This window comes from Cytobacillus sp. T106 (genome assembly GCF_040492155.1).
Taxonomy (GTDB): domain Bacteria; phylum Bacillota; class Bacilli; order Bacillales; family Cytobacillaceae; genus Bacillus_AB; species Bacillus_AB infantis.
In genome coordinates this window covers 397,645-512,987 of sequence record NZ_JBEUMK010000002.1, presented here as the reverse complement: position 1 = coordinate 512,987, position 115,343 = coordinate 397,645, and the positions used below count along the sequence as shown (strand labels likewise).

Sequence of the window (115,343 nt, the reverse complement as noted above, 5' to 3'; positions counted from 1 at the left end):
TAGCCTTCTTTGCGTTTTTTATCATAGCCTGAGGGCAAATATACCTTGTAGGATAGCTTATGCTGCTTCGGGGTCTCATCATGGATTAAAGCCTGAGAGGTTATAGAATCGGTAATCTGGAAACTTTCCTGCTCCTGTTGAAATGCGAATGCGTCCGGTGCGATTGACGCCAATATAAAAAGAATCAGTACAGCTGCAATATTTACCTTCCTGGCCATGCATACCCTCCTTAAATATATAACGTCATTCCGCCTGCCCTTTCCTTTTCGTTGATTCCCTTATGACGAGGCGGACATCCAGTACGGTCTGGCTTTCGTATTCCCCGTTGTTCTCAATCATTCCAACTAAGCGTGCAGCAGCGACTGTCCCGATGCTGAAGATCGGCTGTTCAATGGTGCTCAGCTCGGGTTCAACCATTTCGCCAAGCTTAATGCCGTCGAAACCAATGACGGCTATATCCTCCGGCACCTTTTTCCCAAGCTGCTTCAATGTTTTCAGTGCACCGATGGCCATCATATCATTGGCAAGGAATAGGCCGTCAATATCGCTGTGCTGCTTCATCAGTGCTTCAGTTACAGATTTGCCGCTTTCCAGGGTAAAATCCCCCTCCATAACAATAGTACTCTCGGACGGCAGCTGCTCTGCCAGTATCTCTTCATACCCGCGAAGGCGCTCAATCGATGGGGGAAATGTGTGCGGTCCGCTAATATGGGCAATTTTCTTACAGCCGCTCTCAATCAAATGGCTGACCGCAAGCCTTGCCCCCTTTCTGTTATCCATCCCGATGCTATTAGGGGAATCATGGTCGGCTGCCCGGTCGATCCGGACAAATGGTACCTGAAGGGCATCCAGCTCATTGAGGATTTTTTGGCTGAATTGAAACGAGGCAAGAATCAGGCCATCAATATAACGGCTCTCAAGATTCCTCCAGAATACGCTGTCCTGCAGGCTTTCTTCATCCGCATGGATCAGGATGAGCGAATACCCCTTCTCCTTCGTTTTTTTCTCAATGGACACAACAAGCTCCGGGAAAAAGGGATTGGTGATCTCCGGGATGATCAGAGCAATGGTATCCGTTTTTTTCCTGGCCAGGCCGCGGGCAATTTCATTGGGCCTGTAATCCAGCTCCAGCATCACTTTCTGGATTTTCTCTCCGGTCCTCCCGCTGATATATCCGTTGCTGTTTATATAGCGTGAGACAGTGGCTACGGAAACCCCGGCTTTCCTGGCAACATCCCGGATGGTGCTGTTTTTTTTCATGCAGCGATTCCCCTCTTAGCGGAAAGCTCTTTTCCGTTTTGCAGGATTCCACAGGAATACAGGCAGACGTGAAAAGAGCTTCGCTTATTTAAAATTATCCTTCTGCTTTCACTTTAAAAGAATGGACCAGCATTTCCCCTTCACCCATACAGCCGAAGCCATACATTCCATAATCATGGGTTTCATCCTGATAGGACAGAACAGTCAGACCGTTTATATAAAATTTAATCAGGCTGCCCCTGCATTCCGCCCTGAATGTATACGTCTTTCCATGTTTCCAGTCATAAGGGACTGTCAGGAGACGCTTAACCCCGAAATCATTTAAAATCAGCGAAACCTTGTTTTCTCCATCAAAGCCCGCATAATAACCTCGTTTTATACCGGGGGCACGGAACAGCAGAAGATGGCTGTCACCTCTCACCGGTTCAACTTCTGCAGTCAGCACAAAATTCCGACTGTAGTAATTTCCTGTAAATGAAGCACTGTCACCTTCGCTTATGCATCTGATGGAATTTCCCTCAATCGTCCACTCTCCACCGCTGTGGGAAAATGGCATAAGGCTGAGAAACTCCATTTCCAGTCTGGAAAAATCGATTTCATAGTCGGCGGTGCCATGGATATGAAATGAACTGATATAAAGGGCACCAAAAGCGCGGGCAGTCAATATGGAAGGGCTTTCAATTTTATAGCCGATTTCATCAATCATACAGCCCTTTGTTTCGGGAATAATAAATTCGAGCTTTTCCCATGCCCCCTCCTTCAAAAGCACCTTATCCATCAGAATATCTTTCTGTGTTGAGGTATCTCTCACATATGGAGTAATATAAATGCCCGAACCCTGCCATTTATCAAGATACAGCTCTGCAGTCACTGTTTGCCCGCTGTATGCCTGCGGGGAAAAGACAGGCTTATATTTTTCATCATTGAAATCGGTCCGCCGGTAATACGGCTTATAAAAAACCTTTCCAAAGTCTCCATCAACCATCCGGTCAAAAATGACTTCAAGTGAGCCGCCGCCTATTCCAGAGTGATGGCGGAGGGCCGGAATCTTGAAGGAATTGCTGGTGCGGAATCCATGGGTGGAGCCCGGAAGAGCAAAATCAAAGTATACCTCTCCCTTCCTGACCTCAAGTTCTTCAGGAGGCGCCTCGCCGGCTAGTTTGTATCCGAGGAGGGCCAATTCCTTTGAAAAGGTCGGAATATCAACGATATTAAGATAGCCGGATACACTGGAAGCGACGATATAGTCATTTATCGGCTTCCGATAATGGGCAGGTATACCCTCCAGTCCGTTCATTACACCAACGATCGTACCGACATTTCCGGCATTGCAGTCGGTATCCCAGCCGCACATCGCTGCAATCTCAATGGTCCTCGAGAAATCTCCTTCTCCATATAAAAGGGCAAGTGCACATACTCCGGCATTCGGGATGATATGGCAGATTCCTGTATATTTATCATATCCCCAGTCCTCATGCAGGTAGCGGAGGCAGGCTCGGAAATCATCCGTATTCTCATGATGGCAATTCATAACCGCCTGAACGACCTTGCTGTACAGGGAATCACCAGGAATGACACTGAGCCCCGCCTGAATCACTTCATCTACCGCTGCGGTTTCAAATGCCTTTGCAATGCACGCAGCCATAAAGCGGGCACCATACAATCCATTTTTATCATGGGAAACACTTGCCGCCATTTCGGCATAATGGGCAGCCCTTTCTATATTGCCGGGAAAAATAAGCCCCCAGCTGTCCACAAATATCTGGCCGCCAATTTGTTCCGCCAAAATGATTCCATTTTCTTCAGCAGACCCTGACCTTGGGGCGGGTATGCCGTTCTTAAGATTCATGTATGCCCGATGCTCTGAGCTGATATCCTCTCCGCCCCACCAGATCATCCCGACATTTTCGCGGCAATAGTTCAGCCATGCTTTCCCAACATCCTGCGGCTCCATCTCCCTGCCGGCAGCATCATCATAAAGCGCCCGGATAAAGAACACAGGCCCATTTGCATCATCGTCCGCCGAGAATGTTTTGTAGTCCTTTACATACCCCTTGATTTCTCCATAAACAGCCTGGATTCTTTCTGCTGTCCATTCTGTCGGCTCCACCGGGACACCCAGCCTGATGCCGGCATTCATTCCCAGGAAACCGGCATAGACCTTATGCAGATAGTTGTCAGAAATCAATTCCTCACTCCCGTTTCTATTGCTGAAGCAATTTCTGTCTCTTTTCGTTCAGCAGAATATCCTCCCGGATCAGCTCCTGAGCCAGAATGGCAAATTCATCAGCAAGCCCCATGAGGTCCATCTTATTCGTCTCTTCCAGCAGCTCAATATCCTGCTCAGCCAAAACCTCTTCTCCATGAATCGCACCCAGGATCGCACCAGCCATGACCCCTATTGAATCGGTATCACGCCCGGAATTGATGCCGTCATACACAGACGGATAGAAACTTCCGTCATTCAGGACCATAAAGGCCAGAGCCATTGGCAGCTCTTCTATTGAGAAAAGCCGGCTTGGCGTATAATGATTGGATGCTAGCCCAGCTTTCTCCATTTTCCGGTGGACATCATCACCCATCGGCGAATATGGGGCCATTTTCTCCTGCAGCGTCCGGATCACTTCGTCCATATCCGCTTCTTTTGACCGAAGCTCAAAAGCCGCATCAGTCAGTTCACGGATTGCTTTTTGGGTGCCGTCCTTTGCATACAGCAGCGCCGTCTCAACAATATCAGCCGCTCCAGCCCCAGGCTCGAACGCCTTCGCCACACAGGCGGCAAACACCCCGGCTGCTTCGAGTCCATAGCTGACCTGATGGCCAATGGCAAACAGGATCGCTTCATCGTAGGCAGCCTTCGGATTGCCTGCATTTACGATCCCTATCGGAGTGCAGTACATGGCCGCACCGCAGTTGACCATATTCCCATGGCCGCCTTCACGCGGCTCGCAATTGGCAAGGACATGGCGGAGAAAAATATGCTTCTCCGGGTAGAAAAGCCTGTCAATGATGAGCCCTTCTTTGCCGAATTCGGGGATATACGTTTTCCGGAAGGCAATTTCCTTTATGAATTCCTTCCCCATATCATATGCATCAAGATGCCTTTTTTCCTTCAAATAGACATAGATCAGAGCACGCATCATGAGGGTGTCATCGGTCACGATCCCATTGCCGCGCTTTCTCCCGAGATTAATCTCGGGAGAGTTTGCTTTGTACCATTCTGTCCGGAGCGATTCGACGCGCCCGTACTTTTCCTTGATTTGCTCATAGCTTAGCTTCTCAACCGGCGCTCCCAGGGCATCACCTAGGGCAGCCCCAAAAATTGCGCCTCTTACTCTTTTTTGAAAAGATATCATGAAAATCTCCTTATTTGATATTTTCATTCGCATAGTTGGTGATTTCTTTTCCGCCCGCCTGGTTCCACTCGTCTACAAACTGATCGAAATCGGTGACAGGGCGCTTGCCGGTAATAATATCTGTGGCATATTCCTTATAAAGATTCTCCATCGCATCCCAGTTGGAAATATACTGCTCCGGAAGGATGAAGCTGTTGTCTTCCTTATAGAACTCATTGGCAAGGTCTCTTGATTTCTGTGCAGGCTCACTCAGCAGCGGCGTTTTCAATGGCTTTTCAGTATTGAATTCAGCAGGTTCCCAGAATCTTGCATACCACTCGCTGTAATACTTGTCAGTCAGCTCGATGCCGCTGTCCGTAACATTATAATGCTCTCCTTCAAATCCAATCCTGTCCAGAAGCTGTCCTTTATCACTCGCAAGATAATCGAGCACCTCAAACGCAGCATCCTTATGCTTGGATTGTGATGAAATCGCCAATCCGCGCGATTCTTTGGTGATATCGGTTGCTGTAAAGCCCTGGTCCTCGCCTTTCGCCGGCGGAAGAACGACAAGGCTCGCTTCATCGCCGTTGACCTGCTTCATCTTTCCATCATAAATATCAATGACCTTTCCATTGGTTCCTACGATTACGGCTGTTTCTCCATCATAGAAAGCTTTTTCCTTCGTATCCCATTGCTTTGTCAGATACTGCTGATCAAGGAGACCTTCTTCATAAAGCTTATTGTAGAATTCCAGCTTCTCTTTTTCCTTGTCAGATACTTTTGAATAAATATAACCATTGCCTTCCTTCAGCCATGTCTGATTCAAGCCGAAAGCCATTTCAAAGATATAGTCAAGCTCTGTTATATCTCCTGCTGCAGTGATGGCATTCACCGGCTTGCTGCCTCCAGGAGGGTTTTCGACAAGCTCCTTAAAGAAGTTATAATAGTTATCAATTGTCGGATCTTCCATCAGCTCTTTTGAACCGGCTGTTTTATCAAACCAGTCTTTGCGGATGACCGGAGTTTTGCTGTCCAAAGGCTTGATCCAAAGAAGATAAGGATAATTAGCCAGCCTTTTCTCGTTATGCGGCTCCAGAATGTTCTTCACATTTTCAGATTTCTCAATATAAGGGCCCAGATTCTCCAGGAGATCCTGATCGGCAATCTGCTGGTCTCCGCCCTGGAAATAAATCAGATCAGGAATGTCACCGCTCATTAAAAGCAGATTCAGCTTTTCTGCATAGTTCCCCTGCGGCATCTCTACCAGTTCAAACTTTACATCCATATCCTTATCCTCTTTCAAGGCTTTGGAGAGTGTTTCAAAATACTTCTGTGCAACCGGATTGGATGGACCCTCATCTTTATAGACGACCCTCAGTGTTGTTGAACCATCTTTTGATTCTTCTTCACCCGTATCTGATTCCTTTGAGCAGGCCGCGACCAGGATCAGCATGAGCGACATGAATAACAGCAAATACTTTTTCATTGTGTTTCCCCCTCTTTCATTTAACGGAATGTAATAGGAATGCATGCTGCAGGAAAAGGATGATCAGTCCTTAACACCCCCTTCAAGCGCTCCTTTCGCGTAGTATTTCAGTATCAAAGGATAGAAGATCAGCAGGGGAACGATTGAGATGATAATGGTGCCTGCCTGAAGCGACCCAAAATCCAGGGCAGCGATCTGTTCATAGGAAAGGACATTCTGCGCCCCCAGCAGGGAGGTGTTATCCCTCTCGACGACAAACTGCCTCAGAACCACCTGAAGCGGCCATTTGTCAGGGGTCGTCAGGTAAATTGTCGCCCGGAAATATTCATTCCAGTGATATACACCGTAAAAGAGCCCCATTGTAGCAAGTGCCGGCTTTGACAGCGGCAGCATGATTTTCGTAAAGATTTTAAAATGTCCTGCCCCATCAATCCTGGCAGCTTCCAGGATGCTGTCAGGCACATCCTCAAAGAACCGCATCATGATGAACAGATAAAATACGTTGATGGCTTTGTACAGAATGAGCGATAAATAGCTGTCCAGGAGGCCAAGATCCTTTACCAGCAGGTACTCAGGAATCAGCCCCGGCTCAAATACCATAACAACGATCAGAAATAGAATGACCAGCTTTTTTCCGGCAAAATTTGTCCTTGCCAGAACATAAGCAGCCATGGCTGTCAAAAATAGATTCAGTGCTGTTCCGCAGATGGTGATCAGCAGACTGTTAAAAATGCTCTTTACAATCAGCGGGTTGGAGAACAGCACCTGGTAATTGATGAGCGAGAAGCCTTTCGGCAAGATATCAAGGCCTTTCAATTCATGCACCTTAAGCGGATCTGATAGTGACATTGCCAGCAGATTCAGGATCGGCACAAGGACCAGAAGCGAAATAATAATCAAAACCGTATAAATAATACCCATGGATAGGCTAATTTTTCTCATTGTCCTCCACCTCCTACCAGACTCCTTTTCCGCTGATTCTTTTCGCGATAAAATGCGTGCTCAGGATCAGCACGACACCGATGACGCCTTTGAACAGACTTGCTGCCGTGGCATAGGCATACTGGCCATTCAATATCCCGATACGGTATACATATGTATCCAGGATGTCGATAACCGAAATGACCGAATCGTTGATCAGGTTAAACACCTGGTCAAAGCCTGCGTTCATGAAAAACCCGAGGTTCAGGATAAATACGGTTATGATGGTCCCGTAAAGCTCAGGGATCGTAATGAACCTCATCTGCTGCAGCCGGGATGCGCCGTCAATCCTAGCCGCTTCGTATAGCGACGGACTGATTTTCATGATGGCCGCAAGATAGATGATAGAATCCCAGCCGGCACTTCTCCACATCTCCGAGAAAACCAGCACCCAGCGGATATGATCCTTGCTTGTCATAAAATCGAGCGATGGGAGCTGAAAGAAATTCCGGAGCGTATTGACTCCTCCATCAACAGGGCTCAGGAAAGCGATCCATACCCCTGCAATGACAACCCAGGATAGGAAATGCGGAAGATAAACGACAGACTGGACATATTTCCTGAATGGGCCATTCCGGACTTCGTTGATCATTAGAGATAAAATGATCGGAACCGGAAAAAAGAACACCATCTTCATGGTAGAAATGATGACCGTATTCCTCAGCACATCGAAAAAAGCCGGCGAGCTGAACAGCACTTTAAAATGCTTCAGCCCCACCCAGACGTTATCACCAATGATCCTGTAATCCTGAAAGGCCAGCTTCATGCCTATAAGGGGAATCACATGGAAGATGCCGAAGTAGACCAGTGCAGGAAGCAGCATTGCGTACAGCACCCAGTCCGCCTTCAGCTTTTTAAAAACTCCCTGCACCATCCGGCTTCACTCCCTTCAAATAGGCATCCAGCTCAGCCCTTGCCGGCATCCCGGTCTGGGCGCCTTTTTTTCTGACGGAAAGTCCCGCTGCTGCACTCCCAAACCGGATGCTCTCCTCCAATGACCAGCCCTCGGACAGTCCGACAGCCATCGCCCCGCAGAAAGTATCCCCAGCCCCGGTTGTATCCTCCGCCTTTACCTTCAGCGCCGGAATATGGACAATGCCTTGCCCGTCATGGAATTTAACGCCCTCTGTACCGCAAGTAATAACCAGTTTTTCCGGATACCGGGCCAGAGCTTCCTCTTTTGTTTCATCTGTGCTGAGCACCATTTTGTATTCATGCTCATTAGGAGTCAGGTAGGTTAATTGCCCGACCAGCTCAGGACTCAATTTTTGAGCGGGTGCAGGGTTTAAGATAATCACCTTCCCTTTTTCGTGCAGCCTGGGCACAATATGTTCAATCATAGACAGCGGTGTTTCCAGCTGAAAGACAATGATATCGTGGCCCAGCAGAGAATCTGCCACTCTCTCAATATAGTGAATATCCGTATGCTGATTGGCACCAGGAATCACGATGATGCGGTTATCAGAATGGCTGATTTCAATGAAAGCCACGCCTGTATGGATATCTGCCTGCTGCAGTCCTGTAATGTCTACATTTTCAGAGAGCATTTTTTCCCTGACCAGTCGGCTGTTTTCGTCATTTCCGATGGAGCCGAACATTGAGACCCTGCCCCCAAGGCGTGCGGCCGCTATCGCCTGGTTGGCGCCCTTCCCTCCGAGTGACATAAAGAAATCGCGGCCCATCACTGTTTCCCCTGCAGCCGGAAACTGGTCTGTTTCTGCAAAATAGTCCATATTCAAGCTGCCTACCACTGCAATTTTTTTCATATTTCAACATCCTAATCTATTAGTAAGTTCATCAGCGGGGCATGCTGCTGCGCCCCATACACATCCCTGTCGCCTGCTGATCCTGAAGAAATCTCTCTTAATATGGTGATTTTGATTCCGAGGGCCTGGTCGAAAAAGACAAGATGCCTCAGCTGATTCTCCTCAATGCCGTAAAGCCGGCATACTGTCTCCGGAGTCAGCTTGCCTGACTTTTTTACTCTTTCATAAATCTCCCGCGAGTCAAAAAGGACATCCAATGTCAGTTCAAATGGTCCGGAATTTTTGCTGCGGAGGACCTTTGCCAATGCATATAAGCTTTCCATCAGGCACCCTCCTGCCTGTATTCAATCTTGAAAGGGCTTTCGGATATCTCCATTAAATGATAGACGGAAAATTCATAAACAGGTCCGCATTCTACATCACTTGGGGCAAACGGGAAGGCAAGATTGCCTGCAGTCGATTTGCGCCCTTCATGTCCATAGTGGAGAAAGGTTGAACGCCCTGTCGCACAGATGCTGCTTGCAAGCTCCTGTGTTTCGGCGGTTACCTCAAGGAGCACGCCGATTTCATGTCCGCTGAATGCCTCTGTCTCCCGTCTGCCGAGCACAGCATTCATTCCGTAGTTATAAAAGCGGATCCGATAGGATTCTCGGGAAATCTCCGGATAATAGGCATATACCTGCTTTTCTACCTGGAGCTCGATGTCCTGGATATTCTTAAGCAGGATCGGATCACGAATGCCGGCAAAGACGACCGTCCGGTAGCTTGTTTTCCTTGCTCCCTCCAGCTTGATGCTATGCTGTTCGGCCGGGATATAGCGGCTGCCGGAAACCTCCACCTCCCCTTCACCCAGTTCCGTAAAGCGGCAATCGCTCAAATCAAGCAAAAAACCCGGGCCATGGAGCAGAAAAGGATGCTCTTTTTCATAAAACGTATGGGCCGCTACGGAAATCTTCGTGCAGATGCGGGATGGATTCAGTGACCTGACGGTAAAGCAATCATCCTTGATGGTGCCGAGAATGCTGTCCTTGGTTGTGCCGGGTTCCGCACATAGCGCGCCGCATTCGAGAATTTTCCCTAAATGATAGGAAAGCCCCGCATCCTTGCCATGAAAAATGCCCACCGCAGCAAATGGAGAAGGATCATAAGCGCGTCCGCATATAATAATCTCTGCTCCGCCCTCTAAAGCTTCCAAAATGGGCCCGTGCCCCATCTGCGCGACAATTCCGTTTGTTTCCAGAATTCTCTTCTCTGTCAGATCCGGGACATTGGGACTCATCTGCATGACTTTTCCATTCTGGAACGCTTCTTTAACCTGCTCCTTTGCAATATCTGCCCAAATGATGGCAAGCTTCACAGACAAGCCTTTTTCACCAAGGATTTCCCGGATGACATCTACGGTCGACTCTACATGTACCTTGGCGCCCGCGCCTCCGGCGGAGCCAATGATAATCGGAACCTTGGCTGGCACCCCGTGAGATATCATCATTTCCAGGTCTTTTTTCAGCGCACGCCTGCTCACAATAGAAACCCCAGCGCCAAGCTTATGGGGACCCGCATCCGTCGAACCGGCATCCACCACGATCGCATGCGGCTCTGCCTCCATCCCCCGCCTGAAAGATCCCTCCGGAAAACCATAGCCCAGCATCCCGCATGGAGAAAGGATTCTGACTTCCTTCATTTTTAATCACCTCTATTTATCAAATATGTGAACTTACCTGTTTCTATGAGTAAAACATGTAACCGGTTACACAACTCCTTCAAAATATGCCGGCCACTCATGTAACCGGTTACATATTATTCTAAATGTTCAGATAAGTGGTGTCAACACTATAATTCCAGTTCCCAAACCCTACTATACGGTTAAAAGCACTAAAAGAGGAGGCACTTTTCAGCAGCCTCCACAGTCTCAAAATTGTTCTACGGTTTCACATATTTCTTGAACTCCTCCATACTCGTCTCCGCCACCACTGGAAGCCTCGGTATTTCATAAATGTGATTGCCCCTCTCTGCTGCCTTTTTCTCAACCGTAAATGCCATGCGGAAACCAAGCTTGACGATGGAGTTTACGGTTGCCGGAGAATATTCCCCATAAGGGTAGGCAAAAGCCTGCTTATTGCCGTCCAGCTGAACGATACTTGTCAGCATATCTTTTTCTATCACTTTTTTCTCTTTTGTCAAAAGGTAGGAGGCTTCCTGGTTAAAGCGGTTTTTCTCTCTTTTATGGAGGCTGTAGGTGTGGCTCTGGTAATCGAAAATCCCACACCCTTTTTCAAGTTCGCGCAGGCTGAGATACTGGATTTCCCCCGGCTCATAAGGATGGAGCTTGCTGGTGATATGTCCGGTGATGAGAAAGCTGACAGCTGTATAATCATATTTTTTCAGAATGGGGTATGCCTCCACATAGTTATCCTTGTAGCCGTCATCAAAAGTAATGACCACACTTTTGGCAGGGACTTCCTTTTTCCTTGCCAGAAAGTCATAGAGCTCTGAAAGCGTTAGAGTTGTATAGCCTTCCTTTTTTAAATAGGCCATTTGTTCTTCAAAGTCTTCCTTCAGAACGATCATAGGGTTCAGCTTGCCTTTTATATAATGGCTGTCAGCCAGGTCTTTCTTGCTGATAATATGGTGATACAATAGAACAGGCACTTTTGCCGCTGTATCCTTCTCATTTGAAAAATCCCTTGAGGCCTCCCTGCGGCATGCATGGAGGCGGAAACGCTCGTCTGCGGGAAATAATCCTTTATGCTCGACTGCAAGGATATCATACTCATCGACTACGAAATTAAATCCTGATACCATCATGCTCAGGAATATCAGGAAGCCAAAGGCGACCGCTGCCTTTGCAGCCTGTACTTTCACGTCTTCTCCGCCCCTTTCCATGCCAGCTTTCCAGACCTTTCGAGCTTATTCCAGCTCTTCGATTTATAGAAGAAAGACAATGTTCCATAAGCGACAAACAGCAGATTCATGATTCTATAGAAAAATATATCTGCCGGCAGAAAGATAATAATCCTGAGTATGTCCCTCTTTCGGAAAGCCACGCCATGAAGGTGGCTGATAAAGATGGTAGTAAAAAATTGATAGATATAGAGGAATACTGCTCCCGATCCGAGCAGGAGAACAAGCAGGAGCTGGCCTTGATTCAGAAGCACTATGGCCGGAATGGCCAGCATCGGAAAAGCATTCAGCGTGCCAATCATAAACTGGTCAAAGATAAACACGATGGAGAACCTGAAAGGCAGCTTCCGGAAAAAGCAATTCCGGTATTGGATCAGGCAGTCAATAAAGCCTTTTTGCCAGCGGACCCTTTGCTTGAACATATTCCCCAGTGTCTCCGGGCATTCGGTATAACAGACAGCAGATGGGACATAGGAAATCTTCAGCCCGCAGCCTTTTTCCTTGATCAGCTTCTGGATCTTAAGGGTAATATCCATATCCTCCCCGATTGTTTCCCGGAAACCGCCGACTTCGAACAATAAACCGCGCCTGAAGGCCCCAAAGGCCCCGGCAATAACGGTCATTGCCCCCAGGGAAGCCTGGGCACGCTTATGAAGATAAAAGGCCGTAAGATACTGAAGGAACTGAAACTTGATGACTCCCTTCATCTTAAAAGTCGGCTTAAGATGGTTGACATGCCCGCTGAACGCCTGGGCGATCAGCACATTCCCGCCGCAGGCAATCACATTCTTTTTTTGGAATTCAGCATTCATTTCCATAAGACTGTTCCTCTCCAGGATGCTGTCTGCATCAAGAGTGACGATAATGTCATTCCGGCTGAAGTTGATTCCCGCATTTAAAGCATCCGACTTCCCGCCATTCCGCTTATCGATGACAAAGATATTCGGAAATCTCTTAGATTCATAGACTGCCGTAATCTCTTTATGCTCAAGCCTCTTTTTAAAAGACCTGCTGCTCGGCGTCAGGCACAACAGTTCTGTTAGCATGGTGATTGAATGGTCAGTAGATCCGTCATTGACGATGATCAGTTATGATTCCTGCTCCCTAAGCCCGCAATAGCCTATAATGCACGATTCCAGCACTTTTTCTTCATTAAAGGCAGGTACAATGACGGAGAAACTGTGCATTTTTTCAATCAGGCCGCGCTGCTTCTTTTCTTCTTTGAATAGCGGCTGCAAAATATAGTAAGACTGCATGATGACAAAGGCAAGAAAAATGGTGAAAGAACTATAAAGCAATATGGTCACTGGCCTTCCCCTCCCTCCTGGTATACACGTACATAGTCAATCAACAATTCTTTCGGAAAGCTGTCCCGAGGATCAGGCGGTCCCGGCCAAGTGCCTCCAATGGCTGTATTCAAGTACAAAAAGAGAGGAATATCCGGAGTATATTTCTTTGTTTCAAAAATGCGTTTCCCATCAAGCGTCCATACAATCCTTCCCGGTTCCCATATCAGTCCGTACAGATGAAAGTCTTCGGCAAAGTCAGTTGCACCGGTCAGCTTCTTGTAATCTCTCTTCTGCTCTCCTTTCTCATCCCTCCAATGGACAACAAAATACAGTTCGTTCGGGTCTTGGCCGATACTCTCAACAATGTTGATTTCCGGCAGCCAATACTCTTCGGAATTAACTAGCCACAAGGCAGGAAAAACTCCCTGTCCCTTTGGCAGCTTCGCTCTTATTTCGATTTTTCCATAAGTAAATTCAAACTTATCCTCTGTCGTAACAGCACCAGAGGTATAAGATCTTCCTTTAAAAGATTCTTTCCGGCTTGAAATGACCAATGAGCCATCCTGGACATCAATATTTTCCGGAAGATAGTATTGCCATTCCCCATTCTTCTTGGACGGCCAGTTTTGGGGATTCCATTTAATCAATGACTTTTCGCTATGAAATTCATCATTCCAGACAAGATGCCAGCCATCCTGTTCGGTTACAGCCGTTGAAGGAAGCGCCATTGCCTCTTTACTGATTAACCTCTCAGACATCATGGCAGCAGGAGGAAGATTAACCGCCAATTCACTCCCTGAAAGAACCAGAATCAGGAAAAACAGCAAAATACTCTTCATGAATGCACCTTCATTCTTTTCAAAGTATGAAAATTTCTTTTAAAAGAACAAAATATATAAATTTTTTGTTCTCTAGAGAGAACAATATAGATTATATTAACAAACAGTTTATTATCCGTCTACTCAAAAGCATTGAGAATAAATGACAATATCATCGATTTTTCCACGGTACGCTTCTGGGCATTTAATGCGCCCCAAAGATAAAAGGCAGAGCCGCAGCTCTGCCTTTTATCTTTGGGGATGACGCCTTGCCACCCATATTAAATTCAAACAATATACATATCCATTTCCCCATTGTCACCAGCATACTCGATGGTACTCTTATTCGTTGCCAGATCAATGAACAATGTGCAGCTTTTGCTGCCGTTTCGCCAGGAGAGGCGGAGTTCGCTGTCTGGTGAGTCGAGGACCTGGAATTCGCCGCTGAATGCTTCATAATCATTGCGGAAGCGGATGAGCTTCAGGAGTCTCTGGACAACTGGCTTTTCCAGGGATTCTTCAATTTCATCCAGGCTGAAGTTATGGCGGTTGATTTCGCGCCCTTCACCGGTGCGTGCTACATTTTTCACATCATTTTCACCGGCAAGAAGCCCGACATAATAGACCTGCGGGACGCCCGGCGTGAAGAACTGGATGGCTCTGGCAGCAAGATAGGCATCATCATCGCTGTTCAGGACGGAATAGTAGGAGCAGCGGATCTGGTGGACATCAAACCCGTCCTCTGCCTTATGTTCGTCAGAAAGAATCAGGCTCAGATTGGATCCCCTTTCAAGGCAGACATCCACAATGTCTTTCGCTTCCTTTGTATCGATCAGGCCGTCTAGGTCAGGCTTGACTGGTATGCCGTCATGGCAGTCGAGCATCGTGAACTGCTTGTGCGGGCGGTTCTTCAGGTAATCAGCCAGGTTCTTGCTTGATTTGTTGATCAGCGTCTCGAGTACACGGTATGGCAGGATAAAGTCATAGATCCAGAAGCCGTGTTCGGCTAGCTTATACTGAATGGAATAATGGGAATGAACCTCCGGCAGAAGCTCGATGCCCAGAGAATTCGCCAGCTCCATGATCCAGTCAAGGAACTCATAAATTTCCGGTTCAACAAAGAAGCAGCTGGTGCCAAGCTTTTTCACGACATAGCCGACAGCATCAAGGCGGACAATTTTGACGTTCTGCTCTTTGAAATTAGTGAAGAAGTCGGTTAATAGCTGCCTGACCTGCTCTGATTTGATATCAAGGTCAATCTGTTCAGAGGGGTCTGTTTTGCCAAAAGTGGTCCATACTGTCTCCTGTTCGCCTGTTTCCTCTATTGTGAAGGTTGAATATGGGAGCGGCCTCCGCAGGAACATCTTATCAACATCCTCCTGTACAGGCTGTCCGTCTTCCCAAAGCTTGTCAAGGGTGATGAACAGATCTGCATACTGGGACTGGCGGCCTTTTGCCAAAAAGTCCTGGAAGTACTCGGATTTCTGCGAGATATGGTTGACCATCAGGTCGACAAGGATATCAAAGTTTTCGCCGATCTTCCGGATATCTTCCCATCCCCCGAATTCCGGGTCGATTTCAAGATAGGTAAGCGGGGCAAATCCCCTGTCGCCTGAGGATGGAAAAGGTGGGAGGATATGCACGCCGCCTTTGAAAATATCAGCAAAATGTTCTGTCATTACTTTGTTGAGCATTTTCAGATCTCCGCCGAGGGAGTCCGGATATGTGATAAGCTGTACTTGATTTTTAACTGCCATTTCTAAAACCTCCTACAGTCCGTACATTTCTTTTAGTTGTTCCAGCGGGGGCATGCTGCAGACCGCACCTGTGAATTTTAATTTATAGGCGCTAGCTGCCGAACCCAGCTCCAGGGCTTCCTTTACGGAAAAGCCTTTTACCAGTGCCGTATAAAAGCCTGACCAGAATGCATCCCCTGCACCGGTTGTGTCGATTACATCAGTCGCAAGCGGCTTGATTCGAAAGGTTTCTTCTCCATTGGATACGATTGCTCCATCCTTGCCGATCGTCAGGATGACAAGCTTTGCGCCAAGATCAAGGAATTTGCGGATCTGATTTTCATGGGTGTCCTTCCCGAACAGCCGCTCCGCATCGTCCTCAGATGGCTTTATAATATCGACCATCCCAATGATTGATTTAACGTACTCAATCCCTTCGGCCCCTTTTTTCCATACCATCTGATGGTAATTCGGATCCAGGCAGACCAGGATATTTTGGCTGCGCGCCTGTTCAATCACTTTTTCAATAGTATGGCGGGCCGGTGCCATCGAAAGGGGCCAGCAGGAAAAGTGGACGATTTTTGAATCCAGCAATGCCTTTTCAAGCTCTTCCGTATATTGGAGCTGATAGTCTGCCCCGCGGTAAAAGATGGGATCGGGCGTTCCTTTGCTTTTTGCGACCACAACCATACTGGTGGACGAATCTACCCGCTGAACCAGTCCCGGGTCAATCCCTGTTTTGCGGAGATGGCTGATAAGAAAGGTTCCCAGCCTGTCTTCCCCTACTGCAGACGCGACCAGGGAACGGATTCCCAGCCTCTTTACATTCATGGCAATATTGGCCGGTGATCCGCCAAAATAGTTATGATAAACTGCCGGCTCATCTGCAGGACTGTATTCTTCCGAAATCATGTCGATCAGGATTTCGCCTATCGTTAAAATATCATTGCCTCTCGGCTGGAATTCAATTTTCTCATCTAATTTAAGCATCGTAATCCTCCATCGCTGTACTTGCCGCAACTGATATTAAGGGAATATCTTTCTGCTCCTTTTTCCGGCAGACATGTCCAGTGCTGTCAGGCAGTCTGTACCGTTTTATACCGTCAGGCCGCCTCTATGACTCTACCTTCTGCAGGAGAAAAACTTTTACAAATATTGAGTGCAAAAAGAAAGGGGCAGGTGCCCCATTCTTACTTTAAGAGATACACCCTTGTTTCATAAGGGCTTAAAGTGAATTCCTTTTCCAGCTTCTTTTCAGGAACATCATAGTTATTTAAAACCAGTTCACTTGAAGCACCGCCGATTGCCGACGGCAGCTCTATTTTTTCAGGTTTGTCATGGAAATTGCAGATTACAAGGGCCTTGTCGCTTCCCATTGTCCTGGTATAGACAAAAAGTTTCCCATGGTCAGGAAGGATAAGCTCGTACTTTCCATATACAAAGACAGGGTTCTCTTTGCGGATGGCGATTAGTTTTTTATAAAAATGAAGAATCGAATTTTCATCCTTCAGCTGGCTTTCAACATTGATGGTACGATAGTTCGGGTTCAGGCCCAGCCACGTTTTGTTTCCTTCCGTGAAGCCGGCCATATGCGAGGCATCCCACTGCATCGGAGTCCGTGAATTGTCGCGGCCCTGTTTCCAGACGACCTCCATTATGTCATCGTGCGGCACGCCCTTTGCGGCTTCCACTTTGTAATAGTTCACCATTCCAACATCGTTATAATCTTCAATTTCAGGGAATTTCACATTGGTCATCCCAATTTCCTGGCCCTGATAAATGAAAGGTGTGCCCTTCATCAGGAAGTAAAGCGCCCCAAGCATTTTTGCGCTCTCTTTCCAGTACTGCTGGTCATTGCCCCAGGATGAAACACGGCGCGGCTGGTCATGGTTTTCGATGAACAGGGCATTCCAGCCTCGTCCTTCAAGGCCTTCCTGCCATTTGGTCAATGCTTTTTTCAGCGCTTTGACGTCCACAGCATCTTCTGTGTCCTTGTCCCACAGGTCCAGGAATTCAAATTGGAAAATCATATTAAAATAGCCATTTTCCTCGCCGACCCATCTGTCAGCATCAGGAATGCCGACTCCGTTGGCTTCTCCGACAGTCATGACGTCATAGTTGCGGATCGTCCTGTCCGCAAATTCTGTAAGGAAATCATCAATCCCAGGGAAATTCATCATTTTCGGAAAAGATGGGACCACATCCAGATTGTCCGGGTTTGGCATATCCGGGAAACCGGGCTCTTTTTTGATATGCGAAATCGCATCGATCCTGAATCCATCAATTCCTTTTTCAAGCCACCAGTTGACCATTTCATAGAGAGCTTCCCTGACCTCAGGATTCTCCCAGTTCAAATCCGGCTGGCGTGCAGAGAATATATGCATGAAGTATTGCTTTGTTTCTTCATCATATTTCCACGCAGGCCCGCTGAAAATGGATTCCCAGTTATTCGGCTCCTTGCCATCTTTTCCGTCACGCCAGATATACCAGTCCCTTTTCGGATGATCTTTTGAAGAGCGGGACTCTAAAAACCATGGATGCTCATCACTCGTATGATTAATCACCAGGTCCAGGATCAATTTCATTCCGCGCTTATGGACTTCTTCAAGCAGAAGATTAAAATCTTCCATTGTGCCGAATTCATCCATAATATCCTGGTAATCAGAAATATCGTAGCCATTATCATCATTAGGCGACTTATACATCGGGCAGATCCAGATCACATCAATTCCCAGATCTTTAAGGTAATCAAGCTTCGTAACAATTCCTCTTAAGTCCCCGATGCCGTCTCCATTACTGTCCATAAAGCTCCGCGGGTAAATTTGATAGGCTACTGCTTCTTTCCACCATGCTTTTTTCATCTCTGTCAAAATCCTTTCGTTGTGCCTTCATTTTTCTTGCAGAATTTAGCCTGGTTGATGTGTGAAATCAGTGTTAATGGCGTTTTTTTTAAAACTATCTGGTATTGCCGCCGCTTAACACTGATTCAGCCTACTTTTTCAATAATTCGGCCAGTTTTTCTATTTTTTCTCCCTAAAATTACGGGAATTCACCCCAGAATCCAGGATATTCGCCCCGCTTTACATTTTTTACCAAAATACAACCTAATATCATTTAGCCGGACTCCAGCCTATTTAATAGACCCCTGCATCACGCCATTAATAATCGCACGCTGGCCGATCATGTACATGATCAGGATCGGGATGACGGTCAATAGAATCGCCGGGATCAGCAGTTCCCAGTTATTCATATATGTGCCGTTGAATACTTTCATCTGGACCGGCATTGTATAGACTGATTCATTGTTAAGCACCAGTGATGGCAGCAGGTAATCGTTCCAGATCCACAGCACGTTCAATATTGAAATCGTAACTGCGATAGGCTTCAGCATCGGAAGGACAATCAGGAAGAAGATCTGCAGGGAATTACAGCCATCAATTCTTGCTGCTTCTTCAACTTCTATCGGGATCGACTTGATAAAGCCATGGAACATGAATACGGAAAGCGCACTGCCGAACCCAAGGTAGAAAATGATCAATAGCGGAATAGGAATCGCGTCAATCAGCTGCAGTTTCGCCCCATAGATATAAATCAGCGGGATCATGAGCGACTGGAACGGGATGACCATTGATGCAACCAGCACGGTGAAAAAGAATTTATTGAATTTGGACGGCCTTCTCACAAGATGGTACGCCGCCATGGCAGAGAAAAAGACAATGAACAGTGTGCTCAGGGTGGTAACGATGAACGAGTTCCTGAAGGTGACACCAAAGTTCATCATGTTGATTACATCAGCAAAATGGGCGAAATTCCAGTTTTCCGGAAGGGCAAAGGGACTGGTCAGGATTTCCCCATTGGTTTTGAATGAGTTGATGATGAGCAGCACAAAAGGGAAAATAAAACTTACTAGGGCAATGATTGCCAGTAGGTATAGAAAAGTGGTAGTGACAATTTTTTGCCTGGCCATTATGCTTCGACCTCCATTTTCTTGCTGGTATAAACTTGAAAACCTGTTACGGCGGCTACAATCACAAACAGGATAATGGCCTCAGCCTGTCCTGTTCCATAGTTTGATTCAATAAAGGCTTTATTGACAACATGCATGGAGACCATTTTCGTGCTGCCAAAAGGGCCGCCATTTGTGAGAGCAAAATTCAAGTCATACACCATGAATGCATTTTTTAAAGAAAGGAACCCGGTCACTACGAATGAGGGAACCATTAAAGGCAGCGTAACATTCAAAAGCCTTCTGAACGGGCCGGCTCCATCGATTTTGGCTGCTTCAATCAGCTCTCTTGGAACACTGATCAATCCGGCGATGAAGATGATCATCATATAGCCGGCTGTCTGCCAGATGGTTACGATGACGAGCGACCAGAAAGCCATGGTCGGATCCCCGAGCCACCCGAGTTCAAGCCAATCTATGCCAAGTTTGGTGCCTAATGCAGGGAGTGACTGAACGAAGATGAATTGCCATATATAACCAAGTACCAGTCCGCCGATCAGGTTAGGCGTAAAATAAGCTGTCCTTAATGAATTCTGGATCTTCAAGCCGGACGTAACCAGGTACGCCAGACCGAAGCCGAACAAGTTGACAAAAAACACGGTTGCCACGACAAATTTAAGTGTCAGCCAAAGCGATTTCCAAAATTCCGTATCTTTTACAGCTTCCAGATAATTCGCCATGCCTGCAAACACCACCGGATCAGCCGGAGTCTGCATCGTATTAAAAGTGAGGAAAAGGCCGTATCCAAATGGGACCAGTACGGTGATACAGAAAAAAAGGAAAACAGGGCCCAGGAATAAAAGCGAATTGCCGATATCACCTATTTTTTTATTTTTCTTCATACTTCCACATCCTGTCTGTTAGGTAAAAAAAGCAGGCAGGATAAGTTCTCTCCGCCTGCTTTTTTGTTTTCACTTGAGTCTGGATTACTCTTGGTGGGTCTTATAATAGGTTTCAAAAGCTTTTGCAAGGTCTTCTCTTTTGCTTTGATTCGCAATGTATTTCTGAACCTCAGGACCAAGGATAGTTGTCCAATCCCCTGTATTGATATAGTTGGTGCTGAAAGGCATTGTCTTGCCGGCAGCAAGTGCATCACTGATGGCAACGCCGAGCGGGTTGGTTACTTTGTTTGGATTGTTTTTGAATGCTGAGATGATTTGAGATTTATTAACGATAAAGTCTTGTCCTGCTTCATCGTATACCAGCCAGTTCAAGAATTCTTTCGCAGCGTCCTGTTCTTCTTTAGAAGCCTTCTTGTTCACAACAAATGCTTGAGTAGGACCGGCTGCAATCTTGTTGTTCAGCGGGTTATCAGGATTGTTGTCGACAGGGACAGGCATGAATCCAAAGTTTGTACCTTCAAGCGCTTTCAAAGAATCAAAAGCCCAGTTTCCGTTGAAAAGCATCGCAGAATCGCCTTTTCCGACAGCTACATGCGCAGCATCATAATATTGGCCAGTCGGACGTGCACCGAACATATTGTAATCCTCTGAAATCAGCATATCCAATGTGTCATAATAGCCGTTCCAGGCTTCATTCTTGTTATAATCGAATTTTCCGGCTTGCACTTCTTTCAAAGTTTCCGTTGGATCTTCTGTCTGATTAAGAAACAGAGAGCTGTAATGATTCGCAACTGACCATGCTTCAGTCTGATAAGCCACTGGCTGCTTCACACCAGATTCCTTGATTTTATCCAATAGATCTGCCAGCTTGTCGCGTGTATTGATTGAGAATGGATCAAAGCCTTCGCCTGCTGCTTCTTCAACTACTGTCTGGTTGTAAACAAGTCCCATACCTTCCAGGGCGAACGGGAAACCGATTACATTTCCTTCTTCATCTTTAATGGCATCGCTTGTTTCTTCATTCCATTTTTCATCAGACAAATCGATTCCTACATCTTTATATTTATGAGTGGCATCATAAGGAGAAAACATTGCCAATGTAACCGTTTTCCCAGAGGCGGAAAGCTTATCATAAACGTTCAATGCGTCTCCGACTGCCACTGATTCAACCTGTACATTGATGTCCTTATGATCGGCCATAAAATCCTTTGCGGCCTGCTTAAACTGGGCATCAATCTCACCCTTGCCGTTTGTAACAATAATGTTTACTTTCCCATCTTTTGAGCCTGTATCTCCTTCAGAAGAATTGCCTGAGCAGGCTGCAAGAGAAAAGGTTAATGCGGCTGCCATGCCGGCAGCGGCCGTCTTTTTGAACATTCCTGATTTAGAGAAATTGAACATTTTTTTTACTTCCCCTCTGTTTGAGAATAGTTTTAGCAGATTAGACCATTAAGCTCTTCTGCATGAATTTGTGAAAAGGTTTTCCTAGCTCTTACAATTATGATTATATTAAGTTATTAATATTTTGACAAGTACTTTTGAAAACGATTTCCTAAAAGTATTAATTTCAGCAAAAAATCACAATTCCCTATCTGCCTGCATCATTTTCTTGACACTGTCCCTCAGGCTCAGCCGGTAATCAATATAATGCTCTTGAGGCGCAGTTCCGGGCTGGCCAATGTTTTGGAGCAGAGCCTCCATTGCTTTGGACCCCATAGCTTCAAAGTCGACCCTGACCGTTGTCAGCTGCGGGCGTACAAGCGTTGCCAATTCAATATCGTCAAACCCTGCAATTGAAATATCGTCAGGAACCCTGTATCCCTGGTCCTCTGCGCAATTTTTGGCGCCGATGGCAATCGTGTCGGATGCGCAAAGAATGGCGGTCGGAAGATCCCTCTTTCTAAGCAAAGTCACCATCGCCTCATACCCCTCCCCAGAGGAAAAGTTGCTTTCAGCAATGAAATCCTGATTGACAGGAAGACCTAGGCGTTTCATTTCATCAATAAAACCCTTATAGCGTGAATAGCCTGCTGACTGATCGTGCAGCGGACCATGAATCATTCCGATTTTTTCATGGCCGCAGCGTACCAGATACCTGACCATTTCTGTTATCGGTGTATAGTTGTCAACATCTACCCAGGTGATGTTTTGCCCAGTTACTTTCTGCCCGACTACTACAATGGGGATCTTATTGGCTTTTATCCAATCGACATGCTGCTCGGTCGTATGGATGGCGGACAGGATAATGCCATCCACCTGCTTTTCTTTAAATATTTCAAGAGATTTCAGCTCCATTTCCGGATCGAGCCTGGTGTTGCTCAGGATAATATTGTAGCCATTCCTGTTAGCCACATCTTCAATGCCGTTGATGAGCTCGGCGGATGTATAGTTGATTTGCGGAAAGATGACCCCTATTAAATTCGTAGATTTGCTGATCAGCCCCCTTGCAAGTGCATTGGGACGGAATTGGGTTTCACGGATGACCTTCTCGACTTTTTCCCTTATATCATCATTCACAGGCTTGCTCTTATTAATTACACGTGAGACCGTTGCAACAGAGACTCCTGCCATTTTTGCAATGTCTTTTATAGTTAATTTCATAGTTTATTCTCACCCTTCAGGAAAACGTTTTCTTATCACTTTGAATCTATAATTACACAGCGGGTTTGTCAATATACTTATTGTTGGGTGCCAGGTACCATGAAAAGACACTTCCACCCTATCTGTCCACGGAGCGTACCTGGCACCACAAAAAGACACTTCACCCCATCTGTCCACGGATGGTACCTGGCACCACGAAAAGACACTTCACCCCATCTGTCCACGGAGCGTACCTGGTACCACAAAAAGACACTTCACCCCATCTGTCCACGGATGGTACCTGGCACCACAAAAAGACACTTCACCCCCTTTTGTCCACGGACGGTACCTGGCACGGAATTTTTGGTATATAATAGGCAGAAGATTACAGCTGATGCGGAAATAGGTGAATGGAATGGAGATTACATTAGGGGTTATCGGGCCTGAGGATTCGGTCCGGCATATTATGGATTCGGCGGAGTCTTTTTCGGATTTGCGGCTGGTTCCTTTTTATTATGGGAGCCTGGAGGATATTGACGGGATTATCGGGGAAAACCAGCAAAGGATCGATCAGTGGTTTTTTTCCGGTCAGGTCCCTTATACATATGCTTTATCAAAGGAGCTGATCTGTGAGGAGAACAGCTTCTATCCTCCCCTGTACGGCGCGAGCCTGCTTGGAAAGGTGCTGGAGTCTTATCTCGATAAGGAACGGGTGATCAAAAGCATCAGCCTGGATACGATCCAGGAAGAGGAGCTGGAAACGACGAAGCGCTATTTTTCTCTGCAGAGCCTGGAGATCCATTCTTTTTCTTATCCGGATTTCCGCCCTGTTGAGGAGCTGGCCGAGTTTCATATTAAGCTTTACCGTGAGGGCCGGACGGAGGCTGCTTTTACCTGCCTGCGGGGAGTCTATGACTATCTCAAAGAAATGGATATTCCCTGCTATCGTGTGTATCCTTCCCATCTATCGATTCAATTTGCGCTTAAAATTCTGAAAGAACGCGGCCACTCATCCTGGTATCAGCGTTCGCAAATGGCGCTGCTCGGAATTGAACTTATCCAGCCTGATAATGAGGGAGAATTCTTTCATTCCTATGAACGGAAGCACAAGGAGCTTGCCATGAAGAAGCTTCTCATCGAGCTTGCAGAGCATGTGAACGGTTCGTATGTGCAAATTGGGGACGGCCTCTATTTTATCTACACAACGCGCGGCGAGGTTGAAATCAAACTTGATAAAAAGGATCTTTACGACCTGATTGAAACGGTCTATGCCCAGACCCATTTCCGCCTCCGCATCGGTCTTGGCTACGGAATCACAGCCCTTCAGGCGGAGGAAAATGTGCAAAACGCACTCAGGAGCGCCCGCCAGAAGGCCAAGCCGGCAATCGTTCTCGTTGATGAAAATGAGGAGCTGACAGAGTTTCATCCATCCGGGGATTCGGTTACCTATCATTCTAAAAAATGGAGTGATGAGGAATGGGCAGACACGCTGAAAAAAGCGAATATTTCTCCTGTCGCGCTTTCCAAAATCCAGACATTGTCCAATTTTTATAAAAAAACAGAAGTGAATTCCCGCGAGGTGGCTGGCTGGCTGGAGAGTACAGAGCGGAATGCCCGGCGGATCCTTTCAGAGATGGAGACTATCGGCCTCGCTGAAAGCAAATCAGTCCAGACTGGCCAGTCAAAGGGCAGACCCAGAAAGGTTTATAAACTTTTATTGAATGGTAATTAATAGCAAGCCAGCAGGAGCCTTCTGCCGGCTTGCTTTTTATTTTGCTTTCCAAGCCTGCCCTGCCCATTTTTCTCGCTATCTATACATACCCTGTTTGTGAATTATTCTACAAAGTATCAATTTTCTAAATATTGTAGTATACTCCCCTTTAAGGAAAATAAACGGCAATTATCCGAAAACCAAAACTCTGATGATTGCACCAACTTAATATCTCTATAACTTTCCTAAATTAGGAAACAACCAATTTTTTACATACAGGGAGTGCTAACTATGACCAGCGAGTTTGTCAAAAATCTTACTCCGCAGCTAGTGGAATGGCGCAGGACGCTTCATAGCCTGCCGGAATTGGGCTTTATGGAATATATCACAACCTACCGGATCGGGAAGGAACTAGAGAAGATGGGCTTTACCCTCCATATCGGGAAGGATGCCCTGCAGGAAGATGCCCGCCTCGGCGTGCCGAAAAAAGAAGCTCTGGATGCACACGAAGAAAAGGCAGCTGCTTGGGGAGTCGAGAAAGAATGGCTTGAAAAGTTGTCAGGCGGCAACACCGGCCTAGTGGCAACATGGGACACAGGAAGAGCTGGAGACCATATCGGATTTCGCTTCGATATCGATGCCTTGCCGATCCTTGAGTCTGCCGATGAGTCCCACCTTCCATGCAAACATGAATTCTCATCAGGCGAACCTAATGTAATGCATGCCTGCGGACATGACGGCCATGCAACGATCGGCCTCGGCACAGCGAAATATATTGCAGAGCATACCAATGAACTCAAGGGAAAATTCACGCTTCTTTTCCAGCCGGCAGAAGAAGGCGGCCGCGGCGCAAGGGCAATGGTGGCCAAGGGCTGGCTCGATGATGTCGATTATTTCTACTCCGGGCATATCGGGATTCACTCCTATCCGGTCGGAACCATCGCCGCAACAACGACAGGATTCCTAGCCTCAACAAAGTACAATGTTTCATTCAAGGGAGTTTCCTCCCACGCAGGCATGCATCCGGAGCTCGGCAAAAATGCTCTGCTTGCCGCAACCACTGCAGCCAATAATCTATATGCAATCCCCCGCCATTTCGACGGCGTCACCCGCGTGAATGTCGGGCGCCTGACTGCCGGGAGCGGACGCAATATCATCCCAGAGGACAGCTATATGGAGATTGAAGTCCGCGGTGAAACGCATGCTATAGGTGACTATATGGCAGAGAGTGCCCTTCGGATCATCAAGGCGGCGGCCGATATGCAAGATGTCACCTGTACAATCGAGCCTGTAGGAGTCACCGAGGTGATGACCTGCAACGAAGAACTGATTCCGAAGATCCAGGAATGGTGCGCTTCAAGCGAGCTTGTCACAGAGGTCATCCCCTCTGTCCCTGTCTCCGGCTCTGAGGATGCAAGCTTTATGATGAACAAGGTGCAGGAGCATGGCGGTAAAGCCACCTATATGCTGTTTGGCACTAAGCTCGACTTCCCGCACCATCATCCTCAGTTTGATTATGAGGAAGGAGTGCTCGCGGCAGCGGTCGATACCTTCGCCAGCATCATCAAAGGCGGCTCCTCCAATGGCTGATTTGCACAGCTGGCTTGAAAAAAATCTGGCCATCCTGAATACAGTCTCTAGCATGGACCAGCCGGAGGGCTTCACCCGCCTCAGCTTCACCGCCGAGGAAAAAGCTGCCCATGCTGCTTTCAGAAAAGTGGCGGAGGAGCTCGGGCTCCACACCCTTCAGGATGCGGCCGGCAATCAGTGGGCCATATGGAAAACAGACAGCAGCCTGCCTCCCGTGGCCGTCGGCTCCCATCTTGATACAGTTGTGAACGGCGGCGGCTATGACGGTCCAGCCGGGGTGCTCAGCGCCCTGGCCGCCATCAAAACACTGAAGGATTCAGGGTTCCAGCCAGCGAGAGATATTGCAGTCGTCTGCTTTGTCTCAGAAGAGTCAGCGCGATTCGGCCTGTCGACCATCGGCAGCAAAGCCGTTTCCGGGAAACTCAACAGCCGGGAAGCCGGCAGGATGACTGACCGCAATGGTGTCACTGTTAAAGAGGCTGCCGAGGAATTTGGGCTTGACTGGTCCAGGATCGAAGAAGCTGAACTGCCTGCTGAGAAGCTTGCCTGCTTTTTGGAGCTGCATATCGAGCAGGGAACCCATATTGAGGAGCATGGCGCAGAAATCGGGATTGTAAACGGCGTCGCCTGCCCGGTCCGGCTGAAGGTTCACGTCAAAGGAATGGCCGGCCATACCGGAACGACCCCAATGCATAACCGAAAAGATGCATTCGTCGCCATCGCCCCGCTCGTCACCTTTGTGCATGAAAGGGCTTCACAGTTAAGTGAAGAAAGCATCCAGCCGCTCGTCGCTACAGTCAGCACCGTTGAATTGAAACCGAACAGCATGAACGTTATCCCTGGAGAAATCGAGCTTGGCATTGACATCCGCAGCGTTGATGACATGCTGAAACGTTCTTTTGCTGAAGAAATAAAGGACTTTTGCCAGAAGACCGCTACGGACAGCGGGGTGGAAATCCACGTTGAAACTCTAATCAACAATGATTCCATTATGCTTGATCCCAACATGCAGCAGAAACTTACCGGCATATGCGGAGAGCTCGGCCTGAAAGCCCACAGCATGAACAGCGGCGCAGGCCATGATGTCATGAATATGGCAGCCAAATGGCCGTCCGGATTGATTTTTATCCCCTGCAAGGATGGCATCTCCCATCATCCAGATGAATTTGCCTCCATTGAAGACATGGCCAAAGGCGTCCGGGTAATCACAAGATTCCTGGAAAAAGAGGCTTCCTTATAACAGCCGATATATGACTTATTTTAAAGGAGTGACCTGATGATATCCCCCGTAAAAACGTATTTATCTGAAAATAGACAAACTTTCGAAAAGATAAGCGAATACATCTACCATCATCCTGAAACACGCTTTGAAGAATATGATTCTGCTGAGTTCCTCGCAGCGGAATGTGAAAAAGCCGGATTCCAGGTTGAACGGAATGCCGGGAATATGGAAACAGCCTTTGTTGCCTCTTATGGCAGCGGTTCGCCTGTCATCGGCTTCCTCGGAGAATTTGATGCCCTTTCCGGCCTTGGTCAGGAGCCCGGCAAATCCTCTCCGGAGCCGACAGGAAAAAATGCCGGCCACGGGTGCGGCCACAATCTGCTCGGCACCGGTGCTTTTGCAGCAGCCTGTGCAGCAAAAAACTATCTAGAAGAAAACAATCTGCCGGGAACCATTAAATTTTTCGGATGTCCCGGTGAAGAAGGCGGTTCAGGCAAGACCTTCATGGTCAGGGAAGGTGTTTTTGACGGAGTAGACGCTGCCCTTACCTGGCACCCGTCACCGGCCAACAGCATCATGAGCTTATCGAGCCTTGCAAACTATCAGGTATTTTTCCGCTTCAAAGGGCTTTCCTCCCATGCGGCCAACTCCCCTCATCTTGGGCGGAGTGCACTTGATGCAGTCGAGCTTATGAATATCGGGGTCAATTACCTCCGTGAGCATGTGATTCCGGAGGCGCGCATCCATTATGCGGTCACCAATACGGGCGGCATTTCCCCGAATGTGGTCCAGGCGGATGCTGAGGTTCTGTATTTGATCCGCTCGCCGAAGGTCAAGCAGGTCGATGATATTTACAAGCGGGTCTGCAAAATTGCGGAAGGTGCCGCTTTGATGACCGAAACGGAGCTGACCATTGAGTTTGATAAAGCCTGCTCCAACTATATCCCGAACCGCAGCCTGGAGCGCATTCTCCATGAGAGCCTGCTGGAAGCCGGGATCGAAAAGCCGGACGAGCAGGAGGAAGCATACGCAAAACAGCTGTGGGACACGCTCTCTGAAGGCGAAAAAGAAAGCTATATTGATATTTTAAAAGGCTTCGGCTATATCGGGGACGGAAGTGAATTTGCCGGAAAATATCTGGCAGATACCATATCTCCGTATGAACCGTCAGACGGCGTCCTTTCCGGCTCGACAGATGTATCGGATGTCAGCTGGGTCATCCCGACCGCACAATTGACAGCTTCCACCTCTGCTCTCGGAACGCCGCTGCATACCTGGCAGATGACCGCCCAGGGAATCAGCAGCTATGCCAATAAAGGCATGCTGCGGGCAGCGGAGGCGATGGCATTGACTTCCATCAGGCTGCTGACGGAAAAAGAAGAGCTTGAAAAGGTACAGCAGGAGTTCGCTTTATTCAGGGACGGAAATCCCTATACATGTCCAATTCCGGAAGGTGTTAATCCTTCCAAGCTATCGGAGGGGTCCTCATGAAACTTGAAAACCAGCCTGGAACAAGTCCACAGAAGAAGGAAGGCATTTTTCAGAAATTCCTGAACGGAATTGAAAAAATAGGCAATAAGCTGCCAGATCCATTTATTTTATTCGTCGTCCTGACGCTTCTTGTCATTGTCGCTTCAGCCATTTTTAAAGCGTTCGGTGCTACGGTCGTCCACCCTGGAACAGGGGAAGAGCTGCCCGTCAAGAGCTTAGCATCAGGTGAAGGTCTGCAGTATATCCTCAGCTCGATGCTCGATAACTTTACAGGCTTCGCACCGCTCGGCCTCGTACTGGCCATGATGCTTGGTATTGGCTTGGCCGAGAAAGTCGGTTTGCTTGATTATGCCATCAGGAAAACCATTCTGAAGTCACCGCCGGTATTGATCACTTATACTGTCGTATTTGTCGGAATCATGGGGAACCTGGCCTCAGATGCGGCCATGGTACTGATTCCGCCGCTAGCCGCCATGGTTTTCTACAAGGTTGGGCGCAACCCGGTCGCAGGTCTCGCAGCCGGGTATGCTGCAGCCGGTGCCGGTTTTACAGCCAACCTTGTCATTACCGGGACAGACACATTGCTTGCCGGGATTTCCACGGAAGCTGCAAGGATCATTGATGACAGTTTTACCGTTTCACCTGTTGATAACTATTATTTCAATATTGTATCCGTCTTCCTTCTTACAGTAGTCGGTGCCCTTGTCACTACTAAGTTCATCGAGCCTCGCCTTGGCAAATATAAAGGTGATGTCGTCGAAGAAGCAGTCACAGAGGACCACCCGAAAGCAGGCAAAGGACTTCGCAATGCCGTCATCGCCGGGGGAGTTTATTTAGCCATCATCCTAGTCACTCTCTTCCTGCCTGACAGCCCATTGCGCGGCGAAGGCGGAACCATTGTCCCGTCTCCATTCATTGACGGCATCGTTCCTATTACCCTAATCTTCTTTATTGTGATCGGGGTTGCTTACGGTATGACAGTTGGAAATATCAAAACAAGCGGAGATGTTGCCAAATATATGGCTGAATCCATGAAGGATATGGCAGGCTATATCGTCCTGATTTTTGCCATTGCCCAATTCATCGCCTATTTCAGCTGGTCAAACATCGCGACATGGGTAGCTGTAAACGGTGCCGAATTCCTGAAGGACATCGAGTTCACTGGAATCGGTCTTATCATCGGATATATCATCTTTACTGCCTTGCTGAACTTCCTGATCACATCAGGTTCAGCCAAATGGGCGCTCGAGGCTCCTGTCTTCATCCCAATGTTCATGCAGCTGGGCTACAACCCTGCATTCACCCAGGTTGCCTACAGGATCGCCGACTCGTCCACAAACATCGTCACACCATTGATGCCCTATATGGTCATCACCTTGTCATTCATGCAGAAGTACGACAAAAAAGCCGGCATCGGGACCTTCATCGCCCTCATGCTCCCGTACTCCATCTGCTTCCTGCTTACCTGGATCATCCTGATCCTCGTATTCTACTTCTTCGGCATTCCGTTTGGGCCGGGGATTGGGCCGATGTTATAAAGAGAAGCCCAAGAGACAGGTTTACGGTTCACTGGATTCTTTACCGTCTTAAAACACAGAAAAAAGGCAGAGCTTCATGCTCTGCCTTTTTCTGCGTTAACTCATTATAGCTTAAACTGCCCAATAGCTTCCTGCAGCTCAACAGCCATCTTAGCCAGCTCCTGTGCAGCATAAGAGACATCCTCCATTGAAGCGCTCATCTGCTGGGATGAAGCTGCCACAGTCTGGGAGTGGTCGTTCACTTCTATAGTTGTCTGTGAGACTCTCTGAATATATTGAACAACATCCTGGATGCGATCTCTCATGGTATCCATGGCTGTTCCTGCTTCGGTGACGTCTTCTGCAACCCCCATGACGGAACTGCGGATTTCACCGAAAGCCGTCCCGCTTTCGTTCACAAGCTGAAGGCCCTGCTTGGCAGATTCTGAGCCTTTGTTGACAAGGTCCATGGAGTCCTGGATTCCTTCCTTTATATCAACAACAATTTCGTTGATTTGAAGGGCTGACTGGCTTGATTGCTCTGCCAGCTTCCGGACTTCATCAGCTACAACGGCAAACCCTTTTCCATGGTCCCCGGCTCTTGCTGCTTCGATGGCTGCATTTAAGGCAAGGAGGTTTGTCTGCTCTGAAATGGACTGGATCATCATTGTAATCTGGCCAATTTTATTGGACATTTCGCTCAGCTCACCGATTTTCTCGGCTGAGGAAGTGACATGCAGGTTGATTTCGCCCATCTGCTGGACAGTTTTGCTGACCACTTCTTTTCCTTTATCAGCGGTTTCAGCAGACTGGCTGATCGATTTTCGGACAGCCTGCATACTTGCACTGACTTTTTCTACATGGCCGGCCACTTGATTGATAACCCCGACTGCATCCTCCATTGCGTCACTCTGCTGATCTGTACCAGCAGCAACACCCTGGATGGACTCAGAGATTTGGTTGGACGCTTTCTGATTTTCAGCCGATCCGGCAGCCAGCTCCTCAGAGGTGGCTGATAATTGCTGGGAACCATCAGAGATCTTAGTGATCATTTCCTTGAGGTTTCCTGCCATCAGGTTATAGTTCTGGCCCATCTCCCCGATTTCGTCATTGGACTTGATCCTCACCTGCTGCGTAAGATCACCTTTTGACATCAGCATAGACAGATCGCTGATCTTTTTGATGTTGCCGGTGATGCGAAGGCTCATGAAGATGGAAACAAGGACGGCAATAACCGCAACAATGGCTCCCAGAATGAGGAGGGCCTGGCGGATCTGCCCGGCAGTTGCAGACAGCTCGCTCTCTTCAATAACAGCAATATAATTCCAGCCTTGGTTATTTGAGCTGATCACATTCAAAACATAATCCTTGCCGTCGATTTTTGTTTCAAACGAGCCATCCTTTGTTGTCGCAGTCAATCCGTCGATTTTCAAATCGGAAATCGGCTTAAAGTTCATCTCCGGTTTCTTGGGATGCGCGAGGACCGTTCCGTCCCCTTGGGCAAGCATAACATAGCCATTTTTCCCGATTTTGATGTCCTTGACAAGGTCAGTCAATCCGCCCAGGCTGACATCGAACCCAAGCACACCAACTTTTTTCCCGCCCTGTTCAATGGCCGATACATTGCTGACAATGATGGCGTCCGAGCCGTTTGCCGCATAGGCGCTTGTCATTTTCACTTCGCCTGAACTGTCAATTCCTGTTTGGTACCAAGGGCGCTCTCTCGGGTCAAAGCCCGGCGTAGTGGGGCCTTCCGGATACTGAATATAGCCGCCGTCCTCAGTTCCCATATATACATAGGCTGCATTCGGATGGGTACTGCCGAACTGGGAGAACACCCCGAAAATGTCTTTTTCGAGTACCCCATTTTTGGATGGTGTCATCTCGATTGTGTCTCCGCCTGAGGCATTTATATAAGAGGTGACACTTTTATCCGCCTTCTGTACAACAGGATTTGTTGCCAAAAGCAGGGCATTTTCCCTTATGGATTGGAAGTAGATGGAGATGGCATTGTCGACCTGCTTTATTTCTCTCTCACTTGATCTGATAAAATCCTTTTCCGTCCGGTCGGTAACAGTGCGGTCCACAAGGAATCCAATCAGCACCATCGGGACGATTGCCAGAAGCAGGGAGTAAACAAGGAGCTTCCATTTGAATGATATTTTCATTTTTTTCATAGTTCCCATGCCTTTCTATTAAACAAGAAAAAGGCATGGGGCTGCCTTTTTCCTGCTGTTTATTTTACTCTTCGATAAGCGGTTTGAAATAAGCTGTCTGTCTTGAAAGGATGAGCATTTCCTGATTGAACCAGGCGTCAGGCTGCACCGTCCTGAAGGAAACGATGAAAGCTTCTTCACTGTCAGCTGAAGCGGCCATAGGCTGGTCAAGTGCATATAGCGGATCAAGTGTATAAAGGCTGCTGCGGCCTAAATAGTTAGCTTCTGTTCCTGTATAGTTGGCTGCAACTGTATAAGCCTGGGCTCCGATTGCCACTGCATCCCATGTCACCATTGAGCCGTCCGGATAAGGATTGGCTGATAAGCGTTTTTCGATTTCCATATCGCCGCCGTATTGTCCATTCCACGCAGATGGAATGGCAATGATATCAGCACGATTGGCTGCCAGCACTCCGGACGCTTCCGGATAGACAGCATCCTCGCCGATGAGGATCCCGACTTTACCTAATGCCGGAGTCTCGAACACAGGCAGATCATTTCCTGCCTTTGCCCACTTTTTATCATTCTTGCTTAAATGTGTCTTTTGATATTTACCGGCAGTCTCACCATCCTCAGATACTAGTGCAGCTGAGTTATAGAGCTTGCCGTCTTCTTTTTCAACAAATCCGTAGATAATCGATATGTTGAACTCTTCTGCAAGAGCAGCCATGAATTGTGCTGTCTCACCGTCAGCCTTTTCGGCCAGCTTTTCAATCTCTTTTTTATCCAGTCCCTGGACAGGTCCTGTTGCAGACAGCTCAGGAAGGACAACAAGGTTCAAGTCCTCGTTCTTCTTCTTAGCATCCATGATCAAACTCGCAACCTTTTCCCTATTGGCCTCTTTATTGCCAACTACAGGCTCATACTGCAGAGCAGCTGCCGTAACATCCTTCGGTTCTGCTGTTTTCGTATAGTCCCAAGGAGCGACTTTCAGCATCAGATCTTTGTAAAGCTCCGGTCTTCTTTCCTTCAAATACTCTTTATTGCGGTTATCATACTCTTTCGGATCGATAGTCGCATACGTAATCGTTGTTTCATTAATGTCCTCGCTTGGATCCATGACTACAGCGGCTTCAGCAAGCTTTTTGCCTTCCGGAGACCAGATGGCGCTGCCGCCGACCATATGGAAGCCGTTCTCTGTATTAGAACGATTGGCACTTACCACATACATGCCGTTCTGCTGGGCCCGAGCAGGCAGGGCAGAAATAGCCTGTGCTGATGAGTTAGTCGGGAATGCCAGGATATCTGCACCCTTCGCCCCTGCTAATCTTGCAGTCTCCCAGTAGGCAGAATCCATACAAACATTGATGGCTATTTTTCCAAGCTTTGTATCAAAAACAGGCACTCCCAGGTCGCCCCATGCTCCCCAGTGCATTTCCGTTTCCCACATTTGCGTTTTGCGGTATTTGCCTACATAGCCTTCAGGACCGACAAGAGCGGCAGCATTATAGTAAAGATCTGTCTCCTTGTCTACTTCCGGCATGCCAAATACAACATAAGAATCATATTTCTTGGCCAGCTTGGCAAAAGCATCGGTCGTCTTTCCAGGAATCGTGTCCACAAATGGCTCAATCGCTTTGCGGTCAGCATAATAATAGCCCGTCGTCGCCATTTCAGGAGCAACCACCAGCCTTGCGCCATTCTTGAAGGCTTCTTCTGTTACTTTAAGAAGTTCTTCTACGTTTTTATCCCTTTCATTCAGAATGGGATTGAATTGGACGGACGCCACTTCAAATGGCTTTGATAGTGCTTGATGGCTGTCCTTTCCTTTAGCTTCTGCAGGCTGGTCAGCCTGAAGCCATTGATAGCTGCCCGCTGCGATGATCGTCAGCATAACAGCAACGATGATAATTAATTTTCTTGGCTGCATGTTCTTTTTCTCCTTCACTGTGTTTATTTTCGGGTAAAAGAATATATAGCTGCATTGCATGTATACCGGTAAAGCAAAAAAAGATGGCCATCCGAAAAAGCAGGAACAGCCATCTGTATATTGAGGCTAATCCGGCGGCCTGGCAGTCATAACTCCAATGGGGGAGCCTTAGACCCATAGCTTTGCGTCCCTGCCTTTCAGCAGGTTTGCCTTTGTCAGAATGAGCATATAGTCGTGATTATAATTACCCACAATGTCTTTTATCGTCATTGAGGCAGATTGTTTTAGTTTGAATTTAAAGTTCATCTATTCAAATAATACTAAGTTTTATAAAAAAACCTCTGAATGTCCAATATAGCATTCAGAGGTTTCCCCTTTTATTCAGAGCCATTCAGCTTTTTTAAATCTTCCTTTTTAATAGGGATCTTCAGCTCCCAATCCTTAATCCATTCCGGGCTTTCATCGATAGCTATGAAATGAAGATTTTCATTATATGGAATTTTAAATTTCATAAGCTGGTTTTTCCGCTTGGCACTGTCCCTGTCACCTTCTTGCTCTACAGAAGTCTCCTTGCTTCTTTCCTTTCCATTGATCAGAGAAAAGTTCTTTTTCCTTTCTGGTACAAAATCTCCCTTTACATCATATTTAACCCAAACTTCTCCTTTTTTCTCTACAATTTCATTAATTAGGATTCCGCCATTTTCTCCTTGGGGCAGAAAAATAGGGAGATTTTCAGTAATACTTATTATGTTTTTCTTCGGCTCTTCTTTCCAGAACTTCAAGCTAATATATGGTTTGACTGTTAGATATTTTGGGATGCTGTCCACAGGAGCATATAAGATGCTCGATACACGTGTCCCTATGCCCGATTCATATTTGTACGATGAACCCGAATTATTTAATTGTGTCAACAGCTTACCTTTATCATCATAAACTCTATAGGCAATAACTCCTGTTTCTTGAATTGCATCTTGAGGCTGCTTTGTCTCAACATCAATCAGCATCCCGCTTGGTGAGAAAGTCATTTTCTTTATTCTGATATCGCCAAAACTACTCACACGCGCCACAGATGGCTCAAGTTGATAAATTTCTCCGATCCTTTTAATCGGGAACGAGAAACTCCAGCTGCCTTTTATAGTATCGCTTTCCATATCCTCCGTATTAATTAGTTCATCAATGCTGAGTTCAAAAGTAAAGGTTTCAGGAAGCTCTTTTTCAATATCGATGTTAACAATTTTATTAATCTTATTTCCTTCTCTTTCTATGATTTTTCCTCCTGAGAATCCAATATCCCCAGCATTTCCACCGTCTATCTTCATGTTATATGAAAAGAAGTCCAAGTCTTTAGCATTGTCCTCATTCTGATTCTCGATAGCATATGAAGCAGAAATCCTTGCCCCATCAAAGAAAACCTCATTCATTGTAATCTTAATGCCATTGCTTTCAGCTGATTGATTGATCTGCTGGGGCTCATACTCTTTTAAGGCTTTTTTCTGTCCTTCATCTCCATGTTCTTTCAGCAAGCTTTCTAAGAATGGAAGTGCCGATGTGATATGCGGCTTAAGCGGTGTCTGCAGAAGGGATAAAAGGATTACAGCCAAAAGGACAGGCGTCATAATAGAAGCAGCAATAATTGTAAAGCTGGCTTTTTTCTTGCGCTCGATACTGCCGTTTTGTATCTTGGAAAACACAATCTTCTGATCCTCAGAAGAAAATTTCAGTTTTTCCTGTTCTTGCTTTGAATAAATCCTATTGATTTTTTTATCAGGATTATTCATAAATGAAACCCTCCTTTTTCAAAATCTGTCCCATTTGCTCATTTGCTCTTCTTAGCCTTGTACGTACGGTCGCTTCCGGAAGCTTAAGGACGGAAGCTATTTCGCTTATGCTGAGATCCTGAAAGTATCTCATGAATACCACTTCCCGATATTTTAGCTTCAATTTAAAAACTGCTTTTCTCACCGAGCTTGAAAACTCCTTATCAATAATGCTCGTTTCCAAAGAAGGCTCAGATTCTTTCTTTTCAATGGGCAACCCAAATGGAACCACCCTTCTGACAAGCGAACTTTTCAAATGATCCTTGCATTTATTTATCGTCACCCTATAAAGCCAGGACTTAACGTAATTTTCCTGGACTTCATTTAAATGCCTATATGCTGTAACAAATACATTTTGTATGATGTCCTTTGCATCCTCGCTGTTTTTCACGTATGAATAGGCAAGATACGTCAGTTCGGTGCCGAATTCGGCCATTAATTCTGCTAGTAATGCTTCCTCTTTCCCCTCGGGATATCTCTCTGAAATTTTGCCGGCTTTCATTTTTATCCCCCTTTCAACAATTAAACGAGGTGGATCACATTTTTTATTCAAAATCATTATAAAAGCCCCATTTACCAATTATAGTAAAATGAATACAGGGTTTGAACCCCCGTTTTTTTGCCATTCGTCTAATTATTATGAGAGGGGGGAAGGTATGTTGGGAAATGCCATCAACATAGAAAATGAAAATGCCGATATCTTACTCGACGATATCATGGAAGAGTTTGGAACAGATTTAACCATCCTGGCCTTTTCCTATGTAAAGGATATAGAAGCCTCTAAGGATATTGTTCAGACTGTATTTTTGAAATGCTTTATGCACATAAAAGGTTTTGAGAAAAGGTCGTCTTTGAAGACCTGGCTATACCGGATTACTGTCAATCAATGCAAAGATTACTTGAAATCGTACTATATCCGGAAGATTTTTCTGACAGATGATACAAAGGAGCAGGCAACAGAGCAAACACCAGAAACTATCACGCTGAGAAAGCTAAACGACCAGGGCATCGTCGACCACATCATGAGCCTGCCAAAAAAGTACCGGGAAGTTCTGATCCTGCGGTTCATCCACGAACTGGAGTCAAAAGAGATAGCAGAAATATTATCGGTTCCATTAGATACTGTTAAAACCAGAATCCGCAGAGCCAAGGATAAGCTGCGCCCGACTCTAAAGGAGGAATATTTTAATGAAGAATAAATCATCTTTAAAACAGGAGTTCATCAATCAATATGGAGATGGCCTGCAGTTTTCTGAAAGTGATAAAAAAGGCGTATTCCTTAAGATGGAAAAACAGCAAAAGCCTAAAAGAATAAAGCTTATTCCGGCCCTAACACTGGCTGCGCTGCCTCTTATTGCGACTATTCTTATTATCAGTTCCAACTCTTCTATCAATAATCATCCAGAGAAGCCTCTAAGCTCCACCATCGCGGACAGGGACGAAGCAGTGCATAATCCATTGGGAGATGCAGGGCTGCAGAATCTGCATAATGAAGGGAAATTCCAGGAGATAAACCAGACCGTTGAAGATAATGGCATTGCAGTCACCATTCATGAGGCCTTGTATGATGGAGACCGCATCGCTTTGATCTATTCGGCAAAAAAGAACAATGTACCGATGGAGCGCCCTTACTTTTACGATAAATTAACAGTTAATGGAGATGATTCTTATAATTATTCAGGGGGTACCCAGAGTATAGACAAGGGGCACCGTTACCTGCATCAGATTCACCCTTCAGCGGATTGGCCAGATCAGTTTGAACTTGGGGTTCAATTATTCTCTGTTGGAGAACAAAAAGGAGAGTGGAACTTTGAATTTCCAATTGAGAAAGCAGTTGATGCCATTGAGCTGCGGCCAACAGATACTGCCAGCAATGATGAATGGACAGTTACTCTTGAAAAAGCTGCATTATCCCAAAGCTCCACCCTTCTAAAAGTAAATATGGCCACACCTGGATCAAAAGAGGAAGTCATGGGTCATCTGGATAGATTCATTTTTGAAGTGAAGGATAACAAAGGAAATATCCTTCCATTCATGACTATGGGAGGTACTTCCGGAGACGATATTGCAGGCGAGTATATTGAAAAATACAGGCTATATTACGAGCCAATGAGCAAACTGCCTGAATCGTTATCCATCCAGCCTTATATCGAGGATGCAGACTATCATGAAGCACTGGATAGCCCCCTTAAACAAGAACTGCCTTTTTATCTGCCCCAAGATAAATATGGCGGAATCACAATTACGGATATACAGCAAAAACAGGGGGAAACCAGGATAAAATACAAAGCAGACGGACCGCCAAGCCTTACACGCAGTCATCTATCATTAAAGAAAAAAGGAGAAACTGCCGAGATTGAACGGTTAGACAATTATACCAGTGATCAGCAAGGCTATATCCTTGCCCGGTTTAAAACAAATGACTCCCTGGATGAATTAATCGTGAGTATCTTTAAATCCAATATTAAAAAGCTCGATGGCCTTACATTAGAAGTGGATGTTAAATAGTTATAGAGAGCTTCAGCCATATTGGCTGACTCTTTATTTTTCAGCTGGTTTTCTTGCAGTAACAAAAAGAATGCTATTAACAAACGTCGGCATTGATATCAAATATTTATAATCAACCTAACAGGGATAGGAATGTCTCTTCCTGCGCCTATATGACAATAAGTAACTGAATACTCAAAAAATATACATTTATCAGCAGGAAACTTTCTCCTTTTGCCGAATAATGACAAAAAAGGAGATGATCATATGGAGCAGGCTGCCGCAGAAAAATGGATTTGCTCTGCATGCAAATCTGAAATTGCTGATTACACGGAGTTTGTTGATAATGATGGAGTTTGTGATGATTGCTACAGCATTCCTTTGAAGAAGAGGCGCGGATTGGTTATCAGGTAGGAGCTAATACAAAATGAATGAGAATCTTTCAGCACCCTGATGGGTGTTTTTTTATGAAAACAGGGAGACAGATTCACTGTCCCCCCGTTTTTTATGAATTTTATTTTCTCCCCTTCTTCTTTTCATCTACTTTAATGATGAGGGTTGTTAAAGGTTCGATGGTGAGTTTGTTTTTCTTAAGAGAAAATCCTGATTCCATCTTGACCGGCTTTGTGCCCGCTTCGTCGTTATCGGCAAGCACCTTGCCTTTCGATAGATCCAGATTCCCAAGCGTCAGGCTGCGGGCTTTGCTGTCCGCATTGACGAAGACATAATAGCTGCCTGTTTTGTCTGTGGAAACATTTTTATAAGCTATCAGCAGATCCTGATCCTTCATTTCCGGGAATTTCAGCAGAGAGACATTTTTATCTACGAGCTCTTTATCGCCGAGGCGGAAGGCGTTTGTTGACCTTCTCAGCTTTATCAGCCCTTCTGTGTATTCCCTTGTAACGTTGTTCACCTTGTATTTTCTGCTGTTCGTGGCTTTCTGCCAGTCGAACTTGTTGATCGCATCGGATGAATCATAGGAATCATGGATAAAGTAGCCAAACGGATCCCCTTTTTCATCCTTCAGCTCATGGTACTTCTGTTCCGGCACTCCTTCAGCGAGCCATTGCTTTGTCCGCCCGTATTCCTGGCCGGCATGCAGGAAGGCAGTTCCCTGCGAGGTCAGGATCAGCGAGTTGCCGAGGCGGATGCGCTTATGGATTTCCAGATTATTTTCCGGGATGGCCGGGTCTTTTTTAATTGACTGGGCGATTACATCGTACAGCGGCAGATTATCGTGCGCGGCGATGTACTGGACCATATCGCCCGGATCATCATCTGCAGTGTTGGACGGCTGGCCTTTGATATTATTGAAAATAACACCCAGATCACGAGCACCGCCTGTGATGAATCTCGGCTCCCCTTCCGAACCGAATCCGGATTTCAGCTCATTGCGGATTTCATCAGAGAACACACCAACATCATCGGTCTTATCCATCCAATCCTGATCTGCCCCCATTCCTTCAAGAGCCGGGTCAGCAAGATGACCTGCAAATGTCCGCCAGCCTTCACCGATGAACAGGGCATCCGGATTGATTGCGGCAGCTGCATCATAGGCATTCTGGATGGACGGATAGGTTGCATCCCCCATCATGTCGAAACGCATGCCATCAATCTTGTATTCGTCAAACCAGTATTTCACTGAATCTACCATCAGCTTTTCAGCCATTGTATGGCTTGTTGCCAGGTTATTGCCGAACCCTCCAAGGAAATTGCCTTTGGCATCCTGGAAAGCATAGTAGTTTGGCACAATATCATTGAGCGTGCTTGCTTTGGCCATATGGGTGTAAACAACGTCCAGGACCACACCCATGCCGGCATCGTGAATTGCGTCGATTAGTTTCTTCAGTTCCTTGACACGCAGCTCCGCGTCTTCAGGATTTTCCGAGTACGCTCCGTCAGGCGAGAAATAGCTGTGCGGATCATAGCCCCAGTTATACTCGTTTCCTCCTGCTGAATATGTCATTTCCCTCTCCCCCATTTTTGTCTCATCGCCAAAATACCAGGCCATGACAGGCAGAAGCTGGACGTGCGTCACACCCATTGACTTAATATAGTCAAGCTTGTCGATGAATGCTTCGTAAGAGCCCCATCTCGCATCCAGATCGCCTTTGATGGAAGGATCGGAAGTGAAATCACGGACATGGACTTCATAGATAATGGCATCCTCACGCTTTTCATACCCTTTGATTTTTGCATGATCAAAATGTTTCGGGTCTGTTCCCTTCAGGTCGATGATCGCCGCTTTTCCAACATCATCGCCGTCTGGCCCGGCTTCCCCTTTCGTGTTGACGGTAAAAGCCGCCATCGATTTCGCATAAGGATCAAGCACTTTCTTGGTTACGCCGTTATTGGTCACTTCAAATTGGTAGTAATAGCCTTTCAAGTCCTTCACCCGAAGGTCCGAAGGCTTGACTTCTTTTGACCAGACGCCTTTTTCTCCAAGCGTGAGATCAACACTGCCGATCAGCTTGGCAGCATCTTTTTTATCATAAAAATTGGCCGTAACCTTGCTAGCAGTCGGCGCCCACAGCTTCAGCACCGCTCCGCCTTTTTTGTAGGTGGCTCCAAGGTCATCACCATCATAGCTGTACAGTTTATCAAGCATCCGCCAGCCTGATGAAGCAGAAACTGTGCGGCCGGAATAGGTTACGGAAAGCGGCAGTTTCTCAAGTTCGAATTCCGCTTTAACTTCAGCCGTTTTTTCACCTGTAATCTTTGCACTTGTAATGGGTATTTCTTTACCGTCCTTATCAGTGATAGATAAGCCGGCTTTCAATCCGTCTGCAGTCAATCCTTCTGTCATGGTAAAGTTCAATAGAATCGTATCTTCTGAGATGACTTCTGCAGTGGTCATCCCTGATGCCACATCTCCATATGGTGAAATATAGACCAGATCGTCTCCCTGCTTGATCCAAAGCTGATTATATTTATCCAGCAGGTTGAAGGTCTTGTCACCGGCATCCTTTTCCCCATTGCTTTCGTTCACGATAAGGAAGCCCAGTTCCTTGCCATCTTCCTTCAGTTCGATGTCAGCATACGCTCCGTACCGGTCTGTTCCGGTAAAATCAGCTGCGCCAGCAGGCCAGTTTTCTGAAGGAGCTGCTGAATCTCCCCAGTGCCATAGTCCAAAGTCATCATAATCCCCGTTGTCACGGGTATAATGGATGCGGACTGTGTTTTCCGGAAGATCGACAGGTTCATAGGTAAACACCTGATCAGATCCCTGCTTTATCCAGATTTCATTCATCTCCGGCGAGGAAATAGTGAAGCTCTTATCGCCGCCGTCCTTGCCTGCATCCCCTTTGGACACATCCATGATCAGGAAGCCGATATTTTTGGCTCCTTCAGCAAGGGGGACATCAATATAGGCACCATAGCTGTCTTTCTTTTCAAACATAGTAGCACCGACCGGCCAATTGGCTGACGGGGACTTCACGTCATTCCAGAGCCATGCCCCGTAGTTTTCATAGCTGCCGTCGGCACGGTTATAGTGGATGCGGACAGAGTTCTCAGGAATCGGCTCTATTTCAGGTTCCTCGCCCTCTTCCCCGCTTTGAAGCGATGCCCCTGTGATGCTGCCGTTATCCACGGTCAGCAGGACAGTGCCGCCATCTGAGTTGGCCGGGATTGTCAGAATAACTTCTCCAGCTTCAGTAGTTTGGTAGCTTCTATTAGAATAATGATCTGTTACTGTGGCTGTTTTTGAATCAACCGCCAGTTTAATGGTTTTTGCCTTATCCGCTGTGTTCAGTCCGGTATACACGGTCTGTTCCCCATAGCTGCGGGCAAACAGCAGGAATTGCTCCTTGTCAGAACCGCCAATCACTGTACGGTCACCTTTGGCAAAAACCTTGGAATGGTCTTTCCTGAAGTTAAGAATCTTTTTATAATGCTCAAGCATGTCATTGCCTTCTACTTTATCCCATGCAAAATCGTAGCGGTTGTCATATTGCGGGTAGTTGTTGGCGCCTGTCTGGCCAAGCTCCTCACCATAATAGATAACAGGCTGGCCTTTTGCAGTTGCCTGCAGGGAGGCTGCAACCTTCATTTTGCCTGTGTCACCGCCAAGTGAATGCAGGAAACCGTCCTCGTCATGGCTGCTTAAAAACTGGCCAAGAGTGGCGGTGTTATCTACTTTTGCATTTCGAGCAGCCAGGGCATCATTGGCAGCCTTCAGCTTGCCGTTCACAAAATTGCGGGCTGTTTCTTTGAAGCCGAAGTCCAGCAGGGAATCCATCATCCCGGACTCTAGGTAGCCAAAATCATTGCCAGGTGCTGCACCCCATGCTTCCCCGATCATTTTGAATTCCGGCATCTTTTCGGTGAGCGTATTTTTAAAGCTCATCCAAGTGGCATCTTCCACGTGCTTGACAGTATCCACACGGAAATAATCGATTGTATTGCCGTTTGCCGTTGTTGCTTTTTCAATCCAGTCTGTCTGCCAGTCGATGATCTGCTTTCGGACAGCAGGATCCTCTGTTTTGATATCCGGCAGGCTGGACAGCTCGCCAACCACTTCATCGCTGCCCACATTCCCCTGGCGGACGATATCCTTGAAGCGGCTCCGGTCTCCATCATCCGGGTAGCCTGGCGGAGGGTTTTCTTTGCCGGCATCCAGCTCTTTAAGGCCGTATCCGGTATGGTTCAATACAACATCCACCATGATTTTAATGCCGCGCTCATGGGCTTCGTCGATGAGGGTATGGAAGTCCTCCATTGTGCCGAAATGAGGATTCAGCTTGCTGAAATTTTCCGCCCAGTAGCCGTGATAGGCATAATAAGGTTCGCCATCCTCCTCACCGTCTCGGACATCATATTGAATATTTTCCACGACCGGAGAGATCCAGATCGTATTGACGCCAAGATCATCTAGGTAGTCCAGCTTTTCGGTTATCCCTTTAAAATCACCGCCCTGATAGGCGCCGCGGGAATCGTCATAGCTCAGCCCGTATGGATCATTATTGGAGGACTCTCCGTCAAAGAAACGGTCTGTCAGCATAAAGTAGATGACAGATTCATCCCAGTCAAAATCACCTTCACCGGCAGATTGGCGTGTTTTGATTTCGATTTCGGCATTCCCGCTATATTCATTGCCATAAGAATCCACTGCTGTAACAGGAATCTTTTTCACACCTGCAGTTGTGCTGTCATCTGCAGCAATGGTGATTTTGCCGAGTGAAGGGTCAATTTCCAGCTGATCAGGCCCTCCCAAAGAGGAAGTATCAGCGAGAATTTTAGTAATCTTTACCTCGTCAGTCTGTCCTGCTATATCTACACTCAGAACAGCATTTTGGCTATAATCGATGGCTGCTGGCCTGGTTGAGGCAGTTACAGTCAAGTCAGCCTGCTGAAAGTCGATGGCAGAGATGCCGTCCTTTGTGTTATAAGGATCTGTAACCTCTATGGTTTTGCCGTCTTTGGTAACAAGATAAGAGTACTCATGCTTCCCGTTCGGGATATTCTCGTATGTAAGCATGAATCGCTCGTTTTCCGGCTCATACACCATCTCTTGTGTTTCACCGTTGAATTTGAGTTCAACTTTTTCAATAGAATTCATGCTGTCATTGGCAAAAAGCTCTTTATCGCGGTAATAAAAAGTGGCATTGCCTTTGTTGATAACAGGCGCTGATCCGTCCGGGACAATCCGGATCTTTTCCACACCGCTCGTGATGTATGCTTTTGTCAAACTGTCATTTTTATTCACAGGAATGAAGCGGTCGCCAAATTCCTTTTCCGCAGTATCCCAGTCCTCTGTGCTGCGGAGCACAAAGCCGAACTGCTTTGTTTCAGGGGCAACAGCAATATTGACGGTCGCAACCCCGTTTTCATAGGATTCAAAATTAATCTGGTCATCCTTCACGCCTGTGTTCCAGGCCCAGATATTCCAGCCGTCATATGTCTTGTCATCGCGGGTATAAGTAAAACGGACCTGCCGTTCAGAGGTTTGTGCCGCTTCAGGGGTGTCGGATGCTTCTGTTTCAGCTGCTGCCGCACGTGCCGGCATAAATGGCAGCCACAGGCTTAATAGCATAATGGCCGACAGGAAGATGGACAGTGGGCGTCGGTTTTTTTGCATGAATTGCTTTCCTCCTTTTGGTTGGTTGGATAGGATAAACTTTGTTCGGGGGTGCCTCCTTTCTGTCGGAGATAGCCCTGCAGCGCGGGTTGCGAAAGCGTTTGCACAAAGTTGCACAGTTGGACAGAGACGATATTGTTTTAAAAGGATGCTGAAGAAAGAATGATGTTGGTACCAGCGAAGGAACAATTTTGTAAGCGCTTGCAGGATTGATAAGAAAATTTTACAATAACCGGCAATCCCTTACAACGGAACAAAGTCCTATAATGCGGCCGGGTGGGCCGGGGGGTCAGGTCCCTTGGCCCAAAACAAAAAATGAGCCGGGGGGTCAGACCCCTTGGCCCATTAACGCAAATAAAAAAGGAACAAGGGGGCTGTCCCCTCATCCCTTCTACTGTCTTCTCAATTGGAATAAGTATGCTGCAGAAACGACGCTTTGCAGCAGGAAGATCAGCATTATATAGAAGATAAAATAATCCTGGTGCATGATTTTTGTGATGGCGGAGAGAAAGAATCCCAGCATGACACCGGCGGTCAGGAGCTTGTAGGAAAGGGACATGACCTTCAGCTGGATCACCTGTCCCCTCTCATCCTTGGATTCACTGTCTTTCTCAAACCTGGCCTTATAGGCCTCCGACACAATGACACAGACAACAAGTACGACAATCGAAACATTGAGCATTGAAAACATCTTATTCCTCCTTGTAATCAAAAACGTCCATGATTGGTTTGTCTAACACCTTTGCAATCTTAATGGCCAATATCAGAGAGGGATTGTATCTGTTTTTTTCAATGGAGAGGATTGTCTGCCGGCTGACCCCGACTGCATCTGCCAGCTCCTGCTGCGTCATTTTCTTTTCCGCTCTGTACACAGAGATTTTATTATCAAGCATTTTCATCCGCCCTTTAGGTATGCCATTGAGTGAATGGTAATATATTTCTTACATAATGTAAAGTATTTTTTACAAAAAGTATGGAATTAATTACATATATAGATTCATAGTCATGCTTAATCTGAGAATGGGTGACAATGGACATGATCTTTCTATACACCTGATAGGACGAACTATTCAATTATTTCGAAATGCGAAATATTCGACACTCTTCATTTCATTCCTACAAAACTAGACCTGTGCGTAGTTCATATTTCGACAAGGTGACGGCGGCTTGTCGATTTACAATAGTCTTTGTAAGAAAAGCGAAGGAGAGTGACAGGATGAAGGTAAACAAATGGATTGCAGGATTCAGTACAGCAGTTGTTTTATGTGCGGGGGCTGGAGGCACAGCTATTGCGGCCCCATCTCCTGACAGCGGCAAAGCAGGACAGTATGAGGCCAGCTCTGTGGCTGGATTTACTGACTATGCCGAAATGGTAAACAAGCTCCAGCAGATTGAGAAGAGCAGCCAGGGCAAAGTGTCGTTATCGGTTGTCGGCCAATCCAATCAGGGACGGGACATTTACCAGGCACGAGTTGGTACAGGGGAAAAAGTGGTACTGATTGAAAGCGAAATTCACGGCAATGAAAAGACAGGCACAGAGGCACTGTTAAAAATCCTTCAGCATCTTGGATCCAGCAATTCACCGGAAGCGAGGCAGATCCGTGAAAATGTCACTTTAGTGGTGCTGCCAAAAATCAACCCTGACGCTTCTAAGCTTGACCGCCGCGGAAATGATATGTCTTGGGAGGAAGCTGTGCAGGATTTCCCTCAGCTTGCAGCAGCCGCAAAGCCAGCATGGAATTATTATGCCTCAGGCACAATCCAGGAGCGAAATTACACCGGACAGCCTGGGTTTGATGTGAACCGCGACTTCAACCCTGACTTGGATTACGTACCGCAGGCCGGAGATTTCCCTGGCAGGTCAAGCGAACCCGGCTGGTACATAACACCGGAATCCCAAACGGTAAGGGATGTGTATAAAGCATTAAAGGCCGAGTTTGGGAAGGTTGATGTCTTCGTTGATCTTCATCATCAAGGACAATACTATGTAGAAGGAACGGACGACATCGTCACGATGTCCTTGTCAGGCGAGTTTGTGCCTGATCCAAATACATCTGCGGGAGCCAAATATGCGGAATATGCAGATCAATATAATGTTGAGTATTCAAAGCAGCTGAACTTAGCAGCTTATAATGCCCTTCAATCAATCGGCAGCTCGCCGTTCAATAACATCACCCTCTATCAGCAGAACCTGGACCTTCCAGGCACTGCATTGGGAAGCTTCGCCCTTAACGGAAGCGGCACGGTCCTATTCGAGGTCAGGGGCCAGTCCCATACACTGGGACAAAAGAAAAAGGGACAGCTTGTGAAGGCGGTTGAAACCGGCTTGAATGCTATTATTGAAGGAGTTGCGGACGGCTCGGTGGAGAATCTGGATGCTAATGAGTATAACGAGATTCCGAAGACCGCTTATGAGCCAGGTCTGTAAAGGATTAAAAAAGCCTCCATCCTGGATCCCCGGCAGGATGGAGGTTTTTAATTCTATTAGTTACAGTTATATGTCATTAAACGCTGGCCCACATAAATCTTATTCGGATCCGAAATATTATTTAAGGATGCAAGATAGGAAGCCGTCACCCCATACTTAGCGGCAATTTCAGAAAGAGTGTCTCCTGACTTCACATAATAATAGACCGGGCCAAAGCAGCCTGGAGGCGCGGCTTCAGCAGTGGAAGTGCCTACAGTGCCGAATCCCCCCAGAATCCCTAAAGACATAGCAGACGCTAATACAATTTTCCCAAGCTTTTTCATAGAAATCTCCTCCTAATATAGTTTCGGTTCTTCCTTTCAAAACTATCAAATATTGGAAGGAGTAACAATGGGGTTGACCTTGGGAAAACTTACGAAAGTCTTGTTATGATAACTTAGGGCTTATGGAGTGTTTATTTCAAGACTGGCCTAATTCAAGAATGTAGGGTTCTCTATTAAGTAATCTATTAGCTGCAAGAGTTGTCCTGATGTTCTTTATTGCAATACCTGCTTGGGAAAATCCAAGAATAATAGTTTTTTTAGCAAAAAAAGAGGAACAATTACCTGTCCCTCTTTCCTTATACCGCCTTAGACTGTATCATAAATCTTCTGTCCCCGTCCCACCATGCTACCCTGAGCTCAGGGTATTGAGAGGATATTAGAATGGCCTCTTCTACATTCGCCGTCACCACATGGGTAAAGCCGAGTGAAATCGCCATCTTCCCTTTATCAATATGACCTGCGGCAATCCCATCGCCTTCGCGGACAAAGGAATAGAGCTGTTCATCCCAAAGGGTTCTCTCAAATTGATGATCGGCGATATTTTCTGATCTAGAAACGCTGCTTTCCGCTGGATTAAGCCTGAATCTTTCCCACGGCAAAATGAAGCGGGCATTTTCTTCCGTTGTTTCAAAGCAGAAAAAGTCAGGCACTGATGCTGATTTCGAATCCTTGCAGATTACCAGTGTTTTTACTTCAATGCCTTGTTTTATTAAAAACTCTTTGCTGTTAATCAGCGTATTTCCCATTCCGGCAAAGTCTTCAACAAGGAGGACTTTCTTAAGGCCCGGAGCCTGCCCTTTCCACTCTGCCGACTCGCTGCTGCGGTCATAGGTTAGAAAATAATAAGGAAGCCCCGTCAGGAAAGCCAGGTGAAAGCCTGGAAAAGAGCCTCCCCGCAAAATAATCACAAGCCCGTCAAAGCCCTTTCTCTTTATCTCATCCGCCATAGAATCAAGCGAAAGGGAAATCTGATTATAATCAAGATATATATTTTTCATTTATCTAACCTCTTTTAGAAAAACTATAACCGGGAAAACTGCTGAAAGCTTTGCCTGTGTCATTATATTATAGAAAAAGAGGAAGGGTAAATGGCAAGATTTGATTGATTCCTTTTGGGGGAGCTGTGCGCCGGTTACTTAGAAACCTTTATTTGTTCTGGCTCATACTTTTTTGCTGCCTGCTTTGGCCGGCAGCAGACTTTATTAAACTATAGATAAGCAGTGCAAGGGAGATGCCTCCGCAGTCCACCATCACATCCAGAAGCAGCCCGCTCCTCAAAAAGTATAGCTGCAGGAATTCTGTTGCCAGCGCATATATGGCTGCAATGATAGCTGAATATGCTTGGGGGATGAGGCTCAGCAGCCCGCCAGTCAACATGAAAAAGGCAAGAGCATGCCCAGCCTTCTGGTAAGCAAAATTCTTATCAGCACTGGATGGCCAAGGCAGCAGCAGTTCTTCAAATGAAGGGTTCCCCTGCCATTTGAAATGAACTTCTCCTGAATCTCTTAAATCAGCAAAATTGCTTGAACAAGTACAAACGAATATAAAGACACTCATCATAACCACAAAGAGAATCCTCAAAATAGCGCACCGCCTTAGTTTCTTTAAGAACAGTCTCGCCGTTGAGGAATTAAACTATACAGCGTAAATCCCCGTGTCAGGCACCGCTCATGGACAAATATAAGGAAAGTGTCTTTTCGCGGTGCCTGACACGGAATATCAAGAAGGGGCAGCCGCCGCTGCCCCCTCTCTTTAGATCATTTGCTAAAATTTATACTTTCTCTTTGCTCCCCCAGCAGAATAGAAGTCTGCCTTGGGCTTGTCTGCGCAATGATCATGCCGTTTCGGATAGAGTAAAGGACGGCTGCCTGTTTGCGGATGGCTTCGTACTCATTTTCAGCGTCAAGGACGATGAAGCTGGCCGGTTTTCCGGCTTCTATGCCGTAGCTGTCTTCGATATGAAGCGTCCTGGCGCTGTTATCGGTAATCAAGTCAAAGGAACGGACAATTTCTTCGTAGCCCATGAGCTGGGATACGTGTATGCCCATGTGGAGAACCTGAAGCATATTGCCTGTTCCGAGCGGATACCATGGATCAAAGATATCATCATGTCCGAAGCTCACATTCATTCCCGCTTCGAGAAGCTCCTTCACTCTTGTGATGCCTCTCCGTTTTGGATATGTGTCAAAACGCCCCTGAAGGTGGATGTTGACGAGCGGGTTGGCCACAAAATTAATTTCCGACATCTTAAGCAGCCTGAAAAGTTTATAAGTGTAAGCATCATTATAAGAACCCATAGCCGTCGTATGACTGGCCGTTACTTTACTGCCTAACCCACGCTCATATGCCTCCGCTGCTACCACCTCAACAAACCGTGATTGCTCATCATCGATTTCGTCGCAGTGAATGTCTACTAGACGGTCATATTTTTCCGCAAGGTCAAATGCAATTTTCATAGAAGATACACCATATTCTCTCGTAAACTCAAAATGCGGGATGCCGCCGACCACGTCTGCACCCATTTTCAGTGCTTCTTCCATCAGCTCTGCCCCGCTTGGGTAGGAAAGGATCCCTTCCTGCGGAAAAGCGACCAGCTGCAGATCAACATGTGGAGCCATTTCTTCTTTTACTTCTAAAAGCGCCTTCAGCGCCGTCAAGGTTGGATCCGTCACATCCACATGTGTGCGGACATGCTGGATTCCCTGTGCGATCTGCCACTTGAGCGCTTTTTTAGCCCGCTCCTTTACATCCTCATGTGTCAAAGTTTCCTTGCGCTGAGACCATCTTTGGATGCCCTCGAACAATGTGCCGCTCTGGTTCCATTCAGGCTCTCCTGCTGTCAGTGTTGTATCCAGATGAATATGCGGTTCAATGAAAGGAGCTGAAACTAGCGATCCTTTTACATCAAGCTCCTCACCTTGCCAGTCTGATACATCACCCTGCGACAATTCTATAATCTTTTCGTCTCTTACTGTTATATTCCAAAGCCCATCCTTACCTCTAAGCTTCGCATTTTTAATTAACATCATTTAGCTCACCTTTTCCATTTCTGTTATTGTGCCTGTGTTTGCCGTGAGAGCTGCAATCTTGGTGATGACAACGAATGTGATCGCCGCTCCAAGCAATGCATTGACCGGAGGAATCCCCGGAATGAAGTTCGCAGCAAGCACGCCCGCACCCCATGCGATCATGGCCGGCCAGTTGACAGCTTTGAATGTCATTTGCTCAAATTTCTTATACTTGCCTTTGTTGATGATAAAATAGTCCGCCAGAATGATGGCTCCCACCGGCGGCAGAGCAGCCCCGAGGATTGTCAGCCATCCGACAAAGTTATTGTAAAGCCACATCGCCAGGATCGTTCCGACGATTCCGTTAAAAATGACAACCTTGCTTTTTGAGATTTTCGTGATGCTTGAGAAGCCTAAGCCGGATGCATACAGCGCATTATCATTGGTTGTCCAGATATTAAGCCCAAGCACCAGAATGGCCGGGAGAATTAACTTTTGAATGAACATTACTTCAGAAATATCCGATTGGCCAGTCGCGATTGCGCCGATAGCACCGAAGATGAACATGAGTGAATTTCCGATAAAGAAGGCAATTACAGTCGTAATGACTGCTGACCGCTTTGTGTGGGCGAAGCGGGCAAAGTCGGGCGTCAATGTACCCGCACTGATAAAAGAACCCACACAGATCGTCAATGCCGCAGCAAGCCCGATCGCTTCTGTTGGCTGATACTGCATAAGGCCGTCAAGACCTCCGACCGTTTCCGTAGCCTTGAACACTGAAAAGCTGCCAAGGATTGTGATGAGCGGAACTGCGATAAAGCTCAAGATGGCCAGTGCCTTCATCCCAAAAAACGCTGTCGCTGTCATCAGGATGCCGGCAATCGCAATCAGCAGATAGGCATCAAGCCCTGTCACCTTCTGGACAGGAAGGGCAAACATTGCCACACCGACGCCGAACCAGCCAACTTGTGTAGCAGCCAATAAGAATGAAGAAAGATAAGAACCTTTTTCACCGAATGCATAGCGCGTCAGCAGATGTGTCGATAAGCCGGTCTTGGCCGCGATATAAGCAAGTGCCCCAGTATAAGCGCCAAGAATCAGGTTCCCAGCCAGCACGATTCCGATAAACTGCATAAAAGTCAGCCCTGAGCCAAGCGTCCCGCCTGACCACATGCTCGCTGAGAAAAACGTCAGTCCCAGCATTACCACAAGCATTCTCCAGAATCCGCTGCGGTGCTTCTGCGGAACCTCACTAAGTGAAAAATCCAAATCTACTTTTTTCATTTCCATTCCTCCTATAGTTTCAATAATGTTGAAACTGGTACCGAAGGATCCTTCGATGGAAGTTGGAAACGAAAAAAGGCTTCTCGCCGTTTCCGACAAGAAGCCTTTTTCCTCATGAAAAACCAGCGGGCAGGATACACCTCACCCAATGATTCTCATAATTTCCGCTGTCCTTGCCAGCCTCACGGGACTGAATTAAAGGTACCAGTATTTAATTGGTTATAATTATTGCAGAAAAATAGGAGGATGTCAAATAGGTGGGGTGGCAGGAAGATGTAAGGTTTTACGATATTAAGGGTTTTTCTTGGAAAATTAGATGCCAGCCTTGCAGAAAGAGGCTGAATCGGGAGATAATGCCCTGCTGGACCGTATTTGAGTATGGTATAGCATGAAAAATGCCCTTCTACTATATGTAAAAGGGACACTTTTCTAAGTAGAGCTCCGAAACGTATATGATTCTACATAAATATTCTATTTTTCTACATAAATTCTTAATTATTCTACCTATTTTTCCAATGATTCTACATAAAATCAGCGTTATTCTACATAAAATACATTTATTGGAAAAACACACCCATTCAACGACCCAAAGCAGTATCAGCTAAAGACAGACAAAGAACCTGCTCCCATAACCTACGTCCGCGCCATCAGCATATCCCCAGCCGATGTCATATGCACCCCATCTGTCGTCAGCTTAAGTTTACCTCCCGACTCCAGATACTGTATAAATGCCTTATGCTCCGGAATAACAACTGCCTGGAACTGTTCAGCCAGCTCATGCACAGCCTCAACATACGGGACAAGCAGCCGGTTGCCTTCCGAATGAACATCCTCCTCAATGACAGTCGGCTCCATGAGCACAATTTCAGCTTCAGTCTCCTCCTTCACCTGTGTCAGCAAGTCTTCATAAACTTCTTTAAATCGCTCAGGCCCTATCTGCACAATCCCCGGACTGTCCAGCTGCCGCCAAACATCGTTAATGCCAATCGAAATGGAAACAAGATCCGGCTGAATATCAATGACATCCGCCTTCCAGCGGTCGGCAAGGTCAGTAACGCGGTTGCCGCCGACACCTCTGTTGATAAACTCAAGCGCCTTTTCAGGAAATGCCGTCATATAATAGTCACGCAGATTCCTTACATAACCGAATCCAATCTGTTCAGGATCCTCTCTTCTGCCGTGATCTGTGATACTGTCGCCGATAAATAAGAGTTTCTTTGATTTCATATGCTTCACCTGCTTTAGTTTGATTCTTTATATATTAGATCATCATCCTGGGGATTCCTGCTGACAGGACAAGATTACAAGCTTAGTGCCGTTCCAGAGAACCTATGTTTGAAAATTGGACAGCAGCCCTGGTAAAAAGTCTGTGGGAACAGGCAAAACTGTCTTGCTGATGAATATTAAAAGTTAAAAATCACAAAAATGCCCCTCTATCATATGCTAGAGGGGCATTTTTTCATTAGTAGAGATGGGATTATATAGGATTCTAGCTGTATCCAGTGCGATTCTACCAACTTTTTCGGTTATTCTGCCAACTCTACAGGTTATTCTGCCAACTCTACAGGTGATTCTACCAATTCGGCTATTTATTCTGCCAACTTCTCTAACTACGCCATAAAAACATTAATTACTAAAACATTGCACCAAGCACAATATATTCCCGCTCTAACCGATCAGCGCTGATATTACTCATCCCCCTCTTTATCATTGAATCATCAACTAAAAATATTTCGGCCCATATCCACTCCAGCTGCTCCTCTCTGGTTCGAGTCCAGCACAGAAACCCCGTCCCCCTACTCCCCCAGCAAAGCAGCCCCCACAACCCCGCTCAGGCTATCAAGCCCGCACAGCCTGATTTCTGTATCTCGTATAAGGGTTTGAAGGCCAATCTCCTTCAGCTCAATCTTCACCCGGTCAATGATCCATTGCCCGCCCGACATAACTCCGCCGCCCAGCACGATGACCTGGGGATTGAAGGTATGGATGAGGTTGACCAGCCCATAGGATAGCCCTTTGATCATGATGCTGACTGTTTCTTCAGCAAGAAGATCTCCATTATGGTACAAGCGGAAGACTTCCTCGCCTGTTATTTCAGCAGGATAATCACCATGCACCTCAGCTTTTTCAACGAGCTCTTTCATCCTTCTGGCGATCCAGGCGCCGGAAGCATAGGTTTCCAAACAGCCCTTCATGCCGCAATTGCACTCTTTTCCGTTCATATCAATCGTAATGTGGCCAAGCTCTGCAGCCCCGCCCCAGGCTCCCCGCATCATACTTCCATTTGTGATAACAGCACCGCCGACACCGGTACCCAGAGCAAGGCAAACCACCTCCCGGAAGCCTTTGGCAGAGCCGAACTGCTGTTCAGCAAGGCATAATACATTAACATCGTTATCAATATAAACTGGCAGCCCCGCAAACTCCGATATGATCCCGGCAAGGGGGGTATTTCCCCAGTCTTTAATATTGGCGGTCCCTGATAGAATCATTCCGCGCGAGAAGTCCACCTGGCCAGCTGTACCGATTCCGATTTTCCCTAAGGCTAAGCCATTGTTCTTTGCGTGCTCCTGCATGTCTTTAATGATACTTTTCAATGAATTTATGATTTCCTGTCTGCCTGCTTTAGGCGTCAGCACCCTGTTTTGATACATGACGCTGCCAGCGGAATCCACAATTCCGGCTGCAATCTTCGTCCCGCCGATATCTATGCCGATATTATGAAGCATCCTTTCTCCCCCCTAAATGTATTCAGTTTTTGGAAGGTTCCTCTGCGAAAGGCGGGATTGTAACAGGCAGCTTCCCCCTGAATTCAGCTCTTCCTTCAACCAGCTTCTTCAAAGCAGAGACCGTGTGGCTTGTGTTGCTATAGGCAGCAATATAAGCGGCCGCATCTGCCGGAAATGCCGATATGATCTGCGGGTTCCATAAAGACACGAGGACAATTTTTCCTGTGGTTCTATTGATTTCCTCATAGAGATTCACCCAGTTTTCATCAAGAGTTCTCCGCTCATTGATCAAAAGAAGCACATAATCTTCCTCTTTCACGCTGTCAGCCAGCTCATCAACTTCTTCCACGGAAGGATTGGCACCATCAATATAGTGAATTTCGTACCTGCCTTCATTGAACACCTGATGGATAACCGCTTTCCGGTCCCCGACATAATTTTCATCATTATAGGTTTTTTGGCTGATAACTTTAACTGACGCTTCTGATGAAAGAGGCAATAATCCTTTCCTGTCAAAAAGGAGGGTAATGCCTTCCAAGGCAATTTGCTCCATCCGGTCATGGTTGGTTTTTTCATGAACTTCTGGCAACTCTTCCTCTGCAGGCTCTTGGCTCTTTATCCACTTTTGTTTAAAAGCACTTATCCTTCCAACTGCCGAATCAATCCTCTCTTCACTAATTTGTCCGTCAGCAACTGCCTTCTCGACCGCTTCAATCATAAGCTGCTGGGCAGCCACATCCCTTCCGCAGGCAAGGATAATATCTGCACCCGCCTGGACGGCCTTTACCGTCCCAGCTTCCCTGCCGAAAAACTTGGAAATAGCCTGCATCTCCATGGAATCCGTCAGAATCAGGCCGTCGAACCTGTACTTTTCCCGCAAGAGTTTTTTCAAAAAGAAAGAACTCAGTGTTGCCGGATGGTCGGGATCGAGCTTCGGATAGACGATATGGGCAGTCATGATGGCTTCCATGCCTGTTTGGATGTTCTCGATGAACGGCAGCAGCTCAAACCGCTCCAGCTCTTCAAGATTTTTCTCTACCTTCGGAAGGCTGAGATGTGAGTCAAACTCGGTATCCCCATGTCCCGGAAAATGCTTCCCTACCGCAAGCATTCCTGCAGCACGATAACCTTCTATGCTTTTTTGGCCGAACATGCTCACCATCTCAGCCGTCTCACCGAAAGAACGGGCGCCGATGACAGGGTTTTTGGGATTATTATTAATATCAATATCCGGTGCAAAATTCATATTGAACCCAAGCTTCATCAATTGAAGCCCCATCAGATAAGAGGCATCATAGGCATTTTCAGCATTGCCGGCAGCACCGATCAGCATATTTCCGGGAGAAATGGCCATCCCTTCCCATAAGTAAGCTATCCCTCCTCCCTCCTGGTCGATGGAAATCCAGAGGGGCGGCCGTTTATGCATTCTGGCTGTACGCTGGATGTCCCTGTTCAGCTGCCTTACCTTGCCGGCGTCTTTTAAATTCCGCTGAAAAAGGATGACTCCTCCAACATTTAGTTCTGTAATCGCTCTTTCCAGCTCTGGATTCATTTCTTCCCCAGCAAATGCGATGATGAACATCTGTCCAATCTTCTCTTTCAGAGACCAGTTACTATTCATGCCTTTCCCTCCAGTACATCCTCATTTCGGCCCGGGACTTCATCCAGGTTCAATGTAAAGCCGACTTCAAACATCCTTCGCCATGGAAGGTAGACACCGCCCAGTATGACTTTGCCTTCCGGAATATCCGCGAGATAAGTGTCAGTAAATTGCTGGAGTTTTTCTGCAGCCATATCTGTCACTTCACTGACCTGGCCGCCAAGATTCCGGGGAGTCAGCCCCATCTGCGGCAGAACTTGATAGGAAATATGCTTCCGCACAATTGACTGGTACCCCCAATCTTCCACAAGGCGGGAATAAAAGAAAGAACGACTGGCCTTATTAAAGGCAGCAGGCGTTTCCTTATCCCCCTGCTGATAATATGATGCGATGATGGCATGGGAAATGACCGTCCCCATTGTATTGCCATTTGTATTCCAGCCGGCATACGCCAGGAGGCTGTGGAGGATAGACTGCTTGGAGAGCTGCAGCAGCAGCGAATGGTCCCCGCCATTGCATATGGCCACATCCGCTAATGCTACCTTCTTGCCTTTTCCAATAAAATGCTTCATTGCCTGGATGAATTCCCGTATATTCATCTCTGAAAAATAGGAGCGGTGCCTGCTGTTAAGCTCATGGCTTGATTCTGCCATATGCTCTGCATCGGCAGCCGGGGAATGGACCATCAGCAGGAAATCATTATTCTTCTCATCTCCAGTTATGATGCCTCCTGCCGCAGTGATATGGGATTTGATGCTTTCCATCAGGGTGCGGTCCTCATATCTTGGTATGATGTGCGGCCCGTTGGCAGAAGAAAATCTGAGCGCAATTTCAGGGCTATACTGTTGGATTTCACAGAACACTCTTGCGAAAAGGGTACAGGCAATCTCATCAGCTCCCGGGTAGACAGCCGTCCGGTCCATCAGATTGAGCCGGTCAATTTCGAGCATATGCTGCCGCTGTTCTTTGGCAGTAAAGCCATATTCAGAATTATCGTCAAGCGGGATGATAAAATAATCGATTATCTCTTCCTCAGCCATCTGCAGCACATGTGAAGTAAGGCTGAAATTGGTTTTTCTCCGTTCAAAATAATCCTCCTTCACTTCCTCCGGAAGCCAGCTTTCGATCTCCAGCAATTCAGCAAGCTCCTCCTTGCCAGCCAGCCGCTGATCTCTTTTATCTGACAGCCGGCCAAGGCGGCAGATCTGCTCGCCGTAGTGCTCGTAATAGTCGGGCTCCTCCTCGCTGCTGCTGTAGGCAGGGACACGCATGATCAGATTATAGGCATAAATTTTTATATGTGGATTTTCGTCCTGAATCGTTCTCAGCACCTCGAGCCGTTCCTGGCATTCATCTATGGAAAGGTGATGCAGCCGGGAAGGGACAATGCCTCCATAAATCAGCATATCAATGGAAACAATTAAATAATCTGCAGATTTTGATTCCTCCCTCAGCCATTTATGAAGGAGAGGAACATCAGCCGGCCTCTTCATATCGCCAAGCAGCGGCTGGTCCGGCACAACCATCTTCAAGTCTGTCATTGCCGCCAGGTCCTGCGGATATTTCAGGTTGCAGGGCCTCTCATCAAGTGGAAGGTATACGACTTTTTTCATAAGGATCCTCCTCCGCTCAAGTTGTGTTCTTTCAATAAATTCCACCAGCCGTACTGTTCAAGATAGATGCTATCAAAAATCATCAGGCTTTCGCCGTTCTTGGTGCACATCTCCAATGCTTTTTGAAACTGCTGCTCATCCCCTTCATAATCCTTGAGGAATAAGGATGGCAGGTAGGCAGGTTTGTACTTCACAGCCGCCTTGCTGATCTCGATTGCCCCTTCAACACTCTGCCATTCTCTCAGGCCTGCAGCTGAAGCTTCCTGTTTTGTTACATGAAAGCAGTAGCAGCCGGTCATTATAAAGTCGAGCTCTTCAGCGTATCCTGTCTCACTGTAATCCGCATCCATCCAATCATAGCCAGGACTGAACTCCTTGCTGCCCCAATTGACACCTTCCTGAAAAAACTCCGGATACCATGAGCCGACGTATACACCAAAATCCCTGCTGCTGCCCGCTTTCTTCACTTCTGCTTTTGCTTCCTTTATAAAGCTGCTGATGACAGATGCCCTCCAGGCAAGCCATTTTTTAAAATAGAGGCCTCCCGCTGCCACATCATCAGGCCAATTATTTATAGAAAGACTGCTGTACTTTTCAAACTCCCTCCTGCTGAGCGGGCTGTAATCGGCTTTTACATTCGGATAACGGCATCGGTCAAGAATGAAGGCATCGAACTCATAATTTTCTCCCAGTTCGCGGATGATGGAAAGCTCATATTGTCTTACATCTGGCATAACGGGATTAACGAAAACAGCATTTTCGGTCCAGTCCTCCGCCTTAGTAAAGACCGGCCTTCCGTCTTCTTCCTCCCCGAGATAAATCACTTGCCAGTCTTCCTGTAGTTGAGGCAGTGCCGGCGCCCCTATCCTGCCTTCAGCAAATATATCTGCCTTCAATATCGCCTTTAATCCCTGCTTTTTGATCTCCTCAAGCATCACTGCCACATAATCAAGCCCCCGCCAGCAGGAAAACCTCTCCCAATCTCCGGCATGCGGGGCCAATTTACTTTTATAGGTAACATATCCATAAGGAATCTTTGCATCTACGACAATATGGGTAAATCCGGCCTTTTTGGCCTTATCTATGTACTCAGTCCGCTTTTCCTCTATATGGAGCCTCGCGCCATTGGCCAGAAAGTCGATCCACAGGACCTTTGCCTCTTTCATGAAGCCATAACAACTCCTTTCCCTTAAGTGAGAAATGGCGCCTGCTCAGGCGCCATTCCTATTTGATTCCGGTTAAACATTCTCCAAAACAGACAGCCTTTTACTTGTTCTTATACCATTCATTGACTTCATCGGTCCATTCCTGTCCGCCTTCTTTATTCCATCTTTCTACAAACTTATCAAACGCATCGATCGGCTCGTTCCCGGCAATGATATTGGAAAACACTTCATCTTCCATTGTCTTCAGCTGGCCGCCGTACTGGCCGCTTGCACGGGTTGGAGGCCCCTGGTATTCCGTATGCATGGCATGCTCGCCAATCTTGGTCACATTGTCATATAATCCGAATTCAAGCCCCAAAGAATCAAGGCGGATCTTTGTTGTTTCCGGATCAAGCGGCTCTACAGTAACATACATTTGGCGGTAAAGATGCTCATTATGTTTTTCAAAATCTGTTGAAGCCACTCCGTCCTTCATGCTCCAGACATCATCTTCAAACCCGAGGAAAATGTCGCGGAAACCGTCAGATACGATAAAGTCCAGATATTTCACTACGGCTTCAGCATTATCGCTTGTCACTGGTACGGCATTATAGCCGCGGACAAGGGCGCTTCCGGCAGTTCCGGAGTCTCCATTCGGTCCAATCGGATACTCGAGCGACGTCCATTTGGCATCAGGATTATTCTGCTGGTTTGTCAGGATTGGCCCGCGCGGATCCCACCATGCTGCTGTAAACAGGCCGGCGCGGTCATTTGCGACTTTTTCACCCAGGACAGCCAGGCTGTTGGAAGGAAACTCTTTATCCAGCAATCCTTCTTTATACATATCTGCCAGGAAGGCGAGCGCTTCCTTCATTTCAGGAGTGGTGCTGGAATATACCAGCTTACCGTCGCGCTCCACCCACTGGCTGCGCTGAATCCCGAATGCTCCGAGGAATGGGGAGATTCTCCCCAGTGTATCTGTCATGATCAGGCCTGTATTGTCTTTTTTCGCTTTGAATTCTCTCAATACATTCACATATTCATCAAGGGTTTCCGGTTTTTCAAGCCCCAGCTCATCCAGCCAATCCTGGCGGACATACATGATTTCAGACCCTTCTTCCTGGAGGATATGGGGAATGGCATAGATTTCGCCATCAACTGTCACAGCATCCCAAGCTTCCTCTGGTATCAGCTTCTTCAGATTCTTCCCATGCTTATCAACAAGATCGGTCAGCGGTGTGAGTGCCTGCTGGTTCACATAATTGACGAACCAGTTTGCATCCGGGCTGTAGATGAGGTCTGGAAGATCATCACTCGCCATCAGGACATTCAGCCTTTCCATATATCCTTCAGCCGGAGGCACCTGGACAGACACATCGATGCCTGTATTTTCCTCAATAAAATCGAGGTAAGGATTCTTATTTTCATCCATGCCGCTTGGGAAAGTCCGACCATAGTTATTCACGACAATATCAATCTTCGGGTTTTCCTTTGAATCCTTTTCATCGGTGCCCGATTCTTCGGAGCAGGCGGTACTGAACAGCATCACTGACGCTAAAGCGAGGCCTAAGCCAGCTTTCTTTGAAAATAACCCCTTCATTCTACATTTCCCCCTTTGGAAATTTAATTAAGATAATACCTTTCGGGTATGAAGCAGAAAATAAGTCCAGGCTATACAGGCATCATCCCGGACACCCCCTTTTATTTGCTGAAAAGCATCAGCCCTTTACAGAACCAATCATGACACCTTTGACAAAATACTTCTGAAGGAATGGATAGACAATCAGGATCGGCAATGTACTGGATATGAGTGCGGCTGCCTTTAGTGACTCATTGGCAAGCAGCTGCTGCTCGAAATTGTCCCGCAGATTTATTTCTGACTGATCGAACTGGATCAGCTCCCGGAGATAAACCTGGAGCGGATATAAACCTCTGTCATTGATGTAAAGAACTGCATCAAAGAAGGAGTTCCAGTGGAAAACTGCATGGAACAGTCCTATCGTCGCAATGACCGGCATCGACAATGGAATGACAATCTTGAATAGGATGCCAATATTAGAAGCTCCATCCATCTTTGCTGATTCCTCCAGCTCTGCCGGGACACTCTGGAAGAAATTCTTGACGATGATCAGGTTGAACGCGCTGATCGCCGTCGGGATGATGTATGCCCAGAACGTGTTAAGCAATCCTGTTTCCCTGACGACCAGATAGGTAGGGATCATCCCTCCGCTGAACAGCATCGTGAATACCACGAGAAACAAGATGACGCCGCGGCCTTTAATATATGATTTCGACAGTGGATAAGCCATCAGGCAGGTCAGGAAAACGTTTATAAATGTTCCGACCACCGTCCGTGCCACACTGACCCCGAATGCCCTGAGGAAATGCTGGTCCATCAGCACCTCTTTATAGGCGAGGAAGGTGGTCTCGATCGGGAAGAAGACGACCTCCCCCGAAACGATGGCACGCTGGCTGCTTAAAGACTGGGCGATCACATGCAAGAAGGGGAACAGGCATAATAGTGCAAAGCCCCCTAAAAGCAGGTAGTTGATGACGGAGAATGTTTTCTCTCCTTTTGTCCGCATAACTGCCATTTAAGGCACCCCCTTACCAAAGGCCATTCTGTCCCAGTTTTTTGGCAAACTTATTGGCTGCCACAACCAGGATGAGTGCAATGACCGATTTAAATAATCCGACCGCAGTCGTGTAGCTGAACTGTCCCTGGGTGACGCCGACCCGGTACACATAGGTTTCAAAGACGTCCCCAACGTTATATACAAGCGGATTTAGCAAGATGAAGACCTGTTCGAATCCGACCTCCAGGATATTGCCCATCTGCAGGATCAGCAGGATGACAATGGTAGGAAGCAGGCTCGGCAGGGTAATATGCCATGTCTGCTGCCACTTATTGGCCCCATCGACTGTTGCCGCCTCATAAAGCTGAGGGTCGATGCCAGCGAGGGCAGCCAGGTAAAGGATGGTTCCCCACCCTACACTCTTCCACAGGTCGCTCGCGACAAGGACGCTCCGGAACCAGCTGTCATCTGCAAGGAAGTAGATCGGCTCAAACCCCAGGAACTCTACAAAACTGTTCACAATTCCGGTGGATGGCCCAAGAAGATTCATCATGATCCCCCCGACAATGACCCAGGAAAGAAAATGCGGCATATAGATGACCGTCTGAATCGTCCGTTTATACATCATGTTCCTCAGCTCATTCAGCATCAGGGCGACAATGATAGGGGCCGGGAACCCCCAGAACAGCTTATAAAGACTGATAAGCAGGGTGTTTTTGAAAATCCGGTAAAACTCCTCCGCCTCAAACATCCGTTCAAAATGTTTAAAGCCCACCCATTTGCTTTCAAGGACCCCGGTAAAAATGCTATAGTCTTGAAAGGCAATCACAATGCCCCACATCGGTACGTATTTATAAATGATGAAAAATAATATGCCTGGCACCATCAGCAGATACAGATCCCAATATTTCAGGAAGACATTCTTCCGTTTGATTTTTGGCCTTGTTTTAGCATCAAACTTTGCCGCCTGTGTTTCAATCGGTGCTCCTTTGATCATAAAGACCCCCTCCTTTCAATAACCTGCCAGCAGCGCTTAAACAGAATGGACAGCCGGCCACGACAGCTCAATCCCCTCAGCCTCAAGGAACCTTTGGAAATCAGCCAGCCTGCCCGCATCATTGCGGATTTGTCGAGGGGTCAGACCCCGCTTCAGGCTGTAAGCTGCCAGGCAGCCGCTCGCTTCGCCAATATTCCATTCGACCGGGTGAAGGCGGTAGCAGCCATTTGTGATATGCGTTACGCCAAGGTTTTTGGAAGCCGGCAGCAGATTATCGACCCTTACAGGGATCAGGCTGCCCAGCGGAATCTGAAACGGCAGGCTGGAAATATCGATGAAAGTTGACAGGCCTGTACTTGGATGAAGATCAATCCGATAGCAGCCGATTCCGGCAGAATCAGGGAAAACTTCAGCCCCCGCTTCTCCGCGGATAGCCGTGCTGATATGCTGCTCCAATACGGTGAATTCAGCTTTAATCCTCCTCGATTCCCTGATATAGGGGTACATGGCAAGGCCATCATCAGTGCCGGTCACATCCGGGCGAAGACGCAGCCCCTTAAATCCCTGGCCCCCATCCGGCCTCGGCGCTTCTGTCTGCATCCAGTAAAGAAGCGATAAACTCAGCTGCCTGGCCCCTTCGAGATGCTTCTTTCTCTCCTCTTCGTCCACATCGATTACCGGGCCAAGCCAGTAATCGTTCTGGGGCCAGTTGATGAGAGAAATGTCGCCCTCATAGGTGCCCTTCTGGAAATTGCTTTTATCTATCAATCTCCGATATTCCCATAAAGAGAATTTGCCTTCTTCCTTAAAGAAGCCATAAGTAATCGGTTCTAGTGTTACAGGGCTGACAGCCGTCCAGTCCAGCTGCCTGTTCGGCCAGAAGGAAGCTTTGTAATCCCGCCAGAAGCTGTAGGTTTCGGGTTTTGGGATGGTAAAGTCTTCTCCTTCCAGATAGTCAACGGCAAAGCAGTGGGTGATGGCCTGCATATCCAGCGGGTCTGCCTCCCCTTCCCGCGCATGCGGCTCTCCTGTCTCCTTCTGCGACTCTGCCCCTGTCACGTATTCCACCCCGGCAAGCGGCAGCAAATCCCCGCAATCTGTTGCGTCCAAAAAGTAGGGAGCAGTCAGTACATAGCTTTGCCCGCTTAACAGATGCTCTGCCTCGACAGCCTTGACCTGGTCCCCGTCCGACTCTGCTTTCTTTGCTTTGGTTTCCGTTAGGACCACAATCTTCCCGCTATGTATGTACGGAGCCAGCATTTCCTGCAAGGCAGCCAGCGCTGCACGGGGCTCATGGGAAATCCGGCTCACAATGGCGCTCCCCGGGTTAAGATATGGCATCTGCAGGGCTTTTTCAGAGAGCGGAAAATGCGACTTGTAATAGTTTCTTACCAGGCTGCGGAAAATCCGGTAGCTGCTGGTGCAGCCAAATTTTTCGATCCAGCGGTGCTCATCAGGGGGAACTGCCTGGTTCGTCAGCTGCCCGCCGATCCATTTCGTCTCTTCTGTCATCACAACTTTGCAGCCGGACCTGGCAGCAGCCAATGCCGCAGCACATCCGCCTGTGCTGCCGCCTATGATGACAATGTCTGCAGACAATTCTCTTTTCAGCATTTCATTGGCCCTCCTAATATAATTTGTCGGAAACAGCTTTGGCTGTCTTCTGCAGGGCAGCCAGCGAATGTTCCTTATGCTGCCTCTCAATGAATCTGGTCAGCATATCGAGCACATGCATCTGTGAAATAAGAGAAGAGAAAGCACCGCCATGGAGCGGATCTTCCACACCAGAAGTCAAAAGGGCGACATCGCCGTATTTGGTAATCGGCGATTTCATATGATTCGTGATGCAAATGATGAATGCCCCATTTCTTTTGGCGATTTCAATGGCATCGACCAAATCTTTTGTACTCCCGGAGGTAGAAATCCCGATGACCACATCCCCTTTTCTGGCCAAGGCGCAATTCATGGCGATCACGTGGGAATCAGAAGCTGATTCCGCATTGAATCCCAGCCGCATGAACCGGTACTGCGCCTGCTGTGCCATCACACCGGATGCACCGACGCCGAAAAGATACACCTTATTGGAGGCAATAACTTCTCGGGCTGACTCCTCCATGGCATCCGGATCAACCAGGCTGAGTGTATTCTGCAGTGTAGCACTGTTTTCAGCCGTCACCTTTTGGGCAAGCACATAGGCACTGTCTGTATCTTCCACTTCGCCAAATTCCTGCCTCGCAGCTTCGGTGCCATTCTGGGCAACAGCCAGCTTGAAATCCTGGTAGCCGCGATAGCCAAGCTTCCGGCAGAAACGGATCACGGTCGTCTCCCCCACTTCGGCGTGCTCGGCCAAGTCTGAAACCGACCAGTATACCGCCTGCTTCAGATGGCTTCTGACAACCTCGGCCACCTTTTGCTCTGATTTTGTCAAAGACTGAAATATACTGGTTATCATCACATCTGGGTTCATTGTCGTGCTGATTCTATTCATTGAAACATTCACCCTCTAAAAGTTCATATAGTTATAGATATTGATTTACATAGGAAAGCGTCTGATCTATATGGCTGATGATGCCCATATCATGGCCTGAAAAAGGAAACACCTCAATCGACTTCTCAGCCTGGATATGGTTGTAGACTCCGTATATAGGCATAGGCGGGCAGACCAGATCCTTTAATCCTGCTGTGACCCTTGTCCTGCAGGTGATGCGGGAGCAGAGATTCAGATTATCGAAATAAGAGAGAGTCTGATAAACAGTTTCTATATGTTCTGGATGCCTGTGAAGGAACTGTTCGACTATGGTCAGCGAGCCTTCAAACTTCTGCTTCATGGCCAGGCCTATATCACACATATTCGGAACATCTGCGACAGCAAGCTTTGGCCTGCCGTCAAGGGCTGCCACAGCGAGCGTTATCCCCCCCCCCATGCTTGCCCCCATCACAGCGATCCGCGAGCTGTTGATTTCCGGCCGGGAGATTACAAAGTCGATTGCCCGGACTCCGTCCATATACACCTTCCGATAATAGTATTCTTCCTTATCAAGAATGCCTTTTGTGGCCCAGGTGCCCATTTCATCCGAGTTATAGCGGGAATAATCGCCTGTCCTTCCCTGTCCCCTGCAGTCGACAGCCAGGACGGCATAGCCCTGGATCAGCCATTTCATATAATGGGAGACTGAATTTTTATGGCCCCCATAGCCGTGAAAAATGACCAGGCACGGCAGATTGCCGTCATGCTGGGCCGGCAGTATATAGTAAGCCTGGATAGGAGTTTCATCAAACCCATGAAAGCTGGCTTCATATGCCTCAACCTGCCTGATCGGATAATCCATCCGCTCAACTTCATCCCCAAGCGGCCTGCTTCTTGTCTCAAGAAGCGTCCGATCCCAGAATTCATCATGGTCTCCAAGCTTTGTCTGGCCAGGAATATACGCTTCCAGCTGCCTGATCTGTTCTTCTATATGATTCAGCAAGGGCTTCACCTCCTTCGCTTCTTATTTAACTTGCTTTTTTAGGGCCATCCTTTCAGCCGTTTCCCTGATCGCTTCATAGAATTGTTTTGTGATGACCTGCGGCCTCGTAATGGCAGTGCCTACTACTACCGCATGGGCCCCCAGTTTAAGGGCTTCGGCTGCCTCCATCGGGGTCTTAATATTACCTTCAGCGATAATCGGGATTTCTGTCGCCTTCGCCAATTCCTCGATCAGCGGCAGATCGGGTATCCTGCGATCTTTGGTATAAGGGGTATAGCTGGATAGCGTTGTGGATATTAAATCAACGCCCGCCCAGCCTGCGGCAATTCCTTCCTCGAAATTGGAGATATCGCCCATGATAAGGCAGGAGCTCCTTTCCCGTATGTAAAGAATCAATTCCTCAAGAGATTCTCCATTCGGCCGCTTTTGCTTTGTTGCATCCAGGGCGATCACATCTGCTCCTGCTTCGATTAAAGCGTCCAGTTCAACTTTTGTCGGGGTAATATATACCGGTGAGCCGGAATAATCCCTTTTAATCAGGCCGATGACTGGAAGATTGCAGGCCTTTCTTATCGCGATTACATCATCTGTTCCATTTGCCCGGATGGCAGCCGCTCCTCCTTCTTTAGCAGCCACTGCCATTCTTGCCATCATATCTGCCCCGTGAAGAGGCTCTTCAGGCAGCGCCTGACAGGATACAATCAGCTGCCCTTTAATTTTTTCCATGAAAGCTTGTTTCACCATATTTTCACGTCCTGTTTTTAAATTTCGGTTTTGATTTGCCCGCTTGCCATCTGCCCTTTACCAGATTGCGATATGCTCTCTTTAGTAAGCGCTTCCACTTTGTTGAAAGCTCTGAAGCTGACCAGCGTCAATGCATAGGCCATAGCACTTCCTGCAAAAAGCGGGATGAGTCCTGGCAATGCTCTTAGAATGATTGCCCCGCCCATAAGGATGGCCAGATGGGCCAGAACGGCCAGCGGATTCATGAGCATAATCATGAAAGTGCTTTTAAAATACTGCCACCATTTAGCTTGATAGTGAACATAGACTGGGAAGAGAAATGTGCCAAGAAGCAGATAAAGAAAGGCTGTTACCCAAAAGAAGTAGTAAAGGATGAGCAGACCGATATTCGCGGGAGAAGAAAAATAGAGAATATCGATATACAGGATGATGCCTCCCCCAAAGTATGCTGCGCCAATCATATTAGCTTTCACAAATTCTTTTTTAAACGTATTCCAATAGGTCTGGAATACTGGAAGATCTTTGTTGCCCTTGATCCACTGCCTGACGATAGTAAACATCGCAGCAGTTGAAGGGAAAAAGCCAAGGAATACGGCACCAAGGAGGGTAAAAAAGATCCACAGCAGATTGACATAAGCGAGCCGGACAAACATGAGGCAAAACTTATATAATCCATCCATATGGGGATTATTCGTCAAAGCACACGTCACCTCACAATAGAATAATTGAAATGCTGGACCATGAAAAAGTGGAGTTATCCTCCAATGAATTAATCATTTATTGGAATATACCTCCATCATAAAGCCCAACCCATTTATTGTAAAGACTTTATTTTATAAATTCAGAAAATTAAAAGAAAGACAAACACTCTTTCCAGCAGAATGTTTGTCTTCTAATTTTTATAATAAGAATTCAAGCAAACCGATGATTTCAGCTGCAGTGTCAGGGTCCACATGCTTCCCGCTGTGCTTCTCCAGCTGGTCAATCACCTTTTGAACGGACTTCTTGCCATTCTTTTCTTCCTGCAGAGCTTTCTTTTCATCTCCTCTTTCCCGGAACTCCTCCATCCTTTCAAAATGCCTTTCTGCATTTCTCAGCTGTGCAAGCAGGCTGTTGCGGATACCGGCATCAATCTGCTCTTCAATCAGCTGCATGGCTTCCTGAAGAGGATCTTCACTGGATTCACGGTTCAGCTCCAGTACTTTATGATGCGTCTTCATGCCATCCACAAATACTTCGACAGTTACTTGATTAGCGCCCACCTGAAGCGGAACAGCTGCAGAAAAAGCACCGTTCGATTGGACAGCTGCTTCCTCTCCATTAATTTTAACAGCTGCAGCCCCCGCTCCAATTACCTCGGCCTTTCCTTTAATTTCGACTTTTGATTTAGTAAAGGTTTTTCCATCATACTCAAGGAAGCCGCTCAAAAGGGCTGCCCTTACATCATCACCGACGCTATAGGCGTTAGCGACCAGCTGCCTTCTTTCCCTGACACCTGAAGCATCAGCGGCAGAGATGACAAATCCGCCTTCCGGTATCAGGCTGTTGTTATCATTGGCTACGCCCCAGCTCCAATTCATGGCCTGCTCTTTATTGACCATTTTTGTAACCTTCCCTGTTCTATCAACAACTGCCTCAACGCCCCATTTATTGGTTCCAGTGCTTAGGCCGAACCCATCAGAATAAACGTTAATATTATCTTCATTGCGGTTGACGTTGAAGAAATCACCCTTGATCGGCTCCGAGCCTTCCCGCGGGTCGCTTATCCCCAGCTCATAATCCTTCACATATTCCTCGTCATTGATCGATGCTTTAATGACCGGGAAATTTGCCTGGGAATAGTCAAAAATCATCAGCCCGGCAGAATTTTGGAGACCTGCCTGGAATACTTCACGCTGAAGCGCAGGCTCCTGATGATTAGCAAGAGCCATACCGGCATAGACAGGCAGCTCGCCGTTCATAAGGATATTTCCAAGTGTAATATATTTCTTCACCTCTGCTGCAGTATCCTGATAGGTGCCGATCATAAGGAAGTCCAAGTCTTCTGTATAGCCAAACTGCGCATAATCATCAGTATAAATCTGGTCATTAGGGAATTGCAGCCGCTCATCATACTTAAAATTAGGGCTGGACCAATTGACTCCGTTCAAGTAGTAAGAATCAAACCAGGAACCTACATAAGATGAAATCTCCACCTGCTTGGAACGCTTGCCATTATAGCTATCCACAAGCCCTCTCAGCTGAGAGGTGAAGTCTTTGATGACGCTTGCCCGATAAGTGAACCACTCATCGATCAGCGGTCCATCCACCCGGGTTGAGCCTTCATAAGTAAAAACATCTTCAGGCCAGCTGGTCAGCTGTTTGCCGCGTTCAGCCAGGAAGTCTTCAAATTGAGCCCGGGAAATGTCACTGAAATCGGCAAAGAAATTATCATACCGGCCTCTGTCCAGGACAATTCCATCAACATCATAATTTTTAATCACTTCTTCATAGGACTTTAATTGATAATCAACCACTTCTGGGTCTGCCGGATTCACAAAGGCAACCAGCGCCCCGCTTTTTCCATATTTGCTTTCCCGGAGCGGAAGGATCTGGCCGCCGTCCTCATGGCGGTATACCTTCTCTTCCCATTCCGGATGTTCATTCAGTACAGCATACTCATCAAAGGCAATAGATCCTTCAGCAAATACGTTCATAGAAGCATGCACCGTCAAGCCAAGATCATGGGCATGGGATATGAACTCTTCAAGCAGATCCAGGTCAGGATTGGAACCTGCCCTTGAAGGAGCCGTCATTTCACTCACATAGGGCCTGCCTGTCAGATCATTTTTCTTATAAGAGGCAAAACCTTCAACTCCCTTAACATCAAAGACAATGCTCGTCACACCAGCATCCTTTGCCATCACGAGCATATCGCGGATGCTCTCGGAAGACTGAAACTTCCGGGCATTCGCTGCCTGGTCTACCCAAAGGAAAACTTCCTTGTCTTCTTCAGTATAATTTTTATAAAAAACAACAAGTGATTTCTTCTCGTATTCTGTGCCATTTTTTGAAATCATGAGATCGATATAATTCGTTTTCGCTGACAATGGGTACTCATACTGGAAGGAGCCATCAGAAGCTATAGCTGCCTCCTGCCCATTCACCATAAGGCTGTAATCTTCCCCTTCTTCAAAGTTGCGGATTGTTCCCTTCACCAGAGTGGAAGCTTCAGTTACGGTATACATCGGTTCATTGGACACCTCGATGCCAGGCACCAGCCCTTCCCCGGTCATGAACTCGGTAATCGGGACAACCTCGCCATTCTTCCGGAGCTTGATCACATCACCCTCTGTAAAATTAACGGCCAGGAACTTCCGAAAATCCTTCGTTGCCCAGGAATCATCCTGTGCCAGGAGTACATAGCCCCCTGCCGGTATTTCAATAGTCTGCTCCTGCTCCCAAACAGGCACTGCCCCACCAGCGGACGGATTGACCACTTTTGTCACTTCGTTCTTATCGTTCACTTGAACAGCGACCCAAAGCCTCTTCACAAGGATCTCCTTTGCATACTCAGATGTATAAAGGCCGATGAAATCAGCTTTCCCTTCAAAATCCTCATCAATAAATGAGATTTGCTTCATTTTCCCAATAGGATCAATAGTAATATCCTCGGGCGCTGCCTCCACTTCTATCACATCATCCTCTGTATAGTCAGCGGATGCCGAGAAAACCGGGATCATGGAGAATAATAGAATCAGAACAGAAAACACACTGAAACGCTTTTTCCACATTCTTATTACCTGCCTTCTTTTAGTTTTTCTCATGGCATAAGGGATATAAAGTTTTTATGAATAGATGTACTGTCACACCTCCTTTTAGATTTGAAGTATGGAGTTCTCTTAGCTGGATTAAAGCATTATGAAAAAGCGTTTTTTTAGAACGCCTTTTTAAAGAAATAGTGGTGTCGGCTATCATGTAGGGGAAAGCTTGATGAATTCTTGTGAAGTCGGAATGGAGGAAATCTCCTTTTCTATTTACATTTTCGGAAGATGAATCCATAATAAATGAAAGCGCTTTTATTGTAAAGTTAATAGTCGGAAATTTCTGAAACTAGTTATTTAGAATCATATAAAGGAGTGAAGGCAATTGAAAAGCTCAGAAGAACAAGCGGAGAAATTAATTTGGCATGATCCGAAAGAGGCACCATTTGTGATTAGCGGCTTTGCCTGGTTCCAGGATGAAAAGAAATACAGGCGGCTCCCCTCCGAGCCTGACTGGGAAATACCTGATATTGTCAGCAGGCTCGCAGACTGTACAGCCGGAGGACAGATACGCTTCCAGACAAATGCCAAAACGATCGCTGTAATAGTAAAGCTGTCGGGAAAAGCGGATATGAGCAATATGCCTGCCACCGGACAATGCGGCTTTGACTGCTATATCGGACCCGCCGGCCACAAACATTTTGTTAATATAACAAGATATGAGCCAACACTGCAGGAATACGAGCTAGCTTTTTTTGAACGGGAAGAAACTGACCTCCTGCCGATTACATTGAATTTTCCGCTGTACCAGGGAGTCGGGGAAGTTCTCGTGGGAGTCAATGAAGGAGCTGTTATATCTGAACCCGCCCCCTTTGACAGCGGCCGGAAGATCATTTTATACGGTACTTCGATTTTACAGGGGGGATGCGCTTCAAGACCGGGGATGGCATATACCAATATTATCAGCCGCAAGATCAACCTCGAATTTATCAACCTTGGATTCTCAGGAAGCGGCAGGGGCGAGCCCAATATGGCAAAGATCATCCGTACGATCGGAAATCCCGCCTGCCTTGTTTTAGATTATGAACCGAATTGTGTCAGCACTGAGCTGTATAAAAAGACCCTGCCAGAATTCATACGGATCTATAGAGAAACTCACCCTTATGTCCCGATTATCCTAGTCTCTAAATTTCCTTATGCCGCTGAAGCTGTGGACCGGCAGCTTTATGAAGACCGGATTGCCAGATTAGTATTTCAGAAAAACTTAGTTCAGGAACTTCAGCAAAAAGGCGATCAAAATATAACGTTCATCGAGGGCACTAATATGCTCGGAGAATATACAAATGAAGCTACCGTTGATGGGGTCCATCCCACAGACCTGGGATTCATTAAAATGGCAGAGTATTTGGGGCCGGTTATTGCTGAAACTGTGGGCCGGCAATGAGTGCCGGGCGAACAGTTGGACAGGACACAAAAAGGGACAGTAACCTGTCCCTTCGTTTCCCTTTTACCAGGAAGCTATAATCATTCCGTTTTCCACCCATGTTCCGTACTGAAGATTATGGTCAAGGACCACACTTACTTTTGCTCCAGTTTCCGCTGAGAATAGAACATTCTCGGGGAATTTTTTATATTCTTCATATTTACCGATTAATTCTGCAACCATATTTGCATATTTCAGAGGGGCGCTCATTATCCCTGTACTCGTATGGACGATGGCTTTTCCATCTTTAATATATGCAAACAGATCACTGTTTGGGATAGCGTACATTTTTGCACCGTACTTCTTTGCAACTTCCATTTGATACAAGAATTTTTCTTCAGGCAACACTAATTCATACGTGGAGTCACCAATTTTAATTGTATCCAACGCTGCGTCCGGCTTGGATTCTTTTTCTTGAGCTTTAAGAGGAGGCTGTTTTTGAGCAGGATCGTTTTTCTTTTCAGAATCATTCCCCTCCACTTTTTCAATCACCGGCTCTTGAACTTCTGCAGCTTGCACTTTTACTTCCTCTTTAAAGCTTTCTTTAAATTCACCGATTTGGGCTTTTGTATCCGGTTTTTCTTCTGTAGCCACAGCATTTTCTGGAGATCCTTCATAATAAAATGCACCGGCACTGCCTAAAAATAAGGTCATAAGAATAATTGCTGGAAATTTCTTTTTCATTTCTTTTCCTCCTCAAGATCATTTCATAGATTTAGACGATGTAAGATTAAGAAAGGTTTACAAAATAACAAATAAATTTCAATTGTTACAATTATATTTCAAAATCTCGTAACAGGGACACTAAGCTAGACTAGAATCCAATGAAAAAAGATGGAATACAAAATACTAATAAATTCGCCAATCCTTAGAAATCTATGATTCTCTTTCATATTAGATAAATCCATTGTAAAATATAGTAAAATATTACCAATAAAGTGAGGGGTAAAATTGAAGCTTAATCCATATATTCTGCTACTTGTAGTAGCAGCTGCAATTTATATAGGAATAAATATCAACGAAGAATCTCTATTACAAACTGAAATTAATAAAACTAGCACTCATGCTAAACAAGCAGCACAAAAAACTGCAGTAAAGAGTATTCAGGATACTCCCGATATCTCTCCGGAGCACATAATGGAGCATCTACAAAAAAACGGCTTTGAAATCCTCCCGATATCCGCTGGTAAAACGACAGATATTTATACAGGAACCATGGCCCTGAATAACAGCAATTTTGTCTTACAAGTCGATGTGTACTTTGAAAGGTCCAGCCAGAAGGTCCTTCTTATTGAAACCAACATTGACGCCAGTGCATATATTGATCATCCAGACCAGTCTGAGGTTGAAAACACTGTCAATAAAATGGCCGAAAATTATTTCATCCCTATTGCCAAGATTCCTTTTAAAGGAACAGAAGAGAATGAAGCAGGAGAATGGGTGAAAGCAAACATACATAACTCTTATTCTAACGCCACTAAGGAAAAGACCAGTACCCAGGTAGGTGCTGCAACAATTAACATCTTTGGAAACCCATTAATGAGGACTTTGGAAATAGACTTTGGGTTTTAGCAGTATTAGGGTTGAAATTTCGTGACTTGATAAACACGACAGAACTAGGAAAAACTAATTCAATTTCGTATTAATTTTGAGGATGACAGTTACCTAATCCATGAAAAATTAAAGAGGGACAGAAACCTGTCCCTCTGTTCTATTTACCATGATGCTACAACCACTCCGTCTTCTATCCATATGCTATATCCTATATGGTTCCCGAAATCGACAGTTACTTTAGCTCCAGTTTTAGCGGAGAATAAAACATTTTCAGCAATGTTCTTATATTCTCCTCCTGGTGCAAGAAATTCAGATAATATATCGCTATACTTAAGCGGGGCTGCGGCGAGTCCAGAGCTCGTTTGAAGGATGGGTTCTCCATTTCTGACAAATACAAACATGTCACTGTTTGGAACTCCGTAAAACTTTGCACCATATTTCTTGGCAAACTCCTGGTCATGATTGAACTTCTCTTGGGGAGAGATTAGATAATAAGTTGTGTCTTCTATTTTAAACGTATCTTGTACTGAGGCAGGCTTAGATTCAGGCTTTTCAGGTTTTGAGCCAGCCGGCTGTTGGCTGGAGTCACTTTTCCCTATAGAGTCGGCATTCTCAACGTTTTCGTTGGATGTCAAATCAGGTTCAACGGTTGGAACTTTCACTTCCTCTTTGAAAGTTTCTTCTATTTTACTAATTTGAGCCTTTAGATCAGATTTTTCTTCCGTAGCATTAACTTTCGCCGGAGAACCTTCATAATAAAACGCACCCGCAGTACCTAAAAACAGTGTCATCATAACAATTGCTGGATATTTCTTTTGCATTTTGATTTCCCCTTTTGTTTAATTTTTTATATTAATAAAAATCAGTTTCTATCTGGAGATACTTAATAAATGCGCCGGCTGCACCAAAAAGTAACAGAGGAACAACTGCTTGTTCTTTTCAGTTAAAAAATTCCCCTCAAGTACATTCCAGAATTTAGACGATACAAACTAAGGATAGGTTTATAAAAATGACAAATAAATTTCTTTTTTTACAAAAATATTTCAAATTAAGATATCTTCTTGAAACTACGGCACAGACCTAAGAATCAGTCACCTTGGTTTTAAATTAAAACTAAAGGATTCAGCCGTCTTCTTAGCGAATTACAACACATCTAAAACTCAGAGGTGATTCTCATGCACAAAACAGCTCTCTTAACTGTGACCCATGATCCAACCGGGAACAACTGTGAATCTTTCATTGAATACAAGAGCTTGCTTCAAGATCTATATGAGGATTTATTTATTGCAGTCAGCAATGAAACTTCTCCTGATTTGATCAAGCTTTTGGAAGAAAGCCAATTCAAAGTAAAAATCATCCCTAAAAGAGGAGCTGCCCATGCCCGGCGCAAAGCAGTAGAATGGGGACTAACGTCACAAATGGATTACTATCATTATTGCGATTTTGACAGGATATTGACCTGGAGCAGATATTACCCTGAAGAGTTAGGAACCATAATTTCCAACATATCAGCCCATGACTACACAATCATAGGGCGCACCGAACGGGCATTCAAAACCCATCCTGTTGAATGGGTAGAAACCGAAAAAATAACAAATAGAATCTGCTCACTGGAACTTGGAAAACAAGTAGATATAACCGCAGGATCCTGTGCATTTTCACGGCAAGCTGCAGGTTATATCAATCAATATTCTGAGGCAAAGATGACAGACGCAGAGTGGGCTATGATCATCCATAGAATAGCTCAGTTTAATTTAGGATATATATCTGCAGAAGGTCTTGAATATCATGAAGAAATAAATGGGGTTTCCAAAAACATCAGCCAAACTGAGAAGTGGATTCAGCGTCTGGAATTAAGCTTAATTATAAGTAAATCTGCCAGGGACACCGTGGCTGGTGCGTGTGTTAATCAAACGTTTGATTAAACTGGAGGAGGGTCAGACCCCTACTAAAGTAGGGGTCTGACCCTCGAGTTTTTCCTTCGCTCTAGTCTTGCTTGGACAACTGAATTGGCAAGATTCCTTTATATATTGCCGATGACTATAGATATAGACTGGGTAGAAAAGAACAATTAAAAGAGCAAGGAATTGCTATACTGCCTCAATAACCAAGCTGAAATGGAATATGATACCAGTGCACTTAAAATGTAAAATATAGTTAAAGATGGATACAGTATGTTACCATTTAATTGGATAAAACAGAAGGAGGCAGACATATGAAACTGAAAAAAACTCTATTTACTTTTCTTGCCGCGGTTATTTTGCTGTTCCCGTCAACTTTTGCTTCAGCGGATGTGATGTGGGGGAAAACTGAATTGAAACCAGGGCAAATCGGAAAAGTCACTATTCTGAGGGATATTGGTGCTATCAAATTCAAACCAATCCGGGAGGATGGTCCGCAGAATCCAATGCATAGTTTTAATCGTGATGTAGTGAAAATGTTAAAACCCGGGGAAGAATTTCGGGTGTACGGAGTTAAACGCATAGGAGAGGCGCTGTTCTATGATTTAGGCGGAGAGCTGTATGTCCAAAGGACAAACAATATAAAATACGAAACCCCGTCCAAAGCCAAACTGGCTCTTTTAGAATCAAGCAATCCATCGGCTAAAGTAATGTGGGGGAAAACAGAACTGAAACCAGGTCAAATTGGTAAAGTTACTATTTTACGTGATATTGGTGCCGAGAAAGCTGATCCGGCAGCTATCAGGAAGTATAGGGTAGTAAAGATGTTAAAGCCTGGTGAAGAATATCGGGTTTATGGGACAAAACGGATTGGGGAAATACTGCTCTATGACCTTGGCGGCGGTTTATATGTCCAGAGAACAAATAACATAAAATATGAAACTCCTTCTAAAGCAAAGCTGGCTCTTTTAAACAATTAACAAAACAGGGTCAGACCCCTACTAAAGTAGGGGTCTGACCCTGTTTTTCTATTGAATCTTCTCTATCTTATAACCTTTTCTCTCCAGCAATTTAATAACACTCATGTCACCAAAATAATGCCCTGCACCTACAACGACAAAATAGGTTTGTTTATTGCCTGCTTTGAGATACTGCTCGATTTTATTGGCCATGCCCATATTGCGTTTATCGAACATTTCTGTCATATATTCTTTGTATTCCGGGCTGTTATCAGGGATGTCGAATACCAGTTTCTCAATAGCAGCATCATCGCTGTACTGCCATGCTTTGATGAGAGGTTCGATTTCATTTCCGCTGCGTTCTGTTTTCAGGAAGTCTTCAATAAGCCTGATTTGCATCTTATCTGAGAAATTTGCCATCATATTAAGCTGGAAGTCCATTCCTTCAAGCTCAATGATCTTTTTCTTCCCGGCATTGGATAATAATTGATAATCAATCCCCAATTCCGGATTATACTTGGGATCCATAGGAACCAGGCCTTCTAGCAGCATGTTCATATACCAGGGCTTGAATTGTTTCAGTTTATTAATATCCATTCCATATTCGTCCAATGCAGCTCCCAGCTTTGTATACAGTTCCTTTGAGATATGATCTTCAATAGTCGTTCCGTCAGTATAGACGCCTTTTTCCATGATGAACTGCTGAATTTCATACGGATCTACATTCAGAATATTTGCTTCTACAACCAGGTTCTGTGATTTATTAAAAGCATTCATGATCTTTGAATTCAATGGGTAATATTCTTCAATGCCAACATGGATGGATCCAAGCATATAAACGGTGTTGCCATTTTTCTCTGCCTTCCACAGGAAGCCGCCCTCATTTTCAACACAAGCAGCTGCTTTAAGCTCAGCCAGCTTCCGCTTTGAAGGAGTTTCATACTTAATCAGGCTGTCTTTTTTAACATATGATCCGCCGCCGACTCCATAAAGTTCCGCTCCTGCAGCCTTCTTAAAAGAATAGACTCTGTATTCACCTTTAGCAGGCAGTGTTTTTCCCGCCGCAAGCTTATTATCTTTCAAGGAATATAACTTTGTTTCTTTTAAAATTGTAACTTTACCCAATTGCCCGCTCTTCAGCTCTGTTTTTCCCCACATGATTTTTTTTGGGACACAATTCCTGGTTTGTTCCGCTGCAGAAACTGAAGTATTTGCAAACGAAGAAACGAGCAGCACAACCGCAAATAGCGTCGCTAAACTTTTAAACAACTTTTTCAACGTCCTTATCTCCCCTTTAATCTTTTTCACCAATAGATTCCTATAAATTCATTTAAAGGAAACTATTAACATTTTTAATGTTACTTTAATTTAGGTAGAGGGACAACTTTTAAGAGATTTATTTTTTGATTCATCATTAGATTAGGGTGTGCTGGGACTAGTCTATAAATTTTGTTGCCTTATAGATATTATAATACGGAAGTTTTTCTGCTCAATGTGCAAGGCGTGATGATAGCCTTGAAGGAATCAAAGTGTTGTCTGGACTAAAAGTTCCTAGTGTGCAGTCTTTTACTTACCAGAAACTGCATAACAGAAGGAAAAAATCCTTATTATTCAAACGTTTGATTAATTTATATAAGCCTGACTGCATTCTAGAGAGACCCATTAACCCCATATGGTAGCGCCTTATCCTGTTTTATCAACTAACTCATATAAACTGCTCATAAAAGACTTTCGACTGCTGCTGATCACTGACTGACAGCAGTTTAGCTATATTTAATTTTTCTTCTTAAGTAAGCTCCACATCACTCTCACAGGATGCAAATTGAACAAATTCTTTAACACGAAGGTTGGGGCACTATGATCTTGTCTTCCTTTCAAATCTCCATAGGGATTGGTCAATATAACAACCGGTCTGACCTACACTGTAAACCCATGGCTCTTGATGAGATTTTGTAGGTGTTGGGCATGATAGAGGGATTGATGCTGCGAATTTTTAACAATTGTTTTCTTGCGGACTTTGCCTTGGTTGTTAGCAGGAATCCCTCTCCCCGTCCCTATGCGGATAAAACCTTCCAGTAATATCCTTAGTCACAAGAAAGAGGGCCTTCAACAGCCCTCCATTTTGTCTAACTTAACCTATAACCTGCTCAATTTAGAAATTAATATATAACGAAGGATCCACCGCGTTGCTCTTACTATCATTCCAAAGCCCATCATGCAACTCAAAGTGAAGGTGCTGGCCCTTGGAATCGCCTGTATTGCCCATAAAGCCCAGACGCTGTCCTTTAGAGACTGTGTCTCCTACTGACACACTGCGGCTGCTCATGTGTGCATAAAGAGTTTCCCACGTCTTCCCACTTATTGAATGCCTGACAATGACACAATTTCCATAGGAAGAAGAATAATACGATTTTGACACCGTTCCTCCTGCAGCTGCAACTATTTCAACTGTTCCCGATTTGGCCAAGTCAACCCCAAAGTGCATTTTCCCCCACCGTGGCCCATAAGTTGAAGTTACCACATAATCTTGTATTTTTAATGGAACACTGAATCCTAAATCATTGACATTGATCCACTTGTTGCCTAGCCAAGTTTTGACCTGCCACCACCCGCCGGCTTTTTGGTTAATGGCCGTTACGGTTTGGGGAGACAAAGAGGCTCCTGTGCCGGAAGTGAAATTAGCTTCATTGTAAATCGTATACGTTTCCTTTGTAACTAATTTAATTCCGTTTGGAGCGATCCATTTATCTCCAAGCCAAGTCTTTACCAGCCACCATCCATCACTCCGTTTATCAAGAATAGTAATGGTCTGGGGAGAGATGGATGCACCTGCAGATTTCAAGTAAGATGGTTCATTATAGATTTTTGTCGAGAAAGTTAGTTCCGCCTTGATTCCATTGGGAGCAATCCATTTCTCGCCCAGCCAGGTATCAATTTTATACCACCCATTTGTTCTTTCTTCTAAAACTGTGACTGTCTGTGGAGAGATTGAAGCTCCAGTTTTGGCGGTAAGATCCGGTTCATCAAATAGTTGGCTCTCTTTTTCAATTACTAGCCTATCAGCTGCAGCTTCAGCCGAATATGCTCCCAAAGTAGTGAATGAAAACGCCAGCAGGGCAAAGAGCACAATGCTAAGTAAAGGTTTCATTATCTTCATAATTCTTTTCACCTTCCTATTTTAATTTTGTATTACAAGATTGAGAGACTCATAACATACTGAACTATTGCACCTGTGCGTCCACATATATTTCCGCTTCGAATGAGCGCTTCCACGGAAAATCAATCATCCCGTCACGGCCAGCTTTACCTGAAGGCCAGTTAGATGGATCCTGGATACTGATAATCCGCGATTTTAAGGTTGTCCCGTTCATTGATACAATAATTGAGCTCTCTGTAAAATTCCTTTGAAGGTTGGATAATCCCGGCACTAATAGCTGGGTGGATTGCTGCCGTATGTTTTGATACGCCTGGCTGGATGCAGAGATATATTTTGAAAGATTGGCATTTGCATCCCTATGCCCCGTATTGTTTGCCATTACTTCCTTAACATTATCTATATTCTTATTCTGATAAAGGGTATCCTTCACAAAAGTGTAGTAATGATAAGCCGCGTGCGAATTTTTAGATGCCTGGGCATAAGCAGACGAAACCGATTTAACATGCATCGTTCTAGCTGGGCCATATCCAACAGCCAAACCTACTGTATTTCCTGTTGTATTCCATGATGAGTAAGCCATCAACCCTGCTGCAGAACCTTCCAGGATCAACTGGTCGGAAAGTTGTGTCTGCGATGTAGAATTTTTGCCGGCATCAATCACCGCAGTAGGCATATTGGATTTAAAATTGTCATTGGATTTTTTCGATAGGTTCCTTACATCTGTAAGTGTGGAGTCTTGCGTTCTTACCAGCAGGTCCATATCTTGCCCACTGGCGACTGCTGTTCCACCAATCATACTGACATGACTCTTAATCATAGAATTAAGCGCATGGAAATCAAAGGAACTGGGCACTTCATTGTAACCTGATCCATAATAGGCGATTCTTACTTTTGGAGTTCTATCAAATACCTCAACATTGGCAAATCTGCCTAGCATGGTCATGCCTAAGCCGTCTGTATCACTCGTTACTCCAGAAATGCCCGGAAGGCGGTCCCTGGCAATCTTTGTAATCCAATTAACCTCATTTTCTTGGATGGTGGTTGATGATGTTGAAGTTTTATTTGAGTCATCCACCCCGTAAGCAACATAATCAAAACTTTCGTTATAATACGCCAAATCCAGAATCCTGCGATTCAATTTAAACTTTCGCTCTCTTGCCGCGTAGAATTTGCTGGCATTGCCTGGAGATACTTGAAATTTAACATTGCTTGATTGGATTGTTGTTCCGTCTGGCGCAACATGATAGTTTTCTATGATGCTTGCTTGATCGGTGAAAACTTTCCGAGGCTGACTGGCCCATTTACGGATAGCATCATATTCCGTCTGATCGATTCCCTCTACTCCGACTGTAGGGGCAAGCCTCATTACCGAATCAAAAATATACATTGGTTTGCCATTAGTCTTTAGGCTGGCAAGTTGATTTAGATAGGATTCTGCCGTGCTATAGGGAATTGACTGGTTTAACAGTCTGGAGCCTACTAATCCTCCGGAGGCAATCATATCGGCAGATACAATAAATCCATCCACTTGGGATTCGACTGAACGCAGCCAATTTAAAATGGCAGCCGGGTCACCGAATCGCTTGCCAGTCTGATTACTCCCCTGATAATCCAGTTTAGTACTTATGATATCTTTGGGAGGAGTAAGTACGCGAATACCAAGAGCCTTTCCTGCGGCAATAACTCTGTCAAGATTGACTGGACGATCATCAATCGGTACATAGGCGACAGTAGAAAGGTAACTTCCAGGCTCAGAGGTAGTGGCTGCCGAACCTTTCTGCTCAAAAAACGGACTTACGATAAGCAGTAGCATTAATACTAAAAACAAAGTTTTTTTCATAGTTCCTCCTTTGTTCAATACAATATGTCAATTAGAAGCTTTGAAATTAGCTTTTGTCATTACGACTTATGACAGCATTTTCAGATGGTCCTCCCTTCCCCCTCACAAACGCTCATAAATTGTATGCATTTGTAAGAAATTGTCTTCCCGGTATTTCTATACTAACTGAATTGATTTTCGATTGAATCCCTGAAAATCGAATAAAATATAGAGTAAAGCCAGTGTATATTCACCAATTTGGAAACAAACTGGAAATTCTATAATTCGAGGCATATCAAGCTATTATGGGGTCAGACCCCATAATAAAAAACCACCGCTTCCAATTAGCAAGCGGTGGTTTAGGTTTCATAACATATTATTTCGCCCGATGAACGGTCAAATTAACTTTATTCGTTTCACAAACAAATGTAGAAAGGTGGACTGGTTCATCCTTTGAATCAAACGCAATCTTTACGATTCTGAATAGATTGGCGCCGATATCGCATTCCAGCAGTCTGGCATGGTCTTTTGTGGCCCCAATCACATCAATGATTTTATCATTGCTGATAATTTCAGTGCTGTAATCCTCCAGGAGGATCTGATAGGTGGATTCAAGCCTCGCAATTTTCTTTTCCAAATCAGGGAACCGCATGAGAGAGTAGTGGGCGATGTCGTAGAATAGAGGGCGGTCGTTTACATACATCAGCCGCTCCAATTCAAGAACCGGGCTGCCTTCTTCAATGCGCAGGTGTCCGGCGACTTCCGCTGATGCTGATATGACTTCGCTTCTTAGTATCCGTGAGTTGGGAATCATCCCAAGCTGATGGCTGAATTCCGAGAAGCCGCTTACAGATAAAAGCTCGTTATGGAACTTATTTGATGTTACAAATGTCCCTCTGCGCGGTACGCGTGTAAGAGTTCCTTCATTCACTAATTCCTCAATGGCTTTGCGGATCGTAATCCGGCTCACATTATAAATATCACAAAGCTCTGCTTCTGTTGGAATTTGTTCATCCGGCTTGTACTTTCCGCTCTGGATGTCATTCTTCAGCATTTGCCTGATTTGCATATACAGCGGCTGAGGCGTTGAAGGATTTAAATTCATCTGGCTCATCCTTACCGTCAATAGATTGTTAAGATCTATTATACATTGATCTAACTCCCCAGTCACCAGGCACCAAAATATCCGATTGTATTGGCGGCAGTCTTCGAGCCCAATTCCAAACAGCTTTCTATTGAAAGGCCTTTCAAAATACCGTAAGTAAACCCGGCTATAAATGAATCTCCCGCTCCCATCGTATCCACAACATCTGTATCCACTACACCATACTCATAAAAATCATTTCCATCATAAGCAAGAGAGCCCTTTTCACCCAAAGTGGCAACTGCAATCTTTGCCCCTTTGCCAACCGCACTTTTTAAAAATTGGCGGATAAATGCATCATTTTCCTTATAAGAGAAGAAAGGATAATCAACATATGGCAGCAGGCTTTGAACCAGCTTATGGGCCAGCTGATCGGAAAAATCAAAGGACGTCAGCAGCCCTTTTTTCTTAAATAGAGAAAAATAATTTTCCGCATGTCCCCATAGCCCGGCATGCACCAGCTGATGAGCGGCAATAAACTCAAGTTCCTCTCCTGTCAAAGCAAATTCGCTCATAACACCTTCATCATACTCACCAAACCGCCGGTCATTGCCCTCCATATGTACATCGGTAACGGCTGTTTTTCCTTCCTTTATGGAAAGATGGGTTGTATCCACCCCCTTATCCTGGATGGCTTTGATCATTTCCTCCCCATAGTGGTCTGTGCCGACCCAGCCAATATACGCAGGTTCCGCTCCCAGTGCTTTTAAATAAACTGCCACATTTACCGGATTCCCCCCAGGATAAGCTTTCCCGCTATCCTTATAGACATCCATGCAGTTATCCCCGACTGTAACGACCTTCATGGTGCTTTCACTCCTTTCAGCTTAAGAAAGGAGCACTGCGCTAGCAGTGCTCGATCATTCTTAGTACTCCATTTTGCGATAATAGCGTCTGAGTTCCAAAGGATGATTTCTCTCCCGCTCTAGGTAAACGCTGATGCGGCTTAGGACAGCCCAATTTATATTGACAGCGAAATGCTTCCTGAATTCATCACTGATCCCATTCATTTTAAAATCCTTCGTATCGATTACAGTCAGTTCTTTGGTGATCTTCTCAGCGAAACGCTCTACACGCTCGGCAAGCGGCCGGGTTTCATCTTCCCCTTTTAGCAGGATGACACTTGTATCTTCGACTACCAATTCAAGCGTGCCGTGGAAAAACTCTGCAGCATGGATCGATTTTGCGTGGATCCACTGCATCTCTTCCAGAATGCACATCGCATAAGAATACGTATTGCCCCATAGATTGCCTGAACCAACCATCATATGGTAGTCCGTATCTTTATGCTTCACAGCAAATTCCTCTGCTTTTTTATCGAATGACTGTACAGCATCGAGAATGGCTCTCGGAAGCAATGATACCTCTTTCACGAATTGATCATATTGCGGAAACTCTTCATTGTTATGCATGAACCGGAAGGATACCATATATAAAAGCATAAAGAATGTATCAAAAGAATGCTTTTCAGATCCAGTTGTGATGCAGTAGTCGACGATTTTTGTCAGCGGCGTGTCCGCTTCAGCGACTAGAGCCAGAGTTGTTGCTCCTCTTTCCCTGCAAAATTCTGCTGCGGCCACCGTTTCCTCTGTTGTGCCTGACACAGAAGTGAAGATGCAGACAGAATCCTTTGTAAAATGCTTAGGGTTCGTGGCCATGAATTCTGAAGCAATTTCTGCGCGGACATCAATGCTTGAGTGTGTTTTGAACATATATTCATAAGGATACATCATGGCGATCGTTCCGCCGGCGCCAATCATGTAAATATTGCTGTAGCCTTTTTTGCAGATACCATCAACAATCTCTTCAATTTTGCCCCTGTAGCCAAGGCCCTCTTTTTCTACTAGTTTCAAAAACAATTCTTCATCAAACTTCAACATGGGGAACACTCTCCTTATGAGTCTCTTGCTCGCGACTTTATTTGTTATGTCTTGTATTATAAATAAACATTACAAATAATTCAATCTTTTTTCTTTGAAAATTTATCAGGGAGTCAGCTATAACTAACTCCCCTTTTGCATTAGGCAACTATATTTTCCTTGCCAGCCTTTGAACCGTACTTTCTTTCCCAATAATAGTAGACAGGCAGTCCTGTGGCGACGACGATAAGCGCCGCTATCATACCCTGGATCGGCGCCCAGGTAAAGGTTCCCCAGGCGAGCCAGGCAGCGCCGGCAATGGCCAGAATGGTTGTAATCCTCCATAAAGGCATCCGATAGACCGGCTTATAATCGTCTCTTTTCCGGCATTTATAAACGGCCGCAAAGTCCATAATGTTGATCAGGAGCTGGATAAGCGTAAAGTATCCAAGCAGAGCCGTTAAATTGCCGAAGAAAACCAGGAAGCACGCATAAATGACCTGCACCAATATCGAAAAGCTTGGGGTTTCATATTTCGGATGAACCTTCGCAAAGCGCTGAAAAAACAGGCCGTCCTTTGCCATCGCATACTCCAGGCGAGGCTGGAACATGATGCATGAGCTCAAAGAACCGAGTATAACAACGATCGCTGTCACTCCTACAAACGATGAAGCAATATCCGATAATCCCGGGATATACTTAACCGCATCAGAAACAGCGGCATTGGATTGGATCAGCTGTTCAAAAGGCATGAGGCCGATTACACAGACAGCAAGGAGCGTATATAGCGTTAGGATAATAAAGATAGAAGTAATCAGCGCACGCGGCAGCACCTTGCCCGGATTCTTAAATTCCCCGGCCATAAAACAGATTGCCGCCATGCCTGTATATGCCCAGGTTGTAGCTGAAACCCCTCCGATTAAGCTTGTTTCCGTACTGCCGGATGCTGGAGTGTAAGAAAAGTTGCCTGGGTTCATATAGATAAAGCCAAGTGCAATGACAATCAGGAATGGAATGATTTTTACGGCTGTAATAATGACCTGAAAGAGGCCGCCTTCTTTTACGCTTCTGTAATGAATTGCTGTGATGGCCAAAATAATGGCGATTCCGAGCAGCTTTCCATTCATCCCGTCAAAGAATGGGAAAAAAGAAGCAACATACGAGACGATCGCAAGGGCCATAATTGAAATGCTTGGAGGATCAAGCGCCCAGAAGGTAGACCATCCATATAAGAAAGCCAATGGCCGCCAGCCTGCTTTATTTAGATACACGTAACCGCTTCCATTTTGCGGGTAGGCTGTAGACAGCTCTGCCAGCACCATGACTTGCGGAATAGCAATCAGCCCGCCGATGACCCAGGCCAAAATTGAAATAGTCGGGGTGCCAGCCGCTTTTGCCACTTCCCCTGTCGAAACAAATATACCGGATCCTATTGTCGTTCCAACCGCAATAGCCAGCGCAGCCCAAAATCCAAGCTTGCGTGTAAGAGCCCCATTACTCATTATGAGTTCCCCCAGTTTTAGAATGGAATGCTTCCATTTCTCTTAATTTTTTCACAGACTCTGAAACTATTTCCTTTGGATTCTTATAATAATCAGATCCCATAATCTCCAGGGTGCATGCCCCCTTATACCCGCTGCTCTCAAGAGACTCCATATACCCCCGCCAATCCAGCACACCATCATCCAGGGCCAAATGGGCATCTGACACACCATCCCCATCTATCAAATGAAAATGCTTAACATCACGGAGAGCGGAAAAATAAACTTCAGGAGTTTCCCCCGCAAGCTGCATCGCTACGGTATCAATCATTCCTGTCAGAGAAGGTGATTGGATATCCTCAATCATCCTCTTAACTCCCTCAACATCCATCACAAGATTGGTCTCAAACCTTGTTAACGGCTCCAGGACGAGGTTCATCCCTTCCTTTTCCGCTATCTTTGCAAGCTGATGAATCGAATCAGCGGCATAATCCCACGATTCCTGCTTGCTCACAGAATGATCCCCAATGCCTGAAGTAATCAGCATCATATTGCAGTCCAGCTCCAGCGCAGCATACAAATTATCCTTAAAGTACTCCACACTGCTTCTTCTCCAATCAGAATCGGACGCCGCAATATTATACGGATAAACACATTGCTCCGGCGTAATGCAAACCAGCTCCATATTTCTCGATTTCAGCTCCCGCTTCATACTTCTTAAATGGCCAGGCAGATTCCGGTATACATAGAAATGCGGCTCCCCAGCCCATAACTCAATCTGCTGGATATCAAGACTTGTCATGCAATCCAAAAACTCCTTAAACGGATAATGCCTGAATGTTATATTCATCCCGGCAAGCTTCATATAATCCCCCCCTTATGAAAACGCTTATTTATTTGTTATGATTTGTATTATAGTTAGGTAATACAAAACAAGCAATACTTTTTTGAAAATTTAATATTTAAGCAAAGATACATAAATTTTTAAAAAATATCATACTCCAGCTCTGTTGATAGACCCAGTCCGTATCTCTTTTGCCAAAATTTTTAAATGCAGAAGGAATACTGAATAAATAGTCGAAATATTATAACTATACCTACTCATTAATGATGAGCAGGTATAGATGGGAGAGTAAATATGCCAGAAAATATACAAACTTTCTTTAAGTCCAAACATGATTACAGGAATTATGCTCTTTTGCGGATATTAGCAGATTCGCCTGTCCCCCTGGGCTCTTGGGTCCTGCGGGAGAAGATGGCACAATTCGACATAGACATAAGCACTGCCAGCATAGGGAGGTTATTGAAGGAGTTTGATCATAAGGGATATACCGAACTGATAAAAAACCAGGGAAGGAAGCTTTCCCATATAGGTATGAAACAACTGGGGTATATCGAAGATGAGCTGAATCGTTATCAAATAGAAAAAGAGTTCATCAATGCCTCCAAACCAAAAAGCTATCAGGACTTGCTCGACCTATTGCACGCAAGGAAGGTTATTGAAATGGAGACGGCCAGGCTCGCAGCCCTTCATGTCCATGAAGAGGATATAAAAAAAATGGAACTTACTATTGAAAAACACAGCTGTGATGCTTCCCATCAATTAGATTTGACAGAGGTCAGCTGCCATTTCCATGAACTAGTCGCAGACGCATCAGGCAATCGTTTTTTATGTTCTACTCTGAAGCTCCTTATATTGGAGGAGATAGAATTGGAAAAGACCTTTCCATACCTTGCCGCTCATACCCAGGGAGGACATTTTGCCCCCGATCATAGTAAGGTGCTTGAAGCCATTAAAGCCGGAGATGCCGATACGGCATCAGCCGAAATGGAAAAACACATGGAGAAGCTGATCTTAGCAATAAAAACTTCCATTAAAGGGGGTGAGAGATAGAACTGGCTTTTAATTTCTTATCTAAATAGGGGGAAAGTGAGATGGAGTTTGGTATTTTGGCTTTACTGCCGCCGCTTATTGCAATTATTATCGCCCTTCTGACAAAGCAAACGATTTTATCCTTATTCATTGGTGTTTGGGTCGGGTCCACCATTATTAATTCATGGAATCCGTTTTCGGGTTTTGCCAGGAGTATCTCTGATTTTATGATTCCTTCGATTGCCGATCCATGGAATGCCGGATTGCTGGTCCTAGTTTCCCTTGCCGGAGGATTTATCCACATTTTGCGGGCAACAGGTGCTGCTCAAGCTTTCGCGAATATCGCTACAAAACGGGTCAATACACGAAAAAAGGTTCAAAATATCACGTGGGGAAGCGCCTTTTTATTCTCCTACACTGAGCCTGTCCTCATTCTTGGAACCATCATGAGGCCGCTCACAGATAAGCTTAATGTTTCCAGGGTTAAGCTTGCATACATCCTAGACTCCATGGGTGCCTCACTTGCAGCAATGTCTCCGATCAGCAGCTACGGGCCTTTTATTACAGGGCTGCTAGCCACACAAATTACTGCTCTCTCTTTATCAGAAAATCCCTGGTCTCTTTTTATTCAGATGATTCCTTATAACTTATATGGATTATTTGCGATGATAGGGGTTTTATATGTTATTAATACAGGACTGGATATTGGACCGATGTACCAGGCAGAGAAAAGAGCAATTGAATCCGGTGAGGTTTTCGGCAAGAATGACAAACCTTTAGTGGCAGACAATGCGGATTCATTCCCTGAAGGCCACGTCTTTAAATTCAGACAGTTCCTCGTACCTATGGTGCTCTTATTCCTAACAATCTTCACTGTTATCTTTTGGACAGGGGATATTGCCGAAAATGGATTCAGGGGAGCATTTATCAATGCCAATATAGTTCTTGCTATCTCTTGCGGTTTTCTGGCCGGATCCGCCGGAGCAGCAATGATTTCAATTTCTTCCGGGCTTCATTCTGTGAAAACAGCTTTCGATGAATGGACACAGGGAGTAGTCAACCTGATGATTGTACCCATGATTCTTGTCATGGCATGGTCAATTGGAAAAGTAGCTGGAGAAATGGAGCTCGGGGCCTATATGGCAGCAATAGTAGGCGATAATCTCCCCTCTTTCTTGGTGCCTGCATTAATTTTCCTGTTGGGATCAGCCATTGCATTCGCGACAGGAAGCTCTTGGGGAGTATTTGCCATCATGATGCCTATTGCCCTGCCTATAGCCGCTGCGATGGATATTAGTATTCCCTTAGTTATAGGGGCTGTAATTAGCGGCGGTTTATTCGGCGACCACTGCTCCCCTATCTCAGACACGACTATCCTCGCTTCAACGGGAGCTGCCTGCGATCATATTGAACATGTACGCACACAGCTTCCATATGCATTGCTGATTGGGATCTGCTCCTTTATCGGTTTTCTGGCCGCGGGAGCAACCGCCGGATGGGTTGGCATCATCATTACCGCCGCAGCAGTATTTTCGAGCCTTTATGTGTTAAACAAAAGAATGAAACGTACGGACTATCCAAAAAACATAACTATGTAAGCAAGGGAAGTGTCATGATTGAAAGTAGATATCATTATACAGAATGCACATATTTTAACGATGGAAGGACAGGGAGTAGGCTTTATAGAAAATGGCTCCATCGCGATAAAAGGAAACAGGATTCACGATATCGGGAGCTTTGATGAGATTAAGGCAAGTTATGAAGGCGAGCGGGTGATTGATGCAACAAACAAATTAGTCATGCCAGGCTTTATCGATGCCCATATCCATACCGGTATTGCCATCTTCCGGGGGGTTGCCCAGGATATGTCCAACTGGATGCAAAAAGGACTTTGGCCATTCATGAAGCACATGACACCCGAAGAATCCGCCAAAGGGTCTATGGTCAATATTATAGAAGGCCTTAAATCCGGCACGACTACCTTCTGTGACTATGATGGAAGGATGGACCTTATAGTAGAAAACTATAAAAAGATTGGGGCACGTGCCAGGGTCGCCGAACTGGTGAATGAAATTCCCGATAATGTCGGCGACCTGCCGGTAGGTGAACTATATCCATTTGATCCTTCCATTGGAAACACGAAGCTAAAAAGAAATCTTGATCTCTTTAATACCCACCATGAAAGCGAAAATGGCAGAATTTCAGTTATTTTAGGTCCTCATGGGCCAGATATGATGAGCCTTGAACTCCTTAAAGAAATAAAAGGTCATGGGGAAAGATTAGACACTAAACTTCATATGCATGTTGCCCAGGGAGACAGAGAGATTGATCAAATGATCAAACGCTATGGAAAAAGGTCTATTGACTTTCTGGAGGAACAGGGGCTATTGAATGAGCGATTGATTGCTGTCCACCTGACAGAAGCAACTAATGAGGAAGCTGCCAGAGTGGCTGAAAGCGGGGCCGGCATGATTTATTGCTCCGGAAGTATCGGTATCATAGACGGCCTTGTCCCTCCTGTCTTTCACTTTATGGAATCAGGGGGAACAGCCTGCTTAGGTTCTGACCAGGCTCCAGGGAATAACTGCAATAATATGTTTAATGAAATGAAATTTTCCGCTATATTAAACAAAGTCAAAATGGCTGACCCGAAGGTGTTCAACGCCACCCGCGCCCTGCGGATGGCAACCATTGAAGCAGCAAAAGTCATGGGGATTGATCAGGAAATTGGGTCTTTAAAGAAAGGCAAAAAGGCTGATATGATTATTATCAATCTCCAGGATCCATCCTTCTTCCCTGTCCTTACAAAGCCGATCAGAAACATAGTTCCGAATTTAGTCTACTCGGCCAGGGGGCATGAAGTCGAAACTACCATTATAGATGGGCAGGTTATTATGGAAAACAGGAAACTGCTAACCATTGATGAAACTGCCGCCATCACAGAAGCCCAAAAAGCAGCTGAAAACATCTCTATCCGTGCCGAAAAAGATATACTCAGTGCTGAAAGCGATATTTTAGATATGGTAAAAGAAGGACTGCTTTAATAAAGGATAGGCATGTCCCTGCTAATAAAAGAGGGACTGCCTCTCCCCATATTCAGAATTCTAATAAAAAAGTTACACTACATTTATTCTATATATTCCCCTTTACTCTAAAACCATCCTTTCACATACCGGGACTCACTCTTTTCAACTTATTAATCAAACAGACGCAAAGACAGTCACCTTGTCCTACAATAAGAATTGCATTAAAATTTACATAATGAAGCTTACTTTCACACACAAAGCCAGGAGATACCCAGTTGAAAAATCTGCTATTCTTTCTATTTCAAATGTTTTTATTCACTATACTTCTCACCATCAACCACTTTGTCGATCAATTTATCAGCAGTCCCTTTGATTCTGGCGACCTGTTCGGTATAGGAGAAATGCTGCTGTTATTCATCCCGCTTGCCCTCCTTGCCGAAAATGTATATAAGCGCTTTACAGATATCTCTTTTTTTCATAAGCTGCTAATAAGCATCCCGGGTCTGGCCGGGGCTATTTTAATATCTGGTTTGGCATTGGGGCAGATACAAATTGGGGGATAGAGTAAAAAGTCTTACTCAGTTAATAAGATATCTAAAAGTGGAAAATAACCCCTGATTATTATAATTAAATAATAATAACCAGGGGGCCTTTCTTAGAGGCTTATAAAAAAAGTCTATATTGCAGCTTTTCGTTATCTAAAATCTTGTATGAGCATAACATTAAAGTCTTCATCATCATGGTTTCCAGCTCTCCTTCCTGTGCCATTGAGTTTTTTTATATAGCACAGCAGTTCCATACAATTGAGAGTGGGTTCTTTGAAGGCAGGCTGTTAAATCCCTTAGAAAAATTGCCGGTTTACAATAGCTAAACTATTGCTGCAATGATTGCTAATCTGCAAGCTGCATGAATGGTTGATTAGTTTACTGCTATTTTTAGGAATAAGTATAAGGACAAAAAAAGAGACAGCCAAAAAGCTGTCTCCTACAGTCCCTCAATCTCCTCCACAACTCTCCCAAACTCCTTCTCTCCCATACTCCCCAGCCTCATATGATACCCCTCAAACGCCAGGTTCTCCGTAATCTTATTCGGCACAATTACACATCTAAGCCCTGCCGCAATGGCAGCCTTGGATCCATTCATAGAGTCTTCAAAAGCAATCGCTTCGGATGGGTCAATCCCGAAATGGCTGATAACATTCCTGTAGAGAGCCGGATCCGGCTTTACCTTCTCTACATCATCAGAAGTCTGGATGTAATCGAAGTACTGTAGGAAGTTCAATTCTTTCAAAAAGAAAGTGACCCATTCCCGGTTGGAGCTGGAGGCCAGCCCGATTTTCAGTCCTCTGCTTTTGGCTTCTTTCAAATAATCTTCAACCCCTTCACGGGCAATCGGGGATTGAAGTTTTTCCTTATGTAAAATATGAGATCTCTCGATGATTTCTTCGATTGTCAGGGTGCCGTTTGATTTTTCCATGATGTATTCATAGAGACCTTTTGAATCTGTGCCAATGAAGTGAGCATAGTCGGCAATCGGCATTTCACTGTGATCAATTGCGAGCATGTCGCAGAATGCTTCGTAAAGGGCATATTCTGTATCGATGATCAGTCCGTCAAAATCGCAGACAATTGCTTTAATCATAGGTTCCACCTTCCTCTTTCTATCTATTTATCCTCGCTTAAAATCAAACTGCCTTCCCCATACTGCCCCATCCAATCCTTACTGAAAGCTTCTACATTATCTTCAATGGACGGAATTTTGACGAGCGCCTCGATCAGTTCCGGTGCAGCCGTGATTCCGTGCGCACCGGCAAGGCAGACATTGTGGATCTGCTGGACGTTTTTGAAGCTGGCTGCCAGGACTTCACAAGATAAGTTGTGCTTTGAGAAAATCTCGGTAATTTCTGCGACCACTTTTGCACCATTGCCTGTAAGATTATCGATCCGGTTAACATAAGGAGCAACATAATCAGCCCCTGCTTTGGCAGCAAGATACGCATTCATCGGCGTATATACGGTTGTTGCCAGTGTGCGGATGCCCTCTGCCTTCAGCATTTTGATCGCTTTGATACCCTCGAAGGTGACAGGAATTTTTACAACAACGTTCCCGGAAACAGCTTCACAAAGCCAGCGGGCCTCTTCTGCCATTCCTTCTGCATCCCCGGCAATCGTCTGGGCAAACAGCTCTTTTTCTTCTCCGATAATAGCTCTGATTTCCTTAAGCAAAGGCAGGAACGGCTTTTGCTCCTTTACGACAATACTTGGATTGGTGGTGACCCCGTCAATCGGGAAGTATTCCACAAGCTTCTTGATGCTTTCAATGTTTGCTGAATCAATGACTAATCTCATATTTTTTCCCTCCTAAAAATAATAGCCTAACTCTTGGATGACAAAAGTTAAGCTATTGTTTTTTATTCATTATGAGTAGATCCGGATTGTGTCTCCAGCGTTAACTTCCTGGATTTCACTGTCTTCCAGGTACAGGGTGCCTGGCAGCTCCGGAGTTTGTGAGCCGTCGAATTTCAGGGTAATATGGCCGAGTGAGGAAAGATTTTGTTTCACAGCATCGCCGACAGAAGTAACTTTATATTCATTGCTGCCGATCTGCAGGGTATCGCCTGCTGCAATCTCGCCTTCAACCCCTTTTACATCGATCAGGAGGCAGTATTCAGCCAGTTCAGCTGGAGCATTATCCCCGAAAAGGATGAACATTTTTTCACCGAAAAATTCAGTTACAGAAGGGCCGATGCTGTTGATTTTGGTTTCGAATTTCGTTGTCATGGTTGTGTCTCTCCTTTGGATCATATTTCTCTATTCGGGACGGGAGCTCCAGGTGCAGGTGCACTCGTGAAGCTCCTTATCCATATTTTCATTTTCTATTATTTAACATCAATCATACAAGCCAAAGCTTGCGAGCCAGGCAATGAAGACGGTCGGCGCCCCCGTGAGGAATCTGGAGTAGAGGACAGATGGCACCCCTACTTCTACTGTTTCAACCTCTGCTTCTGCAAGTCCAAGTCCTACTGGTACGAAGTCAGCAGCAGCTTGAGCATTGATGGCGAACAGGGCCGGCAATGCAAGGTGGGCCGGGATGTTTCCTTTTCCGATTTCAACCCCGATCAATGTTCCGACTACCTGGGCAATAACAGCGCCAGGGCCTAAGAATGGGGAGAGGAGCGGGAATGAGCAGACAAGTGCGATGACGATAAGCCCCCATACAGAACCTGCGAAAGGTGACAGGAATTTCGCGAACACGTCGCCGATTCCTGATTCCAGGATGACCCCGATGAGCATGGCTACGAATGCCATGAACGGAAGGATCGTTTTGATAACTGTATCAATGGCATCACGGCCTGCCTGATAGAAGACGCTCGTGATCGAACCCATTGCCATACCGACTCTAGCCATCAATCCTTTTGGCTTCTGCTGTTCACTGATTTTCTTGTCTGAGCTGTATTTAGGTGTTTTGATCCCTTCAGCTGCCTCTTCCTGTACCGACATTGCCGGAGCCGCTGCTCCTTCAGCATCTGCCAGCTGGATATTTTCCGCCTTTACGCCGGAAACGTAGATATCTTCTGTAATATGCTTGGCCAATGGACCGCTCTGACCCGTCGGCATGATGTTGATTGTCGGGATGCGCTTTTGCGGGTATAGTCCGCAGCGCAGTGTGCCGCCGCAGTCGATGATGACGCATGCCATTTCTTTTTCCGGTACAGATGTCTTAAAGCCGTCGACAAGCTCACAGCCTGTTAATTCAGCAATTTTATCCGCGATCTCCGGCCTTTGACCGCCGGTAATATAGACGACTTTATTTTTCTCGTCTGTTGGTGTTATTACTAAAGGTCCGCCAAATCCGCCAGCGCCCTTTGAAATTTTGATTGATTGAAAAGCTGTCATGTTTCCCACCACCTAGAATTCTATAGTTGAACGGTATCTTTTAGTTTTACGTTTTGCTGCTTGGCTACATAAGAAGTTGTCAGGTCAGTGATCCAGCCTCTTAAGAAGTTGGTGAAAATCCCGACAAGGAAGTAGCGGAGAGCAAGCTCGGTTACATCATGTCCCAGTGTTGTGATTCCTGCTGAAATTCCGAGGAATACGAACAGCTCCCCCGGGTTAACGTGCGGGAATAATCCGTTGTGCGTGTGGCATGAATAGGATGCTGCCGCATAATAGCTTGGCTTATATTTTTCAGGAAGAAATCTTCCCAGTGATAATGTCATAGGATTGGCAAGGACGAATGTCCCGATGATCGGCAGAACGAAATATCTTGTAAATGCATTTTTTCCTGATTTTCTTGCCAGTTTTTCCACACGCTCTTCGCCGACGAGGCGGACAAGTGCGTTCATGGCAACCAATAGCATGATCAATAGCGGTACAATATCTGTGACAAGGCTGACAAAGGTTTCGCCGCCTGTGCGGAATAAGTTCATGAACCCTTCAGCTAATTTGATGATAAAATCCATCTCTTCACCCTCTTCTCATTTCTTTCTTTTTTGGCATGATATAGTCGATCCAGCCTTTTTTCACCTGGAGCTCGCCGCCCTTGGAGATGATGTCATAGCTCTTGAGCGCATCGGCAATTGCAAGCTGGGTCAATTTATCATGGCCTTTGAAATCTTCATCGGAAATCTTCAGCAGGTATTTCCCCTCAAACCCATTCAGGTCCTTGACCTTGGAAAAAACGGTCACACCCTGCATTTTCGCTGCCTTCAGAATTTTATTCCTTTTATCGATAGCGAACATGACAACCGTCCCTGCGCGCAATTTCCCTGTTCTTTTGCCGATGGCCACCCGTCCGAGCGACCTCATTTCGGCATACTTTTTATTAAAATGCTTGATCTGGAAAAACCCGAGGATGCTCTGGACCAGCCAGGCGATCCCAATCAGTATGATTAAAAATAGAATCATCTTCTTAGCCCCTTTCCCTGTTTGACCGTTCGATGCTGGAGACAAAATCCTCATAGGATCCTGCCTGCACCAGCTGTGCGATGAGCTCTTCATTGTTAGCAATCCCGATGATTTCATCATAGATTTTGACAATCAGGCTTTCATTGCATTCATTCTGTTCCTCCGGCAACCCGAGCAGGAACACAAGCCTGACTTCCCTGCCATTCTCCATGACCCCCTCCGGGAAAATCCCGACCGCAAGTTCAATGTCATTGGACTGCTGATTGAAGGTGTGCGGAAAGGCGATATAGCGGTCAAAGACCATTGATCCCTTCTCTTCCCTTTCCTTCAGCCGCTCCAGGAATCCAAGGTCAAGGCGGCCAATTTCAGTCAGCTCGTTTACCATATGGAAGACGTTTTCGTGATAGCCCTTAGAGCTGTCCAGCTGGAAAAATGACTCTTTCGCAAGCAGCTGGGCCATCACAGATTGATACTCGCTGCCATTTTGAATGTTGAGCCTCTGTCTGTAGGCCGCTTTCTCAATCTCCCTCTTCACACGGCTTTCATCGAATATTTCATTGATCATGATAAAAGGTGCATGGGTTTCAAAGGGCAGCTTTACGGTTGAAAAAACAAGATCATATGAATCCAGAACTTCCTTCACTGCATCCTTTTCGGCAAAAAGATTGATTTCTGTATCCTGGTTCAGGATGCGCTCCAGCTGGATGCTGACGAGCTTTGCCGTCCCCCGGCCAGTCCCGCAGACGACTGCTGCTTTTTGGAAGCGCTTGACCTTGATATCACTTTGGCCGATGAAGACCCCGAAGTAAAAGGCCAGATATCCAAGTTCATCCTCCGGCACCTCGAGCCCATATCTGCTCTCGATCACCTGTCCGGCAATTTCCGCCATCTTGTAGGCAACCGGATATTTTTCCTTCACATCGGCGAGCAGTGCGTTCTTCAGGCGCAGCCCGAAAATCAGCCGGTTCAGCATAAAGGTCAAGTGGTACAGGAGATCCTGAAAGAAGGATTCATTCTGCTCAATGATTTCCTTTTTAAAGCCAACCTGTTCTAGGATCTGTTCAAGCAGCCGCCTTACATCATCGGTAATCGCAATATCGGCCAGCGTCCGATTGTTTGTCGGCGTCCGCCTTCCCGCGATCGGAATCGTGATGAACAGAGCCTCAGCTTCAGGGATTTCTATCGGGAGCTGCTTTTGAATCGCTTCAACGATTTCAAACGCGATCCCGTGCTCCTGTGTGCCGATCAGCTTTTTATGCTTTTCCTCGATAGCTTCAAGATGATGATTTTTCAGAAGCCGGTCCAGCATGATGATGATGAATTCCATCAGCCTCTCCTGGGTAGGAGATTCGAGATTATACTCATGCGAGATTCTCTCAATCGATTCCGTAATATCTTCATCAAGCGGATAATCTCCATACAGCACATCATACAGATGATCCAGGATGTAGAAGCGCAGATCCAGTTCCCTGCCGCTCAGCTCCATCCCTCTGTTCGGCTTGCCGTGGATGATGAGCTTGTATGTCTCAAGGGAAACGGCTGCCTTTTTCAGCTCATTGACGAGTGTTGTGCGGCCCAAGTGCATTTCCTCTGCCAGATCATCCAGTGTGTATGTTTCTTCGCTGTTGATGAGCCGGTCAATGATGAAGCCGATCCGGCCCTTTTGCGAATTCAGCGAGCTATCTTCCGGGCTGCTTTCTTCCAGATAAGATTGGAACGCTTTCATATTATTGATATCGAAACGAAAGCCTTTTCCTCTTTCATTGAAAAAAGAAGCGATTCCGTTTAGGTCTTCATTCAGCTGTTTGATGTAATTCCTGATCGTCCTGGTGCCCACACCCATTGCATCTGCAAGCTCATCAAGTGAGTGATAGGTTTTTGTCCGGGCAATTGCCAGCATCTTTGCTGCACGTTCATCTATCATTCTGTCAGACATTTGATCACCCCTATTTATATGGAAGCCGGACGGTCTGCCCGCTGGCCGGCTTCCATAAAGGCGTCGTAATAACGTCTTTTCAAAGCATCAGCCGCGGGATTTACCGCCTGAAATATTAAAAGTTGTCCCTGTTACATAGCCTGCACGGTCAGAAGCCAGATAAGAAACCAAATCAGCAATTTCTGTCAGCTTTCCTTCGCGCCCAAGCGGGATCGATTTGCTGTAATCCGTTGAAAGACCATCAACCGTCACACCGCGTGTGTACGCTAATGCTTCATTATAAGCATCTGTCCTGAGGCCAGTTGTTTCAATGATACCAGGGGCAATCGCAACGACACGAATATTGTGTTTGCCAAGCTCCTTCGCCCATGCCCTTGTAAAAGCAATCACCGCTCCCTTTGTTGCGGAATAGCAGCTTTGTCCGGCAGAACCTTCCTGGCCGGCCTCTGAAGATACATTGATAATCACACCGCCGCTCTGCTTCAGCATCTTCTTCGCAGAAGCCTGGGCAAACAGATAAGGACCCTTCTGATTTACAGCAACCATGAAATCAAAGTCTTTTTCACTTAACTCATATTCCGGCTTTTCTCCCTTGTCGTCAACCAAAAGTCTAGGAAGATTCACACCTGCATTATTCACTAGGATATCCAAAGACCCGAACAGCTCAACCGTCTTCGCAACCGCCTGGTCAACACTCTCCTTCTTCGTCACATCACACTGGATAAAATAAGACCCGTTTTCCTGCTGTCCTTCTTCCCCATTCAAATCGGCAACCACAACCTTCACACCGTTCTTCAGGAGTTCATTCGTAATATGTAAACCGATGCCCGAAGCACCACCCGTAACAATCGCTACCTTCTCTTCCAAACCAAGCCAAGAACCGCTCATCTGTCATTCCTCCTCACCAAGTTGAAAACACTTACAATTTCTAATTTCAGTATAGTAATAGAACAGGAAATGATTAATACAGACTTTTTCACTCAAGTGTGAAAATGGGTGTATGAATTGGGCCAGGAGGTCCGCGGTGGGCCATGGGGTCGGGTTCCTTGTATCGTTTTTTGGGTGGTGGGCCATGGGGTCGGGTTCCTTGTATCGTTTTTTGGGTGGTGGGCCAGGGGGTCAGTCCCCCTGGCTCGATTTTTCGTGGGAAAAGCGCACAGCTCTAGGGGAGCCGTGCGCTTTTTTGTACACCTAGAGCCGGGGGGCAGGTCCCTTGGCTCGTTTTTCTCGGTGGAGCCATGGGATCTGGTCCCTTGGCCCATTTCTGGGCTGGGATCCATAGGGACAGTCCCCGGTCCTTTACCACAAAGCTTTGCTGACGGAACGAAGGAGAGGCAGACAGGTATAAAACGCATGTAATGCTTATGGGGGCTTATGGAGAATTAATCAGACATTCGATTAGTTTTTTACGGCTAACCGGCATCTGTATAAAGCAGGCCATATGAATGAATCAGGCAGAAACTTAACAAGAAATGTCTAGTCAGCCATATATATAGTGTGAGGATTCAGTTAACTGGGGGGATTAAGATGATGAGATGGAGTCAAATAAGAAAGATGGGAAAACAAAGATTTGTTCAGGTGTACAGCCTGGCCATATCTATCCCGCTTGTACTTGATTACTATATTATTAAATTCCTCCTTGGTTCATTTCCCATTAGTATTGCATTTACTGAGGTGTTGATAATTTGGGCTGCATGTTTGTTATTTGGGGCAGCCCTTGCTACCTTTGTTTGGAGCAGAATGGAAAAGATTTAAGATCACCCCTTTTTAAGAGCTTCAAATCCATAACCGTTCACAACATACACCTATAGCGCTCCATCACAGCCGGCATTTCACTGGGAATTTGAACTAAGTTCTGCAAACGTATCCCACTCGACCACTTCCTCATACTCCTCACCACCAATCTTGTAAGTAACCTTCGCCTCCCTGCTTTCATCCTCCTTCACCTCACCAAGTTGAATTTCAGCAGCAATCCTGCTCTCTCCCTGGACTTTAAATCCATGTATATCTTTTACTTTCCCTAAATTGCGGTCTCCCGAATATATACCCGTTTCCTTCAAAGGATCGGCACCGAAAAATTTATAGGCAATCCCATCCTCCTCAAATGTAACAGGAGCACCATCTTCTTTAATTAAGTCAATAGAAGTAATGCTTGCCGGCTCTTCACCCGTCCACTCAATCGGCAGAACCATATAATAGCTTTCACCCGATTCCATTGAATCAGCATACAGATTTCCGAACATAAACTCACCATCATTTTTGGTTTCCAACTCGCTGCAGGCAGTAAGGAACAAAGCCGGAAGTATGATTGGCCATACCTTTAGTGTTTTCATCATCAGCCTCCTCTTGGCTATCCCGCTGCCATAACACTTTTCTAGGTAAAAATAGATTCCTTTTAAAAGTTCATAGTGTGCCGCTCCTTTACTGAACAGAAAACCGCATGGCAGAAGGAATAAAGCCATATTAATCAAACGTTTGATTAATTTATTTATAGCCTGTTTGTATCCTAGAGAAACACACCGGGCCACAGAGGGTGGCGCTTTATAATCTGGCCAGCAGCCTGCTTAATCAACTAACTCATATTAAACTGATCATAAAAAACTTTCGACTGCTGCTGATCACTGGCCGATACATAACATCTCAATCTTATCTGCTTTTCATGAAAATAACTGCCTATTTTGCTATAATTATACTATTATTTACAAAAATTTACATATGAACGTAGGATCTAATCGAAAGCGGGGGAAACAATGTCTTTTCTTAAAAACGTCTTTAATGTCTTAACAGACAAGCGGGATATAAAAGAACCTGAAATCTATAAGCATTTCAATGAAAAATCAGCCACTATCTCACATCTGACCGAGCTGGCTGAAAGCAAAGATCCAAACATCGACCTGAAAAAAGTGGAAAACCACTTGAAGTTATTCACCATCGGTCAAACAGGAGAAAAAAACGTCCTGTTTGAACTCCAGCACTCCATGCTGCCGCTGGTCATCCTGCATGACGTGTATCTGGAGTATGAGGATTATGCTGCTCAATTAGATTTTGTCGTTATTACACATAAGTTTATTCTGGTATTAGAAGTGAAAAAGATGTTTGGCAATATACATATTACTGATAAAGGGGAATTTCAAAGAGTAATTACGAAGAACAACAGGATCATTAACAAAGAAGGGATGTACAGCCCGATCAACCAAGTCGGGCGGCATGTGGGAATCCTGGAAAAACTCCTGAAAGATGACGGCGCCATAAAAAATTGTCCCGTTACCTATGCTGTTACATTTGCAAATCCCAAAACTATATTAAATATCGCTAAAAATGCGCCGGCAAATGTACACTCAAGTGTCATCCGCCATGACCAAATCAAAGCTTTCATTCAAAATGAGCTGGAGAAAAAATCACCTGTATTCATGACAGATCAACTCGTCTATGGGATCGTGGATACTATCCTGAAATACAGTAAAGAAAAGCAATTTAACAAAGAAGATTATTTGCTGCAAACATCTCTAGCGCCTCAAAAGGAATTATCAAACGTTTCCCCTGTCCCAGCTGTAAAATTAAATGATAAGGATAGCATCTTAAAAAAATCTCTAACTGAATATCGTCTTAACCGTTCAAGAGAATTGAATATTAAACCTTACCATATTTTCACTAATAAAATGCTGGATGGGCTCTTGGAGAAAAAGCCTATGACCATTGAGCAATTGCTAGAGATTGAAGGGGTTAGCCAGAAAAAAGCGGTGGACTACGGAAAGGATCTAGTGGCGATCATTAGCGGACAACCGCCAGAATCACTTTTGTCAAAGCAGCAGCACACCAAGGATACCCAGAATGATTCACCAAATGAAAAAGAAATTCGGTCAGCTTTAATAGCATTCAGAACCAGTCACTCAAAAAAGCTCAATGTAAAACCGTATTATATCTTTACTAACAATACGCTAGAATCAATATTAGTTAAGAGGCCTGGTACTATGAGTGAACTATTGAATATAGAAGGCATCGGGCCTAAAAAAGCCGGGGAGTTTGGGCAGGAACTGCTGGATATAGTAAAGGGAAAATAAAAAAGGAGGGGGCTGTCCCCCTCCTAAATTTCCCGGTCTGTGTCAGGTACCGAAAACAATTTTAAACTACTTCCCCTTTTTTACTTGGTGTTAACACGGTGCCAATTACAGCAATAATACCTGCAATAACAAATGTATAGAAGCTCCAGATTAAATCAACATTCATACTTAACAGGTAGCCCACAAGTATCGGTCCCGAAATTGCACCAATCCTGCCAATCCCCAGACCCCACCCTAAAGCAGTAGCCCTGGATCTCGCCGGATAATACTTTGTAACAAAAGCATTGAGAATTTGTGTACTTCCGACTGCACCGAAACCAGCAATGCCTACTAATACGTATGTTACTGCTAGTGGCGGTGCTCCCAGAGTTAAAACAAATGCACAGACTGCTGCCAGAAAGTAAGAAACGCCAATAACCCTTTTCGATCCCCAGCGATCAGCAATGGCGCTTGCAAATAGTGCGCCTATTCCTGCGGTAAGATTCATCACTAACAAGAAAGATAAACTGGAATTAAGTGAGTAGCCTAATTCTGTCATTATTTTCGGCAGCCATGTGTTTAAACCATACACTAAATAGAAACCCATCATGTATGTTAGCCAAATAAATAAGGTAGCCCTGAAGTATTGTTTTGAGAACAGCCCTTTTAATGATTTCTGTTCATTTTGCTCACCCATTTTTGCTCCGCTTTCTTGTTCTTTAAAAAATAAAATATTCATTTGATAACGCTTACAAATTTCTTCTGCTTCTTTAGTTTTATTTTTTGAGAGAAGGAAGCTTACTGATTCAGGCAAGTATTTGATCATAACTGGTACAATCAATAAAGGAATCGCGCCAATCCAAAACATGAACCTCCAGCCGAATGACTCTAATAAAAGAATGGCTAAAATTGCACCCATAACTGTTCCGAAAGAATAACCAGTAAACATGATGGAATAATTCAATGTCCGGCGGTGAGTCGGTGAATATTCAACGGCAAGCGCAGAGGCGGTCGGAATCACTCCCCCTAAGCCAATTCCCCCAATAAAACGGAAAATGCCAAAAACTCCTGGTGATGGAGCCATGGCACAGGCTGCCATTGTCAACGAAAATAATGTGAGACAAGTTATCAAGGTCCACTTTCTTCCTATAAGATCTGTAATTGTTCCTACAAACACAGCACCGAACAGCATACCAAATAGTGCATAGCTTCCTATTGTCCCAGCTTCAGCAGCTGTTAATCCCCATGGCTGGTAATCTAACAGACTCGGGAGAACAGCACCATAAATGCCCAAATCGTACCCATCTGCCAAAATGCAGAAAAAACAAATACCCAGTATAAAATACATTAAAGATCCAGGCACTCCTGCTTGGGATGCTTGACTATCCACATTTGCTTGGCGAGGCATTTCTTTAATTACTTGACTCATTCTCATTTCACTCCTTAATTTAGGCAAATAAAACATTATAATGGTCAGTCTCTATTAAGCTCTCCTCCGTTTTTGTTAAGAGGAACCTCTGTTGCTAACGGTTGGAGGGAAGAAGCAATTATTTCTCTCCCCTCGAACAGTTGCCAACCAAGTAGCCAGTCTCATTTATTTTTGTTCAACCAGCTATATTGATAGTTTTCATCTTCCAGTCTTTGTGCTTTTTTTACAACCTTCAACGGACGGAAGGTATCAATCATAACTGCCAGTTCCAGTGTCTCTTTTTTTCCGATACTGGCTTCAGCTTTTCCTGGATGCGGGCCGTGGGGAATTCCTGAAGGATGAAGAGTTATCGACTCTTGCTTTACTCCTTTTCTGCTCATAAAATTGCCTTCTACATAATAGAGGACCTCATCACTGTCTACGTTGCTGTGTGCATATGGTGCAGGTATAGCCTCCGGATGATAATCATACAGTCTTGGGACAAAGGAGCAAATGACAAAGTTGTGCCCTTCAAATGTCTGATGAATGGGAGGCGGCATATGAATACGGCCTGTTATCGGTTCAAAATCACCTATATTAATGATCCATGGATATAAATATCCGTCCCACCCTGCAACATCCAGGGGGTGGTGAGGATAATGGTGGGAATGCAAGAATCCCCTTGACTTTGTCCTTACCTCAAAATCCCCAGCTTCATCGTAAGTAGTTAACTTTTCCGGCCCTTTAATATCTCTTTCGCAAAAAGGACTGTGCTCAAGAAGCTGGCCAAATTCATTCCGATACCGCTTAGGTGTTGTGATCCAGCTGTTTGTTTCTACAACTAGAAACTTGGACTCCCCTTGATCGGGAGCTACACGGTATATTGTCCCTACTGGTATAACAATATAATCACCTGGCTTATAGCTGAGTGTTCCAAAAGTAGATTCAATTTTCCCTGTGCCATGATGGACGAATAATAATTCATCGCCATCACTGTTTCTGTAGAAGTAATTCATACCTTCAGAAGGCCTTACAATGCCAATTAAAAGATCTTCATTTCCTAAGACGTACTCTCTGCCCATAAAAGCATCCTGCGGTTCTTTATTTACATCCCCGGTATAAAAGTGACGCGGCCGCAGCGCACTCTGCTCTTCATATTCAGCATTCCGTTCGCCGAATAGTTCTGCCTTACTCATTTGCGTAGGTGGATTATGGTGATACAAAATGGATTGGATCCCTGAAAATCCTTTAGTCCCCATTACTTGCTCCCTATACAGGGATCCATCCTCATTGCGAAATACAGTGTGCCTTTTACGGGGAACCTTCCCCATTTGCTGATAAGACGGCATATCATTCAGCCTCCTTGTTGATTTACCTTACAGCGCCAGCACCCATGCCAGCTTTCTCCTTTAATGCCACTTCTCTGTCAAGGGCTGGTTCAATTACACCAGTGACTTCTCCAAAGCCGATCCGATATCCATCCCCCTGGCACCAGCCTGTCATTGTCACTTCATCACCATCTTCCAGCCACTTTCTTTGTTCACTGTTGTTTAACTGTATGGGGTCTGTCCCTCTCCAGGTTATTTCTAATAAGCTTCCGCGGGAATCTTTTTGAGGGCCGCTTATAGTGCCAGAAGCAAGCAAATCACCTGAATTAAGGTTACATCCTCCTATAGTATGGTGAGAAACTTGTTGGGCTGCACTCCAATACAAAGAACTATAATTGGTTGAACAAATCCGTTTTGATGTGTTCATCCCTTTACCCCTTAGATGGACTTCAAGCTGAATATCAAATGAGCCCGGCCCTTTTTGTTCCAGATACTCTAATGGCTTTGGATCTTGAGAAGGCCCTTCTATACGGAATGGTTCCAGGGCTTCCAGCGGGACTACCCACGGAGAAATGGAAGTTGCAAAACTTTTAGCCAGGAAGGGACCTAAAGGCTGATATTCCCATGACTGAATGTCACGGGCACTCCAATCATTTACTAGAACCATGCCAAAAATATGTTTTTCCGCGTCTCCAATGGCAATGGGCTCCCCGCGGTCATTGCCTGTGCCAATAAAACAGCCCACTTCCAATTCAAAATCTAGCTGATTACAGGCGGAGAAGACTGGCGGACGATCAAGAGGCTTTATTTGTCCCAAAGGCCTCCTAACATTGGTACCGCTCAAAACAACAGAACTGGCCCGCCCATGATACCCTACCGGTAAATGAGTCCAGTTCGGCATTAAGGCATTCTCCCTGCCGCGAAACATTTCTCCTACATTCATCGCATGCTCTTTAGAGGCGTAAAAATCTGTATAATCTCCTATTTTGACAGGAAGGTGGAGTGTAATAGTTTTTCTGGGCAGCAATACTTGTTTTCGAAGTTCATCATTATCTCTAAGATCAGGCTCATCCTCTGACAATAAAAGTTGAATCTTTTTTCTTGTCCCACTCCAAACATCCCGGCCCATTATCATAAATGAATTTAGAGTGGACTGGCTAAAAATCTTTGTATCCTTGCCTAATAGATCTTCAAAAAAACCTTTTTCCTCCAATATGGACAAATCTAGTACAAAACTTCCGATAGCCACTCCCACTCTCGGTTCCGATAAATTCTTTGTACTAAAAACACCATATGGGAGGTTTTGAATCGGGAAGTGAGATTCCGGCTGTACTTCAATAAAAGACTTCATTAAATGACCTCCTGTCGGCTGCTTAATTCCATAAATTCATCTCTTGGTTCCACAAAACTGCAGCTTCCAAATGAGCAAAGGTATTGTTTCCGTAAATCCTTCATTTCTTCAGAAGGAAGTCTTAAATCCTTCCAAAAGAAAGCGTCTCTATTTACCACAAAATGTTCTTCATGTTCATCTAAAAGGATTTCTTCTATTTTGCCTTCATCGAGATCCAAGTGATAGGCGAACATACCTGCAAGGAAGACATTCAGGAAACCATGCATCTTTGTCTTTACTTCTCCCCGGTACATGCGTATTGGATGATGCAGTCCCGCAGTGAACTTTATTGGCAATTTACGCAAGCTGCAAGAAGCAAGTACAAATGCAACTTGCTGAGGAGCAGGAAACATTTCTGCGCTAGTTCCACCTGTCCGCAGCTTTATCCCTATCTTTTCGTTATGCAGTGCATTAAAAGCAGCTATTGAATCTAATGACTTGCCTAATTGATTTCTCCAACCGTCGCTGTCCTGAAGGGATACTTCACAGAACACCTTCATCCCCAACTTGCTTGTTTCCCCTGAAATCTCTTTGAGCATTTCCTGAGAAGGAATAACAGGCGGCAAGGGGACCTCAATCACGTTTACGCTTAACCAATGCTTGCAATTAGCTGCATAGGTGCAAATATAATCTAAATCCTCGTTAAGCTGTTTCAGGCACTCATTTATCGACCTGCTTTTACGCCCAACAACTGTTAGCGCCAACGGCCTCTGCATTGTAAATAACTCTTGATATTTTTGTAGTTCCGGCAACTTTGCAACAGGTACGATGAAAGGACCCAGCATCCAAGAATCGGAGCTGTTTATATAGCTCTCATAATTCCTAATAGCAGTCTCCAATGGAAGACTGGCTGGCGGAAATAAACCGGCATAATCAATCAACCCTTCTAAAAATGCATAGACAGCCGGGGCATTCTTCACGTTCCTCACATCCTTCTTTGTTCAATCACATATAGAAACCAGATTCTCTTCAGCGATTCCGGTAGTAATGGCTGAAAAAAACAGGATAACTTTAGATTTTTGTTAATTCGCTGCCCACACCTTGATGCATCCGAACCAATTCATCTGCCAGATTCTCAATGCGGCATATAATATCCTTGTCAAACACTTCATTTTGTTCGTTAAAATGACTGGTATGAGCATACACATAACTTGGTGCAACATAAGCGCGCAAATAGCCGGCAATAGGCTTTAATTGGTTTTCTATCATTAAATAATGCTGATAAGTCCCTCCATTAGCAGCAAACCCCATAACCTTGTTCCGGAATACCTCAGGCGGGATCAGGTCGATGAGATTTTTTAACGGTGCTGGGAATGAACTGTTGAAAACAGGTGAGCCAATCAAATAAAAATCAGCCTGAGAAACTTTTTCTATCGCCTCTCTTGTATCCTTGCTATACTCACCTATTTTTCTTCCATCACAGAATTGCAGCTCATATTTACTTAGATCCAGCAGGTCTACCTCGACACTTGGATGCCTTCGCTGTACCTCATCAAGTATTCTCTTTACTAATACAGCGGTTTTAGCCCCTAATATTGTTCCGGATATACCAAGCAGCTTCATTATTGAATCTCCTCTCTCCTCAGGTTCGCGTAAACTCAACTTTCAAAACAGCGGCTCAAACGCTTCGGGCTACTTCAATGAGCGATTCTTTTTCAGAGTTATCCTTGAATGCCGGCATTACTTCTTTTGCAATTAATTCCATTGATTTCAGTACTTTATCATGAGGCAATCCCCCAAAGTTCATAAGCATCATAATATGATCACAGCCAGCATCTTGATATTTCTTGATCATGGCAATGATATCTTCCGGTGAACCAATCAGCACCTGTTCCTTATCTCTTAAATCCTCATATTTTGCACTTTTACCGTACATACGAGTATCAAGATACAAGTCTAAATGAGGTTTAGCAGTCTTTACCGCCTCCTCTGTCGTTTCAGCTGCATAGGTATGAATAGCAAGCGGGATATTCACTTTACGCTCATCGTGACCAGCCTCACGGTAAGTAGATTTATAGCTTTCGATAATTTCCTTCAATTCCGGAATGGAGTTGCAGGCGACATAAGGAACTCCGCTAATGTTGTACCCCATCTTCCCAACAAACTTTGCCCCATTGTGTGTTAAAGTACCGATCCAAATGGGCATTTCCTTTTGCTTAGGGAGTACCTCCAATTTTATATCTTTGAATTGGTAGTAATCGCCCTCATGGGAAAATTTCTCACCTTTCCAGGCCTTTTCAATAACTGCAAGAGAATCATTAAATCTTAATGCCTTATCTTTCCCTTCCACATTGAAACCTGCAAATTCATGCGGAAGATAACCGCTTCCCAATCCAAGATTCAGCCTGCCGTTGCTAAGAACATCAAGCAAGGCATAATCTTCAGCTACTTGAATTGGATTTTTGAATGGCAGTGTCACAATCGCTGTCCCTAATCGGATATTTTTGGTACGTTCTGCTGCTATTGCCAAAAAAGTTTGGGGAGTAGTCATGATTCCATACTCACTGAAATGATGCTCTGCGAACCAGGCAGCATTATATCCCAATTCATCTGCTGAGACTGTTTGTTCCAGAACTTCCTGAAGCAATTCTTCTGGAGTCCGTTTGAAATTTCCATCAATGTTCTTATAATTATCAAATACCGTAAATAAACCGAATTCCATTCTTAAGCCCTCCATATATGTTTTTTAACAAAGCAAAAAGCCAGCAGCAATAGAAACTAAACGGAGAAACACTCCATTTAATTCTTATCGCCACTGGCTCTTTATCTACTTATAGAGGTCCGGCCCTTGTCCTTGCTCCATAGATAATCCAGTTCCGCACTAGCTTTAAGTTGTTGATATTATTATATTGTTAATTTTCAGTATATTGCAAGCGTTTTCTTTAACTGGCAGTAATTTTTCTTTCCAGGTAGCTCTTCTTCGCTGAAAGTAATGCTTGGATAACGGCTTTTTGTGGGGGAACAATGAACTTTTGCTCGATGTCTTTAATGATCTCTTCAGTATGATCCAAAGATTTACCAAGGAGCAAAGCACTGGCAAACTCATTTGTCAGATCTTGTATGAAAGTAAAAGTAGCATCCTCAATTACATTTGTCTCGGTATCAACCATAAGAATACAGCCAATCGTTTTCTGAACCTCGAATACTGGCGTACCCTTTGGCAATTGAGCAAATCCCGCAACCAGTACGTGCTTCTCCTTAACTTCTATTGACACTAGCCTCATCCCTTTCTCTACCATTCATCAAGATAAAAGTGGTGCTTTCAGTAAAGCTTAAAATCATTGGAGTATCCAGCTAATTAACGAAATACACATCATCATATTATCACAAAGCAATTAAAATTCACTTAATATTCTTCAGCTGATCAATGGAGAAAAAGGGAAGGCATTGCCCCGCTCTTCCTAAGATTTATTATGAGTGAAAGTTCTATTACTTCAACTCTCACCTTTATGTAATTACCAAGTCAACAAAACCTTCTCTTCTTGTGAAACAAGATTTCTCGGGCGGTACCCTGTCACCAAGCTCTACACCCTAACCCTCTTCCCCCGCCGAAACGGCTCCTCAAACAAAGACCCAATCGCATCTCTCGTAGAATCCAAATACGTAACGGTCTTTTCATAAGTCCTGGACGCCACACACATAAACAAAATATCAATCACATGAAGCTGTGCGAGGCGTGAGGATGTGGCGCCGCTTCTGAATGTGGCTTCCATAGAGTTGGAGGTATACAGGCAGATGTCTGCATAGCTGGAAACCAGGGAGCTGCCGTACTTGGTAAGGCTGATGGTGGTTGCTCCCTTTTCTTTTGCCAGCTGCAGGACTTTTGCGACTTCATAGGTCTCTCCGGAAAAGGAAATGCCCAGCACGACATCCCTTTCATCAGCATTCGCCACCACGGTTGTGCACATATGCAAGTCGTTATATGCTCTTGCCGGCCTGTTGATTCTGAGGAACTTCTGTTCCGCATCTAGCGCAGAAATGCTTGATGCACCAACTCCAAAGAAATGAATTCCTTTCGCGTCCAATAATGCTTCTACAGCTTTTTCAAGCTCCTCGCTATGCAGCAGGTCTGCGGTTTCCCGGATGGTTTGAAGGCTGTGGGAAGTCATTTTTTCAATAGTGGATGGACATGATTCATTGGGTTCTATATCCCTAAGTACGTCTTTCGCCTTCCTTTGCAGGTCGCCGGCAATCCGGATCTTCAGCTCCTGGATGCCGCTTACATTAAGAGATTTGCACATCCGGATGACTGCCGCGCTGCTTGTGTTTGTCGCTTTGCCGAGGCCGGCTGTTGTCATGCCAATCGCATCCTGGGGCTGTTTTAAAATAAACTCTGCAATTTTCCGTTCTGAGGGAGGGAGCTTATCCTTCATTTCTTTCAGCATAAAAATGCCTGCGTTTGTACTCGACATGTCAGAACCAACTTTCATTCTTTATTCGTCATAAAGATGACAGGCGACCCAGTGATTTTTTTCCACTTCCAGGAACCTGGGCTTCTCTTCCGCACAACGGGCATGCGCCTTGGGGCATCTCAAACGGAACGGACAGCCGGAAGGCGGATTGGATGGATCCGGCACATCTCCCTGCAGAATAATTCTTTCCTTTTTCATATCAGGATCAAGGGACGGAATAGCTGACAATAAAGCCTTTGTATAGGGATGAAGTGGTTTATTATATAAATCTTTTGTCTCTCCCAGTTCCATCATCTGCCCCAGATACATAACTCCTACCCGATCACTGAGATGCTGGACCACATTAAGATCGTGGGAGATGAATACATACGTTAACTGAAACTCTTCCTGCAGCTGGATCAGCAGATTAAGAATTTGCGATTGGATGGAAACATCCAATGCTGAGACTGCTTCATCCAGGATGACTACTTTCGGCTTGACGATCAATGCCCTGGCGATGCTGATCCGCTGTCTCTGCCCTCCGCTGAACTCATGGGGGAAACGGTTGAGCTGCTCTCTAGAGAGTCCTACTTTTTCAATCATTTCAGCAACCAGTTCATTTGCTTCCTTCTTCGTGGCCAGCTTATGGGTCAATAACGGCTCCAGCAGCAAGGCTCTTACCGTCATTCTCGGGTTTAAGGAACTAAAAGGATCCTGGAAAATCATCTGTATATCTTTGCGCATTTTACGAAACTCGCCTTTAGGTATATCGGAAATCCTCTGACCATCAAGAAAGACCTCTCCTGCGGTTGGTTCATATAGCTTTAAGATGGTTCTTCCAGTCGTTGATTTGCCGCAGCCGCTTTCCCCTACCAATGAAAGCGTCTCGTTTTTATTAACATGAAAGCTGATATCATCGACGGCTTTCACATTTCCTACCGTTCTTTTAAAAACGCCGCCTTTAATAGGAAAGTATTTCTTCAGGTTTTTGACTTCAATCGCATAAGCTGTATCAGCCATATAGCACGGCCTCCTCTTCATGCAGCCAGCATTTGCTCTTATGGTCCTTTTCCACAGCATTCATAGCTGGCTCTTTCGTCCGGCAGATATCCATGACGTGAGGGCAGCGGCTGGCGAATCTGCAGCCCATATTCTCGTATTGAGCCGGTGTTGGAACATTTCCAGGTATCGAATATAAAGTGTTCTTCCGGTCCCCCAGAGAGCGGATCGATTTCAGCAGTCCCTGTGTGTACGGGTGGGATGGATTCTTGAATAATTTCGCTACCGTTGTTTCTTCCATTACCTGTCCAGCATACATAACGGCCACTCTTTCGCATGTTTCCAGGATAACGCCCAGGTCGTGTGTAATCATCAGGATGGATGTGTCATTTTTTTCGGACAGTTCATTCATCAAGTCCAGTATCTGCGCCTGAATCGTTACGTCCAGGGCTGTTGTCGGCTCATCCGCAATCAGCAGCTTCGGCTCGCAGATCAGCGCCATCGCAATCATGATCCGCTGCCTCATCCCGCCGGAAAGCTGATGCGGGTAGCTTTTAAAAATTTCTTTGCCCCTTGAAATGCCGACTCTATTGAGCATGTCGAGACCCAGTTCCCGCATCTCTTTTTTGCTGTAATTTCTATGAAACTTCAACACTTCCAAAAGCTGATGTTCGATGGTATATAAAGGATCCAGCGCAGTCATCGGCTCCTGGAAGATCATCGAGATATCATTTCCCCTGATTTTCTGCATGGCCCTTTTAGATAAACCCGTAAGCTCTTTCGTTTCGTCCGTGTGCAGCGTGATGCTGCCTTTAGATACTCTCAGAACATCCGGAAGCAGGTTCATGATTGCGAGGGATGTCAAACTCTTTCCGCTCCCTGACTCACCGACAATCCCGTACTTCATCTTCTTTCCGATCGATAAATTAATGCCCTCGACCACATTGTACTTCGTCTTCTTTGTATTTACTTCTATAGATAAATCCTTGATTTCCAATACAGAATTCAAAATGACCTCTCCCCTTCAGAATAACAGTCAATCGATTCACCAGGACTGCTATGCTAAGATGTTGCTCTATTGCTTCAGTTTCGGATCTAAAATATCCCTGAGGCTGTCGCCCAAAAGGTTAAAACACAGGATCGTAAAGACAATGGCCGTTACTGGAAAAAGAATCGTCCAAGGCGCAAACTCCATATACGTCCTGCTCGCATTCAGCATAACTCCCCATGATGGGTCAGGCGGCTGGACGCCAAGCCCAAGGAAGCTTAATGCTGCTTCAGTCAGGATAGCGCCTGATAAGGCTAATGAAATCTGAACGATAAAAGGGGCCATAATATTAGGGGTGATGTGCCTGGTGATGATCTGCAAAGGCTGCACCCCAATCGCTACAGCACTCGTTAAATACTCGTTTTCTTTCACAGACAGCACCGCCGATCTTACAAGCCTGGTAAAAACGGGGGTGAAGACAATTCCTATGGCAATCATCGTGTTTGTAAGGCTTGGCCCTAAAACAGCAACAATGGTCAATGCCAGCAAAATGTCAGGGAAGGCAAAAAAGACGTCCATGACCCGCATGATCACCTGATCCACTTTTCCCTGAAAATATCCGCTGATCAAACCGAAGAACAATCCCGCCGTAGCACCTATTCCCACTGCAATCAATCCAACCTGCAGCGAAACCTGGGCACCATATACGGTCCTTGAAAATATATCCCTTCCCAGTTCATCTGTACCAAACAAAAATTGGCCGCTCGGACCTTCCAAAGTGTGTTCGGTGAACATCTTATCCGGGCTGTAAGGGGCGATCAAAGGTGCAAACACAGCAACCAGAATCACGATTAAAATCCCAATAAAGCCAAGCAAGCCTACCTTATCACTGGCCAACCGCTGAAAAAACTCTTTCATGAAACTCACACTTCCCTTTTCTGCAGACTATTTATACGAAATTCTCGGATCCAGATATGAATACAAAATATCTACAATCAGGTTGATCATGACAAAAACAAATGCGATAAATAAAACGGAGCCCTGTACGACTGTAAAATCCCGCTGGTTAATTCCTGTTAAAACAAGCTGACCCAGGCCAGGGAGCGAGAATATTTGTTCAATGATGACCGTTCCGCCCAGCAGGACGCCAATCTGCATCCCGATAATGGTCAGAATGGGAATCATCGCATTTCTTAATGCGTGCTGAAAAATAACGACACGCTCTTTAGCGCCCTTCGCACGAATGGTACGGATAAAATCGAGCCTCAATATTTCCAGGATCGAAGACCTTGTCATCCTTGTTACTGCCCCAGCCATAGAGGTTCCGAGGACAAGTGCCGGCAAAAACAAGATTTGCAGATTAGTAATCGGATCCTCGAAAAAGCCGACATAGCCGACCGGCGGGCTGTAGGAAAAGAACAGGGCCAGTACGAGAATCAATACGGTGGCAAGCGCAAAATTGGGAATGGACACGCCCAGCAGAGAAATGATCCGCACACCAAAGTCTGTCTTAGAGTTGCGTTTAATTCCTGCAATGATCCCCAGAGGGATAGCGATGATCCATGAGATAAAAGCAGACAGCATCGTTAATTCAAAGGTAATGGCAAAGCGGCTTGCAATATCAGGAAGTATTTCTTTTCCTGTCCGCATAGACTCGCCAAAGTCACCCGTCAGCACACCGCCCATCCAGCTGAAATATTGCTCATGGATAGGCCGGTCCAGCCCAAAATCCTTCCTTAGCTGCGCCAGAGCCGAAGGAGTGGCATCGGTCCCAAGAATAGTGGCTGCCACGTCGCCGGGTATAATTCTTAATGTGAAAAAAATAACGACTGATACGCCGAATAATACGGGAATCAACATCAATAATCGTCTCAGAATATAGGCATACATCGGTGTTCACCCTTAATGAGCAGAAGGCTGCCAAGGCAGCCCCTACTTTGTTATTTTTTTGAAACCTCTAATATATACTCACCGTTATGCGGATATGGAGTAAATCCTTCTACCGATTTTCTCACCGCTACATATTTCATTGGAGATACCAGGAATAAATTTGGAGACAAGTCGATTAATTTTTCTTGTGCTTCGGTATAAATTTCTTTGCGCTTAGCAGCGTCAAGCGTTGTCTTACCGGATTCTACAAGCTTGTCATAATCTGCATCAGAGAAGCCCCAAACGTTAGCAGAACCTTCTGTATGGAAGAAGTATTGCATGGCGCGGTCAGGATCAGTACCGGAACCGTTTCGGCCGATCAGTACATCAGCTGATGTGTTCAGCCATGTATCGATATACTCGCCCCACTCGATTTGCTTGATTTCTGCATTCACACCAATCTCTTTCCATTGCTGCTGCAGGATCTGGGCAGTGTCGACCATATCAGGATATGTCGATGCCGTTGTAATCGTAATATCAAATCCATCTGGATATCCTGCTTCAGCTAACAGGCTCTTCGCTTTTTCAGCATCATTTGCATATAATTCGTTCTCTGCTACGTCAATGGCCCAATCTCCCATTGATGGTGCCACCGGACCTGATACCACTGCATCGCCATTCCACACAACATCCGCAATTGCTTTGCGGTTTGTTGCAAGACTTAGTGCCTGGCGGACCTTTGGATCGTTCAGGGGCTTAACATTTACATTAAAACCTACATAGCTGTATTCAAGAGATTGATAGTCTTTTACTTCAATCTTGTCGTCCTTCGCAAGCAATGAAGCAGACTTTGCATTTACTGTTGTCAGATCAACCTCTCCAGTACGGATCGCGGACATCCTGGAAGCTTCATCCTTCATTGTGTAGTAAACCACTTCATCAAGCTTTGGCAGGCTTTCTTCATAATAGTCTTCGTTCTTCACTAAGACGACTTTGCTGTCAGGCACCCACTCTTCAAATTTAAAAGGTCCTGTACCAACAGCAACCTGCTGCAGATCACCATTTTCTTCTACAACTTCTTTCGAAACTACCACTGCACTCGAGTTTGTTAGATTAGACAAGAAAGTCGCATCAGGAGATTTTAAGTTAAATTGAACCTGGTAGTCTC

At 45.5% G+C, this 115,343-nt stretch carries 98 protein-coding genes and 1 riboswitch (2 of these 99 only partly in view); of the genes, 19 read left to right on the top strand and 79 right to left on the bottom strand.

What is annotated here, in order from left to right; all coding sequences use genetic code 11:
- From ABU165_RS06855 to ABU165_RS06755, 21 genes are all read right to left on the bottom strand, one after another.
- Window positions 1-218, bottom strand: partial view of an alpha/beta hydrolase gene (locus ABU165_RS06855; RefSeq protein WP_318059884.1) — the beginning only. 1,690 nt of this gene lie to the left of the window's left edge; the window shows 218 of its 1,908 coding nt (coding positions 1-218); it begins with the start codon at window positions 216-218; its stop codon lies off the left edge, out of view.
- 25 nt (window positions 219-243) lie between these two features.
- Window positions 244-1,260: a LacI family DNA-binding transcriptional regulator gene (locus ABU165_RS06850; protein WP_318059883.1), complete on the bottom strand. Its 1,017-nt coding sequence runs from the start codon at window positions 1,258-1,260 to the stop codon at window positions 244-246.
- A 94-nt stretch (window positions 1,261-1,354) separates the two neighbouring features.
- Window positions 1,355-3,448 (bottom strand): ADP-ribosylglycohydrolase family protein, encoded by a 2,094-nt coding sequence (locus ABU165_RS06845; protein WP_318059882.1) that lies wholly within the window; start codon window positions 3,446-3,448, stop codon window positions 1,355-1,357.
- 16 nt (window positions 3,449-3,464) lie between these two features.
- The gene (locus tag ABU165_RS06840) at window positions 3,465-4,616 is read right to left on the bottom strand and encodes an ADP-ribosylglycohydrolase family protein (protein ID WP_318059881.1); all 1,152 of its coding nucleotides are present in this window, start codon (window positions 4,614-4,616) and stop codon (window positions 3,465-3,467) included.
- 10 nt (window positions 4,617-4,626) lie between these two features.
- Window positions 4,627-6,084, bottom strand: a complete 1,458-nt coding sequence (locus ABU165_RS06835) for an extracellular solute-binding protein (protein WP_318059880.1) — start codon at window positions 6,082-6,084, stop codon at window positions 4,627-4,629.
- A 63-nt stretch (window positions 6,085-6,147) separates the two neighbouring features.
- Window positions 6,148-7,026, bottom strand: a complete 879-nt coding sequence (locus ABU165_RS06830; protein WP_101549199.1) for a carbohydrate ABC transporter permease — start codon at window positions 7,024-7,026, stop codon at window positions 6,148-6,150.
- Window positions 7,027-7,039: 13 nt separating this feature from the next.
- A complete protein-coding gene (locus ABU165_RS06825; RefSeq protein WP_101549197.1) occupies window positions 7,040-7,939 on the bottom strand; it encodes an ABC transporter permease in 900 nt (299 codons plus the stop codon).
- A complete protein-coding gene (locus ABU165_RS06820; protein ID WP_318059879.1) occupies window positions 7,920-8,831 on the bottom strand; it encodes a ribokinase in 912 nt (303 codons plus the stop codon). The genes ABU165_RS06825 and ABU165_RS06820 overlap by 20 nt, the downstream gene beginning before the upstream one ends.
- Window positions 8,832-8,842: 11 nt before the next feature.
- On the bottom strand, window positions 8,843-9,154 hold the full coding sequence (locus tag ABU165_RS06815) for a DUF4387 domain-containing protein (protein ID WP_101549193.1): 312 nt from the start codon (window positions 9,152-9,154) through the stop codon (window positions 8,843-8,845).
- Window positions 9,154-10,512, bottom strand: coding sequence for an acyclic terpene utilization AtuA family protein (locus ABU165_RS06810; protein WP_318059878.1), 1,359 nt, complete (start codon window positions 10,510-10,512; stop codon window positions 9,154-9,156). Before ABU165_RS06810 ends, ABU165_RS06815 begins: the two co-directional genes overlap by 1 nt.
- 239 nt (window positions 10,513-10,751) lie before the next feature.
- Window positions 10,752-11,693, bottom strand: coding sequence for a polysaccharide deacetylase family protein (locus ABU165_RS06805; protein WP_318059877.1), 942 nt, complete (start codon window positions 11,691-11,693; stop codon window positions 10,752-10,754).
- Window positions 11,690-12,814: a glycosyltransferase family 2 protein gene (locus ABU165_RS06800; protein WP_318059992.1), complete on the bottom strand. Its 1,125-nt coding sequence runs from the start codon at window positions 12,812-12,814 to the stop codon at window positions 11,690-11,692. The genes ABU165_RS06805 and ABU165_RS06800 overlap by 4 nt, the downstream gene beginning before the upstream one ends.
- Window positions 12,815-12,820: 6 nt before the next feature.
- Window positions 12,821-13,039, bottom strand: a complete 219-nt coding sequence (locus ABU165_RS06795) for a hypothetical protein (protein ID WP_318059876.1) — start codon at window positions 13,037-13,039, stop codon at window positions 12,821-12,823.
- Window positions 13,036-13,860, bottom strand: coding sequence for a glycoside hydrolase family 16 protein (locus ABU165_RS06790; protein WP_318059875.1), 825 nt, complete (start codon window positions 13,858-13,860; stop codon window positions 13,036-13,038). The genes ABU165_RS06795 and ABU165_RS06790 overlap by 4 nt, the downstream gene beginning before the upstream one ends.
- A gap of 266 nt (window positions 13,861-14,126) precedes the next feature.
- Window positions 14,127-15,596 (bottom strand): sucrose phosphorylase, encoded by a 1,470-nt coding sequence (gene gtfA / locus ABU165_RS06785; protein WP_318059874.1) that lies wholly within the window; start codon window positions 15,594-15,596, stop codon window positions 14,127-14,129.
- A 12-nt stretch (window positions 15,597-15,608) separates the two neighbouring features.
- Window positions 15,609-16,565, bottom strand: coding sequence for a carbohydrate kinase family protein (locus ABU165_RS06780; RefSeq protein ID WP_318059873.1), 957 nt, complete (start codon window positions 16,563-16,565; stop codon window positions 15,609-15,611).
- A gap of 200 nt (window positions 16,566-16,765) precedes the next feature.
- The gene (locus tag ABU165_RS06775) at window positions 16,766-18,436 is read right to left on the bottom strand and encodes a glycoside hydrolase family 13 protein (protein ID WP_318059872.1); all 1,671 of its coding nucleotides are present in this window, start codon (window positions 18,434-18,436) and stop codon (window positions 16,766-16,768) included.
- A gap of 269 nt (window positions 18,437-18,705) precedes the next feature.
- Complete coding sequence (locus tag ABU165_RS06770; protein WP_009792914.1) at window positions 18,706-19,542, bottom strand: carbohydrate ABC transporter permease; 837 nt, start codon at window positions 19,540-19,542, stop codon at window positions 18,706-18,708.
- Window positions 19,542-20,423, bottom strand: coding sequence for a carbohydrate ABC transporter permease (locus tag ABU165_RS06765; protein WP_009792913.1), 882 nt, complete (start codon window positions 20,421-20,423; stop codon window positions 19,542-19,544). The genes ABU165_RS06770 and ABU165_RS06765 overlap by 1 nt, the downstream gene beginning before the upstream one ends.
- An 84-nt stretch (window positions 20,424-20,507) precedes the next feature.
- Window positions 20,508-21,824 (bottom strand): ABC transporter substrate-binding protein, encoded by a 1,317-nt coding sequence (locus ABU165_RS06760; RefSeq protein WP_187445401.1) that lies wholly within the window; start codon window positions 21,822-21,824, stop codon window positions 20,508-20,510.
- Between the two features lie 177 nt (window positions 21,825-22,001).
- Complete coding sequence (locus ABU165_RS06755) at window positions 22,002-23,024, bottom strand: LacI family DNA-binding transcriptional regulator (RefSeq protein WP_009792910.1); 1,023 nt, start codon at window positions 23,022-23,024, stop codon at window positions 22,002-22,004.
- A 394-nt stretch (window positions 23,025-23,418) separates the two neighbouring features.
- Here ABU165_RS06755 and ABU165_RS06750 point away from each other — a divergent pair, with 394 nt between their 5' ends.
- From ABU165_RS06750 to ABU165_RS06730, 5 genes are all read left to right on the top strand, one after another.
- Window positions 23,419-24,735 (top strand): hypothetical protein, encoded by a 1,317-nt coding sequence (locus ABU165_RS06750; protein WP_318059871.1) that lies wholly within the window; start codon window positions 23,419-23,421, stop codon window positions 24,733-24,735.
- 270 nt (window positions 24,736-25,005) lie between these two features.
- Complete coding sequence (locus tag ABU165_RS06745; protein ID WP_318059870.1) at window positions 25,006-26,304, top strand: amidohydrolase; 1,299 nt, start codon at window positions 25,006-25,008, stop codon at window positions 26,302-26,304.
- Window positions 26,297-27,544 carry a M20 family metallo-hydrolase gene (locus ABU165_RS06740; RefSeq protein ID WP_318059869.1) on the top strand — a complete coding sequence of 416 codons (1,248 nt, stop codon included), beginning with the start codon at window positions 26,297-26,299 and terminating at the stop codon, window positions 27,542-27,544. The genes ABU165_RS06745 and ABU165_RS06740 overlap by 8 nt, the downstream gene beginning before the upstream one ends.
- A 36-nt stretch (window positions 27,545-27,580) precedes the next feature.
- The gene (locus ABU165_RS06735; RefSeq protein ID WP_318059868.1) at window positions 27,581-29,017 is read left to right on the top strand and encodes a M20 family metallopeptidase; all 1,437 of its coding nucleotides are present in this window, start codon (window positions 27,581-27,583) and stop codon (window positions 29,015-29,017) included.
- Entirely contained in the window at window positions 29,014-30,555 is a 1,542-nt protein-coding gene (locus ABU165_RS06730) for an AbgT family transporter (RefSeq protein WP_318059867.1), read from the top strand. The genes ABU165_RS06735 and ABU165_RS06730 overlap by 4 nt, the downstream gene beginning before the upstream one ends.
- A 104-nt stretch (window positions 30,556-30,659) precedes the next feature.
- On the opposite strand, the gene ABU165_RS06725 is transcribed toward ABU165_RS06730, so the two are convergent.
- From ABU165_RS06725 to ABU165_RS06710, 4 genes are all read right to left on the bottom strand, one after another.
- Window positions 30,660-32,711, bottom strand: a complete 2,052-nt coding sequence (locus ABU165_RS06725) for a methyl-accepting chemotaxis protein (protein ID WP_318059866.1) — start codon at window positions 32,709-32,711, stop codon at window positions 30,660-30,662.
- 64 nt (window positions 32,712-32,775) lie between these two features.
- Window positions 32,776-34,620 (bottom strand): nitrilase-related carbon-nitrogen hydrolase, encoded by a 1,845-nt coding sequence (locus ABU165_RS06720; RefSeq protein ID WP_318059865.1) that lies wholly within the window; start codon window positions 34,618-34,620, stop codon window positions 32,776-32,778.
- 130 nt (window positions 34,621-34,750) lie between these two features.
- Window positions 34,751-34,841, bottom strand: a riboswitch (cyclic di-GMP riboswitch).
- A 156-nt stretch (window positions 34,842-34,997) separates the two neighbouring features.
- Window positions 34,998-36,398: a DUF4179 domain-containing protein gene (locus ABU165_RS06715; protein ID WP_318059864.1), complete on the bottom strand. Its 1,401-nt coding sequence runs from the start codon at window positions 36,396-36,398 to the stop codon at window positions 34,998-35,000.
- Complete coding sequence (locus ABU165_RS06710; protein ID WP_318059863.1) at window positions 36,391-36,996, bottom strand: sigma-70 family RNA polymerase sigma factor; 606 nt, start codon at window positions 36,994-36,996, stop codon at window positions 36,391-36,393. The genes ABU165_RS06715 and ABU165_RS06710 overlap by 8 nt, the downstream gene beginning before the upstream one ends.
- A gap of 97 nt (window positions 36,997-37,093) precedes the next feature.
- On the opposite strand from ABU165_RS06710, the gene ABU165_RS06705 reads away from it, so the two are divergent.
- From ABU165_RS06705 to ABU165_RS06695, 3 genes are all read left to right on the top strand, one after another.
- Entirely contained in the window at window positions 37,094-37,636 is a 543-nt protein-coding gene (locus tag ABU165_RS06705; protein WP_101549157.1) for a sigma-70 family RNA polymerase sigma factor, read from the top strand.
- Window positions 37,626-38,945, top strand: coding sequence for a DUF4179 domain-containing protein (locus ABU165_RS06700; protein ID WP_318059862.1), 1,320 nt, complete (start codon window positions 37,626-37,628; stop codon window positions 38,943-38,945). Before ABU165_RS06705 ends, ABU165_RS06700 begins: the two co-directional genes overlap by 11 nt.
- A 246-nt stretch (window positions 38,946-39,191) precedes the next feature.
- Window positions 39,192-39,338: a hypothetical protein gene (locus tag ABU165_RS06695; RefSeq protein ID WP_165352639.1), complete on the top strand. Its 147-nt coding sequence runs from the start codon at window positions 39,192-39,194 to the stop codon at window positions 39,336-39,338.
- A 100-nt stretch (window positions 39,339-39,438) separates the two neighbouring features.
- On the opposite strand, the gene ABU165_RS06690 is transcribed toward ABU165_RS06695, so the two are convergent.
- The 3 genes from ABU165_RS06690 to ABU165_RS06680 form a co-directional block, all read right to left on the bottom strand.
- On the bottom strand, window positions 39,439-45,003 hold the full coding sequence (locus ABU165_RS06690) for a pullulanase (RefSeq protein ID WP_318059861.1): 5,565 nt from the start codon (window positions 45,001-45,003) through the stop codon (window positions 39,439-39,441).
- Window positions 45,004-45,394: 391 nt separating this feature from the next.
- Entirely contained in the window at window positions 45,395-45,694 is a 300-nt protein-coding gene (locus ABU165_RS06685) for a hypothetical protein (RefSeq protein ID WP_318059860.1), read from the bottom strand.
- A gap of 1 nt (window position 45,695) precedes the next feature.
- The gene (locus ABU165_RS06680; RefSeq protein ID WP_101549151.1) at window positions 45,696-45,896 is read right to left on the bottom strand and encodes a helix-turn-helix transcriptional regulator; all 201 of its coding nucleotides are present in this window, start codon (window positions 45,894-45,896) and stop codon (window positions 45,696-45,698) included.
- A 323-nt stretch (window positions 45,897-46,219) separates the two neighbouring features.
- Here ABU165_RS06680 and ABU165_RS06675 point away from each other — a divergent pair, with 323 nt between their 5' ends.
- A complete protein-coding gene (locus ABU165_RS06675; protein ID WP_318059859.1) occupies window positions 46,220-47,431 on the top strand; it encodes a M14 family zinc carboxypeptidase in 1,212 nt (403 codons plus the stop codon).
- 56 nt (window positions 47,432-47,487) lie between these two features.
- Here the strand turns inward: ABU165_RS06675 and ABU165_RS25170 are convergent, their stop codons facing one another.
- The 19 genes from ABU165_RS25170 to ABU165_RS06580 form a co-directional block, all read right to left on the bottom strand.
- Window positions 47,488-47,754 (bottom strand): LysM peptidoglycan-binding domain-containing protein, encoded by a 267-nt coding sequence (locus ABU165_RS25170; protein WP_009792881.1) that lies wholly within the window; start codon window positions 47,752-47,754, stop codon window positions 47,488-47,490.
- A gap of 296 nt (window positions 47,755-48,050) precedes the next feature.
- The gene (locus ABU165_RS06665; RefSeq protein ID WP_318059858.1) at window positions 48,051-48,752 is read right to left on the bottom strand and encodes a phosphoribosyltransferase; all 702 of its coding nucleotides are present in this window, start codon (window positions 48,750-48,752) and stop codon (window positions 48,051-48,053) included.
- A gap of 148 nt (window positions 48,753-48,900) precedes the next feature.
- Window positions 48,901-49,335, bottom strand: coding sequence for a VanZ family protein (locus ABU165_RS06660; RefSeq protein WP_318059857.1), 435 nt, complete (start codon window positions 49,333-49,335; stop codon window positions 48,901-48,903).
- Between the two features lie 176 nt (window positions 49,336-49,511).
- Window positions 49,512-50,780, bottom strand: a complete 1,269-nt coding sequence (locus ABU165_RS06655; protein ID WP_318059991.1) for a cytosine deaminase — start codon at window positions 50,778-50,780, stop codon at window positions 49,512-49,514.
- 3 nt (window positions 50,781-50,783) lie between these two features.
- Window positions 50,784-52,046: a cytosine permease gene (gene codB, locus ABU165_RS06650; RefSeq protein WP_318059856.1), complete on the bottom strand. Its 1,263-nt coding sequence runs from the start codon at window positions 52,044-52,046 to the stop codon at window positions 50,784-50,786.
- 633 nt (window positions 52,047-52,679) lie between these two features.
- The gene (locus ABU165_RS06645; RefSeq protein WP_318059855.1) at window positions 52,680-53,273 is read right to left on the bottom strand and encodes an SGNH/GDSL hydrolase family protein; all 594 of its coding nucleotides are present in this window, start codon (window positions 53,271-53,273) and stop codon (window positions 52,680-52,682) included.
- Window positions 53,274-53,842: 569 nt separating this feature from the next.
- Window positions 53,843-54,775 (bottom strand): ROK family protein, encoded by a 933-nt coding sequence (locus tag ABU165_RS06640; protein WP_318059854.1) that lies wholly within the window; start codon window positions 54,773-54,775, stop codon window positions 53,843-53,845.
- Window positions 54,776-54,797: 22 nt separating this feature from the next.
- Complete coding sequence (gene nagZ, locus ABU165_RS06635; RefSeq protein WP_318059853.1) at window positions 54,798-56,396, bottom strand: beta-N-acetylhexosaminidase; 1,599 nt, start codon at window positions 56,394-56,396, stop codon at window positions 54,798-54,800.
- Complete coding sequence (locus ABU165_RS06630) at window positions 56,393-57,988, bottom strand: DUF4127 family protein (RefSeq protein WP_318059852.1); 1,596 nt, start codon at window positions 57,986-57,988, stop codon at window positions 56,393-56,395. The genes nagZ and ABU165_RS06630 overlap by 4 nt, the downstream gene beginning before the upstream one ends.
- Window positions 57,985-59,154, bottom strand: a complete 1,170-nt coding sequence (locus ABU165_RS06625; RefSeq protein ID WP_318059851.1) for an alpha amylase family protein — start codon at window positions 59,152-59,154, stop codon at window positions 57,985-57,987. The genes ABU165_RS06630 and ABU165_RS06625 overlap by 4 nt, the downstream gene beginning before the upstream one ends.
- A 100-nt stretch (window positions 59,155-59,254) precedes the next feature.
- Window positions 59,255-60,733 (bottom strand): extracellular solute-binding protein, encoded by a 1,479-nt coding sequence (locus ABU165_RS06620; protein WP_318059850.1) that lies wholly within the window; start codon window positions 60,731-60,733, stop codon window positions 59,255-59,257.
- A 118-nt stretch (window positions 60,734-60,851) separates the two neighbouring features.
- Complete coding sequence (locus ABU165_RS06615; RefSeq protein ID WP_101549129.1) at window positions 60,852-61,727, bottom strand: carbohydrate ABC transporter permease; 876 nt, start codon at window positions 61,725-61,727, stop codon at window positions 60,852-60,854.
- A gap of 13 nt (window positions 61,728-61,740) precedes the next feature.
- The gene (locus tag ABU165_RS06610; protein ID WP_148949762.1) at window positions 61,741-62,706 is read right to left on the bottom strand and encodes an ABC transporter permease; all 966 of its coding nucleotides are present in this window, start codon (window positions 62,704-62,706) and stop codon (window positions 61,741-61,743) included.
- 36 nt (window positions 62,707-62,742) lie between these two features.
- Window positions 62,743-64,317 carry an FAD-dependent oxidoreductase gene (locus tag ABU165_RS06605; RefSeq protein ID WP_396349964.1) on the bottom strand — a complete coding sequence of 525 codons (1,575 nt, stop codon included), beginning with the start codon at window positions 64,315-64,317 and terminating at the stop codon, window positions 62,743-62,745.
- A gap of 16 nt (window positions 64,318-64,333) precedes the next feature.
- Window positions 64,334-65,194 (bottom strand): MurR/RpiR family transcriptional regulator, encoded by an 861-nt coding sequence (locus ABU165_RS06600; protein WP_318059848.1) that lies wholly within the window; start codon window positions 65,192-65,194, stop codon window positions 64,334-64,336.
- Between the two features lie 31 nt (window positions 65,195-65,225).
- Window positions 65,226-66,176, bottom strand: coding sequence for an acetylxylan esterase (locus tag ABU165_RS06595; RefSeq protein WP_318059847.1), 951 nt, complete (start codon window positions 66,174-66,176; stop codon window positions 65,226-65,228).
- A 21-nt stretch (window positions 66,177-66,197) separates the two neighbouring features.
- Complete coding sequence (locus tag ABU165_RS06590) at window positions 66,198-66,920, bottom strand: N-acetylmannosamine-6-phosphate 2-epimerase (RefSeq protein ID WP_101549122.1); 723 nt, start codon at window positions 66,918-66,920, stop codon at window positions 66,198-66,200.
- Window positions 66,921-66,937: 17 nt separating this feature from the next.
- Window positions 66,938-67,618: a YesL family protein gene (locus ABU165_RS06585; protein ID WP_318059846.1), complete on the bottom strand. Its 681-nt coding sequence runs from the start codon at window positions 67,616-67,618 to the stop codon at window positions 66,938-66,940.
- Window positions 67,619-67,819: 201 nt separating this feature from the next.
- Complete coding sequence (locus ABU165_RS06580; protein ID WP_318059845.1) at window positions 67,820-70,693, bottom strand: family 10 glycosylhydrolase; 2,874 nt, start codon at window positions 70,691-70,693, stop codon at window positions 67,820-67,822.
- Between the two features lie 355 nt (window positions 70,694-71,048).
- On the opposite strand from ABU165_RS06580, the gene ABU165_RS06575 reads away from it, so the two are divergent.
- Window positions 71,049-72,107 carry an SGNH/GDSL hydrolase family protein gene (locus ABU165_RS06575; RefSeq protein WP_318059844.1) on the top strand — a complete coding sequence of 353 codons (1,059 nt, stop codon included), beginning with the start codon at window positions 71,049-71,051 and terminating at the stop codon, window positions 72,105-72,107.
- Window positions 72,108-72,170: 63 nt separating this feature from the next.
- Here the strand turns inward: ABU165_RS06575 and ABU165_RS06570 are convergent, their stop codons facing one another.
- Window positions 72,171-72,830: a hypothetical protein gene (locus ABU165_RS06570; protein ID WP_318059843.1), complete on the bottom strand. Its 660-nt coding sequence runs from the start codon at window positions 72,828-72,830 to the stop codon at window positions 72,171-72,173.
- Between the two features lie 267 nt (window positions 72,831-73,097).
- Here ABU165_RS06570 and ABU165_RS06565 point away from each other — a divergent pair, with 267 nt between their 5' ends.
- On the top strand, window positions 73,098-73,718 hold the full coding sequence (locus ABU165_RS06565; protein ID WP_318059842.1) for a hypothetical protein: 621 nt from the start codon (window positions 73,098-73,100) through the stop codon (window positions 73,716-73,718).
- A 143-nt stretch (window positions 73,719-73,861) separates the two neighbouring features.
- Here the strand turns inward: ABU165_RS06565 and ABU165_RS06560 are convergent, their stop codons facing one another.
- Window positions 73,862-74,521: a hypothetical protein gene (locus tag ABU165_RS06560; protein ID WP_318059841.1), complete on the bottom strand. Its 660-nt coding sequence runs from the start codon at window positions 74,519-74,521 to the stop codon at window positions 73,862-73,864.
- A 354-nt stretch (window positions 74,522-74,875) separates the two neighbouring features.
- Between ABU165_RS06560 and ABU165_RS06555 the strand changes: the two genes are divergently transcribed.
- Window positions 74,876-75,625 (top strand): hypothetical protein, encoded by a 750-nt coding sequence (locus tag ABU165_RS06555; protein ID WP_318059840.1) that lies wholly within the window; start codon window positions 74,876-74,878, stop codon window positions 75,623-75,625.
- A gap of 290 nt (window positions 75,626-75,915) precedes the next feature.
- The gene (locus ABU165_RS06550) at window positions 75,916-76,581 is read left to right on the top strand and encodes a hypothetical protein (protein ID WP_101549109.1); all 666 of its coding nucleotides are present in this window, start codon (window positions 75,916-75,918) and stop codon (window positions 76,579-76,581) included.
- A 48-nt stretch (window positions 76,582-76,629) separates the two neighbouring features.
- On the opposite strand, the gene ABU165_RS06545 is transcribed toward ABU165_RS06550, so the two are convergent.
- The 8 genes from ABU165_RS06545 to ABU165_RS06510 form a co-directional block, all read right to left on the bottom strand.
- A complete protein-coding gene (locus tag ABU165_RS06545; RefSeq protein WP_101549107.1) occupies window positions 76,630-77,838 on the bottom strand; it encodes a TraB/GumN family protein in 1,209 nt (402 codons plus the stop codon).
- An 874-nt stretch (window positions 77,839-78,712) separates the two neighbouring features.
- Window positions 78,713-79,717, bottom strand: coding sequence for a M23 family metallopeptidase (locus ABU165_RS06540; protein ID WP_318059839.1), 1,005 nt, complete (start codon window positions 79,715-79,717; stop codon window positions 78,713-78,715).
- Between the two features lie 64 nt (window positions 79,718-79,781).
- Window positions 79,782-81,557: a DUF4127 family protein gene (locus ABU165_RS06535; RefSeq protein WP_318059838.1), complete on the bottom strand. Its 1,776-nt coding sequence runs from the start codon at window positions 81,555-81,557 to the stop codon at window positions 79,782-79,784.
- A 355-nt stretch (window positions 81,558-81,912) separates the two neighbouring features.
- Window positions 81,913-82,641, bottom strand: a complete 729-nt coding sequence (locus tag ABU165_RS06530; RefSeq protein ID WP_094768678.1) for a GntR family transcriptional regulator — start codon at window positions 82,639-82,641, stop codon at window positions 81,913-81,915.
- A 62-nt stretch (window positions 82,642-82,703) separates the two neighbouring features.
- Window positions 82,704-83,486: a fructoselysine 6-kinase gene (frlD, locus tag ABU165_RS06525; protein ID WP_318059837.1), complete on the bottom strand. Its 783-nt coding sequence runs from the start codon at window positions 83,484-83,486 to the stop codon at window positions 82,704-82,706.
- Window positions 83,487-83,546: 60 nt separating this feature from the next.
- The gene (locus tag ABU165_RS06520; RefSeq protein WP_318059836.1) at window positions 83,547-84,560 is read right to left on the bottom strand and encodes an SIS domain-containing protein; all 1,014 of its coding nucleotides are present in this window, start codon (window positions 84,558-84,560) and stop codon (window positions 83,547-83,549) included.
- 140 nt (window positions 84,561-84,700) lie between these two features.
- Window positions 84,701-86,041, bottom strand: a complete 1,341-nt coding sequence (locus ABU165_RS06515; protein ID WP_094768681.1) for an amino acid permease — start codon at window positions 86,039-86,041, stop codon at window positions 84,701-84,703.
- Window positions 86,034-86,885, bottom strand: a complete 852-nt coding sequence (locus ABU165_RS06510; RefSeq protein ID WP_318059835.1) for a sugar phosphate isomerase/epimerase family protein — start codon at window positions 86,883-86,885, stop codon at window positions 86,034-86,036. The genes ABU165_RS06515 and ABU165_RS06510 overlap by 8 nt, the downstream gene beginning before the upstream one ends.
- A 273-nt stretch (window positions 86,886-87,158) precedes the next feature.
- Here ABU165_RS06510 and ABU165_RS06505 point away from each other — a divergent pair, with 273 nt between their 5' ends.
- From ABU165_RS06505 to ABU165_RS06490, 4 genes are all read left to right on the top strand, one after another.
- Window positions 87,159-87,914, top strand: a complete 756-nt coding sequence (locus ABU165_RS06505) for an FCD domain-containing protein (protein ID WP_318059834.1) — start codon at window positions 87,159-87,161, stop codon at window positions 87,912-87,914.
- Between the two features lie 41 nt (window positions 87,915-87,955).
- Window positions 87,956-89,491 carry a Na+/H+ antiporter NhaC family protein gene (locus tag ABU165_RS06500; RefSeq protein ID WP_318059833.1) on the top strand — a complete coding sequence of 512 codons (1,536 nt, stop codon included), beginning with the start codon at window positions 87,956-87,958 and terminating at the stop codon, window positions 89,489-89,491.
- A gap of 18 nt (window positions 89,492-89,509) precedes the next feature.
- On the top strand, window positions 89,510-90,937 hold the full coding sequence (locus ABU165_RS06495) for an amidohydrolase family protein (protein WP_318059832.1): 1,428 nt from the start codon (window positions 89,510-89,512) through the stop codon (window positions 90,935-90,937).
- Window positions 90,938-91,194: 257 nt separating this feature from the next.
- Complete coding sequence (locus ABU165_RS06490) at window positions 91,195-91,482, top strand: hypothetical protein (RefSeq protein WP_318059831.1); 288 nt, start codon at window positions 91,195-91,197, stop codon at window positions 91,480-91,482.
- Between the two features lie 421 nt (window positions 91,483-91,903).
- Here ABU165_RS06490 and ABU165_RS06485 read toward each other — a convergent pair whose 3' ends face one another.
- From ABU165_RS06485 to ABU165_RS06450, 8 genes are all read right to left on the bottom strand, one after another.
- The gene (locus ABU165_RS06485; RefSeq protein ID WP_318059830.1) at window positions 91,904-92,560 is read right to left on the bottom strand and encodes an HAD family hydrolase; all 657 of its coding nucleotides are present in this window, start codon (window positions 92,558-92,560) and stop codon (window positions 91,904-91,906) included.
- 23 nt (window positions 92,561-92,583) lie between these two features.
- Window positions 92,584-93,267 carry a fructose-6-phosphate aldolase gene (locus ABU165_RS06480; RefSeq protein WP_224949317.1) on the bottom strand — a complete coding sequence of 228 codons (684 nt, stop codon included), beginning with the start codon at window positions 93,265-93,267 and terminating at the stop codon, window positions 92,584-92,586.
- A gap of 69 nt (window positions 93,268-93,336) precedes the next feature.
- A complete protein-coding gene (locus ABU165_RS06475; RefSeq protein WP_129612840.1) occupies window positions 93,337-93,699 on the bottom strand; it encodes a PTS glucitol/sorbitol transporter subunit IIA in 363 nt (120 codons plus the stop codon).
- Between the two features lie 108 nt (window positions 93,700-93,807).
- Window positions 93,808-94,815 carry a PTS glucitol/sorbitol transporter subunit IIB gene (gene srlE / locus ABU165_RS06470; protein WP_094769736.1) on the bottom strand — a complete coding sequence of 336 codons (1,008 nt, stop codon included), beginning with the start codon at window positions 94,813-94,815 and terminating at the stop codon, window positions 93,808-93,810.
- Window positions 94,816-94,835: 20 nt separating this feature from the next.
- On the bottom strand, window positions 94,836-95,381 hold the full coding sequence (gene srlA / locus ABU165_RS06465; protein ID WP_009792837.1) for a PTS glucitol/sorbitol transporter subunit IIC: 546 nt from the start codon (window positions 95,379-95,381) through the stop codon (window positions 94,836-94,838).
- 4 nt (window positions 95,382-95,385) lie between these two features.
- Window positions 95,386-95,826 carry a transcriptional regulator GutM gene (locus ABU165_RS06460; RefSeq protein WP_009792836.1) on the bottom strand — a complete coding sequence of 147 codons (441 nt, stop codon included), beginning with the start codon at window positions 95,824-95,826 and terminating at the stop codon, window positions 95,386-95,388.
- A 4-nt stretch (window positions 95,827-95,830) separates the two neighbouring features.
- Window positions 95,831-97,762, bottom strand: a complete 1,932-nt coding sequence (locus ABU165_RS06455) for a BglG family transcription antiterminator (protein ID WP_318059829.1) — start codon at window positions 97,760-97,762, stop codon at window positions 95,831-95,833.
- An 87-nt stretch (window positions 97,763-97,849) separates the two neighbouring features.
- Window positions 97,850-98,650 (bottom strand): SDR family oxidoreductase, encoded by an 801-nt coding sequence (locus ABU165_RS06450; protein WP_318059828.1) that lies wholly within the window; start codon window positions 98,648-98,650, stop codon window positions 97,850-97,852.
- A 639-nt stretch (window positions 98,651-99,289) separates the two neighbouring features.
- Between ABU165_RS06450 and ABU165_RS06445 the strand changes: the two genes are divergently transcribed.
- Complete coding sequence (locus ABU165_RS06445; RefSeq protein ID WP_318059827.1) at window positions 99,290-99,517, top strand: hypothetical protein; 228 nt, start codon at window positions 99,290-99,292, stop codon at window positions 99,515-99,517.
- Window positions 99,518-99,594: 77 nt separating this feature from the next.
- Here ABU165_RS06445 and ABU165_RS06440 read toward each other — a convergent pair whose 3' ends face one another.
- Window positions 99,595-100,095, bottom strand: coding sequence for a hypothetical protein (locus ABU165_RS06440; RefSeq protein ID WP_353762613.1), 501 nt, complete (start codon window positions 100,093-100,095; stop codon window positions 99,595-99,597).
- Between the two features lie 417 nt (window positions 100,096-100,512).
- Here ABU165_RS06440 and ABU165_RS06435 point away from each other — a divergent pair, with 417 nt between their 5' ends.
- Window positions 100,513-101,823: an HRDC domain-containing protein gene (locus ABU165_RS06435; protein WP_318059825.1), complete on the top strand. Its 1,311-nt coding sequence runs from the start codon at window positions 100,513-100,515 to the stop codon at window positions 101,821-101,823.
- A gap of 61 nt (window positions 101,824-101,884) precedes the next feature.
- Here ABU165_RS06435 and ABU165_RS06430 read toward each other — a convergent pair whose 3' ends face one another.
- The 13 genes from ABU165_RS06430 to ABU165_RS06370 form a co-directional block, all read right to left on the bottom strand.
- Window positions 101,885-103,210: an MFS transporter gene (locus ABU165_RS06430; protein ID WP_396349963.1), complete on the bottom strand. Its 1,326-nt coding sequence runs from the start codon at window positions 103,208-103,210 to the stop codon at window positions 101,885-101,887.
- A 182-nt stretch (window positions 103,211-103,392) separates the two neighbouring features.
- Window positions 103,393-104,559, bottom strand: coding sequence for a homogentisate 1,2-dioxygenase (locus ABU165_RS06425; RefSeq protein WP_318059824.1), 1,167 nt, complete (start codon window positions 104,557-104,559; stop codon window positions 103,393-103,395).
- Between the two features lie 22 nt (window positions 104,560-104,581).
- A complete protein-coding gene (fahA, locus tag ABU165_RS06420) occupies window positions 104,582-105,889 on the bottom strand; it encodes a fumarylacetoacetase (protein WP_318059823.1) in 1,308 nt (435 codons plus the stop codon).
- On the bottom strand, window positions 105,889-106,848 hold the full coding sequence (locus ABU165_RS06415; protein ID WP_318059822.1) for a hypothetical protein: 960 nt from the start codon (window positions 106,846-106,848) through the stop codon (window positions 105,889-105,891). Before ABU165_RS06415 ends, fahA begins: the two co-directional genes overlap by 1 nt.
- Window positions 106,849-106,939: 91 nt before the next feature.
- Window positions 106,940-107,491: an NADPH-dependent FMN reductase gene (locus ABU165_RS06410; protein WP_318059821.1), complete on the bottom strand. Its 552-nt coding sequence runs from the start codon at window positions 107,489-107,491 to the stop codon at window positions 106,940-106,942.
- Between the two features lie 55 nt (window positions 107,492-107,546).
- On the bottom strand, window positions 107,547-108,590 hold the full coding sequence (locus ABU165_RS06405; protein WP_318059820.1) for an LLM class flavin-dependent oxidoreductase: 1,044 nt from the start codon (window positions 108,588-108,590) through the stop codon (window positions 107,547-107,549).
- A 220-nt stretch (window positions 108,591-108,810) separates the two neighbouring features.
- Window positions 108,811-109,143 (bottom strand): DUF3870 domain-containing protein, encoded by a 333-nt coding sequence (locus ABU165_RS06400; RefSeq protein ID WP_318059819.1) that lies wholly within the window; start codon window positions 109,141-109,143, stop codon window positions 108,811-108,813.
- Window positions 109,144-109,452: 309 nt separating this feature from the next.
- Window positions 109,453-110,340, bottom strand: coding sequence for a MurR/RpiR family transcriptional regulator (locus ABU165_RS06395; protein WP_318059989.1), 888 nt, complete (start codon window positions 110,338-110,340; stop codon window positions 109,453-109,455).
- Window positions 110,341-110,361: 21 nt separating this feature from the next.
- Complete coding sequence (locus tag ABU165_RS06390) at window positions 110,362-111,339, bottom strand: ABC transporter ATP-binding protein (protein WP_318059818.1); 978 nt, start codon at window positions 111,337-111,339, stop codon at window positions 110,362-110,364.
- Window positions 111,332-112,327 (bottom strand): ABC transporter ATP-binding protein, encoded by a 996-nt coding sequence (locus ABU165_RS06385; protein WP_318059817.1) that lies wholly within the window; start codon window positions 112,325-112,327, stop codon window positions 111,332-111,334. The genes ABU165_RS06390 and ABU165_RS06385 overlap by 8 nt, the downstream gene beginning before the upstream one ends.
- A gap of 66 nt (window positions 112,328-112,393) precedes the next feature.
- The gene (locus tag ABU165_RS06380; protein WP_148949807.1) at window positions 112,394-113,224 is read right to left on the bottom strand and encodes an ABC transporter permease; all 831 of its coding nucleotides are present in this window, start codon (window positions 113,222-113,224) and stop codon (window positions 112,394-112,396) included.
- Window positions 113,225-113,251: 27 nt separating this feature from the next.
- Window positions 113,252-114,196, bottom strand: a complete 945-nt coding sequence (locus tag ABU165_RS06375; RefSeq protein ID WP_148949808.1) for an ABC transporter permease — start codon at window positions 114,194-114,196, stop codon at window positions 113,252-113,254.
- A 50-nt stretch (window positions 114,197-114,246) separates the two neighbouring features.
- Window positions 114,247-115,343, bottom strand: partial view of an ABC transporter substrate-binding protein gene (locus ABU165_RS06370; RefSeq protein WP_318059816.1) — the 3' portion only. The gene runs 451 nt beyond the window's last position; 1,097 of the gene's 1,548 nt are visible here — the last part of the coding sequence; its start codon lies beyond the right edge, outside the window; the stop codon is at window positions 114,247-114,249.

Coding starts and splice junctions, on each gene's coding strand:
- ABU165_RS06515 (WP_094768681.1), bottom strand. CDS start 86,041: ATGAGTAATGGGGCTCTTACACGCAAGCTTGGATTTTGGGCTGCGCTG.
- ABU165_RS06580 (WP_318059845.1), bottom strand. CDS start 70,693: ATGTGGAAAAAGCGTTTCAGTGTGTTTTCTGTTCTGATTCTATTATTC.
- ABU165_RS06485 (WP_318059830.1), bottom strand. CDS start 92,560: ATGATTAAAGCAATTGTCTGCGATTTTGACGGACTGATCATCGATACA.
- ABU165_RS06740 (WP_318059869.1), top strand. CDS start 26,297: ATGGCTGATTTGCACAGCTGGCTTGAAAAAAATCTGGCCATCCTGAAT.
- ABU165_RS06540 (WP_318059839.1), bottom strand. CDS start 79,717: ATGAAGATAATGAAACCTTTACTTAGCATTGTGCTCTTTGCCCTGCTG.
- ABU165_RS06390 (WP_318059818.1), bottom strand. CDS start 111,339: ATGGCTGATACAGCTTATGCGATTGAAGTCAAAAACCTGAAGAAATAC.
- ABU165_RS06680 (WP_101549151.1), bottom strand. CDS start 45,896: ATGCTTGATAATAAAATCTCTGTGTACAGAGCGGAAAAGAAAATGACG.
- ABU165_RS06500 (WP_318059833.1), top strand. CDS start 87,956: ATGGAGTTTGGTATTTTGGCTTTACTGCCGCCGCTTATTGCAATTATT.
- ABU165_RS06645 (WP_318059855.1), bottom strand. CDS start 53,273: ATGAAATCAAAGAAACTCTTATTTATCGGCGACAGTATCACAGATCAC.
- ABU165_RS06455 (WP_318059829.1), bottom strand. CDS start 97,762: ATGTCTGACAGAATGATAGATGAACGTGCAGCAAAGATGCTGGCAATT.
- ABU165_RS06815 (WP_101549193.1), bottom strand. CDS start 9,154: ATGGAAAGCTTATATGCATTGGCAAAGGTCCTCCGCAGCAAAAATTCC.
- ABU165_RS06725 (WP_318059866.1), bottom strand. CDS start 32,711: ATGAAAAAAATGAAAATATCATTCAAATGGAAGCTCCTTGTTTACTCC.
- ABU165_RS06425 (WP_318059824.1), bottom strand. CDS start 104,559: ATGCCGTCTTATCAGCAAATGGGGAAGGTTCCCCGTAAAAGGCACACT.
- ABU165_RS06395 (WP_318059989.1), bottom strand. CDS start 110,340: ATGTCGAGTACAAACGCAGGCATTTTTATGCTGAAAGAAATGAAGGAT.
- ABU165_RS06695 (WP_165352639.1), top strand. CDS start 39,192: ATGGAGCAGGCTGCCGCAGAAAAATGGATTTGCTCTGCATGCAAATCT.
- ABU165_RS06615 (WP_101549129.1), bottom strand. CDS start 61,727: ATGGCAGTTATGCGGACAAAAGGAGAGAAAACATTCTCCGTCATCAAC.
- ABU165_RS06690 (WP_318059861.1), bottom strand. CDS start 45,003: ATGCAAAAAAACCGACGCCCACTGTCCATCTTCCTGTCGGCCATTATG.
- ABU165_RS06775 (WP_318059872.1), bottom strand. CDS start 18,436: ATGAAAAAAGCATGGTGGAAAGAAGCAGTAGCCTATCAAATTTACCCG.
- ABU165_RS06480 (WP_224949317.1), bottom strand. CDS start 93,267: ATGAGATTAGTCATTGATTCAGCAAACATTGAAAGCATCAAGAAGCTT.
- ABU165_RS06555 (WP_318059840.1), top strand. CDS start 74,876: ATGCACAAAACAGCTCTCTTAACTGTGACCCATGATCCAACCGGGAAC.
- ABU165_RS06640 (WP_318059854.1), bottom strand. CDS start 54,775: ATGCTTCATAATATCGGCATAGATATCGGCGGGACGAAGATTGCAGCC.
- ABU165_RS06630 (WP_318059852.1), bottom strand. CDS start 57,988: ATGAAAAAAGTCGTATACCTTCCACTTGATGAGAGGCCCTGCAACCTG.
- ABU165_RS06835 (WP_318059880.1), bottom strand. CDS start 6,084: ATGAAAAAGTATTTGCTGTTATTCATGTCGCTCATGCTGATCCTGGTC.
- ABU165_RS06735 (WP_318059868.1), top strand. CDS start 27,581: ATGATATCCCCCGTAAAAACGTATTTATCTGAAAATAGACAAACTTTC.
- ABU165_RS06760 (WP_187445401.1), bottom strand. CDS start 21,824: ATGTTCAATTTCTCTAAATCAGGAATGTTCAAAAAGACGGCCGCTGCC.
- fahA (WP_318059823.1), bottom strand. CDS start 105,889: ATGAAGTCTTTTATTGAAGTACAGCCGGAATCTCACTTCCCGATTCAA.
- ABU165_RS06550 (WP_101549109.1), top strand. CDS start 75,916: ATGAAACTGAAAAAAACTCTATTTACTTTTCTTGCCGCGGTTATTTTG.
- ABU165_RS06600 (WP_318059848.1), bottom strand. CDS start 65,194: ATGAATAGAATCAGCACGACAATGAACCCAGATGTGATGATAACCAGT.
- ABU165_RS06705 (WP_101549157.1), top strand. CDS start 37,094: ATGTTGGGAAATGCCATCAACATAGAAAATGAAAATGCCGATATCTTA.
- ABU165_RS06450 (WP_318059828.1), bottom strand. CDS start 98,650: ATGAGCGGTTCTTGGCTTGGTTTGGAAGAGAAGGTAGCGATTGTTACG.
- ABU165_RS06675 (WP_318059859.1), top strand. CDS start 46,220: ATGAAGGTAAACAAATGGATTGCAGGATTCAGTACAGCAGTTGTTTTA.
- ABU165_RS06430 (WP_396349963.1), bottom strand. CDS start 103,210: ATGCCTCGCCAAGCAAATGTGGATAGTCAAGCATCCCAAGCAGGAGTG.
- ABU165_RS06510 (WP_318059835.1), bottom strand. CDS start 86,885: ATGAAGCTTGCCGGGATGAATATAACATTCAGGCATTATCCGTTTAAG.
- ABU165_RS06435 (WP_318059825.1), top strand. CDS start 100,513: ATGTCTTTTCTTAAAAACGTCTTTAATGTCTTAACAGACAAGCGGGAT.
- ABU165_RS06685 (WP_318059860.1), bottom strand. CDS start 45,694: ATGTTTTCAATGCTCAATGTTTCGATTGTCGTACTTGTTGTCTGTGTC.
- ABU165_RS06700 (WP_318059862.1), top strand. CDS start 37,626: ATGAAGAATAAATCATCTTTAAAACAGGAGTTCATCAATCAATATGGA.
- ABU165_RS06560 (WP_318059841.1), bottom strand. CDS start 74,521: ATGCAAAAGAAATATCCAGCAATTGTTATGATGACACTGTTTTTAGGT.
- ABU165_RS06755 (WP_009792910.1), bottom strand. CDS start 23,024: ATGAAATTAACTATAAAAGACATTGCAAAAATGGCAGGAGTCTCTGTT.
- codB (WP_318059856.1), bottom strand. CDS start 52,046: ATGAAAAAAGTAGATTTGGATTTTTCACTTAGTGAGGTTCCGCAGAAG.
- gtfA (WP_318059874.1), bottom strand. CDS start 15,596: ATGGCAGTTAAAAATCAAGTACAGCTTATCACATATCCGGACTCCCTC.
- ABU165_RS06840 (WP_318059881.1), bottom strand. CDS start 4,616: ATGATATCTTTTCAAAAAAGAGTAAGAGGCGCAATTTTTGGGGCTGCC.
- ABU165_RS06720 (WP_318059865.1), bottom strand. CDS start 34,620: ATGCAGCCAAGAAAATTAATTATCATCGTTGCTGTTATGCTGACGATC.
- ABU165_RS06810 (WP_318059878.1), bottom strand. CDS start 10,512: ATGAAGGAAGTCAGAATCCTTTCTCCATGCGGGATGCTGGGCTATGGT.
- ABU165_RS06790 (WP_318059875.1), bottom strand. CDS start 13,860: ATGAAGAGTATTTTGCTGTTTTTCCTGATTCTGGTTCTTTCAGGGAGT.
- ABU165_RS06570 (WP_318059843.1), bottom strand. CDS start 72,830: ATGAAAAAGAAATTTCCAGCAATTATTCTTATGACCTTATTTTTAGGC.
- srlE (WP_094769736.1), bottom strand. CDS start 94,815: ATGACAGCTTTTCAATCAATCAAAATTTCAAAGGGCGCTGGCGGATTT.
- ABU165_RS06850 (WP_318059883.1), bottom strand. CDS start 1,260: ATGAAAAAAAACAGCACCATCCGGGATGTTGCCAGGAAAGCCGGGGTT.
- ABU165_RS06765 (WP_009792913.1), bottom strand. CDS start 20,423: ATGAAGAAAAATAAAAAAATAGGTGATATCGGCAATTCGCTTTTATTC.
- ABU165_RS06825 (WP_101549197.1), bottom strand. CDS start 7,939: ATGGTGCAGGGAGTTTTTAAAAAGCTGAAGGCGGACTGGGTGCTGTAC.
- srlA (WP_009792837.1), bottom strand. CDS start 95,381: ATGGATTTTATCATCAAATTAGCTGAAGGGTTCATGAACTTATTCCGC.
- ABU165_RS06530 (WP_094768678.1), bottom strand. CDS start 82,641: ATGAATTTAAATCCTTCAACGCCTCAGCCGCTGTATATGCAAATCAGG.
- ABU165_RS06620 (WP_318059850.1), bottom strand. CDS start 60,733: ATGAAGGGGTTATTTTCAAAGAAAGCTGGCTTAGGCCTCGCTTTAGCG.
- ABU165_RS06830 (WP_101549199.1), bottom strand. CDS start 7,026: ATGAGAAAAATTAGCCTATCCATGGGTATTATTTATACGGTTTTGATT.
- ABU165_RS06460 (WP_009792836.1), bottom strand. CDS start 95,826: ATGATTCTATTTTTAATCATACTGATTGGGATCGCCTGGCTGGTCCAG.
- ABU165_RS06405 (WP_318059820.1), bottom strand. CDS start 108,590: ATGGAATTCGGTTTATTTACGGTATTTGATAATTATAAGAACATTGAT.
- ABU165_RS06520 (WP_318059836.1), bottom strand. CDS start 84,560: ATGTTGAAGTTTGATGAAGAATTGTTTTTGAAACTAGTAGAAAAAGAG.
- ABU165_RS06475 (WP_129612840.1), bottom strand. CDS start 93,699: ATGACAACGAAATTCGAAACCAAAATCAACAGCATCGGCCCTTCTGTA.
- ABU165_RS25170 (WP_009792881.1), bottom strand. CDS start 47,754: ATGAAAAAGCTTGGGAAAATTGTATTAGCGTCTGCTATGTCTTTAGGG.
- ABU165_RS06445 (WP_318059827.1), top strand. CDS start 99,290: ATGATGAGATGGAGTCAAATAAGAAAGATGGGAAAACAAAGATTTGTT.
- ABU165_RS06410 (WP_318059821.1), bottom strand. CDS start 107,491: ATGAAGCTGCTTGGTATATCCGGAACAATATTAGGGGCTAAAACCGCT.
- ABU165_RS06710 (WP_318059863.1), bottom strand. CDS start 36,996: ATGATTTTGAATAAAAAATGTGATCCACCTCGTTTAATTGTTGAAAGG.
- ABU165_RS06380 (WP_148949807.1), bottom strand. CDS start 113,224: ATGAAAGAGTTTTTTCAGCGGTTGGCCAGTGATAAGGTAGGCTTGCTT.
- ABU165_RS06610 (WP_148949762.1), bottom strand. CDS start 62,706: ATGATCAAAGGAGCACCGATTGAAACACAGGCGGCAAAGTTTGATGCT.
- ABU165_RS06715 (WP_318059864.1), bottom strand. CDS start 36,398: ATGAATAATCCTGATAAAAAAATCAATAGGATTTATTCAAAGCAAGAA.
- ABU165_RS06780 (WP_318059873.1), bottom strand. CDS start 16,565: ATGCTTAAATTAGATGAGAAAATTGAATTCCAGCCGAGAGGCAATGAT.
- ABU165_RS06375 (WP_148949808.1), bottom strand. CDS start 114,196: ATGTATGCCTATATTCTGAGACGATTATTGATGTTGATTCCCGTATTA.
- ABU165_RS06770 (WP_009792914.1), bottom strand. CDS start 19,542: ATGGCCAGGCAAAAAATTGTCACTACCACTTTTCTATACCTACTGGCA.
- ABU165_RS06665 (WP_318059858.1), bottom strand. CDS start 48,752: ATGAAAAATATATATCTTGATTATAATCAGATTTCCCTTTCGCTTGAT.
- ABU165_RS06655 (WP_318059991.1), bottom strand. CDS start 50,780: ATGTTAATTAAAAATGCGAAGCTTAGAGGTAAGGATGGGCTTTGGAAT.
- nagZ (WP_318059853.1), bottom strand. CDS start 56,396: ATGAATAGTAACTGGTCTCTGAAAGAGAAGATTGGACAGATGTTCATC.
- ABU165_RS06590 (WP_101549122.1), bottom strand. CDS start 66,920: ATGGTGAAACAAGCTTTCATGGAAAAAATTAAAGGGCAGCTGATTGTA.
- ABU165_RS06440 (WP_353762613.1), bottom strand. CDS start 100,095: ATGAAAACACTAAAGGTATGGCCAATCATACTTCCGGCTTTGTTCCTT.
- ABU165_RS06505 (WP_318059834.1), top strand. CDS start 87,159: ATGCCAGAAAATATACAAACTTTCTTTAAGTCCAAACATGATTACAGG.
- frlD (WP_318059837.1), bottom strand. CDS start 83,486: ATGAAGGTCGTTACAGTCGGGGATAACTGCATGGATGTCTATAAGGAT.
- ABU165_RS06625 (WP_318059851.1), bottom strand. CDS start 59,154: ATGAAAGAGGCAAAGGTCCTGTGGATCGACTTTCTGGCCAATGGCGCG.
- ABU165_RS06730 (WP_318059867.1), top strand. CDS start 29,014: ATGAAACTTGAAAACCAGCCTGGAACAAGTCCACAGAAGAAGGAAGGC.
- ABU165_RS06745 (WP_318059870.1), top strand. CDS start 25,006: ATGACCAGCGAGTTTGTCAAAAATCTTACTCCGCAGCTAGTGGAATGG.
- ABU165_RS06750 (WP_318059871.1), top strand. CDS start 23,419: ATGGAGATTACATTAGGGGTTATCGGGCCTGAGGATTCGGTCCGGCAT.
- ABU165_RS06820 (WP_318059879.1), bottom strand. CDS start 8,831: ATGAAAAAAATTGCAGTGGTAGGCAGCTTGAATATGGACTATTTTGCA.
- ABU165_RS06535 (WP_318059838.1), bottom strand. CDS start 81,557: ATGAAAAAAACTTTGTTTTTAGTATTAATGCTACTGCTTATCGTAAGT.